This is a genomic window from Clostridium sp. CM041, assembly GCF_055081035.1.
Genome location: NZ_CM143648.1, coordinates 1,211,098 through 1,326,440 on the forward strand (window position 1 = coordinate 1,211,098; position 115,343 = coordinate 1,326,440).

Here is a 115,343-nt window from a genome sequence, read left to right on the forward strand (position 1 = left end):
GCCTGCTACTTTAGCATCTCCTGTTATTTTAACTACACCAGTATTTGTTAGTATTTCTATCCCATAACCATGCATTATATCCTTTAATATTTCTGATGCTTTATTCTCTAATTGGAGAGGCATAAGCCTTGATTGCAATTCAACAATCGTAACCTTTTTGCCATGCTGATGTAATATCCAAGCCATTTCAATTCCTTGTATTCCACCTCCAATAACTATCACTTGTGCACTTGCATTGAGGCTATCTTTAATATTTAAAGCATCATTAAGGCCTCTTAATGTGTAGACACCTTCTTTACCTATACCATCAATTGGTGGTATATTATTGCTGGATCCAGTTGCTATTAGCAATTTATCATACTTTATTTTACGTCCATCGCATAATATTAATTCAAGGCTATCTGTATTTATATTCAATACCTTTGTATTAATAATTATTTTTACTTTATTTTGCTCATACCACTCTTTTTTTTGAAGAAGTATGTTATTTTCCTCCAGGTCATCAAATATACCCTTCGACAGCCTTATTCGGTTATATGGATAAAATTTTTCTTGTCCGATCAAACATATCTCTGAACCTAAATCTATTTCTCTAATTGCCTTGATTGCTGTTACTGATGCAATACCAGTCCCTACGATTACGATTCTTTTAGCCATTTATATCACCCATCTTATTCTAATATTTATTTTTTATTATTCCCTTTTTCATTTAAAGTTATTTTCTAGTTAAATCATCTCCTGCGGAGCTGCACCTTCTGAAATGTCGTTAAAGTATAGTCTCACAATGACATAGACTCTTTAGTGGTTCTATCTTAAAATTTGATTTGGCCAATATTTCTGGCCAAATCTTAATCATTTGGCATACCTTATTTTTCTTCTCTTCTGTCAGCTTGCCCCAAGGTACAAGTGCAGGATTAGTTTTTTTCTTATTATCTTCAACTTCACCATATTTAAAGCCAACCTTTTTTCTATGATAATACCAACGCATATGCTCCTTCTTAGCTAAGGCATTTAATTCTTTAATTGTAAATTCTATAAATGCTGGTTTTTCTTTAACAGAAACAACATCATAATTAATTTTAAGTAAGGCATTAGGAATATTTTTTGCTTGATCACGGTTGAAATTTTTAAGCTCTTCACGAAGATCCTGCCATGGCATTATAAAATCCCCATTCATATTTCTGTTATTTTCATAAATAGCAGTTGCAAGACTTTCAATTTTTTCACTATAGAATGCATCATGCATTAAATGGCGTAAAAATTGTTCTTCATCTACATGTAGTTGTAGCTGTTCTTTAGAAGGTAGATGAGATTGTTCCCATTTTTTCGCATTAGTTAGCATGCTCATCTCGAGTATTGCTTCCATAGACCTTGATTCATGCTTATACCTTGGAATTTTAAGAAGCGCCCGTAATACCCCATTATCAATTTGAGCCTCTTTTTTGTTATTTATAAGATGAGGTACCTTACGCTCCAAAAGTGAACGTAATAACATTGCCCTTCGAATTATAAATAAAGAATCCAACTTATTATCGGTTTGATTTGGCCCAAGGATATTTACGTAACCCCTCAAACGACTTAAAAAGTCAGGACCCTTCGCATTTTTAAATTCAAGTAAAAACTGTTTTTGTTCTTTTTCATTTTCAAGGTCTTCTCCACAAAATCCTTTGAGAGTACTGCTTGTTCCCCCAGCAAATACAAAAATAGCTTTTCCAATAGGATGAATAGAATCTCCTTCTCTAAATACACCATCCTGCATAGGTGCTAAGAAATATTTTAACCATCCAAGTTTTCCTTCGATAACAGAATCAAATTCATCAAAAAAAACTAATGGAATTTTTCCTTCCAATGCAATATCACTTACTTTACGAAAAGCAATTGCTAAATCTAATGGTGTACGGAATTGAGATAAATTAAAATCTAATTTTTTAATTAAATTTGACGCAATGCTATTAGCTACTTCCAGTATACCAAAAGATTTTCCAGACCCAGGCGTTCCAAATACTGCAATTGAAAGAGGCCGAACTGTGTTTTTAGTTGAGATATACTCAAGCATAAGATTTTTAATGCTCCTATAGCTTTCTATTTCTGCCTTATCAACTGTTGTTAGCTTTCCAAATCGGGCTATTGGTATAAATTCAAGTGCACTTTTCACTCCATTTTTAACAATGTCATAAGCTATCTCTGCTAAGTTAGTAGCGCTTTTGTCTTTTAAAATATACCAACAAGCACGACAATTAGGATTAGTTGAAGTAGGTACTAATACATCCTGTACATGCTCCGTATGTACAAAATCATTTTCTTTTTCAACAAATATATCTGAACTTAAAAATTGAGATTTTTCAACATTTTCACCAAATCCCTCAATAAAATATTTTTGAGCAGAAACAGTCCCTTTACGTATTCCTATGCTTATCAATTCAGATAATTCTTCATTATCTTGATTTCCTGAAACAATAGTGCTTGCAAGTCCTGCAACAAAACTGGAGGTAAGTCCGTACATTTTACCTTGGGAGTCTTTAATAAAGCCTCCTTCAAATTCATATGGTAGGAAATACAATTTAATTTCAGGCACACCTTCATTTTTATAATAGATGGCACCTTCAAGACCAAAAGGTACTATAAGATGGCGGCAACTTGCGAGAAAAGCAAGATTTGGATTATTATTAATTTGCCAAACAAAATCTTGCGCTGTCCTTTCCCAAGAAAGACTTTTACTTATATTAACTCCCTTCGAACGCAAATCATCACCATTTATAATTACTATTGTCTTTTCTTTATGAAATTTTTGTAGGCATTTCCAAAGTGCACTAGAATCAATAGGATTAACCATTTTATATAAGATTATTGGTGATGTTTCGGATGACTTTAAAGCTAAAGGCCAAAATTCTTTATTAGAGTTAAATCCATTATTTTCGTCATCTAATATAATTATATCTGCATTAGCGTCGTCGTTAATAATCGGAAGCAACCTCGGTACACCAGAAACCGGCCCTGTAAAACCCATAAAACGCCTTATTCTATAAACTTTTTCATTATTGTTTTTATCATCAAATTTCGGAAAAAGCTCTAACTCTGCACTAGCGCTAAGAACCTCTCCTGGTAGAATCAATTCTATATCATGCATCTGTGGTGAAAGTACAGATGCTCCTGTTGCCAAAGATACAAGTTTTGATAGAAGCAAAGCTTGCCCCGGTTTTAAATTACTATGCATATTTAAATTAGTTTGCCAATTCAAACCAGTATTATTCTGAGGGTATGTTATCCTTTGCAACAAATTTACACATATGTCTCCTGATACAACAACTTTTATATTTTTATTTTCCATATTTGAACTCCTATAATAATAATTTTACTCTAAAAATTAATTTATAGAGCAACTCTTTTTCTGCCAAAGCATATTAAACAAAACACTGTTTTCCAGATAAATATGAATAAATAAATCTTTTTCTAAGTCATGAAGTTTTGTATATACAAGTTTGAAAGAAGTGCAAGCCCCTTCTGGAGCATTGAAATCTCTGGTTATCTTCTCTAATTCTTTAATTATATTTCCGGCAGCATCATGCTCATCCTCCGTATCCTTTATTACCTGATGTATTTTTGATAAGACACTATCATCCTTTGTTATTTCAAAATTTTCAATAAGGGGAAATAGATTCTCCTCTTCTTTGATAAGGTGCTCTTCTAGCTCTGTTTTCAAGGTTCCAAAATATTTGTGCACCTTTAATAGTTCTTCACTATGAAGCTTAAAATGTACCTTGAGTACTTTTAATAATAGAGTATCTATTTCTTTAAGCTGTTTTTTGGTAAATTCATGATGTGTTTCTACTATGTGTCTTATTAAGGTGGAAGGTTTTTCTTTTCTCCAGTCTTTATACTCTGAATTAGTTTTTATAAACTCCTCGTACTCGTTATTAAGTTCTTCAATAATTTCATCAGCGTCTAAATCTCTGACCTCCAAGGCTTCCGCTAACGTATCATGTCCACCACAGCAATAATCTATTTTATACCGGTTAAAGGTCTCTGTAGAACCTGGGAAAGTTGAAACTATTTCTCCAAGGCTTTGATTTTTATTTATAATTTTTCCCATAATAAATACCTCCTCATATTTTAAATTGTACTAAGTAATAAATCAGCAGTATAGACAACTGCCCTTTCAATGCTCTTTATGTTATCTTCGCTTGGTGAAAACCTAATCCTTAGTGGGAATTCTATATCGACCATACCAGTCGACTTAATTACATCAGAAGTATTCAAAACTTTAATATCGGTTTCCTTTAAGTAATCCTGAACTACTTCCACAGCTTCTCCACTCCAACCATAAGAACCAAATGCCGCCCCTATCTTATCTTCTAGATTTATTTCATGAAGATTCTTCAATATATCTTCCATATTTCCAATCATATCTGCATATTTGGTAGAGCTGCCAAAGAAAATTGCATCGGCTTCATTGATAGCCTTCATTACTTCTTCTTTTGGTATTTTATTTACATCCATGATTTGGGAAGCTATATTTTGCTCCTCAAATTTTTCCTTAAAAATATCAGCAATTTTTTTTGTCCTACCTGTCATAGTCGAGTATAAAATAAGTGTTTTTTTACCTACCTCTGTATTCTTACTCATATTATCATAAATATCTATAAAACTTTGAACGTTATTTCTAATAATAAATCCATGGGATGGTGCTATTATCTTTATGTCTAAATCTCTAATTTTTTCGATCATATTCTGAACATATCTTCTATGTGGGTGCATTATTAATTTGTAGTAGCCAATATAGTCATCATTGATATCGTCTTTTGCCATATCATTAAAATACTCATAGTTAGCTACGTGGGTACTAAAGATATCGCAAGGGAATAAAATTTTATCATCGATGCAATAAGTTATCATAGTCTCCTGCGTATGAAGATAAGGCGTCTCTATGAATTTTAGGGTCTTGCCGCCTATATCAAGAGTATCCCCATCCCCCACAACTAAAAACTCTCTATTATGAAGATTATACATTTCCTTAAGTTCAGCTACAGCCAGCTTTGTGCACACAATTACTGCATTTTTAGCTCTAGCCGCCAAACTCCCAAGGGCACCAGAATGATCAGGTTCAGTGTGATTAATTACAATGAATTTAATTCTATCAAGTTCAATTATATTCTTTAAATTTTCTACAAATTCTCTACCAAAGCTTATATCAACAGTATCAATCACTGTAGGTTTTTCAGTCATTAATAAATAACTATTATAAGTGGTTCCTTTAGTTAATGTTAGTCTATGGAAAGGTACCTCTCTATCATCAACCTTACCAACCCAAAATATTTTTTCACTTAGCATAATGTTTTTCTTCATAATGTGTCCCTCCAATATTAATTTATTTTCATATGTTCTTGCTTTCCTATGGCTCTATTCTATATTTATTCTAATTATAAAAATATGATTTAAATCAAAAATTAAAAATAATGAAGTTATTTAATAAGTATCATTATGATTGAATGCAATAAAGTCAAGAAGCTCTAATCACTTTGTGATTAGAACTCCTTGACTTTCAATATGATTTTCCTATACTCTTACCAAAATCTTTACACCTGTCTAGCCCTACTTCATCAGGGTTCCACAGTTTTTTTATTCCGACAGCTATTGCCTCTGCCATTATTCTAGTAGCATTCCACATAGTATCATAAATTATTGTAACTTGATTTTCTTTATAATCTTTTGCCCATTCCATATATTTATTTGCAATTTGAAGGGGATTTTCTTTCCAAATAATTCCATGATTTGGGCAAATCATATCTAATGGTAGATTTAAAATCCCTTCTCATATATTTTTTAATAAGGTATTGTTCTTAAAATGAATATCCTAAAATATAGTTTTATCTGTTTCTTACATCATGCTTTTAATTTTCTCATATAATTCATCTGAAGTACCAGCCTGTATCAGTTCGTCATCTACTAAAGCATAAGGTCCCACTGCGCAATCTCCACAATATCCCAGGCATTCCTCAGCTGTTATATCTACACCTGGATAGTTCTCTTTTAATTTTTTCATAGTTTCATCTGTTCCAAAAGTAAAGTTATTCTCACAAAATTTAATATCTGTCATATTTATACCTCCATCATTATTTATTGTTCTTTAATTTATCCAACAACTCATCAACTATCTATATTTTACCTTTGTATTAATAAATATTTTTACTTTATCACCACTTCATTTTAATATTTGCTTTTAATATTCCCTTTTTTAATTAAAGTTATTTACTAATAACTTACATCTTCGACCTCGATTATAAATCACTTGTTTTTATAATGAATTTTTTATTATTGACACTATATTATTTTGATTATACATATTTGTTTTTCATTAGAATATGATTGAAGTCACAAAAAATCTAAAAACGTAAAATAAGCGGCTGCTAAATGTATTCAAATTACATTTAGCAGCCGTTTATTTTAAATTATAATTATAAAATTAATATTATTTATCCGAGTATTTGTTTTAAATCATCTTCTGGATTGCTTATAGGTTTAATATCAAAAGTATCAACTAAAAATTGTAATACGTTAGGGCTTAAGAAAGCTGGAAGCGTTGGTCCAAGGTAAATCCCTTTCACTCCAAGTGAAAGTAATGCCAATAGGTCAGCAACAGCTTTTTGCTCATACCAACTTAAAACAATTGCCAGTGGTAGATCATTAATGCTGCATTTAAATGCATCCGCTAGTGCTGAGGCTATTTTCACAGCAGAATATGCATCGTTACATTGACCTACATCTAGTAATCTTGGAAGTCCTGCTACCTCACCAAACTCTAACTTATTAAAACGATATTTTCCACAAGCTAAAGTAAGAATAATACAATCTTTAGGCACCTGCTGAGCAAATTCAGTGTAATAGTTTCTTCCTGGTCTTGCACCATCACATCCTCCAATTAAGAAGAAGTGTCTAATTTTTCCTTCCTTAACTGCATTTACTATTGTTTCAGCATGACTTAAAGTTGCTTTATGACCAAATCCTACTAGAATTTCTTTAACTTCTTCATCTTTTTCAAATCCACCGAGTTCTAGTGCTTTATTTATCATTTCAGAGAAGTCTTTATATCCATTCTCATCATTAGATATATGTTTTAGACCATCCCAACCAACAACACTTGTTGAGTATATTCTATCTTTATAAGAATCTCTTGGTTTCATTAAGCAATTTGTTGTCATTAAAATACAACCAGGTATACCATCAAATTCTTTTTGTTGATCTTGCCATGCTCCTCCAAAATTACCTACTAAATGTTTGTATTTATTGAGCTTTGGGTATCCATGCGATGGTAACATTTCACCATGTGTATAAATATTTATTCCCTTGCCTTCTGTTTGCTCAAGTAACATTTCAAGATCCCTTAAATCATGACCAGAAACTACAATGAATGGACCCTTTTTAATGTTTACATTAACCTTTGTAGGTGTTGGAGAATTGTATTTCTCATTATTGGCTTTATCTAATACCTCCATAACCTTAACACACATATCTCCAGTTTTAACTAAATACTTGATAAGATCTTGTAGATTTAAACTATCATCAGTCATTACTGCTAAGCCTATAAAATAAAAATCATCTACTTCATCGCTATTATATTTAATACATCTAGCTTGGTGTGCATAAGCTGCAATCCCTTTTAATCCATATTTTATAGTTTCGCGAACTGAACGGATATCAGCATCTAAGTCTTCATTATACATAACGCCAGCTTTTTTAGCATCTTCAAGTATCTGCTGCTTAGTATCACTTAAATTATATAAAGCTTCCTCAGAATTTACTTCTTCCCCTGCTGCTTTTTTCCTGGCATCCTCTTTTATTACTTGAGATCTTTTAAGCATATCCATATGAGATTCAGGATCAAAATTTACATTAGTTAATGTCATAAACAATGAATTTTCAATAAATGAAACCCATGACTTATCAATTTTTTCGCCTTTGGCTAAAAGTTTAGTAGCATAACAGCTTATTCCTTTTAACTGATAAATGAGCAAATCCTGCATTGCTGCAATTTCAGGCGTTTTTCCACAGACTCCTACTTTGGTACAACCTTTTCCGCCGAAAGTTTGTTCACATTGAAAACAAAACATTTTTCCTTGCATATGTAACCCTCCTAATTTTTAAAACTTCTATATAATATTTTGCACATTACTGGCATGATTATACACGATATTAATGAGAATATTCATATACCCCTTCCGAAGCATTGAAATCTCTGGTTATCTTCTCTAATTCTTTAATTATATTTCCAGCAGCATCATGCTCATCCTCTGTATCCTTTATAACCTGATGTATTTTTGATAAGACACTATCATCCTTTGTTATTTCAAAGTTTCAATAAGGGGAAACAGAAAATCAAAATCTTTAAGTACTAAAAAAGTATATTGATTATTATTTGACTGGGCTAAATTAAAGATGTTATTATACTAAATGGTAGGTGATATATATGAAAGAGTGTAGTTGTGGAAATTGTAATCATAGCCTATGTGCTAAGAAGGTACCTATATTTTCATTCCTCTCTGACGATGAACTTATAAAAATTGTTGATATGACAGGGCATAAATTCTATAAAAAAGGAGATATGCTGTGTAGTCAAGGACAAAAATCAGATACATTATTTATTATTAATGAAGGTCAAGTAAAAATATCTAAGTTAACAAAAGAGGGTAAAGAGCAAATAGTTCATATCTTCACTAGTGGAGATTTCTTTGGAGAACTAAGCCTGTTCAGTAGTGATGAAATATATAATTTTAATGTTTACGCCATATCAGATGTTAAAATATGTACATTAACCAAACAAGATATGGATAAAATTATCATGAGCAACCCAGGAATATCAATAAAGCTATTACAAGTTATTTCAAAGCGTCTAACTCAGACTGAAAATCTTGCCCAAAATCTGGCTACTAATGATGCAGAAATAAGAGTTGCGTTTATGCTTTTAGAGTTTGGTGAAAAGTATGGAGTTGCTACAAATCAGGGTTTGCAAATCAACTTACCTATAAATAGGGAAGAGATGGCAAATTATGTTGGGGTAACGAGAGAAACCATAAGCAGGAAGCTCAGTATATTTGAAGAGTCGGGTATTATCATCCTTAAGGGTAATAAAGTGGTAATTATAAAACAAATAGATATTTTAAGATCATATGTAGAATAGTAATTTTCAAGCAACCTAAGGCCTATTACATAAGCCTTAGGTTGTTTTTTTATAATTTTGATTTAAATCATATTTTTTCAAATTAAAGTTAAGTAGAATTATAACATAGGAGTATGAAATCTACTGTTTTACACTATAAGGACTAGTATTATATTATTAAACAAGTTAATAATATAATTATAATTTGAAATAAGTATTGAATTGAAAAAATTAGGAGGATTAATTATGGATGCAATAGATTTAATGATGGACGAACATAAATATATTTTACGTGGATTAAAATTATTTAAGAAATTAAGCGTAGAAATATTAAATAGCAATACTGTTGATTTTGTATCTTTTGAAAAGATGATTCTATTTGTTAGAAACTATGGTGATAAGCACCATCACAATAAGGAAGAGGTTGTCCTTTTTAAGAAGATGGAAACTCAACTAGGGCAAAATATGGTAAAAGGACCCTTATCTGGAATGTATATAGAACATGATTTAGGAAGGCAACATATAACGCTTTTAGAAGAAGCTCTTTTAAGAGTTAAAAATGGTGACTTAGATTCACGAGTGGATATAATCGCAAATTCCGTATGCTATGCTAATCTGTTAACAAGACATATTGATAAAGAAGATAAATTGATATATACCTTTGCTAGAAGAGCATTAAGCCAAGTGGACATGGAGGGCGTAAATGTAAGTTGTGAAAATATTGAATTAGAGGCAACTAAAAATCAATTACAAAAAGAATATATAAGTGTTTTAGAAGAATTAGAGAAGAAGTATTTAGATTGATTTTAAACATACATAAAAGAGGCAAGTGTTGTACACAGAAAATTAGAAGAAACAAAAATACACTAGACATCGTATAGTAATAAAATAAGTTAGTAACATATGTTACCGACAACATGATTATATATCAGTATAATAATCACATAGAACAGGCACAACCAGTGCTTACAAAAGAGAAAAATGGAGGTTTATTAATATGGCTATGTTTTGTTATCAATGTCAAGAAGCAGCTAATTGCAAAGGTTGTACGGTAAAGGGAGTTTGTGGTAAGACTGAAAGTCTCGCAAAAGCTCAGGACCTGCTAATTTATGTAACTAAAGGAATATCTATATACAGTGTACGTGCTAGAGAGAATGGTATCGTTAATAAAGAAGTAGATGCTTTTATAATGGAAAGTTTATTTGCAACTATAACTAATGCAAATTTTGATAGAAATGTATTTATTAAAAGAATAAGAGAAGGTTTAAGATTAAGGGAAGAAGTAAAAGGTCAGCTTCTTAAAGCTGGAATTAAGTTAAGTGATAAAGGCGAAAATGCTAGTTGGCTTACAAGGATATTTAATACGTTTGGATTTGGCAAAGAGGAGGAATTAAACTTACCCGATGCAGCAGTTTGGTTTTCTAATGACTTAAAAGCATTTGATGAAAAAGCAGGAAAAGTTGGAGTACTCTCAACAGAGAATGAGGATGTAAGATCTTTAAGAGAATTGCTTATTTACGGACTGAAGGGAATGGCTGCGTATGCTAAGCATGCGAGTAGTCTTGGATACAACGATGATGGGCTTCATGCATTCACTCAAAAGGGGTTAGCTTCAACGCTTAACGATAATTTAAGCGTTGATGAACTTGTGGCCTTAGTACTTGAATGTGGTAAGTATGGTGTTGATGCAATGGCTTTACTTGATAAGGCGAACACTACGAGTTACGGGAATCCTGAAATAACAAAAGTTAATATAGGAGTTAAAAATAATCCCGCTATATTAATTAGTGGACATGACTTAAAAGATATGGAAGAGTTATTAAAACAAACGGAGGGCACGGGAGTAGATATATATACTCACAGTGAAATGCTTCCAGCTAACTATTATCCTTCATTTAAAAAGTACAAGCACTTAGTTGGAAATTATGGCAATGCATGGTGGAAACAGAACCAGGAATTTGAAAGCTTCAATGGACCAATACTTATGACTACAAACTGTATTGTAACTCCAAAAGCATCTTATAAAGATAGAATATACACTACAGGATTAACAGGTTTTGAAGGCGTTAAGCATATAGCAGATGGAATAAATGGAAATTCAAAAGATTTTTCTAAAATAATTAAACAGGCTAAAAAATGTGCGGCACCTAAAGAAATTGAAAAAGGTGAAATAGTAGGAGGATTTGCTCATAATCAAGTGATAGCTCTTGCGGACAAAATTGTGGACGCTGTTAAATCTGGAGCAATAAAGAGATTCTTTGTAATGGCAGGCTGCGATGGACGAATGAAAAGCCGTGATTACTACACAGAATTTGCTGAAAAGCTACCAAAGGATGCAGTTATACTTACAGCCGGTTGCGCGAAATATAAATATAACAAGTTAAATTTAGGTGATATTGGTGGAATTCCAAGAGTATTGGATGCAGGACAATGTAATGATTCATACTCATTAGTAGTAATTGCACTTAAACTAAAAGAAGTATTTGAATTAGATGATATAAATGAACTTCCGATTTCTTATAATATTGCATGGTACGAGCAAAAGGCAGTTATAGTATTACTTGCATTACTGCATTTAGGAGTTAAAAATATTCATTTAGGACCAACACTACCAGCATTCCTATCACCAAACGTAGTAAAGGTATTGGTTGACAGCTTTGGTATTGGTGGAATAAGTAATGTAGATGATGATATAAAAATGTTTATGGGAGCATAATTTTAGAATTACCTTTGTTCTTAATATCAGTAATAAAAAGCACTCATTTATGGGTGCTTTTTTAGTTAAATTTATAATTTTCTTATTTTCCTACAATTAGGCAACACTTCTAAGTCAATTATACCATTATGTTCCAAACATATTTAAAGTTATTTTATAATCTTAAATTCATATCCATTTATTTTTAGATAGTCTATAATTTCAGGTAATGCTTTTGCAGTTTCTTCCTTACCATAGGTATCGTGCATTAATACTACTACTTTTTCTTGTGTACTTACAGATTTTTTAAATGCCTCTACTAATTCGGGTGCAGTTTTCTTTTTACCCTCAGCATCGAAAATGTATGCATTCCAATCTATACTATACAGATCTTTTTCTTTTAACTTAGCGTTCAATTCAATCAACTTAGGATCTTTATAGTACACTCTAGACATATAACCACCTGGCATCCTTATTGCTCGGTCATTAAAATCCTGTCCTAAAATATCTTTTAAGATATTGTTAGTTTTCTCAATTTCAGCCATATAAGTACTTACATCAAGTCTGTTATGGGGATATAAGGTTTTCAATGAGTGACTATAACTATGATTTCCTATAGCATGTCCCTCTTTGAAAATTCTTTTTATAATCTCTTTACTCGAATTATTAGATTCTATAAATTTTCCAACTGTAAAGAAGGTCGCTTTTATGTTATTATTTTTTAATACATCTAGTACTTGAGGTGTTACCGTAGTAGACGGCCCATCATCAAAAGTAAGAAATGCCATTTTTTTGCCATCCTTCTCCCCTTTGCAGCTAGCTATGGCCGATATTTTTTGTATATCATAATCAGCTGCAACATTTGCAGCATTAGTGGCATTAGTGGCATTAGCGGCATTAGCGGCTTTCGCCCCTTTAGAAAACCATGTATAGCTTGTATAAAATAAACTGCATAATACAATAAAAAACACTATATTTACAGTGCTACTTGTTGTATTAAAATCATTACTTTTTCTTCTCATAATTCTTTTCTCCCCCTGTTATATCTAACCATTAATTCTAGTACAAAAACTAAATAATCTTCAGCCAATATTTCATCTTTCACATAACCATATGCTTCGAATCCATAAATTATTCTAAAATAAATTATCTTAATTTTAATAAAAATTTATCAAGATTAAGATAATTTATTATGTTGACGTTTTTTTACAGCTATGATAATATATTGTTATAATAAATTAATGGCTATTTAGTTTATATAATATTGTAAACGTATAAAAAGTATTAGTCGAAGTTTACGCAATAGCTAATTTATAAAAAAAAAGGAGCTTTTATAATGAATATCAAAGAATTTTGTGAAAAGTATTCAATAGATAGGTTAGGGACAAACTCCTTAAAATGGGATGCACTAGATAAGCGTTATGGTGATAAAGATTTAATTGCTATGTGGGTTGCAGACATGGAATTTAAAACTCCTGAAGTTGTAGTTGATGCACTGAAGAAAAGAATTCAACACGGAATATTTGGATATTCTTATGTACCTGAATCCTATTATGATGCCTTCATTAAGTGGGAAAAGAATGAACATAATTATGAGATAAATAAAGAATGGATGCGTTTTTCAACTGGTGTTGTTCTTGCCTTATACTGGTTTGTTAATGCTTTTACAAAACCCAATGACTCAGTAATGATTATTACTCCAGTTTATTATCCCTTCCACAATGCGGTAAACGATAATGGAAGAAAATTGATTACATCGGAATTAATTAATACTAACGGAGTATATACTATTGATTTCGAGAATTTTGAAAAGAATATTGTTGAAAACGACGTCAAATTATTTATCCAATGCTCTCCTCATAATCCAGTTGGTAGAGTTTGGACAGAAGAAGAATTGGATAAAGTTTTGTCTATATGTAAAAAACACAATGTACTTGTTGTTTCAGATGAGATTCATCAGGATATTATAGTTGGAAAAAATGTTCAAATTCCAGCAGCGATTGTAAGTTGCGGAAAGTATGCAGATAATCTAATAACAGTTACAGCACCGTCAAAAACTTTCAATCTAGCTGGGTTATTAAATTCCCATATAATCATATCCAATGAAGAAATAAGAGCTAAATATGACGCTTATGCAAAAACTGTTAATCAAACAGAAGTAAATATCATGGGACTCACTGCAGCAGAAGCTGCTTATAGCCATGGAAAAGAGTGGTTAGATTCTTTACTAGATGTAATACGATATAATTATAACTATGTTAAAACCAGACTAAATGAAAAAGCACCAAAAATAATTATTACGCCATTAGAAGGAACCTATCTTGCTTGGTTAGATTTACGAGAATATATAGATCCTAAGGACACAAAAACCTTTATACAGGACAAATGTAGACTTGCTGTTGATTTAGGTGAGTTGTTTAGTAAAGATTGCAAAGGTTTTGTTAGACTCAATATGGCTACTGATCCCAAATATGTTGAAATGGCTGTAGACAACATCATAAAGAATATCAATTCTTTGTAAAAATAGAAGGCGAGGAACACTAATGAAGTTTTTAAAGAATTATAAATTTTCTTTTATCCTCCTTGGGGGAATGTTAGTAGGGTCCATTGTAGGATGGATACTTGGACCAAAAGCTGTACTTCTTACTCCTATAGCAGATGTTTTTCTAAATTTATTATATTGTTGCGTAGTCCCTATGATTTTCGTATCGTTAGTATCTTCCATTGCTAATATGGAGAATTTGCACAAGCTTGGTAAAGTATTATCTATCATGATGGTATTGTTTATTGTAACAGAAATCATAGCCAGCGTTTATATGGCTGTCATCTGTGGGGTGTTTGATCCAGCTCATGGAGCAAATATCGTTATGAATGAAACAGTAAAGGATATGACGAGCAGTAGTAATTTTTTATCGATGTTTACAGTAAATGACTTTTCACTGTTATGGTCAAGAAAAAATTTGATGGCTTTAATTGTTTTTTCTATGTTTTTTGGAGTATCTACTGTTGCTATAGGAGAAAAAGGAAAACCTGTAATGCAATTATTTGACTCACTATCTAGTGTTATTATGAAAATGGTTGGATATGTCATGCTTTTAGCCCCAATAGGACTAGGTGCATTCTTCGCTACTTTGATTGGGCAGTATGGTGATGAAATTGCAGGACCACTATCAAGAGCATTAATAATATATTTTATAGCGGCTCTAATATATTTCTTTTTAGCAAATACTATTTTCGCTTTCATTGGTGATGGAAATAGAGGAATTAGAAATTTTTGGAAACACATTGTTCCGCCAGCTTTAACATCTTTAGGTACGTGCTCTAGTGCTGCAAGTATTCCGAGTAATCTTATTGCCTCAAAAAACATTGGCATTCCAGAAGATATTAAGAATATTACTATTCCTATGGGTTGTAATCTTCATAAAGATGGAGCGTGTTTAATTTCAATTTTAAAAATTGCATTTATGTGTTCTATTTTTAACATTAACTTTCTGGATCCTAAAAACTTATTGACTGCTATTGTAGTATCTGTAGTAGCCTCATCAGTAATGGGTGCAATACCGGCAGGTGGCTATGTTGGAGAAATATTTATTGTAGCTGCTTTTGGATTTCCGGCTGTTTCAATTCCAATTATGGTTTTAATTGGAACAATAACAGACGCACCAGCAACAGCAATTAACGCTACTGGTGATACTGGGGTTGCAATGATTATTTCTCGCATTATTGAAGGTAAAAACTGGGCTGATAAAAAAATTGCCACTAATAAAATATCTCATATAGAAACAGAATCATTTATGTAAGTTAGGAGATAGTACTATAATTCCAGTGAAAATATAACACTTACTGGAATTATATCTCTTCAGTTAAAATTCTATAAAGACAACACTTTGCAATATGCACAAGGCTAAATATAAAGATATTTATGAGGTGAAAAAATGTCATCTAAACTTATACAGAATAAATTAAATAAATATATTCCGTTGGTAGATTTTATTGCTGCGATTTTGGGTAAAAATAGTGAAGTGGCTTTACACGACTTAACAGATTTAGACCATTCTATTATTAGTATAAAAAATAACTATATTTCCAAAAGAGAAGTTGGTGCTCCTGCAACAGATTTAATTTTAAAAATACTAAAAGAAAATTCAAATGAAAAAAATGATTTTATTACTAATTATAACGGAGATAATAAAATAAATAACTCCCTACGTTCGTCAACTTTTTTTATAAGAGATGATGATATGAATTTAATTGGTCTTATATCTGTGAACACTGATGAAACAGCACTTAATACTTTGATGGAAACTGTTTCAAAGGTATATTCTCTTTATAAAAAAGAACCTGAATTAGAACGTAAAGATGATAGTGAATCAGAAAATCTCTCTTCAATCATTGAAGAATTAGCTCAATGTTCAATTAATAAAATAACCTCTGCTAAAGGTATTACTATTGAATATTTAAAACAAGAAGATAAGATTCATATAGTCGAGGAACTTCATCAAAAAGGAATCTTTCTATTAAAAGGTGCCGTTAAACAACTTGCTAAAACATTAGGCTCATCAGAAGCCACCATTTATAGATATGTTCAGAAAATAAAAAACCAAGAATAAGCATTATCGTGCCTTCGCTACACTAATTAGGCAACACTTATAAGTTGTTTTATACCATTATATTACAAATACTGCCTTAAGTTATTTTATAATCTTAAATTCATATCCATTTATTTTTAGATAGTCTATAATTTCAGGTAATGCCTTTGCAGTTTCTTCCTTACCATATGTATCGTGCATTAATACTACTATTTTTTCTTGTGTACCTACATCTTTTTTAAAGGCTTCTACTAATTCGGGGGCAGTTTTGTTTTTACCCTCAGCATCGAAAATATATGCATTCCAATCTATACTATACATATCTTTTTCCTTTAACTTGGCATTCAATTCAGTCAAATTAGGATCATCGTAGTATACTCTAGACATATATCCACCTGGCATTCTCATTGCTCGTGCATTAAAATCTTGTCCTAAAATATCTTTTAAGATATTGTTAGTTTTCTCAAGTTCAGCCATATAAATACTTACATCAAGTCTGTTATGAGGATATAATGTTTTCATTGAATGACTATAGCTATGATTTCCTATAGAATGTCCTTCTTTGGAAATTCTTTTTATAAGCTCTTTACTTGAATTATTAGATTCTATAAGGTTTCCAACAGTAAAGAAGGTTGCTTTTATTTTATTATCTTTTAATACATCTAGTACTTGTGGTGTTACAGTAGTAGATGGGCCATCATCAAAAGTAAGAAACGCGATTTTCTTACCATCTTTCAAGCCTCTACCGCTAGATATATCTGATATTTTTTGTATATCATAATCAGCTGCAGCATTAGCGGCTTTAGTATTTAAATCTTTAGCTTTCTTATCCGATTCGTCTTTTTCCTTTATTTCCTGTGCCTTAGCCTGTAATACCTGATTTTCCTTGGCTTGGACATTCACTTCTGAAACCCATGTATACCCTGTATAAAATAAAGCACATAATATAATAGAAAATACTATAATTACAGTGTTTCTTATTGTCTTAAATTTATTGCTTTTTATTCTCATAATTTTTTTCTCCTTTGTTATATCTAAACATTAATTTTAGTGTAAAACTAATTACTTTTTAACTGATGACTTATAATTTAAAATTCCTTTTGCTATACTATTAGCACATACTTCTTGTCCACTTTCAGATGTTATAAAATTAGCATCTGAAGAATTACTTAAAAAACCTATTTCAATTAATGCGGAAACAGAATTATTAAGCCGTAATACAGCCAATGAGTGTCCATTAGATTCATATTTCAACCCTCTATCGGCGGAGTAATTACTATTACCAAGTTCCTTTTGGATACTTTCAGCAAGTTTTTCACCATCAGTATTAGGAAACCTACACCAGGTTTCTACTCCACGATAGCTAGAGTCAGTAGCAGAATTACAATGTATAGATACAAATGCATCTGCTTTAGCCTCATTTGATACTTTAACTCTTGCTCTAAGATCTAGCTTATTATCAGAGGGCCAGGACACTTTATCAGTAGTTCTTGTATATAACACCTTAATACCATCTTTTTCTAAGAGAGCGCCTACTTTAAGAGCAATTACTAATGTTACATCCTTTTCAAAAATATTCGATGAGTTTGTAGCACCAATATCATATCCGCCATGGCCTGCATCAATACATACTGTAAAATTAGAAGTATTACTCTTTTGCTCGTGGTTATTAATAATCTGTGGATTAGCATTCGCTCCTTTTTTTACTGGATTACTAATAAATAGCAATCCCAAGATTAATAAGAATACAAAGAGTGCTTTTATACTTATTTTCGACAACTTTTTTTTCATAGATTTCCCTTCTTTCTACATTGTTTTTGCTTTTTATCGTTTATCTGATATATTTAATTATAATAGGAGAATATATCAGAAGTTTTTAATAGTTGTAAAGCATATGTAAAGAAAAGAATTATCTAGTTCTAAAAAAATACTCACTTTTAACAAAATAAGATTTTGTTAAAAGTGAGTATTTTGTAAAGAGACATATATAAGAAAAAGCATTCCGAATATGGGATGCCTTTTCTTATTTATGTCACTTACACTAAAGTAGTAAGTTTTATGATTTTATTCCATTTGTTTATTTTCTTACCAACTAGTATTAGATTGAATTATCGCCATTACTCCTATTGAGAAACTGTATATTTTTTTAGTGCTCTCATCAATAGAAATTATTACCTTATTACTAGCTACGTCAGCATCCTCGTATACTAAACTGCATCCAACTGGCTCCTTTACGCTTTTCGGATTTTGATTAACTAACTTTATATTTTTAATATTAGCAATATTATTTTTTAGTATAAATTCTTTTGCTATTTTTTTTGCTTCGGTTATATCAATACTACTGTTTGAAGAAGGTATAATCTCACTATCATAACTGTTAAAATATATACATTCTCCTGTTTTTGAATCTATTTTCATAACATAGCCTGTGTAATTTGTATTTTGTGTTTTCTTTTCTACTCTTGTAAAAAATTCTACATTATATAAACCGTTTTCTAACACAGATTTACTATATTCCAATTGCGTTTTTGAATAATTACTTGGCTTTATCAGCTCTAAATCTTTTTTTAACATTGATGAACTAAAGAACTGAACATTACTTCCAACCTCTGTCAGGTAAAGTTTCACATTAAAATATTTTTCTAAAATTTCTAGAGCTTTTAATTTTGCTCCTTCCTCTGTTAAGATTTTTTTTCCATTCACTATATCTGAAGTAGATATAGTATTTTTATCAAGCTTTATAACTACCAGTTGATTTTTTTTTATGTTACTAAAATCACTACAGGAAGTTAAAAAAATACTAGAAATCAATAATACGAGAAGTATTATTTTATGTTTCATGAAAGGAGTCACCACCTTTACAAGTATTAAATATTAATTTAATTGAAGTTCCCTTATCTATTTCACTTTCAACTACAAAGCATCCACTATGAATATCCAATATCTTTTTACATATTGATAAACCTAATCCGGCACCATTACTTGCCCTAGTTCTTGCTTTATCAACCATATAGAAGGGTTCAAAGATCTTATCTATATGTTCCTTAGCAATCCCTATGCCATGATCTTTTATTTCAACTTCATATTTATATTTGTTAATACCAATGTGAATTTCTGATTTAACCTTAGAAGCTTTTATAGCATTGTCTATAAGATTAGTTAGTAGTACCTTCATTAAATCACGTTGCATCATCATTTCAAAATCATTATCCTCTATTACTAAGCTTATGTTTTTTTCAATAAGTTTTGGAAGCAATGACCCTTTTACTTCAAGAACAATGTTTTTTATGCTTTCATTTTGCATCTTAAACTCTTCTTTTCTTAATAGTATTAAGTCCATTAGCCTAAAAGATAATTCCTCTAACCGCTTTCCTTCTCCATATATATAGCCAAGACCGTCTATAAAAATTTCCTCATTATATTTGGTGGTACGAAGTAAATTTGCATACCCTATTATAGAAGTTAATGGTGTTTTTAATTCATGGGCCAAGTTATCGATGAACCTCTGTTTTTCATTATTATTTCTTTCTAATTCATTTATTTTTTCTTCAACAACCTCAGCCATTGTATTGAAATTTTCTGCCAGCACGCCAAATTCATCTTTAGATTTTATTTCTACCTTTTCTGAAAAGTTTCCTTTAACTATTCTTTTAGTAGCCCCTATAAGATTCTGGATTGGTTTTGTTATATATTTACTTGCAAAATACATAAACGCCATGAAAACTAAAGATACTACTACGTCTAGTTTAAAAAAGAAAACATACTGATTTCCTCTTTCTTTATAAATTCCTGAAATATTTCGCGCATAAGTAAATTTATAGGATTTATTGTTTATATTTATCAAGTTTGATATAAATATATATGATTTATTACCTATATCCTTAATTATATATTGTCTTTTATCTGGTTGAAGTGAATTGATTTCTTCTCTTTTATCAGGAATTTTAAAATTCATATTACTAAACACACTTTTATTATTTGTATCTAAAATCTCTACATAAACATTTTTATCATTGTATTTTTTGTAATAATCATTGATGGCATTAGATAAAATTTCATCATCCGAGCTGGTATTACGGGAATACCTTCTTAAAGTGTCATACACCGGAATACTTAAATTCACTCCTGAATAAATACTCAAATGTTCACTTAAACATCTATCTACTTCTCTTTTTAATGTTTCATTATGAATCTTTTCTATTATTAAAATTCCTGCAAAGCTAAAGGTTAAAATAAATAAAGTCAAAAATAAAATGTATATTCTTTGCCAAAATTTCATCTATTAGTCCTCCAACCTGTAGCCAATTTTATAAACCGTCTTAATATTATCATTTAGGTCTAATTTTTTTCTAATTGAACCTATATGCATATCAACAGTTCTAGTTCCTCCAAAATAATCATATTTCCATACTCTTTCTAATAGTATATCTCTAGTTAATGCTATATTTTTATTTTGCACCAATATACATAATAATTCAAATTCCTTAAGAGTTAAATCTACTATTTTGCCACTTTTTTTTACTATTCTTTCTTTTAAATATATTTTAATATCTTTAAATTCCAAAGCATCATTAGCTTTTCCATATCTTCTAAGAACAGTTTCAATTCTTGCTAACAGTTCTAGAGCCTCAAAGGGCTTTACAATATAATCTTCTGCTCCTAATTTTAATCCAGTTACTTTATCAATAACTGAGTTTTTAGCAGTAAGAAATATAACAGGAATATCTAAATATCTTATTTTATCCATTATAGTAAAACCATCAGCATTTGGAAGCATAACATCCAGTAGTATTAAATCAAAAGGTTCATTTTCAATTATATTAATTGCTTCAAAGCCATCATAAACTTCTTTAGTTTCATAATTTGCTATATTTAAATTTAATCTGATTAAGTTTGATATTGCTAAATCATCTTCTACTATTAGAATCTTTTGTTTCAAACAAATCACCTCCAATAATATTATTGTTTTATTTATTCAAATTTATTAATATAAATAATTAGCAAGTAAAATTATAAACTATTTATATATGAGAAGATTATCCTATATGTAAAGTTGTTGTAAAGTTTTAGATACTTATCTAATAAATTATTATATTTTAATCCTATTGTCTGATATCTACTTTAACTTTTTTCCTTGTATAGGTAAATCTTAAAAGTTTTAATAATATTTATCATCGTTAAAATTAATTGCCGTTTTGACGTTTTTTACAGCTAGAGCAATTGCTAATGTTACATCCTTTTCAAAAATATTCGATGAGTTTGTAGCACCAACATCATATCCGCCATGGCCTGCATCAATACATACTGTAAAATTAGAAGTAATACTCTGTGAATTAGCATTCTCTCCTTTTTTCACCATATTACTAATAAATAGCAATCCCAGGATTAATAAGAATACAAAGAGTGCTTTTATATTTATTTTCAACAACTTTTTTTTCATGGATTTTTACCCTCTTTCTACATTGTCTTGAACTTCATCGTTTATCTGACATATTTGATATGTATCAGAAGGATCTTGTAGTTGTAGCATTTTTCTCTCATATTGATCAATCGTTGCTAATGTTACTATCCACAGCAATGTAATAAAAATTACCTTTTAAATAAAATTTGATTGGAGCCTTTCTGAATATGAACCCAAAAATTTCGAGAAGGGAACTGATCAGAAAAATATGATTCAACCTTAGTCTCATAACTGCCATCTAATACTTTTTCAATATGAAAAACAGGCCATTGTGCTAAGTAACGCCTCTCCTCTCTTGAATAGGTTTTAGCCGGTAGAGCAAGATTCAATATAAACATAGCAAGTATAAATAAAAGCGGCAACATACACATAATATTCTGTATAACGGCAAGTTTTTTTTTGTTACTTATTCTCATATCAATCCTCCTGGTCAAAATCGGAAATATATAAATGGGTTGTAGGTTGAACTAACCATGTATGCCGTGGAAAAAAACATTAGTACACAATAATACACGGTTACTGCTAATTTATAAATATTGTAATGACTTCTTTCAAATACTAACGCCAGTTCCTTAGGCCAAGGTGAAGCCGCAATGATACAAACAATATATAAGATGGCATAAGCTTTTAGCTTCACAATTGCTTGGTTATTAATAAGCGCATTACCTCCTACTCCAGACATGATCCGCAGAAAACCGAGCATATCCGTCAGGTTGGTAAATTCAAAAAGCACCCAGCCTATAACAACAAACAGCAATAAGTATATATGACGGACAACCTTTGGCCATCTTGTCATGCTTTTCTGCAAAAACAATTTTTCTATTAATATTAAAGCTCCAAAATAAAGCCCCCATAAAACAAAATTCCAACTTGCACCATGCCAGAGCCCGGTGAGAAACCATACAATGAACATGTTCCGTATCAGTTTCCACTTACCGACACGGTTTCCACCAAGAGAAATATATACATATTCCTTAAACCATGATCCTAGGGAGATATGCCACCTGCGCCAAAATTCCGAAATACTTTGCGAAATATATGGATACTGGAAGTTTTCCTTGAAACGAAATCCAAACATTTTTCCCAATCCGATAGCCATATCTGAATACCCGCTAAAATCGAAATAAATCTGTAATGTAAAGGCAATAATCCCGGCCCATGCCATGAGCATTGAAACTTCTGTACCTGGCATGGCTTTTACTTCAGACCATAGTAGTCCTATATTATTTGCAAGAAGCATCTTTTTCGCAAGACCACACAGAAAGCGCTGCATCCCGGAATTAAATTTTTTGAAGTTCATGCTCCTGTAAGCTAACTGTGATTCAATGTCTGCATAGTTCACAATAGGCCCTGCCACCAACTGCGGGAACATAGTAATATAAAGGGCAAATAGAATCAGGCTTTTCTGCTGCTTTATTTTTCCCCTATATACATCAATCACATAAGATAGTGTCTGAAAGGTATAAAACGAAATTCCTATGGGAAGCGTTGGTGTTCCAGCATTCAAATTCCAACTACCTATTGTACTTATGATCATGCCGATGTATTTAAAATAAGCGAGACAGCCTAAATTGAGCACCAGGCTTATTATTAAAAAAAGCTTCCTTTTTCGGCTACTGGTATCAGATCTACCTAAGAGAGTGCCTAGACAGTAATTAATCGTTATGGAACCGCACATCAATAACACATAGATAGGTTCTCCCCATGCATAAAAAAACAGGCTTGCAGTCAGCAGGACAATATTCCTAAAGTGCTTTCCTAAGGAATAATATAGAATTACTGTGATAGGCAAAAACGCAAATGTAAAAAACAGACTACTGAATATCATATATCCCTCCGCTATAATTATTTAGAAAGTTTCTTCAACCACAGTTGATAAAATTCTTTCTTGAAATGAACACCATCTTCCGCAAATAAATTGGGATTTTCCTTTGCCAATGCTCCTATGTCTATATAATTAACTGATAACTTGCCCGCTAACTCCTTTAAAAGCTTGTTATATTCATCTACATTTTTATAGCGGGGTTCTAGTTTTAATGCCTCCTGTGTTACAGGTGTTATGGACTGGATATATATCTTACAATTGGGCTGTTCTTCCTTTATCTTGTTAATCAGTTTTGTTAAATCATTTCTGAATAATTCTTTAGGATCCTTCACAGGCATGAACAGGTCATCCGATCCCAACATGATAAAGACGTTGTCCGGTTTCTTTTTAGTCAAGCCATCAATTTTATCATACGTAAACCCGGCTGTGGCTCCTGCCCCAGCTATTACACTTTCTTTAGGAAGAATTTCATTGATGACAAAACCTTCGGTAATGGAATCTCCGATAAACACATTGTTCTTAGACTTAGCTGTAACATCCTTTGCAGCATTTGTATTCCCGCAGGCAGTCATACCTATCAAAAGAATACCCATAAGGAAACTAATAATTAATTTTTTCATAAAAATACCTCTTTTCTTTATTTCATAAACTTATATTACAATAGTAAAATGCAGAACAGGTGCAGATAAGATAGAGTTCGGATATTATTTCTTTCTAATTTTTTGCAGAACAAAAGCCATGAAGTACCCTTCATAGCTTTTTCGTCAGTAAAATATTAATTTTTTTGAATAAAAGTATCTTAAAGAAGGCATATATCTTTCTCTGAAGATATAATCAATGATTTATGGTTGGACCGGTAGAGAAAAGAAAAAACGGACGCCATCTTTCGTATTTTCCACACCATAAATTGCATGATGAAGCTCCAATATCCCCTTGGATATGGAAAGTCCAAGACCCGTACCTGCTTTGGATGTCCGTGCCTCCACACGGTAGAATTGGTCCCATATCTTTTTCCTGTCTTCCTCTAATATCGGCTTCCCCTGATTTTCTATGCTGATTTCTGCTGTCTCTCCATTGCAGCTTATAGCAATTACGATTGCATATCCATTCTCCGTATTCCGGATTGCATTACTGAGAAAATTAGTAATAACGCGACTGATTAGCCATTTATGCCCCACTACAATTTTAGGGCAAAGTCTTAATATAAGAGAGATATTTTTCTCCTGTATTTGCTCAGCCAGGGACTTGCATACTTCGGTAATTGCTTTATCCATTTCAAAAGGAGCTAATTCAGGCTTATAGGTACCAGATTCAAATTTAGCTAGATCCAACATGTTTACAACCAGCAAGTCCATCCGTTGTATTTCATCTTCCATCGCCTGTAAGTAATGTTCCCTTTTTTCAGCTGCAATTCCGTCTTTAAAAATAGACAGACAACTTTTCATAACCGCAAGAGGCGTTTTCAGCTCATGAGATACACCTGCAATAAATTCCTTTCGTATAGTTTCTAATTTTCTCTCTTTATCAAGATCCTGTTTAAGCTGACCAATATATACTTCCATCTGGTTCGACAGATAATTAATATTTTGGGATAACTGACCAATTTCATCGGCGGAACGCACCGGCAGTTTTTCCGTAAAATCCATGTTTGCTATTTTCTCTGTGACCTGGTTGATGGATATCAGAGGTTTCGCCAGCCACTTAGAAAAAATAAATGCCAAGAATATAACACACAGAAATGTAAATCCAAAAAAGTAAGGATAGAATTGCTGTATAACCGATATTGCTTCATCTACCGGCTGAAGAGATGTCATAGCAAAAATATATCCCGTTACCCCATTTTCAACAACCGGTTTAATAATTATCTTATATTCCACAAGATTTTCTGTTGCACTAAATTCTTCTGTACCCTGAAGAGGTTTCGCATTATTAGCTAGCAAACCGGCTTGAAATTCTTTTATCTGTTTCAAAAAATAAAGTTCATGGTAGGGAAACGAAATATCCAACCCTCGTTCGGGAAATGCAGTCTTCGTTATCTTTCCCCTCAATACGTCAGTTACAAGGTGACTATACGCTTTATCAGCATTAGGACCATTCAGCTTGTTTGCAATATTTAAATTTACGACGCCCGTTGAATTAGTATTTATCATATAAGGTATCTTTTCATCTGCTATATTAACTGTATCAATAATCACCTCATCGCCGACCTTAAATGAAGCGAGTACATCAGAAGAATATTCTCCTTCAAAGGAGTACATTGGTATCCGCAAAGTACCCTGAGATTCATTTTTCAATTTCACTTCGAGATAGTAATTTTCCACATCGCCGATACGACCATTTTTGTCCATTTTTGTAATCCAGATTTGGTTATTCTTATATATTTCACCAGATGCTGCTTCCGCTCCTTTTTTCGCTACTATATCTGGGTACTCCTTCATATACATTTCGAGAGTATCCAATTTCTCATTAATATAATATTTCTTAAAAAAGTAATTTTGCGTTATTCCAATGAATAAAAACATAGTAGATAATAATAGAACTGTTAGCACAAACCATTTAAAAACAATACTTTTTTTCATAGCTGCCCCTCTTCGAATTTATATCCCGAGCGGATAACCGTAACAATGTAGCAGCCTTTACTTCCAAGCTTAGCACGCAGGTTTCTGATATGGCTGTTCATTGTCTTTTCATCACCATAAAAATCATAACCCCATATTTTAGCTATTAATTGTTCTCTGGTAATTACAATCCCTCTATTTTGCATTAAGTAAGCTAGAATCTCAAATTCTGTATGAGTCAAATTAATAGTATTACAATCAATAGAAACAAGTCTTGACCCCATATTTATAACAATACCGCCGGCTGACGTCAACATTCCATCCATAGTACCTGGGTATTTTTCAAGAAATCGTTTCACTTTTGCCATTAGAACCAGAGGACTATATGGTTTGATCAGATAATCATCCGCTCCCAACTCATATCCCAGAAGAGAATCATCCTCATCTGAACGTGCAGTCAAAATGATTATAGGGATACTGGAATTTTTCCGTATTCTACGGCATACTGACCAGCCGTCAATCTTCGGCAGAACAATATCTAGTATAACTAAATCAACAGAATTTAATTGAAATAGCTCTAAAGCTTTTTCCCCATCTTCGGCCTCTAATACCTGATATCCATACTCAATTAGATAGTCAATTATCACTTCACGTAAAATATCTTCATCTTCAACAACCAATATTTTATTCATCCCATACCTCCATTTGTGTCATTACAAGTAAAATCTTTTGCATTTACACATTTAGTCTTATTATACTGGGGTGCAGCCAACATTTCCGACAAAACCCACGCTAAGGAATAAAATGTATGGTTTTTTAATAATTCGCCCCCGTTAAGCTATAGTGAATCCGCATATGCAATATTGAGTATTTAGTCTATTATCATCTGCGTAATATCCCATTTTAATTCATTACTTATTATTTTCAGAATAAAATTTTAGAGATTCTCCAATAAATTTAACTGCGCCATTACCATATTTCTTATCTACAACATTCATATCTTTATTGGCACTTGATAAATAAATATCAGCCATGTTGGATAAAAAAACATTGTTTATACCTATATCTAAATGTATTTATAGCTGAAGAAACTATACGCTCTAAAGTTTCTTCAGTAGTAGACTCAATTTTTATTTCGTAAAACCTTTTATATAGTTGTTGCTTTAAATACTCAATATCATCATTAACAGGTAAAACTATTTGTATAAGCTATTCTTTAATTGATTCCATATCATTTTTACTATATTCACGAAAGCAAAGTTCTTCTCGAATTTGCTTCTTATGAAAAAAAGCATTTCTGCTATTAAAATCGTAATTTAAATAAGTTTTTCCATCAATTTTAAGTTGTTTTGCAATGAACTCAATACTTTTTTCTGACACTGCTTCTTTACTCTCAGGAAATTTACCGTAATTTTGTAAATATTTATACAGCACTGCAAATCCTATTTTTGCCTCATTTGATTTATTATAAACTAATTGGAGCTCTCTTAGGTTTAAATTAAAATCTTTTATCATATGTGCCCTACCTTTAAAAGTTCCTATAAGTACAAGAGTAGGAACTTATTTTAAGAGTAGCTTACCATATGAATCTAAAATACTCAATAAAATGCTTTAAATACACCTAAGTTCAAGTTCCAAAATAAGATTCGGAACTTTTAATTAAAGCTTAGGTTAGTTATTACCACATTTAGGAATCGAGTTTTCAGTACAGGACAGCTATGTTCTTTATACCCCGTATAAGAAGGAATATACAATATGCCATAGAATAATAACTAAAATACAAAAAAGGAGTGACTATCATGCCGAAAGAAGAAAAAGAGTTTTTTAATCCAAATAAGTCAGGCTGGAACCGGCCAAAAGGTTATCCAGAAGGAGTATTGGAACTAATAGTTACTCAGGATAAAAAGACGAGTGAGTTTACTAGACTTCTAAAATTTGCGCCAGGAACAGAGACAACAAATATTCTGATTCACGAGTGTTGGGAAGAAGTTTATATTATTGAAGGTGGTTTGATTTGCGGAGAACAAACATTTACTAAAGGAATGGTTGCAGTTCGTCCACCAGGCATGCAGCATGGACCTTTTAAAGCTCCTGTAGGTGCTTTGACTTACGAAGTTCACTATCGACGTTCAAACGATTAGTAATATAAATACCACGTCATTTATTGTATATGAACATCTAGCCTATAGACCCAAAGTGAATGTAACTCAATCACTATTGTGTTACGTTCAGAATATCATATGTTAAAAACCCACATCATAATCGATATGGGTTAATTGTAATCATCTCAATAATAGACTATAGATTTCTTATTATATTTACTATGGTTAATTTTTTAAATTTTCAAAGAACTCCGCCTAGGGGGTAGTAACCACAAAATGCGGATTTTATACATTAATACATATATTACCAAAGCACCGATATACTCAAAGAATTTTTTGAATATATCGGTGCTTTAATTACTCTAAAACATATTTCAAACATATTCCTAGAAAATGAAAAAGGTAGGATTTTAGTCATACTATATGAAAATTGTGAATTAAAATATTTTCACATTACGTTAATTATTTAGCGTCATTTAATTCAATAATATAGTTACCGGCTACTGCTGAAGCCAAAAACAACACCACAACATCTAATCCACTCCGTAATAACATTTGAGGCATAGCACCTTTCGTTATTAAGCCAATAAAGCTATTAAAAATCATCCAATTCACACCTATAGTTGCTATGAACCTTAATGGTACACCTATACCACACTGCCTTTTTTCGAATACTAACAAAGGATACAAAATCACATAAACATAACCCATCAGTATTCCAAAGAAACCTGTCCATATATAGCACGGAACTGGATATGTAGCACTGTCACTGCTTATAAGACCGCTTTCATAACCAATTGTTCTCTCCACAAAAATAGTAATTGCAATAATAGCAATGGTTTTTATGCATTTCGTCATTTGTAATTTACTAATTGGTTTAATTTTCTTACTTTCACTTAATGTAAAATAAGCAATTGCCACACATAACAATATTGCAGGTAGACCATCTCCTATTCCCATTATAAGCTGATACTTAACAAAACCGAGTCCCCAATTTGAAAAAAGAGACCCCTCAACTACTATCTCTTGCATTCCAAATAAGTAAATCATTGCGAAGGCTATCCCAAATCTAATCCCTATTTGTAATTTAGGCGCATCTGCTCTCACGCCTATGTATCTTACCACCATTACACACTGTATAAATAGCAGAATGAAATAAAATATTGCTACGGTAGGAAACCCAAAGCATTTAACAAAAATACTATCAAACTGCGCAACATCTACAGAAGTGGGCAAAAGTGCATGAACAATAATCGCAAAAAGTGCAGAAAATAGAATGAGAACAGTATTTATTATAATTAATCGCTTTGTACTTATACATTTTGTATCCATCTAATTTCCCCCATATACATTTAAAAATAAATAATTCTAACTTCGGACTTTTATACTGTTGCGACACAAAACATTTATTTAATTATACTCTTATTACCGTTACTTAACGAGTAAAGTATTTATATTTATGGGGTTTTAATTTCCTTAAGTACGAAATATCATTTTTGCGTATGCTATCACATAAAGCAGAGACATGGCTAGAATGATCTGCCATTAAGATTTAAATGAGAATAAGTTGAGCAGAAATGTTTATGGTAAAGCATATTTTCCTTACATTTATTAGGTTGCAGGTGCGATCCCAGTGTGAAATATGGAAGCGTATGCGGACAGATTTTACTTGCTAAAAAACAAATATATAACTACTTGATACTTCCATTTAAATCAGAACAGCTATTTTATTTCCTCAATATTATTTTTATACTTACCCCACCGCTTTTTATCATGATCCCAAAACTCGAAAAATTCTTCTTCATGAACAATTACATTATAAATAGGTTTAAGAAATATTATAATTTCTCTCATAACTTCGTCAAACTCAATATTAACAGAGTTTATCTTTCTTAAAAAAGCCTTCCACATTTTAATTCTATTTACATCTTTCATAAAGTCTTCTGTGAAAATAATATTTTCTCTTTCAATCACCGTGTGCCTTGTTTGCAATGTTTTATCTACAGCCTCCTGTAGCTTCCGTCCATCAAAACTATTAGTGCTTAGAAGAGTAAATATATCGTAGAAATCTTTCATTCTACCATTAATTACTGATAATGAAATCATAGCTTGAAACTTTTCTGAAATAATGGACTCTAAAGAATATACTTTTATTAATGGTGCTTTCATATCAAGTGGACTAGTTTTTAGTGGAGATGAAATTGAAGTTGAAGAGATAAAAAAAGATGGAGAATATCACGGTATAAGAGTAAAAACTAATTGTTTTTTAGGGAATGCGAGAAATGTGTTACAACTAGATATTGGGTTTGGCGATGTTGTTGTACCAATGCCACAAATGATGGAGTGTCCAATAAACTTCTTTGTTCCTTTTTTGCTATAATCGCAAGTCTTGCTCTTACCGATGCAGTAATGTCTTTTATTTGCTTACTCATACAAGCACCTCCAAATACTGTTTTAGTATTTTTTGAACTCTACAAACTTCCGCATATTTCATTAATTTGTTAAAGTTTCTATCTTTCCTTTTTATATACTCATTAATTCCTTCTTTTACAATATCAATTCCAATTTTATTTCTATATCTTATGCAATCACATATTGTCTTTTCTATATCATATATCTTAATTAAATGTCCATCTACTTCTATATTAGTTATACCTATATTTAGCTGCTTTTGTGAAAAATATAGAAGTTTAATTGGTGGATACTTAGGTATTATAACTTTACTGCTTCTTTCTATAGCAATCTCATACTGCCAGGGGTTAATAGTTGATAAATCATGATAATCTAATGCAGAAGTAAGGCACAATATCCCTTTAGGGACTATTTTAAATACATCAACTAATTCAAAATTGTATTGAAAACCATAATCTACCCACTTATATAATCCCGTTTTTATTTTTGAAACAACACCTGATTTTTCAAGGGTGCTAACATAGTATCTATTTATCCCCATTCCTGATATTTCTTTTGTTGTAGCATAGCCTTTATTCTTGAAAAATAATTCTTTAATTTCTTGTTTTATTATTTCATTCATACTCTCACCTCTCTAACAAATATTCTTCACTTGTTCTAATATGCAGTATATGTGTTAAATTAATTATACATTATTTATGATTTTTTTCAATGTTAATTAACAAAACTACTGCAAAAATTCATACTTGTATTGTTTTTGTTAAATCATCTCCTACGGAGCTGCAGTTGTAGTATTGATAATCCTAACTAAAACAGTAATAAAAAATATAGATTAGGGTTAGTGGTAGCAAAATTTATTATGCGAAGTGCTGCCATAGCTAAATTTAATATGTATCAGATGTAAACAATACTACGCACGTATATTTGAAATACTCAGCCACCTTGTGCAAGTTGTGGGTTCATCACAACTTGTCCATCGGCGATGTACGTATTTAGATTTAAAGGTATGATTAAACTACAGATGCGTGCGTAGACTTAGGTTTTTGATTAGTTATATAGAATGATTAAATTAAGTGAAAGTTAAATTTAACTAGAATCGATGCACGCCGTCGGGTACCCAAAAAAAGACCAGCTTTATCATTAGAATTTCTTAGTTACCAGTGGTTGAGGGACGAAAACAATGGGAAGCTTAGAGATACTTATGTTAAAGCTTGTTCTCTTTTGGGTGACGGTATACGTGCCCAGAACTTGTCCTTCCGAAATATCTATACTACTAGTAATAGTAACTACAATAGATATAAAATATAATAATTATTATAATAAGGTTTTATAAAATATATATACTATAAGAATATTTCGATATCCAAGAAGGAAAACACGATAACTAATCATTTTTTTAAAACTTGTAGGATGCTGGCAAATGGACTAGCCCAGCTACTGAGGGACGAAGTGGCGGGTAAGCCTGTCTATTTGATGTGAAAAATGGACGAGTTTCTGACCTCTATTATAATTTTTTTTTTTGAAACTCTAAATTCATGAAACAAAAGTTACTGATATGTTAATCTGAGGTGAAAAACCTACCATTTTTCACCCGAGGGTCGCGAGGTTCTATCTTTAAGTTATGTGGATTTTTTTAAATATTAGTATTTTGAAGACAAAAACAAGTCCTGCTGCATTGCAGTAGGGCTTGTTACCCTTGGGGGAAGGGGGAATATTTCATTTGCTTTGGACTAGTTTACTGACTGCTACTAAGACTAAATAGAAAAATTAATGATTAGGTACTTTAATAGATTAATTTACTTCTGGGCAGTGAGTAAGATTGCCCAAAGCTTCATTTATGACCTAGAGCAGTGAAAGAGCTTGTGCCACATCAAGTTTTCGTATGAAGAATGAAGGAGAAAATATGCTGTGGACCAGCCTTTGACTGCGGAGTCTTATTATTATATTAAGACTGATTTTTAATACATTCAAAGTAAAGAGTCAACACGTTATGTTACATTCAAATTGAAATTTTAAAGGATTAGGCAATAGCATCAATGTGAAAGTAACTCAATTACTATTGTGTTACTTTCAGAATATCAATATACACTTAAAACAAGTAACCTCATATTTAATTATATGAGGTTACTTGTGATAACGACATATAAGATCATTGCGAATGCTCATTACAGTCCACCATTATATTTTTTCTGTGCCATAAACATCATAACTAATCCCCCTACAAAGAATATCCCAAAGCATATCACACCATATGCAGTATTTGATGTGAATTTAATAATACCCATCATCAGTATCATTCCTATTCCCATTATAATACATGCTTTACCCATTTTTTCTGTATAAGATTTTTTATCCTTTTCAGCAACCCCTGTATAATGATAATCATGTATTATCGTTATCTGTTCTTTTTTCCAAATACGCCATCCTATAAAAATAAAATATAATCCTACAGGTAATAATAAGCAACATAACTATTAATTCAGACATATAATCATCTCCTAAGTTCTTAGTTTATTACAATTTCGAATAATAATATATATTTAACTATAACATAATTACCATAAATTAAGTATATTTACAATTCTTTTAAAATGGGTAATAGCCTCAATGTGAAAGTAACACAATTGGTATTGTGTTACTTTCAAAATATAAAGTAAACCCATATCTAATTAATGATATGGGTTTACTTGTGTCGACATATTCGAAAATTGTACAGTAAAAAATTATTTGATTATAGTTATTTTGTTTTCTTTCCTTGCAGGCGCTTTAGAAACTTCAGAAACGGCATATCCTAAAGCAATAGAATTTATTGGCTGATATCCTTCAGGTATCCTAAGTTCTTTTTTTAGCTCTTCATTTTCACCATTCCCAAATATAAATGGCATACTCCCTATCCAACAAGTACCTAAACCAAGAGACTTTGCTGCAATTAATATATTTTCAGTAGCATTAGAAGTATCCGCCTGAGGATTAGATGCATTCATATAACCAGATATAATTATAGCTGTAGGTGCATTATAGAATGCTCTATAGTTGTCATTACTTGCCATGTTTCTTAACTGAACAATATGAGATTTAGCTAAAGCAGCTTTTGCAACTTGAGTAAATTTTTGAAGCATGTTACTGTTTTGTATAACAGTAAAGTGCCAAGACTGCTCATTTAGAGCACTCGGTGCATACAATCCAGCTTCTAAAATAGATTGTAATTCATCATCTTTAATTTGTTCATCTTTAAAAACCCTTATACTTCTTCTTTCCTTTAGAATTTTAAGTGTTTCATTCATATAATAATTCCCCTCCAAATGAATATGTTTTGTTTGAATTTTAATACATAAGCTTATATAAGTATGTCATCAAATATATGGTTAATTATACTACTATTGTCTTATCCAAGAGTCAGAATAATAATAATAATTATAAAATGAATGAAAAAGTGTCAAAAGTTCGTGTTATATCAACTTAAAGTTCGTTTATTTTATAATGAGGTCATGAAAACTAGTTATATAGCCATAGTTCACCTTTGTAGATATAATGCGTACGTCTATTACCATTATACAAATTCTCCTAGTGCAACTAAAGAATTTGCATACATAACGAGTCTGGGGTACGGCAACATAGCCATCAAGCTAAGCCATATTGAATATTAGTAAGTCAGTATTAAATACTATATTTTACCATTAAAATTTATTTTGATAAATTTTAATGGTAAATTTTAAGTGTACAATAGTATTCAAACAATTTTAGGGTACACCAAAAAAAGCCACGTATATAGTGGGGCTTTTACAATTTTATCAAGTTGTTTTATGCTGCAACTTTAGCCTGCGATGATGTTAATTTATAACAAACTCCAAGAATATCAAAAACAGTTTTCTTATCCTTTTTATGAGATTTCAGACCATTCCTAACTACATTTTCAAATATTAATTTTAAGGTATCGAGAACTTTATTAGGGAATTTGATAAGCTCAAAATATAGACTATCAATATATTCATGAACTATTTCACAAGTTTTAATTTCACTGGCTTCAAGGCCTTTATTTTCTAAAGCTAAAGTCCTCATTTTAAACATTACAGCAGAGCTTATTAGTAGCAAAATAAGTTTTCCATAAAGCTGACATTGAAACCGTTCTATTTTAACTAACTTTACAACCTGTATACTAAATATGGATTTCCACGTTTTAAATATTATTTCGATCTGCCATCTTAAACTGTAAAACTCATGAACCTGCTTTGAACTTAAAACTTCTTCCTTAATATTCGTTATATAAATAGATATACCTAATAATTCAATCGTATTATTACTTTTTTCTATACCCTTTTTTTTAGCATTCTTCACAGATTTTTCTGTTCTTTTTTTCAATTGATCATTTGTTAGTTTATATAAAATAAGCCTTGTTTTTAGCGTCTTTTCCTTGCCTACATAGACATCCTTAATTTCATAACGGTCCCCCTCGCCCATCTGTTTCATTATGTCAGAAATATAGATTCTTTTAAAAAGGCTTGATTTTTTAGGAGCGCCATTCTTATAGTACTCTATATCCTTATTTTCTATATATACTGCTATATTAGGTTTGAGTCTTGATATGTAAAATGCTTCTCTATCTTCTATGTCCAAAAAATCTTCAAAGTTGAAATAACCAAGATCTCTTAAAATAAGATCCCCAGATTTGATAGTATCTCTTATTTTGCTCCCGAAAGTATTGTCGCTTCCTGAGCCAGCTCCTACTTGTATATTAAGAAGATTTCCAGATTTCAATTCATATTCTAGTTGTATTTTTACACCTGAAGCTTGAGAGCAGCCACCAGATCCAGGATAAATATCTTTATAGCTTTCTGGTACTTGAAAAGCAGTAGAATCAAGTATTCTTATTCGTTTGAAATGTTCATCCCATACACTTGGTATGCAAGTATTATTTGTTATTGTTTGGCGCAACAGGTTCTCAAAAATCTTCTTTAAAAATTCCACACATCTTTCATTTAAACGTTGATCTAATGCTTGATTAGAAATAACTATTCCTATTTTTGCACTAAGTTTTGTACATAAGGTAACAAGTGTATTATTCGCAACCTCTGCATCCATAAAGCAGCATAAGCAAACGAATTCCCATGCTTTAATTTTACCTTTTCTTTTCACAAAGCCTGTTACTCTAGCTATTTCTTCAATCTCCTCTTTTGAAAAGCATCTTTTAATTTCAGCTGCAAAATGTTTCATATCTTTATCCAATTTTAAGTTTTCTTCTATCATTTGTAAATTACCCCCATTGATGTGTTTTGTTATCTTTTAAATGATAACATTTTTACAAATGGGGGGCTTTATTTTTATAGACTTCCCTTAGCTTGATGGCTATGGGGTACGGCAACCATTCATGTAAAAATGGGCCACTTCCCATATTATGTAATGTTTTAAGCTTTTTTTATTAACTTAAAGCTGCCACTTCTTATAAAAACCACTTTAATAGATTATTAAAAAAATTTACTCTAAGTAATAGTGACATATGATACATACTGTTATACTTTACTTGTAAGTTAATTCACAATCGTATTTTATTTTGAAGTGTTTTATATTTTACAATCGTTATATATATATAACGATTAAACCAGGGGGGAAAGATTTTTATGGTAAAAAGTTTTATAATATCAATGATAATATCAATTTTTCTAATAACTATTTTAAATATATTTTTAAACAAAAATAGTAAAAGTCTTAAAAAGAAAATAGAATGGCAACATTACTTTTTTGGATATCTTTTTATATTATATCTTATGATTTCGTTAACAGAAGTAGTAGGATTTCCTTATTTGAGCGACTGGCAAAGACTTTCAAGATTAAACAGGCCAATATTTAATCCCATTATAAATTTAGTACCTTTTAACGATGGATTTGAAATTTCTTCTATACTTAATATAATATTTTTTATGCCTTTTGGATTTTTATTGCCAACATTATGGAAAAAGTATAGAAAATTATTACCGACATTATGTAATGGAATATTATTTTCAATTATTATTGAAATTGGTCAATTGTTTGTTCCACATCGTGCATCAGATATTAATGATTTAATAATGAATACCATAGGAACTATTTGTGGTTGGATTATTTTCAATATTATAAGCAAAATTTTTCATAAACTTGCTAATAAAACAGTAATTGAAATTTCTTCTAATGATAGTATGGCTATTAAATTAGAACCTTATCTATACATTGCGATTCCAATTATAAGTACATTTTTAGGTTGAAAAAATGAATAAAAGATTAACAAGGGTAGAAATGCTCTTGCTTTATTTTTTTTGCTAGAGTCCCATAAATGACCGTTTATGGTGCTAGTTTTACTTGTTTTTCCATGAAATTTATTTTTTGACATTGTTAATGAATGTCTTTGTAATTTCCGCAATTTCATCAGCATGTGTTTGGTGAATATAATGGGTTGTTCCCTTAAGAACTTTATATGTTGCATTATTACCAAGTCGTGCTAAATGAGCGTTTTGATACCCCATACCATCATCCTTATTCTTCTTTGCCATCCCATTAAGCGTTTGCTCTGATATAATTTTTAGTACCGGAATGTCAGTAGGAAATTTAAGCTTATTTACTTCTTTGATGTTGTCAAGAAGCAACGATGACTGATTAATCATCGTATCGTTTATTAAGTGGTAACCGAATTTTTTGTAGTCAGTAATCTCTTTTTCAATGTAACCATTTTTAATAAGCTTGGTTTCAGGAACCAGTGGCATGGTAATTCGTGTCAACCCGCACGACTGGCTAAGCTTTGAGATAGAGTATATAATACTTGGCGCATTCCCTTCAGGGATTGCGGCAGTTGAGGTCGTGTCAAGCATAACGATTGCTGATACTTCATCAGGATATTTTGCAGCATAATATTCAGAATAAATACCCGAAACAGAATGAGGCATCAAAATATACGGTGCGTGAAAGCCTGCCCCTGACAATGCAGTACGAATTTCTTTTGTATAATTCTCGTTTGTTCTTGGAGCATCTGTCTGATCACTGAAACCAACACCGAAATATTCAATACATACAACGGTATAATCCTTGCTTAGCTTCCTCATCAGAGGAGCAAAATCAGCACTTGGAAGGGCAGTGCCCCATCCAGGTAAAAGTACAATAGTACTTTTACTACTGCCCATAGAAAAGACGTGCATTTTCTTGCCATCTACTTCAACCATTTGACCGTAAGGCTCAATACTTTTAAGCTCGTCCTTGAAAAAGATTGTGTTTACAATAAATCCGACGATGTTTATACTCACTATTACTCCCAATATAATACCAAAAATCATCATAATCTTTTTTCCTCTCTTTTTACATTTTATTTTCATAAAATAACCTCTGAGTCTATATCAGGAGATGATATTATCGAAATATTTCTCGATTTTCGTTTCTCAGAAGTCTTATTGTTTAAATGTTGACTCATTAAAGCATTGATTTCACCTAAAAACGTATCAAATTCCTCATCACTCATTAAAAGTACCGCCGTGTTCAAAAATAGCTTATCACGAAGAGGATCGGCTTTGGTGCTGTTAAAATACTGTTCGAACTTTGAGTAAAGATTCATCAAAAATCCGTATGCATTTCGGGTAGCATTTTCCAATGTGTTCTCGTTTGATATAGTAGCTATATTAAGTGCATAAGTTCGTTCAACAGCTCCTCTTATTCTATTTTCATCCACTACATTAATAAGATTGTTTTCTGCAAGAATGTTAATATGGCGGTATAATGTTGTTCTTGGCACATCAGTTATAAAATCTACTAATTCTCCTGCTGTTGCTACTTTATGTGTAGAAAAATACTGTAATATTCTCATGCGAACAGGATTCATAAGGATTTTGTTTATATCTTTCATAGAAGCACCTCCAAATTGGTTTCAAATGTGATTATAATACCGCTTTTGGGATTAGTCAATATGTATTTTTAATTCACAAAAATAAAGCTTGTTGTAAAAAGGCAACAAGCTTTATTAATACCTATATCTTACAGTACTATTTCTTAACGTGAGTGAATTGTAAAACATTTATCCATTTTATGTCTTAACGTGGGTTTTGTCGGAAATGTTGGCGCTACCCCATAGCCATCAAGCTAAGCCATATTGAATATTAGTAAGTCAGTATTAAATACTATATTTTACCATTAAAATTTATTTTGATAAATTTTAATGGTAAATTTTAAGTGTACAATAGTATTCAAACAATTTTAGGGTACACCAAAAAAAGCCACGTATATAGTGGGGCTTTTACAATTTTATCAAGTTGTTTTATGCTGCAACTTTAGCCTGCGATGATGTTAATTTATAACAAACTCTAAGAATATCAAAAACAGTTTTCTTGTCCTTTTTATGAGATTTCAGACCATTCCTAACTACATTTTCAAATATTAATTTTAAGGTATTGAGAACTTTATTAGGGAATTTGATAAGCTCAAAATACAGACTATCAATATATTCATGAACTATTTCACAAGTTTTAATTTCACTGGCTTCAAGGCCTTTATTTTCTAAAGCTAAAGTCCTCATTTTAAACATTACAGCAGAGCTTATTAGTAGCAAAATAAGTTTTCCATAAAGCTGACATTGAAACCGTTCTATTTTAACTAACTTTACAACCTGTATACTAAATATGGATTTCCACGTTTAAATATTATTTCGATCTGCCATCTTAAACTGTAAAACTCATGAACCTGCTTTGGACTTAAAACTTCTTCCTTAATATTCGTTATATAAATAGATATACCTAATAATTCAATCGTATTATTACTTTTTTCTATACCCTTTTTTTAGCATTCTTCACAGATTTTTCTGTTCTTTTTTCAATTGATCATTTGTTAGTTTATATAAAATAAGCCTTGTTTTTAGCGTCTTTTCCTTGCCTACATAGACATCCTTAATTTCATAACGGTCCCCCTCGCCCATCTGTTTCATTATGTCAGAAATATAGATTCTTTTAAAAAGGCTTGATTTTTTAGGAGCGCCATTCTTATAGTACTCTATATCCTTATTTTCTATATATACTGCTATATTAGGTTTGAGTCTTGATATGTAAAATGCTTCTCTATCTTCTATGTCCAAAAAATCTTCAAAGTTGAAATAACCAAGATCTCTTAAAATAAGATCCCCAGATTTGATAGTATCTCTTATTTTGCTCCCGAAAGTATTGTCGCTTCCTGAGCCAGCTCCTACTTGTATATTAAGAAGATTTCCAGATTTCAATTCATATTCTAGTTGTATTTTTACACCTGAAGCTTGAGAGCAGCCACCAGATCCAGGATAAATATCTTTATAGCTTTCTGTTACTTGAAAAGCAGTAGAATCAAGTATTCTTATTCGTTTGAAATGTTCATCCCATACACTTGGTATGCAAGTATTATTTGTTATTGTTTGGCGCAACAGGTTCTCAAAAATCTTCTTTAAAAATTCCACACATCTTTCATTTAAACGTTGATCTAATGCTTGATTAGAAATAACTATTCCTATTTTTGCACTAAGTTTTGTACATAAGGTAACAAGTGTATTATTCGCGACCTCTGCATCCATAAAGCAGCATAAGCAAACGAATTCCCATGCTTTAATTTTACCTTTTCTTTTCACAAAGCCTGTTACTCTAGCTATTTCTTCAATCTCCTCTTTTGAAAAACATCTTTTAATTTCAGCTGCAAAATGTTTTATATCTTTATCCAATTTTAAGTTTTCTTCTATCATTTGTAAATTACCCCCATTGATGTGTTTTTGTTATCTTTTAAATGATAACATTTTTACAAATGGGGGGGCTTTATTTTCATAGACTTCCCTTAGCTTGATGGCTATGTTGCCGTACCCCTAGGATGGGAACATATAAATTTTATTGGACAGTATAATTTTGATGATAATTGTGATTATGATTTAGTAAATAATATGAGACCATTAAAATCAATCTAATAAAAGACAGTCACCTATTTCAATTAACTTGAATTTATGGTAACTGTTTTTCCTTAATGGGACTTTTGCACAAATTGCGAGCACTATCCCTTTAAGATAATCTTCTAGGAGTTTCGTTTCTGCTTCGGTAACAATCAAACCTTGAATTGCCAATGAAACTTTTGCATTATTATGATTTAACAAAATAGCAATGATGCAGTGGTGCCAAGACTACCCATAATTAACATTACCAATATTAACGATACAATATTCGTAATTATGCCTAATTTTGCCAATATGTTAGGGTGTATTTTTAGTGATATAGAAGCTAAAACACCACCTATTATACTTATAATAGGTGTCATGAACACTATTAATCCCCCTGAATTTTGACACGGTATTATTTGAAAAAGTCCGTTTAACATAAGCATAATCATAGTTAATGATATACTTATAGAAGTTATAGCAAATACTTTACTAATACCTTTCATATAGTGTTTATTTTTCATTAAATTGTCTCCTTTATCACAAATATTTACTCAATTACTTTTGAATGTTTCAAAAAACTCAGCATCTTTAATTTTTAGAATATGTTCTCACTCAGGTAATAATATAACTAAAATGATTTTTATATAAAAAAATCTATCTAACTACCATTTTACTTAATTATCATGTGAATATAGCGACATAAAGTATGTTTCCATTGCAATTATAGCTGCTCTTTGCTTGGCTGTTAGTTTGGGATATTTACCTACATTTGTTAAACAGGATACTAGTTGCATGTCACAGTTTTTTTTATTTCCACCTCCACCGTAACAATTATCATGTGTTTTACAGCAATTATCTATATTATCAATGGGGGTACCTGGTCCACTATATCCCGGGCCACACCATTTACCATAAAATGGGAACTTAAGAGACATAAGAGTACTTAGTCCTTTTTTAGATGTGGGTATACTAATAACGTTTGATAATTTTTGTGAATTTTGATCATATTTAATATGATCAATTAAGTTTAACTTATTATCTTGTAAATCGTATAATTTAAAAACTCCATTATTTTCTATCTTTTCTTGTATCATAGCATATGAAGAATAGCCATCATCTGTACTAATAAATATAATAGAATCTTTATCTATCGAAAAACTAATAATGGATATTTGATAATCTTCGCCGGATATTTTACTAGATTTATTAACAATATAGTCCTTAGATTTTATTGTTCCATTATTATACAATTCATCAATTAATGTTTTAAACACAGTATCATTATCAGCTTTATTTTTTAATTCGGTTAATTCAGTTTGTGTTAGAGTACTAAGAGAGTTTAAATCTATTTGTTTTGAATTTGCAACTTCTAACATCATTTCTTCATAAGAAGAAGTTTTTTTATCATTCCCATTTTCATAAGAATTACAACTAGGGTTATTTAAATCCAGTGCTAATACTGTTGTGCTTAAATTATTTACTATTAATCCTCCCGATAAAACTAACGAGGTAAGAAATATTTTTAATTTTTTTGAACACATATAAATCCATCCTTTCAAAAATATTTTTGTTGACATTACAAGTATATACTATCAGTATTTTACAATTAATACAACTTAATGTTTTTATGTGAAATATATCTTCGAACATATTAAAAAGCCTTATTTAGCATTGAGTTTTACATTAACTTGAATTTATGGTAACTGTTTTTCCTTAATGGGACTTTTGCACAAATTGCGAGCACTACCCCATAATGGATCAATTAGAAGGATTGGAAGATATAAAATCTATACCTATGATGGGTGGTTACTTGTTTTATTATAAATGTAGAATATTTGGTGGAATCTACGGAACAGGCTTTATGGAAAAAATCACTAAAGCAAGTAAACATTATATGCCTGATAGCATTTCAGAAAGTCCATACGATGGAGCAAAGCCAATGTTGCATGTAGATATTGCCGATAATAGTGAGATATTAAAACAAATGGTAGTAACTATGTATGAGGAATTACCCGAACCAAAACCAAAAAAGAAAAAGATAAAAAAATAAAAGATGAGAATTCCAGAAATGAGTAGTTTTAGTTGTTGTGGTACTGAATGCAGTTGCATATACTGCTAAAAGCAAGGAAGAAGTATGTGAGGTCATTGAACTGGCAAGAAGGTCAGGAGCGAAAATCGAAAAAGAGCCACAGGATGTATTTTGGGGAGGATATCATGCCTATTTTTCTGATCCTGACGGATACCATTGGGAAGTTGCATGGGGACCTAATTTTACATTTGATAAAAATGATATGTTGGAGTTTTAGTAATACATATTTTTCAAATATTTTGTCTCAACTAACCCCATATCTAATGATATGGGGTTAATTTATTAAGTGTATATTGATATTCTGAAAGTAACACAATACCAATTGAGTTACTTTCACATTGAGGCTTACTACTGATTTTTTAAATTGTAAATATATTTAATTTATGGTAATTATGTTATAGTTAAATATATATTTTATGATGAACTTGTAGATTATTGCGTTTTAGATAATAAAATAATAATTAATCGTATTGGAGGTACAATGGGAAAAGTGAGAGGTAGTTGGAGTAAAACACAAACAGATGTATTTGTGCCATTGGTGGGTGTGTCAATGTTAATTCAAGTCATTCAGAATTGGAAGAAAAATAAAGAGGTTGCTAAAGTTAGTTTATTTGCTGCGATACTTGCTTTTGGGGTTTCAATTTTTAAATTTGTAATAAGATAAAATCAAATTTGTAAAATGGATTGGATTAGCGAAAGTAACACAAATGTAATTGTGTTACTTTCACATTGAGCCTATAGGCTAGATGTGCATAAACAACAAATGCCGTGAAATTTTATTATTTCACGGCATTTGTTGTTTACTTATTATGTTGAGTGTTTTTAATTTTGTTTATATCCAATTTAAGGTATAATATGATTTTGCCTTGACCTTTGTATACTCGGGGGTTGTGTAGTAACGGAACAGAAAACCGGTATAAGAACCGAAAATAATGATATCCATATTTTTCGAATTTAAAATCTCCAATATTACACAATGTACTTATTTAACCTTTCTTTTCCTAACTTCTCGAATAGTGTTGACTTACTTATTCTAGTTATCGCTGCAACTTCTGTATATGAATTGTTTTTTAGCATCTCAATCGCATTATTTATTTGTTTTGATGTATATATCTTAGGTCTACCTTCTTTAAAACCTTCTTTAGTTTTTGCAATTGCTTTGCCTGTTTGGGTACGTTCAATAATTGTGTAACGCTCCATCTCGGCAACTGCTAATAGTGTAGTTAAAAAAAATTTACCCATACTTGTATTCTCTAGCAGTCCAATATTAATTACATGGACAGATATTCCTTTATTAAATAGATCTTGAACTATGCTAATGCCTTCTACAGTATTTCTAGCCAATCTGTCTAGTTTAGTAACTACTAAGGTATCCCCCTGTTTTAAATCCTCTATCAATTTATTGAATATAGGTCTATCAGTTGTAGTACCTGTGTACTGTTCTACTCTTATTTCCGCACCATTATATCTATCTAGTATATCCCTCGTCTGGACCTCTATGGAATGACCTTCTTTTAATTGTTTTTTTGTACTTACCCTTACATAACCTAGTATCACAATTCATAACTCCTTTATATCATATCGTTTTGACTGTAAGTTTTGACACCGTCCAATCCTTTGATTATACGTAAGCGTTTTATAGGTGTCAATACTGTTAAGTTATGACATTAAGATTTTATACATTTTCTTATATCGCTAAGCGTAAATTTACCACGTTAAGACACATATTACCAAAATGGCGATAAATTCAGAGAGAATATTAAATATACTCGTGTTAATTTAATGTTTTTCTTACTGTTTTAGTTAGCATTATCAATACTATAACTGAACTTTAACTAACTTGTTTTGAGTAAAAAAAATAAGAGCTTATCATTTAGTGATTAAACCCTAGATATATCAATAATCTACACTGATGTTATATATTTTTTCGAGTTAGAACTATTAGGTATTAATTCTAACTCAGAATGTTTTGATAAAAGTTTTTTTGGTAATAACTGTCTTAACGTATAAAATCCGCGTTTTGCGAGCACTACCCCATATTGGAGAAAATGGATATATCAGAAACAGCGATAAAAAATGTTTCGAGTGATGTAAAACAGGTTAAAGAAATTGTTGAGGTACTTGAAGAAGTTACTGGGAAACATGAAATTAAAATAAAAGTATTAGAACGTAGACCAGTATAATAATACATTCATTGCAGATTACCAAAAAAGCCACAGTATTTTTAGAGGCCACTGAAAAACTATATGAAAAATCGTCATCTAATTAAAGATGGCGATTTTTTTATATAAAAGACTAAAAAACAAAAAGGAATTTTAAAAGATATGTCGAATTAGTATAGTAGAATAAAATAAAAGGGGCTAAACTATTATGCTAAAAGGACAATTGGAAATAAAAATAAATACATACCATAGCTTATATTCGTTAATTATTCCGAAAGATAACATTTTAAAGCAAATTAATGACCTTGTTGACTTTTCATTTGTTTATGACGAATTGATGATTAACTATAGTTCATCTATGGGTAGAGGTGCTATTAACCCCATAATGCTATTTAAATATTTACTTTTGAAAGTAATATATGAATTGTCTGATGAAGATGTTGTTGAAAGAACTCTTTATGACATGTCCTTTAAATATTTTCTAAATTTAGCCCCAGAAGAAACAAATTTAATAAACTCAAGTACACTAACTAAATTTAGAAAGCTTCGCCTTAAAGACATGAATTTATTGGATTTATTAATAAACAAGACTGTAGAACTTGCTATAAAAGAGGGAGTTTTAAAAAGTAAAGCAATAATAGTTGATGCTACGCATACCAAGTCACGTTATAACCAAAAGTCAGCAAGCGAGGAATTATTGAAACGTGCAAAAAACTTAAGAAAAACATTGTACGGAGTACATCCTGGTATTAAAGAAGAGTTACCTAATAAAGTTACAACTGGAGTACTTGAAGATATTCTTGAGTACTGCAAATTATTAATTGATACCATAAACGAGAAGCCAGAAACTGCAGCAAATCCAGCTGTGAAAACTAAATTAAACTACTTAATTGAAGCTATTAATGATGACTTAGAAAATCTAAAAATATCAAAAGATGAGGATGCAAAAGTGGGGCATAAAACTGAGGATAGTTCTTTTTTTGGATATAAATCACACCTTGCTATGAGTGAAGAACGTTTAATTACAGCAGCTGTTATTACAACTGGCGAAAAAAGTGATGGAAAGGAGCTCATAACCTTAATAGAAAAAAGCCGTGAGGCTGGTATAGATGTAAATGAAGTAATTGGAGATACAGCTTATTCTGAAAAGAAAAACCTAGAATATACAAAAGAAAATAAAATTGCATTAATTTCAAGACTAAATCCTGTAATTTCACAAGGAATGCGAAAAAAAGAAGATGAATTTGAGTTTAATAAAGATGCTGGTTTATTTGTATGTCCGGCAGGTCATATGGCTATTAAAAAAGCAAAACAGGGAAAGAAGAATGTTGGTAAAAATCAAGTGCTAACCTACTATTTTAATGTAGAAAAGTGTAAAAATTGTGTTCATAAAGATGGGTGTTATAAAGAAGGCGCTAAATCTAAAACTTATTCAGTTTCAATAAAGTCAAATACTCACAAAGATCAAATAGAGTTCGAAAAAAGTGAATATTTTAAAAAACGAGCTAGGGAACGTTATATGATAGAGGCTAAAAACAGTGAACTTAAGCACCAACATAGCTATGATGTAGCAATATCGTCAGGCTTAATTAGCATGCAAATGCAAGGTGCATTATCAATCTTCACTGTGAATCTAAAGAGAATAATTAAGTTGAAAAGCATGAAATAGGGCTTTTAAAACTTAATTATAAAATAAAAAGCATGAGATATCCCAAATATGGATATCTCATGCTTTTTCTATTCAAGCTTGAAAACTCTACTAAATAAAGAGTGCTTTTTTCAGCGGCCTCTATTTTTACTGTGGCTTTTTTGGTTCAATATAACATCTTGGGAGTTTTTGCCTATCCTCCGGAAACGGTATGTTAGTATGAGGCAGTAACGGCATCTAGGTGTACTTAAAAGTAATATATTACATAACAATATCAAATATTAGTATTAAGTAACATTCAAAATTAAGTTATTCATAATTTAAAATGCTATCGTATAACTGAATGTGCCAAACCCTGACAACTAATAAATTAGTTGTATTTTCATTGGTATATTTATTATGATTTAATTGCGTTTATTATGATAATAATTAGCAAACATATAAGAAATAATCATAATAGTTGGCATAATTGCTACTCCTACAAAAACACCTGATAAATTATTATTTTTAGTAACTCCTATGGCAACTGCTAATGATAAAGTTAAGACAATACTAATATTAAATGTAATTTTATAAGTGCTACTTTCAGTTTTGAGTATAACCAGTTTTTTTCTTTCATCATCGTCCTGATGATCATCTTTTGCACACTTACTATCTATTCCTCTATATATTTGCACAATACCAATTAACGCACAAATAATAGTGAATAAAATACTTTTACCATTTCTTATTAAATTCATATTATCCCAATTATTTATCAAGATTATAATATAGCCAACTGCTAATAAAATAAAAGAAACACCACTCCAAAAACCTTTTTTATTATATATCTTTTTTTTCATTTTTTAAATTCCCCTCCAAATCATATAATTTTTCTATGGTAGTATTAAAAACAAGTGCAATTTTATATGCCAACATAATAGATGGATTATACTGCTCTTTTTCAAGAGATATAATAGTTCTATTTGAAACGAAAACCAAGTCAGCCAATTGTTGCTGTGTCATATTTTTTTTTATTCGTAATTCTTTAATTTTATTTTTCAACAATCCACCTTCTTTCCACAATATGAAGCTTACTTGACGTGAAGTTAGCTTCATGATAATATAAACATATTGTATTGTCAACACAAAAAATATAAAAGAGCAAAACCTAAATCAATAAGTTTTACTCTTTTATATTTTTTTAATATGATATGAACTACAAGCAGTTCATATCATATTAAAAACTCGACACTATTAAGCTTGTCCAAATATGAGATTCTAGTGTGATTTTATTAAAATGGTAAAAGTAACTCGAGTAAAGCTACAATTCCAGGTATTGAAATTTCTGCCCATTCAGGTAACATCTTGTCAACAACACTCGTTAAGAAATTATGAATTGAATCGGAATAATTGGTATAAGCATCAATAGCTTTAGTTAATGCATCAAAAGTAACATACTTTTTTAATGGAGCAGGGATAGCTTTAATAACTTTAGCCTTATTAGCTTTCATCCATTTTGCAGCTGCTTTAACAGCCTTTTTAGCAGCTGCTGATGGGACACTCCTTGTATTCCTGACAGAGCCATTATCAATTATATCTTTAGCATTTCCTTTATTAGCAAGTGCCTTATTAGCAATTGTCTCATTAATTTTCATTTGAGTTTTAATTGCCTCATTTTGTGTTGCAGTAGTAGATTTAGTTACAGTAGTGGCATTTATTGAAGATACATTCACTGTATAATTACTATTTGTCGCTGCAAAAACAGTAGCGCTACTCCCAAGTAAGCTACAAATCAAACATAATGAAATTAGTTTTTTATGCATATTAATATTCACTCCTTTTTATTATATTAAATATAAAAATTATTCCTTATTTAATATAATATACCATTAAACCGTATAATTCAATATAAAAATGTGGTTTTCGTGACCCTGTAGGGGTAGTGCTCGCGATTTGTGCAAAAGTCCCATTAAAGAAAAACAGTTACCATAAATTCAATTTAATTGAAATAGGTAACTGTTTTTTCTTAAATTGCTTATAATAGTCTCATATAGGGGTATGGCACCATAGCCATCAAGCTAAGCCATATTGAATATTAGTAAGTCATTATTAAATACTATATTTTACCATCGAAATTTATTTTGATAAATTTTAATGGTAAATTTTAAGTGTACAATAGTATTCAAACAATTTTAGGGTACACCAAAAAAAGCCACGTATATAGTGGGGCTTTTACAATTTTATCAAGTTGTTTTATGCTGCAACTTTAGCCTGCGATGATGTTAATTTATAACAAACTCCAAGAATATCAAAAACAGTTTTCTTATCCTTTTTATGAGATTTCAGACCATTCCTAACTACATTTTCAAATATTAATTTTAAGGTATCGAGAACTTTATTAGGGAATTTGATAAGCTCAAAATATAGACTATCAATATATTCATGAACTATTTCACAAGTTTTAATTTCACTGGCTTCAAGGCCTTTATTTTCTAAAGCTAAAGTCCTCATTTTAAACATTACAGCAGAGCTTATTAGTAGCAAAATAAGTTTTCCATAAAGCTGACATTGAAACCGTTCTATTTTAACTAACTTTACAACCTGTATACTAAATATGGATTTCCACGTTTTAAATATTATTTCGATCTGCCATCTTAAACTGTAAAACTCATGAACCTGCTTTGAACTTAAAACTTCTTCCTTAATATTCGTTATATAAATAGATATACCTAATAATTCAATCGTATTATTACTTTTTTCTATACCCTTTTTTTTAGCATTCTTCACAGATTTTTCTGTTCTTTTTTTCAATTGATCATTTGTTAGTTTATATAAAATAAGCCTTGTTTTTAGCGTCTTTTCCTTGCCTACATAGACATCCTTAATTTCATAACGGTCCCCCTCGCCCATCTGTTTCATTATGTCAGAAATATAGATTCTTTTAAAAAGGCTTGATTTTTTAGGAGCGCCATTCTTATAGTACTCTATATCCTTATTTTCTATATATACTGCTATATTAGGTTTGAGTCTTGATATGTAAAACGCTTCTCTATCTTCTATGTCCAAAAAATAACTTATCCTTCCGAAATCTCTATACTACTAGTAACTATAGTAGATATAAAATATAATAATTATTATAATAAAGTTTTATAAAATCTATTTACTATAATAATATTTCGATATCCAAGAAGGAAAACATGATAACTAATTACTTTTTTAAAACTTGTAGGATGCTGGCAAATGGACGAGCCTAGCTACTGAGGGACGAAGTGGCGGGTAGGCCTGTCTATTTGCCGTGAAAAATGGACGAGTTTTTTGACCTCTATTATAAATTTGTTTTATTGAAACTCTAAATTCATGAAACAAAAGTTACTGATATGTTAATCTGAGGTGAAAAACCTGTCCATTTTTCACCCGAGGGTCGCGAGGTTTTACCTTTAAAACATGTAGATTTTTTTAAATATTAGTATTTTGAAGACAAAAACAAGTCCTGCTGCATTGCAGTAGGGCTTGTTACCCTTGGGGGAAGGGGGAATATTTCATTTGCTTTGGACTAGTTTACTGACTGCTACTAAGACTAAATAGAAAAATTAATGATTAGGTACTTTAATAGATTAATTTACTTCTGGGCAGTGAGTAAGATACTGATAGGTAAGGCTTTGAAATTATCGCTACCTTTTCCCCAGTCCACACCGTACGTGAAACTTTCACTTCATACGGCGTTCCATCAAGAATTTTAATTTATTTTACTTAGTTAGTAGAACTTTAGAATTTCCGACTTTCTGTCTAAGTGAATTAATCTTATTAAGAGCCTTTTCATCAAGATTGAGATTTACTATATATTTATTAATTGTGTTTTCTACAACTACATGAACAAGTTTATGTACGTGATGATTCAGCAATATTAGGTTGCTATAGTCATCTGTTCCTCCCTTTTCTTTAGGTATTTTATGATGATATTCCATACTATGAATTTTTAAAGGTTTCCCTGTAACTCCACAGCAACCTTTCTGGGCAGTGTATAAACTTTGTCTGTTGTCATTGTATTCTACCGATTGTCCTCTTACTGGATTTATCATAAGATATCTCAATATTTCTGCATTAACACATTTTTGATTTTTGTGTATTTTTAATCTTCCTTGTTCAGTATAGTTACAGGTATCTTGGTTAAAACTCATAGTAGGATTTGTTTTGATACCTGCAATAGGGAAGATAGGTCTGCCCCTAATAAAATATGTTTTAAGGTTATAATTCCCATAATATCTCATATAGGTTTTGCCTTTTACACCTTCAAATTTACTTAGTTTGTGCAATCTGTTGTATAGGATTTTTGTGACTAAGAAACTAATTTTACTAAAATCTTCACTTATATGAGTTGCCATATTATAATAAATATGCTTTCCTAATATTTGGCTGTTAAATTTATTAACCTGCTCAATGCTAGAATTTTGTTGAATTCTCGTGATGCTATCTTTAAAATTTTTGATAGTTTCATTTATTGCTTTATTAGTCATATGAGATTTGCAGACATACTTATTCTTTTTAGGTGTTGCTTTTAGTTTAATTCCTAGAAATTCAGTGTAATTCTTTCTGAGATTGGTAACTTTAGATTTTTCAGGACTTATATCAAGACCTAATCTTTCTTTTAGCCACTGCTTTACAGCAATAAAAACCCTTTGGGCTGATTTATAATCTCTACAGAAGACTTTAAAGTAAGTAAACCAAGGGAACTTCACCCTTAGTTTCTCTCAGAACCGTACGTGAACCTCTCAGCTCATACGGCTCCCATCATTCAGTCGTTGGTAATATTCCCATTTTCCAGTGTGCAAACAAATTTATATCTCTTTTCGCAATACTTCCCAACCAATATTCTGCTCTTCGTTTATGTTTTCGTTTCTTATACTTTCTTCGAACCCATTTTACTAAAGCATTATTGATATATCTTAATACTGAATACATTCCCGTTTTATAGAAATGTGTATAATAGTTAATCCACCCCTGTATCTTTTTATTAAACATACTTGATATATCCCACAAGTCTTTATCTACCTTCAACTGTACTCTCCAACTTCTTACTTCTTTCCTAATTCTTTTCTTTGCATTATCTGCTATCGCTGGTAAGAAACTTGTAAAATACTTTCCATATTTACTTTTTGCGCCTCTAGGCTTAAATGTATACCCTAGAAAGTCAAATGATATATTTGGATAATCTCCCTTTCTATCATCATCTTTACAGTATACAATCTTTGTTTTATCAAGGTTCAGTTGCAATCCGTATTCTTCGAACCTTTCTTGCAACCGTCTTTGTAGATATTTAGCCTGTTTTAGGGATACACAGTGTGCTATTCCATCATCTGCGTATCTTGCCCACGGAATTGTTTTGAATTCTTTTGTTATAAAATCATCAAACACATAATGTAAAAACAGATTCGCAAGTACTGGACTTATGACACCCCCTTGCGGGGTTCCAGAAATTCTTGGCACTAGTTTTCCCGTTTCCATTTGAAATGGTGCAGTTAACCACCTTTGAATATATAGAATAATCCATTCTTCATTTGTATGTTTCTTTACCATTTTAATTAAAATGTTATGTTTGATATTATCAAATAGTCCCTTTATATCAAATTCAAGGACCCAATCTTTCCTCCAACACCTTTTTCTTGTAACATCAAGTGCCTGTATTGCAGATTTATTAGGTCTATATCCGTAGGAATCCTCATAAAACATAGTCTCTACTTCTGGTTCAAAGTATAGTTTAACTAGCATTTGTGCAATTCTATCCTCAACAGTCGGTATCCCTAGTAATCTAGTTCCTCCACTTTTCTTTGGAATTGCAACTGCTTTTACAGGTTGGGGAAAGTAACTTCCTGATGACATCCTATTCCAGATTTTATATAGATTATTTTTCAAGTTCTTTTCAAAATCTTCAATTGACTGTCCATCAACTCCATATGTTCCCTTGTTTGCTTTCACCTTTTCGTAAGCTGTAACTACAGCTCTTTTAGAAATATTAAACGGCTTTGTTTCTGTCATAAGCTCCTCCTCCTTTTCAAAGTTGACTTATTTCTGAAACTGAATAACTTGAAGTCCTTCGCTCCACTTCCATTACAGAAGTTTCTTCACTACTACGACCCAATCTGCCCCTATGCTTGCATCGATACTCTTTTCTCACAGTTCTTCTGCTTGAAATACTCTCTTAACATCAAGCCGTAGGTTCCCACGTTCCATACAAATGCCCATACTAAAGTCATGCCACCTTTATGCCGCCCACCGCCTAGCCAGTAAACAGGTTTCCTCTAGGCTTATCCCAAGTTAACGACTACCCCCTGGTTTTGATGGAGTCTCTACGCTTTCGACATTTTCGTAAGTGATTCACATGCTCGTTCATCTCTTTAGTACATACTTGACAGATTTACCTCTGCCTTTTCCTTAACGCTAAGCACCATAACTTTTGATTACAGCACCTTAAGGTAGTTTGAAATCTCCACCTGCATGGCGATTTCGGAGGACCTTCCTCCATCATCTGTATAGCACAGCTATATTAATCAACTCTTGCGAGTTGATTACCACGCTTTCGTGGCGCACTATCGTCAGCATATCTTACATGAATACCAATTTTCAAATTAGTATATCTCATATTTCTTCTACAGTTACCATTACTATTAACAAACTTTTTCGTACTCTTATCATGCCAATCATCACCTTGGTCTCTTAACCAAACGTCAAATCTATGCAAATAAATATTAGATAGTAAAGGTCCTAATATACTTCCTTGTGCACTTCCTTTAGGGTCATATATCTTACACCCTTTTTCAAAGTATCCTTTTTTTAATGAAACGATATATATAATTCAAAATCACTTTATCTTTAATACCGATACTCCATAACTCTCTATACATTACATCAGCATCTAATGATCCAAAATAGTCTTCCATATCAACTGATAATACATAAGGCATAGTTGTGCATTGATTTTTAACTTTAGCTATTGCATTATGTGTAGATACTTGCTCCCTAAATCCAAATGAACTAGGAACAAATTTAGTTTCGCAGTACGGTTCTAGAACTAATTGTATACATTTCTCAACTAGTTTGTCCCACACACTGCAAATACCTATTGGTCTTCTCTTTCCATTCCCCTTAGGAATATACACACGTTTTACATAATCCATTTTCTTGTTATATAGTGTCTCTCTAACTATTACTGCTAGTTCACAAAAACATCGTTCCGTTAAAGTATCATAGTTTGAGCCATCAGGGCCTTTTGTCATACGACCTTTACTTTTCCCTAATTGTCTTACTGCTAACATAACATTCTCTTCCGAGCAAACTAATTCGTGCAGTTTACGCATATCTATTCCATTATTCTGGAAATTTTCAAATCTTTTTTTCATATCTACATAATAAATATTGTTTGTACTCATAGGAGGCTCCACCTCCTTTCTGTACGAATAGTCTCTTTCATCTAATTTGGCGAATTAGAATTTACAAAAATAATTTTATACACTAAAACGTCTAAGGCCCTTTCCTTTACCACATTTCTTAATATGATATCCAAGCGGTACTACGGCCCCTCTGTTAACCTATTAATATTCTTTCTTAGCTTACCCTTTCGGTGCAACTAGTCCTCAAACATTACAGAATCGACTTATTAATCCTTATCCGTTAGGTCAATCACCTTTACCGATATATTCTCCTTAAATATTGCACTTAGAACTCCTCTTTACTCCGTTTTTCTCAGTTCTTACCTGGTTAGGTTTTACACCTAATCTATAACCACCATAAGGTTATCCTCCATCTGTACCCAGGTATATACATTGAAGTAGAAAAATTAATTCAACCTCCCATCTGAACTAGGGATAGGCATCATTGATTACGAAATTTAACAACAAGGAAATTATATTCATATGCAACAGTACCCGAAGTGTGACTTTACAGCCAGTGTCTCCGTCTTCACCTATGCTTCGCAACATTACATTACTGCAACGCTGGCAGGAGTATTAGTAAGCCTCAGTATCCATAAGATTATTGGCTCCTATGCCGGACTCGAAAATATCAGTTAACTAACAGAAACCATTTCTTAAGTAACTATTCTATCAGCCTAGAAAGCTTATCGTCACTACTACACAACGTTTTCGCTAACTAAAAAGGTCGCACACCCAGTCAATTCTACCTCGCTAACTTTCTGTCTACCCTTAAAATGTTACGTTACCGCAACATCTCTAAGACTCGATACAAAGCGATTTGCTAAATCTTACCTTGACAGGATTCCCACCTGCTAGAATATACGCCCTGTCGGGACGCACCACGTATGTCGGCTGTACCCGAATGACGTGAAAATAGACTTTCACGACATTTAAGATCGTAATATTGCTGCAACCTCAATACTTATTAAGGATTTTGTTTGTTATCTCTATACAAATTCTTGCGGATTCATTAACTGCATTTTTGAATTCATTAACTCCACCAGTAATGCTGTCAGATACAGTTTTTATCAATAAGCATGGAATTTTGTTTTTATTACAAGTCAACACAATTCCAGCAGCCTCCATTTCACAGATATCTGCATTAAAAATATTATGCAATTCTTCTTTTTTCTCTTTTCTTGCAATGAATTTATCTCCCGAAGCACAAATTACTTTTCTTAACAACGGCTCACTTTCAAGCGCTTTATCCATGATTTCTTTTGTTGTAGATATATAAATACTCGGATATTCAAGATATTTTCCAACATCACATCCATCCGCCTCTGATGTATCAAAATCATAGTGGACAACACTTTCAACAATACACGTTCTTGCTAATGACATCTCATGTGTCAAACCACCTACAACACCAAAGTTTACAATAAAATTCACTCTAAATTGTGATATTAAAAACTGTGTTGTCATAGCAGCCGCAATTTCCCCTGCTCCACTATGTATAACAAATAAATTATTTTCACCTAATTTATATTGATATACCGAATATCCTGCAAATTCTAATGTTTTAATCGGTACCCCATATTTATTTAATACTGCTTCTATTTCAACAGCCACAATCATTCCTATATTTTTCACTTTATTCACCTCATAATATAAATATATTTACGCCACCTTATTTTACGATTACAACATAAATATTTGCTTAATTATACTATAATTTCCATAAATATATATATATAAATTAGAATATGTTTTGTTATATAGAAGATAAAAAACACGTTATATATTAGGTATCAAAAAAACACAATGTCGTGAAAGCTTAATTTCACGGCATTTGTGTTTTTTTACTATCACAAATATATCAAGTTTTTTAAAATTATATTTACTTTTATACATAAAAACAAGCCTTTGGCCCCTATAAGTATATCTACCAATCATTTCCTGTATTTTATACCCCTTTAAAGGTGTATACTAAATTTTGTTATCTGATTAATTATGTAACAAAAGGAGTAAGCCATGAATAAGTATCAATTTATTCTGGCCACACTTACAATGATACTCCCTTATATTTTTAATAACTTATCCTTCGAGTTTAGAATTATTAAAGGCAAGATAAGTTTAATTATTAAATTTGGGAAGAAAAATATAAAGTAATGTTTTGGCCATATGGAGATTTTTAACTCCATATGGTATAAAACATAAGAATATAAAATATAAAACCTTTGAGTATATTTATTATGCTCAAAGGTTTTATTTCTGTCATATAACTCCGCAAAATCTCTTATAACTGTGTTCTTGCATACATTATTTTAAACTATCTGTAGCTTTACCAACCTATTACAGTAAGTACAAACTAAATATCTATCCTTAGCCATAGTCATAATGCGCTATGATAATAATACAAAATCCTTTCTACATATCTTACGTTTATAGCATGTTGCTCCTGGTTCAAAGTAGATCATGTGGCAATGAGTGTTAGTTGGAGTTATCCATTCATCAGATTTATGATTAACGGTATTTTAATTTTATTTAGCTGTATTAATAACTTTTATCTTATTTATAGTATCGTGTGAAACTCCTGACAGCTCTATTTTGTATGCTTTATTCGTATTTGTTGCGACAGAGATATTATCTATGTCGCATTTATCCCTTGCCATTAAGATAATAATATAAAATAAGATCCATATAGCTTTTATAATAGACATATAGAATTTATTTTAGAATTTAACTAGTTGGTTTATTCTAAAAAGGAGCGAAGCGACCTAAATTTTACGGAGTAAAGTATAGCACATTATACTTTACTATCGTAAAATTCGTGCTCTCCGAGAGGATAAGGATAAACCCCTAAAAAACATAAAAAATTGATATATGTATGCCTGTTTTGCATTTTATAAGTGGACATAATCATTAAATAGTATTAAAATATACTTAGGTAAACATTACAAATTCATATACATTTTTACTGAAACTACATGAATCAATTCCAATTTCATTCAAAACGGACTATGTTTTTACATAACAAACATAGCATCCTCAATAGATATACGATATTACAGTTTCACTCAAAAAGTATGTTGACAAATAAACACAAAACAGCAATAAAAAATCGCAAGCGACCGTAAATAAATTTACTTTTTTAATTGCATGCATTTATTTGTCAACATGTCTAAGTTAATTAAGTTTTAGTTGAATTTTAATTAACCCAATAGCACATGTAAAAAAACTATATTTGTGTATTTCATCACAAAGAGAAAAAATGTACATGTGGTAATAGCTTTGGAAGTTAGGCTATTACAAGTTATATTAGGTACATAGGACACCTTCGGTATACAATAAGGAATAAAACTACCTTAACTTTCCCTGCGGTCAACTTACTTCTAAAAACTTTTGCAAGCAAAAACGAGCCGACAAGTCGGTTTTGAGAAGACGTTATTGTTTTATTCCATTGTTAAATATCAATAAGAATATATCTTAAAAACATAGGTAAAAATAATGTTATTAGTAGATTACTTGATAACTTATTTATTAAAGATTTTTTAAAGGTCACTATTATAAATCTAATAGTGGCCTTTTTCATTTTTATATCTAAATTCTATATTCACTTTTAGAATTTCTTAAATTTATTTTTTACACGCATGACGTTTTTATTTTTATAAATTTTTTCAAAATTTCGCGCGGACTATGTTAATGGTGTATAAGTGCACCATTTTAAATAGCCCCAGAGTGAAAGTAGCACAATATCAATTGTGTTACTTTCACTCTGGGGCTATTATGTAATCTATTCATTCTCAAATTTTCTAAATACTTCAACAGAAACCAAAACAAACACTATTAAGATGCTAATCGCATAAAAATAGTGACCAGATTTTATATTCAATAATCCCATTATGAGCGAAATCAGAGCAGATATCATAAGTGATATTTTTCCTTTTACTTTGTATTCTTTTTTCATAACAAATGTCCTCCCAACTAATATAAATAATTTGTGCTTACTCAATTAAGTACACACTGTAATACAATTACATCATAATTGTACCATAGCTTACTGGGGTAGCGTACGCGAAAATGATATTTCGTACGCTAAGAGAAATGCAGCCCCATAAATGCAATATTTTAGGATTTAAAGCGCTTTATTTAAAGATTTAATTCTTTTAAATATCCATTTTGATTTAAATTAAATTTATACTCGCCTAAAAAGTTTATATGCTTCCATCCAAGTGGTGATATATTATTTAAGAGACTTTCGTCAAATCCACCATTACACTTTAGATAATCAATAGCTTTATTTAAATAAACACAATTCCAAATTGTTATTGCATTGATTATAATATTTAAAGCACTGGCACTTTGCAGTTGTCCTTGTAATGCTCTCCTTCTAAATTCTCCAAATTTACCAAAGAAAATAGCCCTTGCCAAAGCATTCATAGCTTCTCCTTTATTTAGTCCTCTTTGAATGCGTCTTCTAAAGTTTTTATCAGATATATATTCTAATATAAATATTGTTTTTTCTATTTTACCCATTTCCCTTAAAGCTTTTGCCATACTATTTTTTCTTGAGTAGGAACCTAGTTTTTCTAGGATTAAGGATGCTGAAACTTTACCTATAAATATTGAATGTGCTAATTTTAATACAGATTCATAATCATCAGTTATTGATTTAACATTTATACGACCTTTAACAATATCCTTAATCGTTTTATAGAACTCCTCAGTATCATTAAATGAAAACAAAACACATTCTGATAAATCTCTTATTCTTGGAGCAAATCTAATTCCAAATAAATGAAATAACCCAAATACTTGATCTGTGTATCCAGCTGTATCAGTATAATGTTCTTCTATTTGGAGCTCAGATTCATGTCCCAATATACCATCAAGCAAGTATAGAGAATCCCTTGAATTAGTAGTAATTACATTTATATTATAAGCAGAATATTGGTCACTTACATGACGATACATAGTAAGTCCTTTGCCTATCCCATAGTGCGGATTCTTATCAGCATAAATTGAGGAAACCCCAACTTCAACACGCATACCATCTGAGGACGAAGTTGTGCCATCTCCAAAGTACTGAGCTAGGTCAAGGTGGTGTTGGTAGTTTACAAGAGTAGCTTGTGCTTTTTTTAAAGCATCATCATGGAGTCTCCATTCTGATATATTTGCCATTTGAGCATAGGTAATATCTGATGTCGAATCTGCCATTTTTTGAGCTCCTATATTTGTACCAAGTGCCATTATTGCTGCCATCAATATAGGTATTTCCTCATTTTTAGGAGGCTTATCTGTAGATGCATGGGTTAAATGCTGTTCGAAATGGGTCCATTCTGAGACCTCTAAAAGCAATTCAGGAAGACTTATCTTAGGAATCATTCCATAAATCATAGAATTAAATTTTTCAGATTCTTCGGAAACCTTCTTTTCCAATCTTTTTAGTGAAATTTTACCGCCATCAATACTTACATCTTCAAGATTTTTCGCGTTTTGGGATACATATTGTAACTTGTCTAATAACGTTTCTTGTCGTTCTTTTAAATACTCATCTATTGATAAACTTACCGAAATACCCGCTTCATTCTTTAAGCAGGAACTTTTCCAGTCTTCATCGCTAATAAGATATTCGTTTATATTTTTATGCCGCTTACTGTCACTGATCCATATGTCCCCCGAATGAATTGCATTATTTAATTCTGTAAGAACTGCCATTTCATAATACCGTTTATTTATTGTGCCATCTTCATTACATACATGATTTTTCCAGCGTTTTGAAATAAATTCTATAGGAGCATCGTCAGGAATTTTCCGTTTGTTGTTATCATTCATATCCTTTATGACATTAACAGCATTTATTAAGGATGTAGAATTATTTGATGGATGAAATTCTAAATTTTTAAAGAGAATTGGAGAATATTTTCTTAAATTACCAAAACTACTATCTAGCAAATCAAGATAATCGTTATTTAAGGGACGTATTATTTTTTCAGCACTATATGCAGATTCTTTAAATATTTCCCATTTTCCTAGATTTTCTAACTCTTTTGAAATATCTTTCTTTTCTGAAAGGGCAGTATCTATAGCTTTTACAAGTTTAACATGAAGCTGCATTATTTCATTTGCGGATTTTGAACTTTTTACATTCAGTTCATCCCTAAGCTTTAATCCTTTAGAATGTAGTGAAATCATAAGCTTTGAGTGTACTTGAATAGCTTGATCAATTAATTCTCCATTTAAATCAGTTAGAAAAACTACCAGTATTGAATATCTCTTAATTTCCTCAAAACGGCGTAATGCATATGCATCATATTTAAACCCAAGTCTTGATAGATAGCGTAATTTGTTTGGATGTATTGATTTTATATCAATATTTATTTGAAGACTTTTTATATAGTTTATTCTTTCAATTATTTCTTTAAATGTTTTGGATGAAGGATTTAATGGAGCACTTTTTATCCATGATAAATATGTTGTTATAGTATCGTTCATTGGCGTTAATATAGTATCAAGACGATTTTTTTGCTCTGATGACAAATTTTCTGTTAAAGATTTAAATGTAATGTTATCAGCATTTTCACGAGCAAACCAAACAATACTTTCTATAGTTATCATAGCAGGAAATATTATTTTAGCTTTCTTTAATATTTCTAAAGCCTTTTTTATGAGAAAAGTTGAATTATCATTTTCCATAGCATAATTTAAGATTTCCTCAAATAGAAATTTATCTTCATCCTTTGAGAAATTTTTATAGCCATATTCAATGCATATTTCTTCTAAGTGTTCTCTTTTTGTAGTATCCCTTTCAGCATACAAATTAAATACCTCAGGCTCTAAATCTAATTGATCCGCAATATATTTAACAATTGAATAAGGAATATTTTTTATGTTAGATATAGAACAGCCTGGATATCTAAGCAAAGCTAGTTGCAGAGCAAATCCTAATTTGTTAAAATCTCTTCTGTGTTTGTTTATTATTTCAATATCATCAATTGATAACATATAAAATACACTCATTTGATGTTCATCTTTTTCAAATGGAATACTTATAAGTTCTTCTCTTTGTTGCTGAGTAAGCAACTCTCTTCTGTTTAAAAGCATATAAAAATTACTCCTTTGTTAAAATTGAACTAAGCTATAAAGTTCATCCTTAGCCCCCTGATCTATTCCTATGTATCTTAATGTGATCTTCTGGCTACTGTGATTGAATGTGTCCATAATTAACCCTATATTATATCTACTTACTTTGTAGGTCCAATAACCCCAGGTCTTTCTTAAAGAATGGGTACCGAAGTTTTCTATACCTATACTTACAGCTGCAATTTTTAATAATCTATAGGCTTGTGTAACACTTATATGCTCATTTAAGCCCTTTCTACTTCTAAAGATATAATTATTGTGTCCAAGCTTATTTTGTTTTATATAGGTACTTAACGCTGTTTTAATGCTGTCATTAAGCTTTATCTTCTTTTCTTTATTTGTCTTTTGCTCCTGCAGCACAAAATAATCTTTGAAATTAAACTTTTCCGTTAGAATATCACTTACCTTCACCTTAACTACATCGCTTATTCTAAGTCCAGTGTTTAACTGGAACTTGGCCATAATCCAGTCCCTTTCATTCTTTCCTTTTAGAAAAGTAAGAAAATCATTTATCTTTTTTTTATCTTTTATGGGTTCTACTATCATAAATTCACTCCTAAAAAGTGTCCTAAAGGGCACAAATTCAATGTACTATATTTATAATATATCATAGGAAACAATACATTCAAATACACAATAAGAAAAAAGGCTTTAGTTAAATCTACTATAAGCCTTTATATATCAACGCTTTATGCTGTTTTTACGAATGTATGATTTTATATAAAATAGTACATTCATTTATGATAAAATTTAAGAATCTTGTCACTTAATCTATAAATTATTCTTATACCACAATTAATAAAAGTAAAAAACTATTTACATTTTGTTAAGGTTAGTGTTAAAATGAAAATGTAAAAAACTTTTTACATTATGGATATTAGTATAAGAAAATTTATTGGTGCGTTGTTATGTTCTATAGTTATTTTAGTAGTGGGTAAGTTAATTATTATAATTTAAACAAGGGAGTGATTTTTATGAAAAAAATGGATGAAATGGAACTGAGTATTACATTAAAAGCGATGAAATGGGCTTTGGCTTATACAACCCTATTTTTAGCAATTTGGGTTATCTATGAGTTCATTCAGACAAGAACATTTGGATTAGCATTTATTCTTTTAACATCTCAAAATCTTGTTCTTATAGGAATTCAATCTTTTTTGAAATGGAAACTTGGAAAAGATGAAAAATAATATAAGAGGATTAAGAAAACAACTTGGATTTAGACAGGAGGATATAGCGACTACGCTTGGCGTTACAAGGCAAACCATTAATGCGATTGAAAATGAGAAGTATAACCCAACTCTGGAATTAGCTATGAACCTTGCTAAACTATTAAACACTACTGTAGAAAAATTATTTATACTTGAAGGTTAAAAAGAAAAATAAATCTAATATAAAAAACAAATGTAATTTATTAGACAAAAAACTACGTGATTACAGCTCTATAGAGTAAAATAATTACATTTATGGGGCTGTGTTTTTCTTAGCGTACGAAATATCATTTTTGCGTACGCCACCCCTTACTGCTTTTTAAAGTAAGTAAGGTTTTGCCAAAGATATTAGCTCTACCCATCGTACTTCTATGTTGTTAGCCTCACCTTAATATTTTTTCTAGGTCATTAATTTCATCACTAATATAAGCTTTTTGCTCATAAAATTTAAAGATATAACTTTAAATTTTAGAATCTCGATAATCTTATTTAATTGCTTTGAGCCTCTAAATCATTATATTACCCATATTAGTTATATTTTGAGCTTGATCATATTGTTTTGATGATATTTATGTCACCTTTTCATTATCTAATATATATTTACTCTCTTCAGACAGCCCAATACGATACAATAACCTCCCCTCCCTTATAATCGCTGTAAACTATTTTCCTTTTTCAACTAAGGATTGTTTGAGAAACAAAATAACAAGTAAATAATAAAAAGGTTTATTATAACAAAAACTACGCAATATGAATTTGCGTAGTTTTTGTCGCGTTTCAATTATCTCTAATATGTAAAAGTAGAAATCATAAGGCTTTACTTAATTGCTTTTAAATATATTCATAACAAATATTTAAAATAATAAATATAATTAAACATACGATAAATTTAATTAGTTCATTTAAAATAAATACAGTTTCTATATGTATACCATTAGAAATTTAAAGAACTATTAATCATTCTAAATTACAGCATAAACTATACCTTGTGCAATATAACCACAAGTACTAGCTAATACATGTGGAACATATTTTGACAAATAATCTGTAACTATACTATGCACTTCATCAAGTGGTCCCATTAGAACGTAAGTATTAAAAGCTCCAACAAAGGCTCCTTCTGAAACTTTAGCTGCAAGCGCTCTTGGAAATGCATGATATATTTTTTTAGGCAAAACTACTTTTACATAGTGTTTCCCTAACTTTTTAATTAGTTTTGATGCTACTGTTGCAACTCCTCGTTTTGGTCTTGAGTTAGTTTCTGTAGGATTTTGTATAGGTGCTTCTTGTAAAATTTCTGATGCAGTAGAATTTATTATTTGATCTAGTTCACAATTGGTTAATTCGGTGTAATTTGTATCCTTCACCATGATTTCAGTAGAAGTTTCAGCAGCAAAAACATTAACTGTTGGTATTAATGTAGTACTAATCATTACACTTGTTAAAATTGGTATTATTTTTTTTAATAAGATATTTTTATTCATACTTTTCCCCCTAATATATTAATAGAATTTGGAAACCCTTAAACATCCATATATCTCAATCCCGGAGGGATAACTTTTATTCGCCCTCCTAAAATTTCAAACAAAAATTTTAAAGCTCCTTATATTTTTAAAAAACCACTTAACAAAGTTGGTAGAATTTAAGGTGCTTACTATAGTGGTATTAATTAACAAATAGATTGTGTGTGACATTATCATGTTAAATATCAATTATCCTAAGTACGGCAACGCTATGTATATAAATGGTATAAAATGATTATAAAACATAAAATGTCATAATTTGAGCTAATGTAATCTTATACCACAGTATATGTTTTGTCAATGTTGAAATAGTAACCGCAAAGCGTAAATTCACCACATTAAGACACGTATTATCAAATAGTGATATATTTAAAGTAAATATTGAATATACCAGTATTAATTTAATATTTTTATCGAAGATTTTATATTACTATCTTAGTTAGCATTATCAATACTATACTTGTACTTTAACTAACTTGTTTTGAGCAAAAAAATAAGAGCTTTATCATTTAGTGATTAAACCCTAGATATATCAATGCTTTACATTGATATTATATTCTTTTTTGAGTTAGAACTATTACATATTAATTCTAAGTCAGAACATTAAAATAATAGTATCAAATTGAAATAACTGGCTTAACGTTGTAAATTTACGCTTTGCGAGCCCCACCCCATATTAAAAAAATATATATAAGGGTTTACACAATGTCGTGAAAACATAATTTCACGTCATTTGTTATGTACCTATATCTAGCATATACCCTCATTCATACTTTTTCCGTATGCAATAAGGCTCTATTTAACTGCATAAAAGGTGTCTAATTGAGAATATACACTACTTTTATGCATGGTTTATATCTTTATAATACAATAATAAATATTTAGTATTATTATTTTAACTTACCTTTCATAAATTTCCAAGCAGTTTGATAGTACTTAATCACCCTAATATGAATTAATTACATTTTAAAGTATATAATTACAATAAAGATTTAATTTAGGGGGATAAAAATAGTGATAGCTTATAAACAAGCTTTTATTAAAGAGGAATATGCTTCTAATAAAGACGCAAGTAGAATTCAATCTAAACATTTTTTAAATGAGCTTATTATGTACGAAAGACAACCTAAAAATAAAAATGAGTTTTTCAATTTTACAGATGACCAATTAAAAGAAACATTACTTAAACTATTTAAAACTGTATCAAAATCATCGTGTGATCAAGGCATGAGTACTTATGATAGATATATAAAGTGGGCAAAAATTAAAGGTTATAGGGTTACTGATAGTCTTTCTTATGAAAGGGTCTTCGATAATGTAAAACCCTTAGGGGTTTGGGGGACGGAGTCCCAAAGCTACGCTCCTTCATTTAGGATCTCACTAAATAATATATTGAGCTGGCTGATAACAAGGTCCCAATTTGCATATACTCTAGTCCATTTCTTACTTACCTTTTCAGTTGCCAAATATAGCATCTTCATAAGACTATCATCGTTCGGGAATATAAGCTTTGTCTTCGTAACTTTTCTAAATTGACTGTTAAGACTCTCTATAGCATTTGTGGTATATATAATTCTACGAATATAATCTGGAAATACAAAGAAAGTTATGATATTATCCCAATTATCTTCCCAACTTTTTATTGCATTTGGATATTTACTACCCCATTTTTCTTTAGCAAAATTTGAATTTTCTAGTGCAAAATCTTTATTTACTGAGCCATAAACGGCTTTCAAATCTTTAGCAAATGCCTTATTGTCTTTATGTGGTATATATTTCATACTTGCTCTTAATTGATGAATTAGGCATCGTTGTATCTTTGCAAAAGGATATACCGCGCCTATTGCTTCCTTGAAGCCACTTAAGCCATCGACACAGAACACCAAAACGTTCTTAAGGCCTCTGTTTCTAAGGTCATTAAGCACTGAAAGCCAGAACTTACTGCTTTCATTTGCTCCTATCCAAATACCAAGCACCTCTTTTTCGCCATCCATATTTACACCTAAAACAACGTAGGCTGCCTTGATTATGATATGCTTGTCGTCACGTACTTTGTAGTGAATTGCATCCATAAAAATAAAAGAGTACGTTTTTTCAAGTGGCCTATTTTGCCACTCTGTAACTACAGGCATAATTCTGTTTGTTATATTCGAAACCATTTCAGCAGATATCTCAACCTCATATAGATTTTTCACTTGCTCTGATATGTCCCTTGTAGTCATTCCAGCTGCATAGAGCGCCATTATTTTATCTTCGATACCAGTTATATTTCTTTGATACTTAGGCAATATTTTAGGCTCAAATTCACCATTTCTACTGTTTGGAGTTTGTTTTTCGGATATATCATATTTATCATATCTAAGTTGCGAATCCATTTCTGCTTCTAATGTCTCCTGAAGAACGTCTCTAAACATACTTTTCATAGCAGTTAAAACCTCATTTGGACTTGTAAACTTTTGCTCGTTGATATAATCCCTTAAAATATCTTTCTAAATGTTTGACATAAAAATACTCCTCCTTGCAATCTTTGATAATTAGCTTATCTCAATTATTGCCAAGAAAAAGTGCTTTTTATCCTGTTTACACAAAATTATTTGCAGGCCTAATAAAAAACCAAGAAGAGGATTAAGACTTATAGCTTTTGTAATTATTTTAATTGTAACTTTAGATATGGACAAGTATATTTTATTTAACTAAAAATAAATGCGATCGTTATCGTGATGTTTAAAAAGCCTCTATTATTACCTCCATGATTCCTCCACATACCATCCCTTCGTCTTCAGCGATGGCGCCTGTCATATCTATGTTTTGAATTTGATACCCACCATTTCCGAGTAAGTTACGGGCGTCATTAATTATCGTGCCTTCGCTACACCCTCCGCCGATACTCCCTAAAATCTTACCATAAGGCCATACAAGCATTTTAGCTCCTGCATTTCTTGGAACGGAACCTTTCGTAGAAATGATTGTAATGATTGCCTTTGGAGAATTTTCTTCTTTGCACAATTCCATCAACACTTCATTGTCAAATTCCGGCCAATTACTTTTCGTATGCCTATTAATACTATTGGTTATATCACCGAGTCGTCTATAACTGATGACCTGAGATATAATAGAAAACGCTATCTCTTCTGGTGTTACTGCTCCTATCTCAAGACCTATAGGGGCATTGACTTTGTTTAACTTCTCTTGAGTATATCCTTCATTTACCATTTGCTCCATGACGCTTTTAACTCGCCGTTTTGAACCAATCATTCCAACATATGCAGTATCATGTTTTAAAACTTGTCTGAGACAATCCATATCATGCCTATGACCTCTAGTTACAATAACAACATAGGCAGAATTGTTTAAACTAATTAAGTCGAAACAGTTCTCGAAACTCTCACAAATCACTTTTTTAGCAGTAGGAAATCGTTCACTATTAGCAAATGATGGTCTGTCATCGATAACTGTAACTGAAAAACCTACTTTTGAACCAAATTCAGCTAAGGGCTTAGCTATATGTCCACCACCTAAAACTATCAAGCGTGGTTCTGGAAAATATGGTTCAATTAAATAAGCTTCACTTTCACTAATTTTAACAAGCTGAAGAATTCCAGTTTCTATTGCATAGTTTGCCTTTTGGTAAAGTAATTCATCTAAATCAGATATTCGATTATGGGAATTCAGACTTTCCTTTGTAAAAAGTGTTTTGTTCTGAGATGGTTTATTTCCACAATTTTTGTTATCCAACATTGTAATAATAACAGCATTATTTCCTGAGCCCACTTTATCCAGTAAATTTTTATAGGTATCTACATTCATGATTTCATTCCTCCAAGTTTATTATCATTTGAAATTCACCTTTGATAAGTTATTTATGTCTATAAACAAGCGAATTAACCAACAAACTATTACTTTATTATAACAATATATCCTAAAATTTCAATAACATTGCTGGATATATTGTTAACAACAAAAACTGAAAATTCATTTCCAATAAACCTTTCATCATATAATTAATACTATTTCTTTGAACCCATATCTCTGGAATATAAAATTCGTTATTAAGGGAATATCCAAAGATAACTAATCAGTATACTTGTCCTAATAGCTGTTTTTCTAGAAGATCGAAATCATATGTTCTTTGATCATAGTCGCAGAAGCCACCATTTTTCACATTAGGGCTTGAGCTGCCACTCTTTTTACTCGCCCACTGTTTTTGATAGAATATTACCTGCTCAGAAGTTTTTATGCCTTTACTTATCCAGCTATTGAGTACTTTAGTGATGTACTTTATAGTTTTAGCATTATATTCTACAGCCTCATCAATAGCCATAATGATAACTTTGCTACTTACCTGCTTTGCAAAATCTAATATTTTTTCATACACCAAAGGCGTGATAGCATGTACATTTTCTTCAAATACCTTAAGTACACTTTTTAAGCCCTCAGCAGCAGCAGAATTATTTCTATATTTTATGACTATTGCTTCTTCTTTAGTTAATGCTTCTTCTTTATTTATTAATTCTTGTTCTTTATTTATTAATTCTTCTTTATTACTTCTTATTCTATTACTTGGTAGCCCCTTATAAGGGCCTTGTAAGCCCCTACTAATATCCTTGTTAATTATGAATTCACGTGGCTCCTGAATTTCTTCCTTTTTCAGAAAATCATTATTATCTTGGTCTTCTATATTTTCTGTTTTCATGGGAATTACATTAGAGCTGCTTTCTAAAGTAAAGTTTATAGGATGATTGTCCACTTTTTCTAAGTAGCAATTTACAGAAGTTCTATCATCAGTAAAATTAATATCAAAAGATTCCTCTATAATGAGGTTCTCGAAAATTTTCGCTACATCTAATTGAGCTACATCACATTTTTTAAATAAAATTTTAAGAAATTCTTTATTTTTAACCCTGGATAACTCGTGATGAACACATTTAATAGCGTTTATATTGTTAGGTACGTTATACTTCATCCAATTTAACAGCATAATCTCTTTCGTATCATTACAGTATAAGAGTTTGTTATACTCACAGAATCTTTTAATTAGCTTATCTACAGTATCTCTGTTGTACCCAGTTTCTGTAGCTATAAGTTTTTTTGATATTTCATAAATACCACACTGTGTTGTTTTGGTATTTGAAATAAGATATAAATAAAAGTATTTTTCCTCTGGTGTAAGTTCAAACACAAAGCTATCACTCCAAAATTCTGTATAAATCTGTCTGTATTTAGCCATTAGTTAATCCTCCTTAATATTAATTAAATCATCACCTGCAAATCTACACTATTAACACCTTTTAATTAAGCCCTATATATAATAGCCACGAGAATTGCAAATCCGAGTCCCCTAATACTAAATATTTTTAAGTTTTTTATAAATCTTTTTAAATTTACGTCCAGATTATGTTACATAATAATCCTGAATTAGATAAAACGTTTATAATATACTTATTATACTAATTTAACTTTGGGTTTTCTTTATTTAGTTTAAGCAAAACAAAACATTGTAGAAATTTGATTGCCATAAGGCTCACCATTTTTGCAGATGTGGTGGAATTGGCAGACGCACTAGAATCAGGGTCTAGCGCTTTACGGCATGCAGGTTCGATTCCTGTAATCTGCACCAAAAAAACACTCATTTTATGAATGCTTTTTATTTTTTAATTAAATTAACAACTCGTAATTTAAGGCGAGTTAAAATAGGCTTAGGGGGTAGTTTTGTAGGTTCAATTTACGCAGAAAATTTCATCATCAACATTAAGAAAGATATTAAAAAGTGGATATTATATTCTAAATGTATGATAAATGGTTGGTTAAGCGTGGTAATCATAGAGAATGATGCTGAAAAGACTAAACATCTTTTAGTTCAGTCACACACATCTCATTCTGATACAAAGTTAAAAGATTTTAAAATCAGAGAAGCAATTTATATATAAAGATGTTATGATATTTGCTCATTTATAGTACTATATTGTATAATTGAATGAGGATACAATAATAGAATTAAGCATAAATTTCTGTATATACCCAAATTAGAAGGGTGGCGTAATGGTGGGATTAGTATTTTTCTTAATAATGGTTGTTGTATTTTTTTTAGCATTGTTCTTTATAATGCTAAACGTAATATTTATAATTATATGGAGAGTAAAAAAGCGGAAAGGCAAGACTACTAAAAAACGATATATTGTTATTCCAATAATTTTTTTAATCATAAGTCTTTTAATAGAGCTGATTCCTATTGGTTGGATTGGTGCAGTGAGGTCAGGAAACAAAAGTAGCTCAAAAGATGTTATCATAGCAGAATCGGGCAAAATTGTATACTGGGGATATGATGGTGATAGAATTGAGAATTTTAAAATGGATGGTACTACCTACGTTGCTATAGTAGTATATTCAGGCTCATCGGATACATGGGAGCTTGGGAAACCAGTTGCTAATATCAGGTATAAGTCAGCCGATGAAACATTAGACAAAATTATGAGTTCACTATCTGCTCGTGACGATACTTCAACATTATATCCAGTTATTAATGAAAAGGGATTTAAGTTATATACTATAGAAAGTACTATCGCTATAGGAAGTACTATTACTATTTACTGCCCTGAAAATCAGAAGGATTTGCTTTTAGCGTACTATAAAGAGCTTTCTCATGTAAATTAAGGGAATCCATTTTGAACTGCCCCCTGTCAAGTAGACAGTGGAAATAATTAAAGATTTTATGTAAGGCGTCTATCATTTGGTAGGCGCTTTATTTATGCTGCATTACCTAATAGATATCGCTGATATTCCATTGGTGTCATGCACTTTAAACGTTTTTGATAACGTCTATTATTATAATATTCTATATAGTCTTCAATCGATTTCTTTAAGCTTTCATAGTCTTCAAATTTATGAAGATAATACATTTCTGTTTTTAAGATTCCCCAAAATCCTTCCATTGGACCATTATCAATACAATGCCCAACCCTCGACATGCTCTGTATCATTCCAGCTTTTTTTAGTTTTTCTTTAAATATTTTTGAAGTATACTGGAAACCTCGGTCACTATGAAATATTGGTTTAGCATCAGGGTATACTTTAACAGCAAGATTAAAGGTTTGATAAACCAATTGGTTATTATTAGAATGACCAATGACATATGAAACAATACTTCTATCACCTAAATCAAATATTGCACTTAGATAAGCCTTTTGTTTTTTATTGACTTGTTCTGCTTTAAAATTTCTATCCAAAATATTTTCTGCAGTAACTTCAGGAGTTGACTTAATATAATTATATCTTTTTTTTCTGCATACGGATTTTAATCCTAATATCTGCATCAGACGATAAATTCGTTTATAATTAACTTTTTTATTATATTCTCTACGGATTTTAATCGTCATCTGGCGATAGCCTAAGATACCGTCTTTTTCCTCATATAACTCACAAATAAGCTTTAATAATTCTTCGTTTTTCAATACTCGGTTACTTTTTTCTCTGTGTAGCCATTTATAATATGCAGAATGGCTAACGCCGCCTATAATGCACAACTCAGTTATAGGAAATTTATCTTTGTTAGATAATTCTTGGATTGCAAGATAAGTATCTTCGTATCTAGCTTCGCTTAATATCGCCTTCTTTCTATCTCTTGGATTTTTTTTAGAAGAGCATTCTCCATCCGTAATCTTCTGTTTTGTGCTTCTAAAAGCTTGTATTGAGATTTTAGCCTTTCATCTTCTGTCATTAACTCTTCAGCCTTTGGCTTTCCACGTCGGTCCAAAAGCCCTTCAATACCAAACTGATTATACTTCTTCATCCAGGTATAAATCTGAGGATAAGATACCTTATATTTTTCAACAGTTTTATTATAACTGTTATTATTTTCAATACAGTACTTTATGATTTCAATGCGTTCAATATAAGAAGTTTTGCGTCCTTTGGTCATGATTATTTTTCCTCCTGTTCCAGAAGATTTTATGTTTTCATGACCATTATACTTCTTTATCCAATTGCATAAAACTGTATTTGACGAAATATGATACTTAATGCATAAATCATTCAGTGAGCCATGCCCATCAAGATATTCTTTTACAATATTAATCTTGATTTTGGCAGTATAAGAAGTATTTTTGCTAGAATGTTTTAACCCAGCTTCACCTTCTGATTTATATCGTATTACCCATTTTTGAAAAGAACTCTTATGTACTTGAAGTTTGTTGCATAAACTTAACATACTAGCTTTTCCATTTAAATATGATGTTACAGCCTTAATTTTTTGTTGGTCTGATATAGTTGATTTTCTTCCCATAAAAAAATAGCCCTCCTTATAGTAAACAGTTTTATTATTTTAACTGTCTACCATAAGGGGAGCATATCATTTTTGGTTTCCCTTAAAAATTGTCATATTATCAACATTGTGATTAAACATGGCCTAAATTAAAAGTTCCGGTTTTTATTTTAGAAAGTGAACTAAGGTATATTATAACCATTTTGTTGAGTATTTTAGGTCGATATATATACCCCCTTGCGACAGTTTCTATATACAGTCCGTGTTAGTAGATGCTATAGGTTTATAATATAAGTATATTATGGTATAATATTTCCAGACAAAAAGAGAAAATTGCAATTAAGTATGGGATAAATATTTTGTGGGGTGATTTTGAAATGAGAAAAGAGAAATATATTATTAGAGAAATAAAAGAGACTGAACTTGATATACTTGAAATGATGTTGTTTGGAGCAATATATCTACCAGTTGGAAGTGAGCCTTTGACAAGAGAGGTACTCAAAATACCTGAAATTAGTGTATACATCGATGATTTTCTTAAAAAGAAGGACGATCACTGCTTAGTGGCAGATGTTGAAGGTATTATAATTGGTGCTGTATGGGTTAGGATTTTAGCAGGTGAAATAAAAGGCTATGGGAACATAGATGATAAAACCCCAGAGTTTTCTATTTCGCTGATAAAAGAATATCAAAATCAAGGGATAGGAACATCTTTGATGAAAAAGATGATAGAATACTTGAAGGAAAAAGGATACAGCCAAACATCATTGAGTGTATCCAAAGGTAATTATGCAGTGAGAATGTATAAGGCTGTAGGATTTGAAATTATAGCTGAAAAAAAAGATGACTATTTAATGCTACTAAAATTAATTTAGGTACAGATGGTTCTCGATGTTTTTATATTGTTTTAGGGGCCAGCCAATATTTCCTACAAAATACACATTAATACATATATCCCCAAAACAAATTTTATAAACGTATATCCATTATTCTATAGTTCGCTACACCAACCTTAGTTTTTGAACTGGAAGAAATTCACCCTTTTAGTTTGCCTAAATCTTCCCCTTTGTGATTGCCGGTTACAACTAAAAGTTATACTTATTTTGTGCAGTAAATTGCAATTGCCTGTGAGAGGAATTCTGCTGTTCCCTCACCATTCTGGTCAATGTTTTTCTTAAAACGTTCATCTCCAACATACATAAGACCAAGGCACTGCAAAATTTCATTTGTACAGTTGTACCATCTTGCTGTGATAAAACTCTGCCACTCTTTAACAAGTGCTTGAACCTCTTCGCTGTCTTGAGTTTTATTATTCATATTGGTAGCGAAGGCTTTTAAAATATCTCTGAATTCCTCGTTTATTTCCTGCCACTGATTTTTACTATAATTGTTACATTTTTTCTCACTTTCGATATAGGCATCAGATTTCCCCCAACGTTCTTTAACCTCTTTTGCATATTTATTTTTGGCACTTTCAATTTCTGTCATATCAAATTCTTTAAAACTCATGTTATTTTCTCCTTTTATTGTATTGTCTACAAGAGTTATCAGATTATCAATTCGTTCACGCTTTTTAATAAGTAACTCTTTGTGATTTTTTAGTGCTTCTGTTTTATTGAATGTAGGATTTGTAATAATATCCTTAATTTCACTAAGCGAAAATTCCAACTCTTTGAAAAATAATATCTGTTGCAATTCAGCAAGGGCATTTTCATCATATAAGCGATAACATGCTTCAGTAATTTGGCTCGGTTTAAGTAATCCTATTTCATCATAATAATGCAGTGTTCTTACTGTAACTCCAGTTAATTTTGCAATTTCATTAATCTTCAATTCCAAAAATCCTCTGTTTCCTTTAAAATATCAATAGTTGGTGTAATTGTAGCTTCAAATATTGTTTTACCCGTCTTTTTAAGATAATGCTTGATTAGATAATAGCCACAAGCATATCCTGCGCAATAAGGCATACCAACTGGCTTTACACCACGCATGGCCATAATTTCATCGCCATAGAGAAATGCTGAAAGTTTATTGAAGTCATTATTGTTCAAACGTTCCCTGTTAATTTGGCTTGGTGAAAATCCACCACCCATACTGCTTGCCATAACAACATCGTAACCACCTGACTGATCCGCTTTAATTGGAATACCAATACATGACCACTTAAATTCAAATGGTTTCATCAGTTCATATCGATAGATGTCATCTCGCTGCTCAAGCTTTGAGGAAATCATTTTTTTATAGATTTCATCGGATCTAATTGCTGTAACTTTCACTTTTTTTACCTCTTTTCTTTTTAGTATAGTTATACAATAAACTATTACGTTACGTTAGAGTCAATAACAAAATTAAATCTAGTGATGCTTTTAAAACTATTAAAGAAGTTATTGAATATATATCTTTAAAAATATAACCAGATGCTTATGTGAATTATCAGGAGTGTCTAGCTCTTGCCTTGTTAGTACCTTTTTTTTAGAATATCCTTAATTTATTCCACAAATCTATTATTTAAAAATGCAAAAAAAATACCACCTGTCAGTTGGGAGGCCGCTGAAAAAAGCACTCTTTATTTAGTAGAGTTTTCAAGCTTGAATAGAAAAAGCATGAGATATTCATATTTTGGATATCTCATGCTTTTTATTTTATAATTAAGTTTTAAAAGCCCTATTTCATGCTTTTCAACTTAATTATTCTCTTTAGATTCACAGTGAAGATTGATAATGCACCTTGCATTTGCATACTAATTAAGCCTGACGATATTGCTACATCATAGCTATGTTGGTGCTTAAGTTCACTGTTTTTAGCCTCTATCATATAACGTTCCCTAGCTCGTTTTTTAAAATATTCACTTTTTTCGAACTCTATTTGATCTTTGTGAGTATTTGACTTTATTGAAACTGAATAAGTTTTAGATTTAGCGCCTTCTTTATAACACCCATCTTTATGAACACAATTTTTACACTTTTCTACATTAAAATAGTAGGTTAGCACTTGATTTTTACCAACATTCTTCTTTCCCTGTTTTGCTTTTTTAATAGCCATATGACCTGCCGGACATACAAATAAACCAGCATCTTTATTAAACTCAAATTCATCTTCTTTTTTTCGCATTCCTTGTGAAATTACAGGATTTAGTCTTGAAATTAATGCAATTTTATTTTCTTTTGTATATTCTAGGTTTTTCTTTTCAGAATAAGCTGTATCTCCAATTACTTCATTTACATCTATACCAGCCTCACGGCTTTTTTCTATTAAGGTTATGAGCTCCTTTCCATCACTTTTTTCGCCAGTTGTAATAACAGCTGCTGTAATTAAACGTTCTTCACTCATAGCAAGGTGTGATTTATATCCAAAAAAAGAACTATCCTCAGTTTTATGCCCCACTTTTGCATCCTCATCTTTTGATATTTTTAGATTTTCTAAGTCATCATTAATAGCTTCAATTAAGTAGTTTAATTTAGTTTTCACAGCTGGATTTGCTGCAGTTTCTGGCTTCTCGTTTATGGTATCAATTAATAATTTGCAGTACTCAAGAATATCTTCAAGTACTCCAGTTGTAACTTTATTAGGTAACTCTTCTTTAATACCAGGATGTACTCCGTACAATGTTTTTCTTAAGTTTTTTGCACGTTTCAATAATTCCTCGCTTGCTGACTTTTGGTTATAACGTGACTTGGTATGCGTAGCATCAACTATTATTGCTTTACTTTTTAAAACTCCCTCTTTTATAGCAAGTTCTACAGTCTTGTTTATTAATAAATCCAATAAATTCATGTCTTTAAGGCGAAGCTTTCTAAATTTAGTTAGTGTACTTGAGTTTATTAAATTTGTTTCTTCTGGGGCTAAATTTAGAAAATATTTAAAGGACATGTCATAAAGAGTTCTTTCAACAACATCTTCATCAGACAATTCATATATTACTTTCAAAAGTAAATATTTAAATAGCATTATGGGGTTAATAGCACCTCTACCCATAGATGAACTATAGTTAATCATCAATTCGTCATAAACAAATGAAAAGTCAACAAGGTCATTAATTTGCTTTAAAATGTTATCTTTCGGAATAATTAACGAATATAAGCTATGGTATGTATTTATTTTTATTTCCAATTGTCCTTTTAGCATAATAGTTTAGCCCCTTTTATTTTATTCTACTATACTAATTCGACATATCTTTTAAAATTCCTTTTTGTTTTTTAGTCTTTTATATAAAAAAATCGCCATCTTTAATTAGATGACGATTTTTCATATAGTTTTTCAGTGGCCTCGTCAGTTGGTGATATTTTTTTATGCAGTGATATATTATAACTATTTTTTTAGATAATCATATACAACTTTAGGCGTAGGAAGGGTTAAGTTCGTAAGAATATGAGAACAGGATACTATTTCTTTTACAGGTAGGTCATTAAATGGTGCCATAGCATGATCGAATAATTGTAATCTTGCAGGACCAGTCCATGCCTCATTTATAGTAATCTCCGTAATTTGTGTAGATATGAGCTCGCAAATTCTTTGAGTCCCATCATAATTAGGTATAATTTTCAGCATAAAATTAGGTCGGCAAATTTCATTGCGTGCCTCATTTATATCTAAAGATTGGTGTTTATATCCCATCGTAGCAGTTAATACTCTTAATTTTCCGTAATCTAATGTACCAACTAATGTATCTGAATCAACAAATAGTTTTGGATAACCAAGTTTTTTAGGGTAGGCACTAAGTTCTCTACCAACGGCAATAGCCGGATAATTATCTAAATACATCATATGCAAATAGTCACCTTTTATACCATTAAAACTTACAGGAATAACCTGGCCACATTCTGTATAAGCACCTAATCCACTTACATCCGGCATATACATCATTTCAACTCTAACTAAAGGTTCATCTAAATCTAAAGATAAAGGTTCCGGTACAACTTTTAGTAAGGCATCAGCACTTGTACGGTATACTATATTAAGATATTCACGGTTATGAAATCTATAGGGTCCTCTAGGAAATGATGGAGCAGTAAGTGGTGTTGTAATGTGGTTAGATATTTCACTTTCTAACATAAAATGATCACTCTCTTTTCTTATTTATTACTATCAACACATTTTTTTACAAGTACTATATTTTGAAATGCAAATTTTTATACATCCATAATCTTTATATCATTTGGAATAATTAAATTTGCTTCTGTCACGAAATTAATTTCATCAATGGTTGTATCTCCCTGCCATGGTTTGTAAATGCACCGGCTTCATTAAAAAGTTAGTTTGCAAGCACACATCTCCTTTGTTTTGTAAAATTTCTTGCAGAGGTTATTCCTTCACCAGTAGGTCCAGCAATAGTGAATGTTGTAAATCCTTCTGCACCAAAACCTACTCCAGCAAAGGATTTAGCATTCTTTACAAAAATAGTTGTATCTATTTCTTTTTCAAATCTATTTAAATTATCAATATTTTTTGAATATATATATGCACTATGTCGTTTATTTTGTTCCGCTATTTTTGCACACTCTATAGCTTCATCAATATCTTTAACTCTTACAATTGGAAGTATTGGCATCATAAGCTCTGTCATTACAAAAGGATGATTTGTATCTACCTCGCATATTATACATTTTACGTTAGTAGGGACTTCTACATCTATTTGATCTAAAAATAATTTTGCATCTTTTCCTACCCATTTTTTATTTATATCATATTCTAGTTTTTTGTTGCAATTATAACTTTTCTCATCTTTCTTTATTAGTATTAAATCTAATAACCTTGATACTTGCTCTTTGTTTAGAAGTACAGAATTGTTTTGAATCATATTATTTATTAAATCATTTGCTACATTTTCAAAAACAAACACTTCTTTTTCTGCAATACAAGGTAAATTGTTATCAAAAGAACAACCTTCTATGATGCTTTTTGCGGCTTTCTCTATATCTGCAGTATCATCTACTATAACAGGAGGATTTCCGGAACCTGCACCTATAGCTTTTTTACCTGAATTCAAAAGTGTTTTTATTAATCCTGGTCCTCCAGTCCCACATAAAAGTTTTATATATGGGTGTTTCATAATTACACCTAAGGATTCCATAGTTGGGTTTTCTACAGTAGTTACTAAATTTTCTGGACCACCAGAAGAGATGATGGCTCTATTTATCATATCTACAGCAAATGCAACACATTTTTTTGCCCCTGGATGTCCATTAAACACGACAGAATTTCCGGCAGCTATCATACCTATACTATTGCAAATAACAGTTTCCGTTGGATTTGTGGAGGGTGTTATCGCACCTATGACCCCATATGGAGACATCTCTACTACGGTAAGCCCGTGGTCTCCAGACCAAGCTGTAGTAGTTAGATCTTCTGTACCCGGAGTATATTTAGCTGCCAATTCATGTTTTAATATTTTATCTTCATATCGTCCCATTTTTGTTTCTTCTAAAATCATTCTTGAGAGTATCTCTTTATTTTCCAATGTAGCCTTTCTTATACTTCTTATAAGTCGTTCTCTATCTTCTTTATTATAAGAAATAGTCAACGCCTTTTGTGCATATATTGCTTTGGCAATAGCAATTTTAACGTCTTCGAACACTCCTAAATATAAACCCTCATTGTTAGCTTGCTTAAATTCGGTACCTTCAACATTTGTTATTACATTTAAATCTTTTGTTTGTGGTGATACTAATACATCTTTCATCATAGTTTTCCTCCTCGAATAATTAATTTTGCATTTAGTTTTTAATGAATTTCTAGTATTTCAACTAACTACAAAATGATAAAGATAACTGGAAATTATAATAATAGTATAGAATTATTTCTAACCATCGATATTCAATAAAAAATTGGCGTAGTGCTATTCATTTTATAACAAACATGTTTTAGTGAATAAGATGTTTTATTTCTGTACAAATAGGATATTACCACTAATTAAGCCAAAAATAGTATATAAATGTAATAAATGTAATGACAGGCATTTTAAACGATACCAAACTACACTAAGGTGAGATATTTTTATCATATGATCTGTAAAGAATGATTCTTCCTAAAAATTCATAGTTTTTAGGCAACTAGATTTTTAATGATTTAAACAAATGTGGTTTGATATGTTTTATGGTACCCATTACAATAAAATCATGGTAAATAATTCGTGGGAGTTGTAAAGGATGAAAAATATATATACTTATATAAGAGTTAGCACCAAGGAACAAAACACAGACAGGCAACATGAAGCCCTAGAACAATATGCTGTATCTAATAACATTGAATATAAAGTTACATTCGAGGATAGAGCAAGTGGTAAGGACTTTGAAAGAAAACAGTATAAAGTATTAACAAGGAAAGGAAAAAAATACATGGTAGAGTTATAGAGGTACTAAAGAATGCTAATGAGAAGGGAATTAAGTTGGGTAGACCTAATTTAAAATTGTCAACTCAATAGAACTAAAATAAAGTGATAAATTAATTACATATTGATATATCTTTCAATATGTAATGTAAGATTTAAGCTATAACAGAACAACAAAATTTATAAGAAGAATCATACTGAATAATTATGGAATAAGAGATGTTATTGCTAATTAGGGTACAGCCAATGAATTCGAAAATGTTGATGCTACACCTATGCTCATATCTACTCTATAGCCTCAATGTGAAATTAACTCAATTGGTATTGTGTTACTTTTAGAATATCACTATACAATAAAGCCAAGTAATCCCATAGCATTAGATATAGGATTACTTGCGACGAAATATATGAAATTTGTAAAACAAGTGATTAACTCTAACGTAAATCACTTTAATTAATTAACAGTTTCTTTTTTCAGTCTCCAAAATGCCAATACAAAACTGATTGAGCAAAGACAGATAAATATCACTGTCACAAGTAATAAGTTTTGCCAATCAATAGAAGTTCCCAAAATCAAACTCCGCAGGCAGTTTATAATATGAGTGAAAGGATTTATCATTACCGCAATTTTTAAGCCTCCAGATATACTTTCCATGGGAAATAATGCTGTGCTTGTAAAGAAGATGGAAAGTACAATCAGATTCATGATGGTTTCATAAATTGTTTCATTGGGCAAACACATACTAATAGCATAAGATAACCCCGACATAAAAAATGCCGTAAGAAAAATAAGAGGTATCATCAGAAACAATCCAATAAATCCAGATGCAATACGTACTGACAAAAATATAGATAGAACAAGCATGATGGCTATTTCAATGAATGAAACTAAAACTGCTTCCAGTATTTGTCCCAGAACAATGGAGCTTCGTTTTACAGGCGCTATCAATATCCTGTAGAAGCTACCATTGGATTTCATAATAAAATTGATATAACCGCCGCTACTACAGCATGCGAGTGTAACAAGCACCATGATACCAGGTAGCATAAACGAAGTATAGTTGCCGCCTGATATATTCTTCATGGACTGTTCCGCGATTGAACTATATAATACTAACCAAATAAGAGGCTGTATAATTGTAAGTAGTATTGAAATAGGGTTCTGAAATCGCCACTTTATATTGCGCCATAATATATTTATTATCTCCATTTACTCACCTCTTCGCCATACCCAGTTAACTTCAAGAACACATCTTCAAGGCTGGGCTGTACTATTTCTATCGCCTCAAAAGAGACCCTCTTTTCCAGAAGCCACTTGTTAATATCTTCAAAAGTTTTTCGATCATCTCCAGCATCCGCAAAAATCGAGTATTTACGGATGTTTATTGACGGAAGTATATGTGCTTTAGCAAGTATCTCCGCACATTCTTCCGCTTTTTTCTTCTCATAAAAACCAATGCGGAGTATATTTTGTCTTATATATTGCTTCAGATTTCCAGGAGTTTCCTGTATCAATCCGTGGCCTTCTTTCATAATACAAATTGTATCGCTAAGTTGATCAGCTTCATCAAGATAATGGGTGGTCAAAAAAATCGTTGTTTTAAAATCATCCCGGATTTTTTGAACGATTTCCCACATGGCCTTTCTGGAAGCGACATCCATACCAACCGTTGGTTCGTCTAAAAAAAGTATTTTAGGCATTGATACCATATTCATTGCAATATCCAATCGACGCTTTACTCCGCCGGAATAGGAAGCAACCGGGTATTTCAAATACTTCGACAGTCCGAAACTGTCAATAAGGATGTTTATCCTTTTTTTTGCTGTAACATTGTCCACCTTGTAGAGCCTGCTTTGAAATATCATATTTTCCATAAGAGATAGGTGATCATCAATAGAAACGCGCTGTGAAACACAGGCAATCTGTGTACGAATCCAAGCGGGTTCCTTGCATAAATCTTTACCTAACATGGTTACAGTTCCAGATGTAGGCTTGTAAAGTGTTGTTAGTATGTTGATAAGCGAAGACTTTCCTGCACCATTTGGTCCAAGCAAAGAAAAAATTTCTCCGCAGTTTACTTCCAAACTTAAATCGTCTAAGCCCTTGACGCCGTTCTTATACTGTTTAACCAATTTATCAATTACAATTGCAGACATACTATTCCTCCTCTTTAATCGGGAATAGTATTTCTGTAATATACTTTTGGGGATTGCCTTTCAAAAACATTCCCGGACCCTTGATATAGACTTCCCTAAACGGAGGCTGTAATGTTAGGTTATTTTCCCGTGCATAACGGTCAATTGCTTCATATTCGTAATTCATAGTTTCATAAGAACCGATATGAGTAGCACAAACAGCTTTTATCCGCGGAAGTTCTTTTACTGTAATACCATTCCCGTTTGGTGTTTCAGCAGTAGGAACACATAATTCCATTTCACCCATTTTTGATTTCTGATCCACCACATAGTAGCAGAAAAATGGTGCACCATTTGATTTGCCCTGAATAGACTTAAACACATTGGGAAATACTTTACTTGCTTCAGTGACAACTCCTTTATATTTCATAAAAGCCACTCTAATAGTTTCGATATCTCTAATTTCAATTTGATAATCCATTTATTCTTCACTTCTCTCTTTCTTAATTGCAATCCAGACTTCTGCATGACCGCCTTTTGAGCCTTTATTGCTAACAGGATAAACTTCTATATCAGGAAGTTCAGCGTATTCGTATCCTGAAACTGGAAGCCATTCTGTAAGAAATCGTTTGAATATAGTTTGAACGGATTCCTTAAAATGACCATTACATTCAAAGACCACCCATGTGGCAGCTGGTATCTCAAACTCAAACATTCCATCAGGTACAGGTTTATCCGTAGGAGTAGCAATATAGTAATAGATATTTTGTGGATTTGTATAGGCTGTGACACCAAAAATACCATGTGGATCTTTGTCTATAAGTCCACAAATTTCAGAAAATAACGTACTTTCAAGCATTCTATTCCAAAATACGGGAACATTTTTTTGGTTTTGGTCCATATCCTCTTGTAATGCTGTCCTAACCCCAACAATTCTAATTGTTTCTTTTGTTTCAATTCTATAGTTCATATTCTCACCTCCTATAACTGAAATTGATAGACTGATAGGTGAATAAGCGGTTAATAAGGTTCCCTTTGTACGTGCAACAGTTGGAGCGACACCATGAACACTTTGAAATGCTCGATTAAAGGATGTTGGGGATTCATATCCGTATTTTAAACCGATATCCATCACTTTCATATCACTTGTTTGCAATTCAAGCGCTGCTGCCGTCATACGTCTACGGCGTATATACTCAGACAAGGGAATGTCTGCAACGTAAGAAAATATTCTTTGAAAATAATAAGTGGAGCAGCAAGCAATTTTTGCAATTTCATCATAGGAAATAACACCAGTTAAATTGCTTTCTATATAATCAATTACTTCGCTTAATTGTTTCATCCATTTCACTTTTACCACCCCTTCTTCTTATATAAAAGTTTAGCACAATGTAAATTATAAAGCCTCTCTTTTGATGTCCAGATTTGTAAACTAATTTTTTAATACTTAATACACAATTGAATTTATAATAAACTTTTTATTTAAATTTACATGTAAATTTCAGATAACTCTTATTTAGGACGGCTTTACTTGAAATTACTCATTATTAAATCATTTACTTAATTATACTATAAAAGCTATTTTATATTTTTAACTTATCGCTATCCGGCAATTCATCTTGGGTAACACTTGTATTTAAATGTTTACCTCGCAGTTCATTTATTAATCCATCTTACCCCAAACGATCATAGATTTTTCTCCAGCGAGTTTATAGGTTGCATTAATGTTATATAATTAAATTATGGTATGATATCTATATTTAAAATGCTTTATCAAATAAAAGTTGGCAACTAGGATTATTTAAAAGAAGTTATAGAAACACTAGATATAAATGTAGATATAGTAAGAGCAACAGAAGAATGATCGATGGAGGAGATAAAATGAAGGAAGAGTTTATAATCTTAAAAGGATGTAGAGAAAATAATTTAAAAAATGTTTCATTAAATATACCTAAAAGAAAAATCACTATATTTACTGGGGTATCTGGTTCAGGAAAGTCCTCTATTGTTTTTGATACAATAGGAAAGGAAGCAAAACGTCAGTTAAATGAGACATTTAGTGCCTTTATTAGAAACTTTTTACCAAAGTATGGCGAAGTGAAAGCTGAATATATAGGAAATTTATCTACACCGATAATTATTGATCAAAAAAGAATTGGTGCAAATTCAAGGTCAACCCTTGGAACTATTACAGATATTAACCCATTCATTAGAATGCTCTTTTCTAGAATAGCTATTCCTCATATAGCTCAACGAAATAAGTTTTCTTTTAATGATATAAGTGGTATGTGCCCAGAGTGTGAGGGCCTTGGCATGAAACTAACTGTAGATATGGATCAAATTCTAGATAAAAATAAATCAATTAATGAAGGTGCTATATTGCTCTCAGGGTTTGGTATTGGTTCTTGGCCATGGAAAATATTTGCTGAATCTGGCTTTTTCGATAATGATAAGAAGCTATGTGATTATACAGATGAGGAACTAGAGAAATTTTTATATGGCCCCCCTGAAAAGATAAAAGTAAATGTTATTGGAACAATGAATATAACTTATGAAGGGTTAATTCTAAAGTTTAATAGATCATATTTAAATAGTGATAAGGAAATGTCTGAGGCTTCAAAGAAAAAGCTTAGTAAATTAACGATGTCAGCAGAATGCCCTCTGTGCCACGGTAAAAGACTAAATCAAGAAGCATTAAGTTCTTTAATTAATGGTTATAACATTTCAGATTTTATGTCAATGCAAATTGATGAACTTATTAATGTTATAGACGAAATTAATTTTAAAGAAGTCTCCACGGTAATTGATAGTATAAAAGAAAAACTCAATAATATTATTGATATAGGCCTGGGATATTTAACCCTTGATAGGGAGACTTCAACACTATCAGGTGGTGAATCTCAGCGCATAAAGATGGTTAAGCATTTAAATAGTAATCTTATAGATTTATTGTATATATTTGATGAGCCAAGTATTGGGCTTCATCCAAGAGATGTTCATAAATTAAATGATCTATTACAAAAGCTCAGAGATAAAGGAAATACAGTTATTGTAGTTGAACATGATCCAGATGTCATAAAAATCGCTGATTATGTTGTTGATGTTGGTCCATATGCAGGTACCAAAGGCGGTAATATAGTATTTGAAGGAAGCTATGATGAATTACTCACATCTGGCACACTTACAGGAAATGCCTTAAAGAGTAGTCTTTCAATTAAAAAAGTTACAAGAAAGCCTAATGGATATCTAGAAGTTAATAATTGCAATACAAATAATCTAAAAAACATATCAGTTAAGGTCCCCAAGGGGGTATTAACGGTTATAACAGGTGTTGCAGGCTCTGGAAAAAGTACACTTATGAAACAGGAATTTCCAAATCAAAATAAAGATATTATATTAATTGACCAGAGTGCGGTTTCCGCAAATTCTAGATCAAGCCTAGCCACTTATGGTGGAATAATGGATAACATAAGAAAGGTCTTTGCAAAAGATAATAACGTCAATGCATCACTATTTAGTTATAATTCAAAAGGTGCCTGTGAAAATTGTAATGGCACTGGAATAATTGAAACAAACCTTGCTTTTATGGAGAATACTAAAAACACTTGTGAAGAATGCGCTGGTAAAAGGTTCAAAAAAGAAGTTTTAGAATATACTATCCAAGATCAAACAATAATAGATGTTCTAGATATGACTGTTTCGGAAGCTTTAGTATTTTTTAATAATAAACAAATTAAGACAAAGTTACAGTCAATAGAAGAAATGGGAATTGGATATTTAACTTTAGGTCAAACACTTGATACATTATCCGGTGGAGAATGCCAAAGGTTGAAACTTGCTAACGAATTACATAAAAATGGTTCAATATATGTTATGGATGAACCATCAACTGGACTTCACATGTCTGATATAGAAAAATTCATAGGCATAGTTGAAAATATTGTTGATAATGGAAATACTGTTATTATAATAGAACACAATATGGATATTATTAGGAGCGCAGATTGGATAATAGATCTTGGACCAGAGGGTGGTATAAGAGGCGGAAATGTAATTTTTGAGGGGACACCTTTAGAGTTAACTAAATGTAAAGAATCTCTTACTGCTAAATATATATAGTTTAGAGATAAAGTGCATTTTACTAAATATTGTTATTATAACATACAGTACAAATTCTAGTGTTACATTCAGAACATCAATATAACCTAAATATATTAAACCCCATATCATTGGATATGGGGTTACTTGTGACGAAATATAAATATAGTTGCGACGCAACTATATTTATATTTTTTTATTACTCTCCTTTTTCAACAATAACTATTGTATAAATATTTAATAAAAAAAAGATAACTCCTGTTCACAATACAGAAATCATCCTCTTAATCTAGCGCAAACTTTACTTGAATTGACCTTAACAAAGTACCGATTATTATTTCATAATCTTTTGATTATCATCCTTGTGTGGTGAATTTTTATTTTCTATAGTATTAATCATGTCTTTAATTGCATTTACTACGTACTGAGGTTGGTCTATATATATATAGTGTCCAGAATTTGGAACTGGTATTCTTTTAGAATAATTAGAGCAGCTAAGCCAATCTTCTTGTTCTGCGTTTACAACTGCTTGATATATGGGTCCCATACCTTCATCATCTGCTGATAGGTAAGTTAATGGTACATTTCTAAGTACATCTCCTGCTTGGTACACCTGCTGCTCACTTTGTAATACTTCATCTATTGTGCCATCCGCTTTAGTAAACTGACCTAAGAGAGATTCTTTCAGTTCTGGCATATTTGAATTAATGAAATTCATCGCATCCCCCATAACATTCTTTCCTGAACCATCTACCATAATTATGCCTGCAACCTCTTTTCGATACAATTTTGTAAATTCAACAGCATCTAAACTAGCTATTGAATGAGCTACTAAAAGATAAGGTGCTTTAACACCTTTTGCTCTTAAAAGGGCATGTAAGTTACGAGCTTTATCAATGGCTGTTTTGCCATTACCTTTTTCAAATATTGAGCTATCATATGATACTGAGCAAAAATTATTATTCATCAATAGTTGCCTATCTTTATCATTTAATGGTTCTCTATTGGCAGTGTCATCACTTTTTCCAAGCCCTGCTCTATCATATGTTACTATTCTTGCATATTTAGATATTTCCTGTTGAATTTCTCCCCAACCTTTTTGGGGATCACTTTCAGTATTTATACCATCATTATAACCTGAATCAAACACTACAGAAACCTTGCCCTCTCCCGCTATTTTAGTATATAGCCCGAAATCGCCTATGCTTACCTTACCTTCAAATTGATTATTATCTTCCTTAGCATATGCATTTATTGAGAATGACCCCAACATTAGTGTAGCCGCTACTACAGTAGATATAAGCTTTTTTGATACATTTCCTCTCATTTTAACGCCCCCTTATATTTTTAAAAATAAGATAGTTAAATATACCTTACATATAAGAATATACCATATTTTATATTTTAATTCCATAAAATTGTATATTTTGCAATTTTATGGAAAATTAAAAAAGAGTTGTTAAAAAACAACCCTATTTTTAACCCCTACGACTTAAGCAGAGAATGACTTATTATTCTCTGCGTTAATTCTGGTTTCTTCTTATTTCTTTACCCAAACATGGGTGATTTCCCCAAATGCAAATTTGCGATAATGGTTTGCTTCTTTGTAAGCTTCGTTTATATAGTCTTTAGTTTCTTGTGTGTAAAAATCATTGGGATTGGGGGTAGTAAGTTGCGTTAATTTACATTCAATAATTAGTCTGGCTTCTTTGAAAGACATATCACCGGAAGGAGTTTGAACCCTTGTCAATTCAACTTCTTTCATTTTTTCACTATCTCTTCCTGATTTACTTCCCAAAAGGAGCACTTGTTCCTTATATTCATTCGCGAAGTAAGACAGCGTATATGTTTGCTCTTTTTGAATTATTTCAAGCGTATAACGGTCTGCTCGAAGAATACACCAAGTGGTGGGCTTTTTGAAAAGAGTTCCCAAACCACCCCCACTGCCTATCATGGAATTATAATGATCTTCCTTGCCCGCAGTAATAACCGTAAATTCTTTTCCTACCAACGGACCTACCAACGTAAGTACATTGTCGCATATCTCTTCCGTAGAAATTTGTTTAAATAATTGATCAAAATTCATCTCTTTGACATTTACATGATTTATTTTTTCTTTCATTTTTTCTCCTTTTATGTCTGGTCTATTTATAGTATTATTATATATATTATATAACGGTTTGTTCTGTAGATTGTGTATTGATTTACTTAAATTTACACATTTAAAATTCTCACCTCTCGAAAAAGAATAGTTATGTTTCCTTGGCAACATAACCATTCTATCACTTTATTGTTTCCTTGTCAATAATAAAGGGGGCTGTATCATACGCTGATGTTTCAGCGTTTTGATACAGCCCCTTTAGGCTACTTTTTTATACAACCCCATTATTCAGAATCATTTGGATTTTTTATATCTACACCTTGCTTCTTTATTTCTGCATCCAAATGCCTACTATACTTTTCCACGAAGCTAAGCATGATATCAAATTGTTCCTCGGTTACCTGTTCAAATACGGCTTTATCCCGCTCTTGAAACTCTTTGTGCAACTGCTCATGGACTTTGTTAATTACTTTCCCTTGCTCAGTAAGCCTAAAATAGATTTCTTTCTTATTATCCGGTTTCTGGTAGCTTTCGATAATGCCTTTTTTTATGAGCTTTTTAGTCATTTTACTTATGGCACCCCTAGTCATATAAAAGGACTCCGCAAGTTTTGTCACGTTTGAATCTACATTTCTTCCAATGTATTCGATGCAATGTACTTCAGAAGACTTATAGCCCTTAAGACTGTCTTTCATCTTAACCTTATTAAGCGAAACTATCTTGTTTAATAAGTCCCTGAAACCCATTATGACCTGTTCTTCTTTGTTCATGGCCTGGCCTCCCACCCGTTAGTGTATTAACAATATTATATTATACTTTTGTTTCTATTTCAACAATGTTAAAGTAATTATTCTAAGCATTTAGCTACATCTGAAAAAATAGAGACAAAGTCGTATAACCATTCATCATTCGTGTTATTTCTATGATATTAGCAGATTATATAGAAAAAAGACATTACTGCCTTTTTAAGTTGATGACCAATCTGGCCCACAAGGACGGAAAAGCGATACTGGAGCTCAAGGACCTTCCGGTCCACAAGGACCGAAAGGCGATACTGGAGCTCAAGGACCTGCCGGGCCAAGTAGTTGTGAATGCTGTTTACCAAGTTTAAGAGTAGTTTTAGGTTATCTATTTAGCGTTAGTGCAACTAACATAAGGGTTGAAACAGTAGCACCACAACCACCTGTAACTAATGACAGCATAGATAGATTTTATCCTGATGCAAATGATGCATCCACAGCGGTATTAGTTCAATTTAAAGATGGAACAATTGTATCTCTTTGTGAAATTGAGTTAATACAAGCTTCCGCTTTAGTAGATAGTTCTTCCGATAAAGTACCAGATGCATTGAAAGTTGCTTTGGATAAAACTATTAAAGATATGTCAGATGCTTGTAAGCAATGTTGCTCTGAACAGCTAAGATTATTGTTTGAAGATAATATTAGTAAAAGTGTTGCTAATATAGATTCAAATAGAGACAATATAATATCAGGCAACAACACTGTTTTAGCAACTGGTGCAAATTTAGCATTAATTGACATTCCTGGAACCGATGGAGCTGCAGTTAATTTATGTGTTGTGTCTTCAGTAAAATTCTAGTATAAAATATTTTGTATTTACTTAGTAATAGATCATTAATACCTTTAAAATATCTATTTGGGTAGATTCAAATAGGGTTCAATGGACATAATTGTAAAACTGGTCACATGCTGGAACTAATATTCAGCATGTGCCTAAACACTTCTCAAATTTATTAGATCAAAAGATCTTATATCGTTCATGTAAACATAAGTACGAAGGAATGTTGATTTTTCTTACATATTTCCGAAAACCATCTAATAAGTTCAAAAGAACCTTCTTCATAGTAATTGATCCCCAATTTCTCATAATACTCGATCTCATCATAGGAAAATATATGTTCCACTTCTTGAAACAAATCATATCCTCCAGAAAAATAAATATCTCTATCAATTCTTTTGTCATGGAAAAACTCATTAGCATCTCTTGTCATAGAAAACGGATAGAAAATCCAGATGTAAAGCCTTCATTAAAAATGAAACATCTCAAGAAATTGAGAGTGCTTGGAATAATTCATTACTTATTATTTTCAGAATAAAATTTTAAAGCTTCTCCAATAAATTTAGATGCACCAGTGCCATATTCCTTATCGATTACTTTTATATACGTAGGATTTGATAAATAATGATCAGCTGTATAACCCCAATAGTTATCTCCAACATCCACTTTTAAAGATTCAAGACTCTTTTTAGTTATAGCTGCAATTTTATCAACAATTTGTTGAATCTCTTTTGAAGAAGAATCTTTACTTAAGTCAGATGTAAGCTTCTCATATAATGTATTTATTTTAGGCAGCTTATCTGCCAAATAATTTTTTAGGGCTTCTCCGATAAATTTAGATGCACCATTTCCATATTTCTTATCAACTTCTTCTATCCACTTAGGATATACTAAATAAATTTTTACCATAGAGTACCAATAATCATCCCCATTATCCATTTTGAAAATTTCATAATCTTTTTTAGCTATATTTGTTATTTCTTCAGCGATCTGTTGAATTTCCTTTGAAGAAGGGTCTTTACTTAAGTCAGATACAAGCTTTTTATATAGTTCTTTTAATTTAGGATGCTTATCTTCCAAGCAATCTTTTTTAAACTTATCATATTGTTCTTCTTTAATAAACATATCACTATTAAAATTTTTCTTCATAGCTTTAACATATTTTTTAATACTTCCATATTCCTTTATAGCCATTTTAGCAATCTCAGCTTCCTTAGATTTACACATTCCAATAAATTTATCATATTTATCCATACTACCATAAGATTTAATTATAATATTTTTGTGTTCAGTTTTAAATTCTTCTAGTGCATTATAATATTCACTCATATCAAATTCTTCAAAACTCATTGTGGTTTCTCCTTTTAATGTTTTATTTACAAGTTCTATTAAACCATTCAATCTGTTGCGTTTTAGTATAAGCAATTTTTCATGACTTTTTAGTGCTTGCATTTTATCAAAGTGGGCACTAGCCATGATTTCTTTAACTTCTTTTAGTGGTATATCAAGTTCCTTAAAAAATAAAATCTGTTGCAAGGTTTCAAGAGCTTCATCGTCATAAAGTCTGTAACCTGCGTCTGTAAAATTGCTTGGTTTTAACAATCCGATTTTATCGTAGTAATGTAGCATGCGCACACTTATTCCTGTCAAATCCGAAACTTGTTTTATTGTTTTCATTGCTGCACCTCCAACTTTGACTTTAGAGCTATCAATACTGTTTAATACTCGCCGTCTATGAGTTTTGCCAATGTCGTTAAACTCTATTTTTATATTACACTATGACATAGTGTTAGGGTCAACACTTTTTTACTTTTTTTTAAGAGCATAGAGCATCTAATTTAGTTAGACAAAGTAGCAAAACAAATTATATCCATGATTTATTAATATCCCCCAGGGAGTTTTTCTAAGGAGCTTGCGACTGCGGTTGCCATTAACGCTGTGAAAGTCACTGTGGTACTATTTGTGATTTTAAGTGTTATTTCTATGATAAATACGTACAATATGATAATAGGGCAAATTACCATATTAGAATAAAAGAAAATCAAAAGGGGGATATTATGAAGGCAATTGTTAAGGGTAAGGTAGCTGTTAACAAGTCAGTGGAGAAAGCTAAGAGCGTCAAGGCAAAGTCCAAGATAAAACCTACAGAAAGTATTGGTAGACAAGGAAATCTTAAAAAGAAAAAGAAAGGGAAATAATTTCTTGATGTAAGTAATAAATATGGTAAAGAACAAAATTTAGAGGAAGAATAAACAAATACATGGAAGAACATGCTATTTGGGAAACGCATATAATAAATATTACATTTAAAAAACCATATGTTGCTTCTTTGATTTATAAAGGTTAATGTTGCAATAACCCCATAGCCATCAAGCTAAAGGAAGTCTATAAAAATAAAGCCCCCCATTTGTAAAAATGTTATCATTTAAAAGATAATAAAAACACATCAATGGGGGTAATTTACAAATGATAGAAGAAAACTTAAAATTGGATAAAGATATGAAACATTTTGCAGCTGAAATTAGAAGATGTTTTTCAAAAGAGGAGATTGAAGAAATAGCTAGAGTAACAGGCTTTGTGAAAAGAAAAGGTAAAATTAAAGCATGGGAATTCGTTTGCTTATGCTGCTTTATGGATGCAGAGGTTGCGAATAATACACTTGTTACCTTATGTACAAAACTTAGTGCAAAAATAGGAATAGTTATTTCTAATCAAGCATTAGATCAACGTTTAAATGAAAGATGTGTGGAATTTTTAAAGAAGATTTTTGAGAACCTGTTGCGCCAAACAATAACAAATAATACTTGCATACCAAGTGTATGGGATGAACATTTCAAACGAATAAGAATACTTGATTCTACTGCTTTTCAAGTACCAGAAAGCTATAAAGATATTTATCCTGGATCTGGTGGCTGCTCTCAAGCTTCAGGTGTAAAAATACAACTAGAATATGAATTGAAATCTGGAAATCTTCTTAATATACAAGTAGGAGCTGGCTCAGGAAGCGACAATACTTTCGGGACCAAAATAAGAGATACTATCAAATCGGGGGATCTTATTTTAAGAGATCTTGGGTATTTCAACTTTGAAGATTTTTTGGACATAGAAGATAGAGAAGCGTTTTACATATCAAGACTCAAACCTAATATAGCAGTATATATAGAAAATAAGGATATAGAGTACTATAAGAATGGCGCTCCTAAAAAATCAAGCCTTTTTAAAAGAATCTATATTTCTGACATAATGAAACAGATGGGCGAGGGGGACCGTTATGAAATTAAGGATGTCTATGTAGGCAAGGAAAAGACGCTAAAAACAAGGCTTATTTTATATAAACTAACAAATGATCAATTGAAAAAAAGAACAGAAAAATCTGTGAAGAATGCTAAAAAAAAGGGTATAGAAAAAAGTAATAATACGATTGAATTATTAGGTATATCTATTTATATAACGAATATTAAGGAAGAAGTTTTAAGTTCAAAGCAGGTTCATGAGTTTTACAGTTTAAGATGGCAGATCGAAATAATATTTAAAACGTGGAAATCCATATTTAGTATACAGGTTGTAAAGTTAGTTAAAATAGAACGGTTTCAATGTCAGCTTTATGGAAAACTTATTTTGCTACTAATAAGCTCTGCTGTAATGTTTAAAATGAGGACTTTAGCTTTAGAAAATAAAGGCCTTGAAGCCAGTGAAATTAAAACTTGTGAAATAGTTCATGAATATATTGATAGTCTATATTTTGAGCTTATCAAATTCCCTAATAAAGTTCTCGATACCTTAAAATTAATATTTGAAAATGTAGTTAGGAATGGTCTGAAATCTCATAAAAAGGATAAGAAAACTGTTTTTGATATTCTTGGAGTTTGTTATAAATTAACATCATCGCAGGCTAAAGTTGCAGCATAAAACAACTTGATAAAATTGTAAAAGCCCCACTATATACGTGGCTTTTTTTGGTGTACCCTAAAATTGTTTGAATACTATTGTACACTTAAAATTTACCATTAAAATTTATCAAAATAAATTTTAATGGTAAAATATAGCATTTAATAATGACTTACTAATATTCAATATGGCTTAGCTTGATGGCTATGTGCAATAACCCCTATTAAGATCATTGTCATCTCAAGTAACCCCCTATCATAGATATGGGGTTACTTAAGATGACATATAAGAATAATCTTTATTATTATTGACTAGAAATCACACTAATTAAGAACCTATTTTTTTAAATGTACCTTTGTCTATATGTAATTCCTACTATTTATTTTTCTATAGTTATCCCTGTATTTTTTGTTTTATAATTCTTAAAAGTTTTCTCTAATTCTTCAAGAGATATACCAAGTGTTTCTGGTACACATTTATATACAAATATCATACCCATAGCGCCTAACACTACAAATACCATAAATGAACCAGATAAACCTAACCCTTTTAATATTGTAGGGAAAAGAAGGCCAATAAAAAAGTTAGTGGTCCATAGGAAAAATACTGCAATACCCATTCCTAATCCTCTTATTCTTATCGGGAAAATTTCGGCTAGTAATAACCAGACTATTGGTCCAAGACACCCTTGGAAGAAAGCTAAGAAAATCACAGTAAATATAATTACAACGTATGGAAGCATACTTGAACCCGCTAACGTATTTGTAAGAATAGACATTGCAAGCATAGTTAAGGTAGTTCCAGAAAGTCCTATTAATAATAAGGGCCTACGACCAAATCTATTTGCAAAAAATTTCATATAGATAACTGCCGCAATAACAGACATTAAACCATTTGCTATATTAGCTATTAATGCCATTCGAGTTCCAAAACCGGCTTTTTCCAAAATTGTTGTTCCATAATACATCATTATATTAATTCCTGGGATTTGTTGTGTAACGGCTATTCCGATTCCAATTAATACAATGTGGCGAATCCATGGAATATTTAAATCTTTAAAAGTAGCACACTCTAAATTTTTTTCAGCTTGAATAACTTGTTCTATTTCCTTAATTTCCTCCTCTGCATCTTCTTTATTACGAATTTTTCTTAAAATCTCCAATGCTTGATAAAATTTTCCGTTAGCGGCTAACCATCTTGGGGTTTCAGGAACTGTTAATATTCCAACCCATAAGATAATTGCTGGGATAGTAGCAATGACTATCATATAGCGCCAAATACCAGGAGTATCAAAAACATTTCCTAAAATAGCATTCAATATATAAGCTAATAGTTGTCCAATAACAATCATAACTTCATTTTGGGTGACAATACTTCCCCTTAAGTGCGTAGGAGATATTTCAGCTAAAAATGTTGGTACAATAACTGATGCTCCTCCCACCGCTAGTCCTAATATAAATCTACAAAAGATTAAAATTGATGCACTAGATGAAATTGAGCAACCTAAAGTTGCAAAGACGAAAACTATAGCAAGAAATTTAATTATTGTTTTTCTACCGTATCTATCAGATAAACGTCCTCCTACTACTGCACCTATAGCTGCACCAAATAATAATCCGCTTGTAACAAGTCCTTCAGTGATAGTGTTTAAATCCAATTGATCCTTTCTAGCCATATAACTTAAGGACCCATTAATTACCCCCGTATCATATCCAAATAAAAGTCCACCCAAAGTTGATATAAAAGCTATTTTGCTTAGGAATTTTTTTTTCTTAAGATTTTGTTCCATACTAATTCCTCCTACTTCATAATTAGTAGCTTGTTAAATTCAGAAAGCATTGGTTTCCCTAACTTTTAACCGGTAAACTTTTATATTTCCCTTCATTGTAGTATAGTAAAAATACACCACATAAATTTAATATACTTACAGGGAGATTATAGTCCGCATGTCTCTTTAATATATTTTCTTGCCTTTACTGCATATTCAAATGGATTTGCCTTTGCAGGGTCTTGTTCTGCTTCCACCAATAGCCAACCCTCATAATTGTTTTCTGCTAAAATTTTGAATATTGCATTAAAATCAATGCTTCCATCACCTGGTACTGTAAAAGCTCCTAATCGAACTCCTTTTAAGAAACTAAGTTTTTCATCTTTAACCTTTTTTGCTATCTCCGGTCTAATATCTTTTAAATGAACATGCTTGATTCTATTTATATATTTTTTAAGTATTGCTATATGCTCCTCACCTGAATATACTAAATGACCTGAATCAAACAACAAGTAAACTAACTTTTCATCAGTAATGCTCATAAGCTTGTCGATTTCTTCTGTTGTTTGTACTCCTGTTCCCATATGATGATGGTAAACGAGCTTCATTCCCTTATCTTGGGCCAACTTTCCTAACTTGTTTAATCCATTTCCAAGCAGCTTCCATTCTTCCTCATTAAAATGGTACTTTTCACCAAACACTGGAGTATCTACTTCACCTTGTACGCTATGTCCCTGCTCAGCTACAACGATTATATTAGCTCCCAAAGCATGTAGAAAATCTCTATGCTTAATGAATTCCGCCTTAGTTTCTTCATATGGTTTCATGGTTAAGAATGAACTAAACCAACCGCTTGCAATTTCCAACCCTCTAAGCTCTAAAGCCTTTTTTAAAACTTTAACATCCTTTGGATACTTATTTCCGACCTCTGTTCCTTGGAAACCGGCTAATGCGGCTTCACTCAAGCACTGATCAAAAGTATTTTCTTTTCCTAAATCTGGCATATCATCATTTGTCCATGCAATTGGAGCAATACCTAATTTGACCTTTTTACTATTTAACATAATTAACACCCCTCATAATTAAAATTTAATTTCAGATAATTTAACTGGTCTATTCTCATGTAATGATTTTGTAGCAGCTTCACCAATTAATACAGCTTGTAACCCATCTTCACCATCTACAGGTGTATCTGTATTATTTACAATTGCGTCAATAAATTCTGTTATTTCCTGCGCATAAGCCTGCATATATCTTTCTAGGAAGAAGAATAATGGTTTTTCTCCTGTAACACCATTTTCATTTGATACTACTGCCGATGAAGTGCTATCATTTGCTATTGAAACTTGACCTAATGATCCAAACACTTCAGCCCTTTGATCATATCCATAAGCTGACTGCCTTGAGTTATCAATTACTGCTAAAGTTCCGTTTTGCATCTTTAATGTTATAATAGCTGTATCAATGTCCCCAGCTTCGCCTATAGCGTTGTCTATCAATACATTACCGAGTGCATAAACTTCTTCAACTTCACTATCTAAAAGATATCTAGCCATATCAAAATCATGAATTGTCATATCTAAGAACATGCCACCAGAAATTTTCACATAATCTATTGAAGGTGGATCAGGATCTCTTGAAGTTATTTTCAAAATATGAGGTTCTCCAATTTTTCCACTAGCAACCGCATTCTTAATTGATTTAAAGTTATGGTCAAATCTTCTATTAAACCCTACTTGATACTTAACCTTAGATTTACCTAGTTCATTAATGACTTCTTTTATTCTAGTTAAATCATGATCAATTGGTTTTTCACAGAAAACATGCTTTCCTGCTCTTATTGCTTCTATTGAGATTGGTGAGTGTGTATCTGTTGAGGAGCAAATTAATACTGCATCAATTTCTGGATCTTCTAATATTTTTTTATAGTCAGTATATACCTCAAGTATTCCCTTACTCTTTGCCCATTCTCTTGTAGCATCGTTTAAGTATGCATCAGCAATTGATTTAATTTCAGCATTTTTAACATATTTTGATATACTTTCTCCATGTACCTTCCCAATTCTTCCTACACCAATAATTCCAACCTTTAACATATTGCCCCGTACCCCCTCTTAGTCAGCATATGATACTTGTTTATACTTGTAAATTTATCGCAATTTTAATATTATCTGATATTTTTAATCCATCAATAAACTCTTTTTCAACGTCGTCCAATGGTATTGTCTCAGTAATTACTTTTGAAATATTTTCACTGTTCTTCTCTATTATTTGTATTGCTTTTTCAAATCCTCCTGTACCGCCAATACTGCCATAAACACTTAATGATTTTTTAATAACTGTTCCAAAATCTAAATCAATATAGTTCTGATGACCAATGCAAATGACAGTTCCACATCTTTCAGCTAGAATAAGTGCTTTCTTAAACGCTTCTCCACTTCCAGTAGCCTCAATGATAAGATCATAACAATTATTTGAATCCCCTATACTATCCTTAAAATCCATGTTAACTGTATTTACATTAGAAAAATCAAATGAAGAAATCAACTCTAGTTTCTTGCTTTCTATATCTGCCACTGTAATATTAGGGATACCTATCTCTCGTAATACAAATAATGACATCACGCCTATCCCGCCGGCACCTAGTACCAAAGCATTATTAATTTTTTTTAATTTTGATTTTTCAATTCTGTTGGTTATTGCTTGTACAGCAACAGCCATAGGTTCTGCTAGAACAAACGCCTTATGTTTGCTAATTTTTGGGCAATGATAAATATACTTCTCATTTTCAATAATATATTGTGCACATGCTCCGTCAATTGTTATACCTCTTTTTTGTACATAGTCACATTGATTTTTATTCTCTTTACAGAGAGTACATTCATCACAATAGATAGAACAATCTCCAGTTACTAAATCTCCAATATTCCAATTTCCTTTTACATTTTCCCCAATAGAACTTATTTTTCCTACCCATTCATGTCCCAAAATGATGGGATAACTATGTGGACCTAAGTATTTCCCTTCATATAGTTTTATATCGGAACCACAAAGGGCTACATAATTAACCTTTATGAGTATTTCACCATCCTTGATTGGGTTTAATTTTATTTCTTTAACTTCTATCTTTTGGGGACCACTTAACATTACAGCTTTGTTTTTAAAAAGCTCCGTTTTTTCTAAAACCATATTTATTACCCTCTTCCTTTATTTGTTTATTTGTTTTGAGACCATCTATATATCCTTTTATATCTAATAATGCATTCCCACTATACTAAAAACTATCGATTACATTAGTTAGGTACTCTTTACTTTCCTTTAATGCCTTATCACACATTTCTGAATGGTTATATAACTCTACACTTACATAATCTTCATAGTTATATTTCTTTAGGATTTCAAACACCTTTTGAAAGTTTATATCTCCTTCTCCAGGTATTTGATGATAATGTACCTTATTCTTAATATCTTCTATATGAATATGGCGTGTATATTGTAAAGAATTTTCTAAAGCTCCATAAAAATCATTTTCACAGCAATAAACATGTCCAATATCTAAATTCAACCTAAATCTTGGATTATTTATCTTTTTAATTAATTCTACTGCAACAGCTGATGTACCGACAAAAAAATTAGGTTCTGGTTCTATTGCTAGTATTATTTTGTCATCTTCTTCTAATAAGGTATCAATTCCCTCACAAAGATACTCCATAGCTTTTTCTTTATCCATACCTTCTTTTAATTTTCCACTTGCAAAATTTAAAACAGGTACTTCTAAATATTTAGCTACAGCTATTGATTTTTTTAACAAATCAATTCTTTTTCTTCTGCCCTCCTTTTCAGTATTTATTAATGATGGTTCAAATGGTTCAGAACTTAATAACTTATCAGCGCCAGTAGCAATACATACGATATCTATATCTATATCTTTGCATATTTTTTTTACTTGCAATAATCGCTCTCTACTCACGTTTAATGGATTAATATGGTTATCGTGAAATGACATTTCTAAGCCATCGTAGCCAAAATTCTTTACCTTGTTGATGGCTTCAATCAACTCCAGTTTTCTTAATCCATTAGTGTTGTAACTTATTTTAGGCATACACAATCACCTCTTTCTTAGTTCCACTCCAATAAATAATTACTAATTTTTTCATTTTTTTCCTCCTCTTGATAATATTATGTACATTCATATTGCTATTGGTATAGTAACTGCTGATAACCCTTACCGTCCCTCTTCATTATGATAGGGAACAATTTTATTTACATTTTTTATTGTGTTGATATTGATTATCGTTCTTATTTACATTATAATGGTTTTAAATTAGATTTTTTTAACATTATTACTATATTTTTTTAAAATATTAAGGAGATGCTATGAAAAATTTACTCAATCACACAGAACTTGCCTTAAACATTAAGAATAATAACTTAGAAAATGCCAATATGATATATATGAAAAAGGTAAAAGTACTTTTAGTATTATCCAGTAATACAAATGAATTAAGGAAACTGCTCTACTCAATCAACATCTTTATATACACCTATTTCTGCAACAACAATTCCATAACCTTGGAGGATTTATGCTATAAAAATCTTAATCTTATGGACAATTATCACTTAAAGGAAGATTTAATTTCTTTAGGGAAAGCAATTATTAAGAGCTACATAAAAGCCATTCATCATGATAAATCAATATCAGAAAACGAAATTATAAAACATGCTTTGATCTATATTCATTCAAATATTGAAAAAAAGATAACCTTACAAAAAGTTGCAACTCACATTCATATAAGCAGAAACTACTTGTGTTATCTTTTTAAAGAGAATACTAGTTTTAAATTTTGTGAATACATAAACATATGTAGAACAAATGTAGCAAAAAATTTCTTAGACAACTCATCCTATCCACTAGATGTGATTTATTTTAAATCTGGTTTTAATAGTCAAAGTCATTTTTGTACTACATTTAAGAAATATGTGAATGTTTCCCCCAATGAATATAGAAAAAGAACGCGGTAGTAGACTTAAACATTAATATCTCATAATAAAATAGGCAGAATTTTATTGCATTAAATACAATTATCGTAAAATCTAAATAGAAAAATAAATAAGAGGGGAATAGATATAACTATTTGATCTTGCTGTGACAAGGGTGAAATGATTACAAAAGAGGAGAAAGATTTAATCTCTATAGTAGAGCTAACGCGGGATCGTTCAATAGCTCGTTTCAGACATTGAGCAACTTTCGTAGCTATCATCCCTTAAGTATATACTTAAGGTGATAGTTTTTATCGGCTCAACATCTGAATCCGAACCTGGTCATTTCACGACATTTTTAAATATTAATATCGTTGCAATCGCGATAATTATTGTTACTAGTACATCCTTAAAGTAGAACATCAAATTCACTTTTCAACAATATTATCTCTTAATTAGTTGGTTGATAATTTATTTTTATATCCACTTTTCATCGTCTGAAATCCATTCCATATTTATTAGATCAAAAGATCTTATATCGTCATGTAAACATAAGTACGAAGGAATGTTGATTTTTGTTCCAATAATTTTCTTCCATATTTCCGAGAACCATCTAATAAGTTCAAAAGAATCTTCTTCATAGGCATCGATCCCTAATTCCTCATAATGCTCGATCTCATCATAGGAAAATATATGTTCAACTTCTTGAAGCAAATCATATCCTCCTGAAAAATAAATATCTCCATCAATTTTTTCGTCATGAAAAAATTCATTAGCGTCTCTTGTCATAGAAAACATACGGATATAAAATCCAGATGTAAAGCCTTCATTAAAAATTTCGAAGTCCAAAACTTCGATTTCTGGATGAAAATTAAAATTTGATATCTTCATTAGTTCATCTGACAAAGCACCAGAAAGTTTATCAAGGTAGTTTCTCACTTTATTTCTATACATATATATATCTGACATCTTTATCAACTCCTTCTATCCACAATATTTTTCAATACTTCCATATTGCTTTATAGCCATTTTAGCAATCTTATCAATTGTAGTTTCCTTAGATTTTAAACGTTCAATAAATTCGTTATATTTATCTATACTCCCCCCCGCTTTTAATTATATCGTTATTATTATATAAAAAAGCTATGAATTTAGAAATTTTCTACATTCATAGCTTACTATTTTACTTATCCCTCTGTATTGTGATTTAATAATTCTTCTATAACTTTTTTATCTGTTGCATTTACTATTTCTTCTTTAATGTCATCGTCCATTAAGCTTATAGCAAGTCTTTGAAGAATCTTTAAGTGTTCATTCTTTCCATCTTCCGGTACTGCTATTAGGAATACAATGTTTACCGGCTCATCATCAAGACTTTCCCATTCTATTCCACTTGAACTTTTCCCCACAACAACTGTTGGTACTTTAACCCAGGCTGACTTTGCATGTGGAATAGCAACTCCATCACCTATTCCTGTTGTTGATATTGATTCTCTTGCATTAACATCTTCTACATATTTATCTACGTCTATTAATCTTTCATCTATTAAGTTTGCTAAATGTTTTATAGTTTCAAACTTTTCAGATGTATTTAAATCTAAATCCATATATTTCACATCAAATAATTTACTCATATTTTTTCTCCTTGTATTCCTTATTTTTTAAGCTTTTTGCTCTTTTCTTATTTTCATACCTTTTAGATAGTTAATCATTAATGCTGTAACAATTGAACCTACAATTATTGCTATTAAAAACATTAATATTCCGTCAATACCACCCATTAAAGCAACTATTGGGCCACCGTGTGGTACTCTATCAGCAACTCCACCTAACATAGCTATGTTAGCACCAACTATTGAACCTACCATTAATGATGGTATAACTCTTAAAGGATCAAGTGAAGCAAATGGAATTGCTCCTTCTGTTATTCCACAAAGCCCCATTGCAAATGCTGCTTTACCAGCATCTAATTCTTCACTACTGTAGTATTTCTTTTTTAAGAATGTTGCAATACCCATTCCTATTGGAGGAATTGCTATTGCTGCTGCAATAGGACCCATTATTTCTGGATTGCCTGCTGTTATCATTGAAACACCAAATAAGAATGCTGTTTTATTTACTGGTCCACCCATATCAAATGCGACCATTGCACCTAATATAGTAGCTAAAATTACTGAACTTGTGCCCGACAAACCTACTAGAAAACTTTTTAATGCTTCAAATGTTATTGTTATTGGTCCACCTACAACTAATATAAATACTAATCCCGTTACCAATGTTGATATAATTGGAATTACTATTATCGGCATTATTGGCTTAATCATGTCTGGAACTTTAATTGATTTTAATCCCTTAACTATATATCCAGCTAAAAATCCTGTTACTATACCGCCTAAAAATCCAGCATTCGCTTCTGACCCATAAAAAGATCCATTCGATGCAATATATCCACCAATTAGTCCTGGTACTAAACCTGGTCTATCACCTATTGAATACGCAATAAATCCAGACAATACTGGTACCATGAATAGGAATCCTGCTCCACCTATCTTCTCTATAATTTTCCAAAATGATTCATCTGGTATTACAAGTCCTGCATTAGTAGGTTTTCCACCAAATGCAAGTGCTATTGCTATTAATAGTCCTGCAACAACTACAACCGGAATCATATATGAAACGCCACCCATTAAGTGCTTATAAAAAGTTGGTTGCTTAGATTTTAATTCCTTCTTGCTTTCATCAACACTCTTCATCCTTTTTTCTTTCTTCTTTTCTACTTTTCCATCTAAAAACATTTGTATTAGAACATCTGGTTCTTTAATAGCTCTAGCTATTGGACATTCTATCATCGGAAGCCCTTCAAATCTTTCTAAACTTACTGCTTTATCAGCTGCAATTATTATTCCATCAGCTTCTCTTATATCTTCTTCTGTTATTACATTTTCCGCGCCCGTTGCTCCTTGAGTTTCAACTTTAATTTGTACTCCCATTTTCTTTGCCATCTTACTTAACTTTGCTGCGGCTATATAAGTATGTGCAATTCCAACTGGACATGATGTAACTGCTAATAATTTCATATCTTTCATCCTCCGTTTACTTTATTAATTAAGAAACTTCAAATGCTTTATTCATTTCTTGTCTTTATTATATATTGGATGTAAACATATTCATAGATACACTTTTTCCTGTTATAGCGGAAATTAAATATCTACTTTTAGTTAATTACAATTCTTTTAAATCATCATCTTAGATGCTGCAAAAATAAAACTTCAGAAGGAGATTTATCCTCCCACTGAAGTTTTCTTTTTAAAATTTGCTTATTATCTTATTTAATTCTTCAAAATCATTACATTTAATAATATTTTTCACAACTTCAATGTCTATAATATTTTTATATAAATGCTCTAAACAATTTTTCCATTCATACCTATCCTTAACCGCAATACCTATAAGTAAAACTAATTGTACTTGTTCTTTACTCCAAGTAATTCCCTTCTTTAATACAGCAACAGCAATAAAAGATTCATCTATGTCCTCGCTCATATGATGTGGCACCGCAACTAATTCGCCTATTTCTGTACTAGCTATCTCTTCTCTTTTAAAAATACTTTCTCTTACATTTTCATTTATATACTCTCTTTTAATTAGTTCTTTTGTCATAAAATCTAGTAAATTGTCTCTATTACTAGCCACAACATTCTTAAAGAATAAATTTTCTTTAAGTTTACTTACAAGACCATTTGTATTATTAATTTTATTGTCTATCTTTTCTTCAATTAGCTTAATTTCTTCACTATCTAATAAGCTTTTAATATATATAAGCTTATCTAATCTAATATCTAAAGGAACTGTAGATATTATTAAATCTGCTTTTTCTATTACGTCATCATTTAATTCATATCGCGGAATAGTATCTACAATATTTAACCTATTTTTAAAATGGGATTCTAACTTTACTTTAAGAAGCAGAGACGTCCCAACACCTGTTGTACATACTATTATGACTTTCTTTGCATTAGATTCTCTGTTTTTATTTTTTCTTTCAATGGCTGCTGCAAAATGTAGAGCAATAAATCCAATATCATCTTCTGTTAAATTAAGGTCTGTTTCCTCTTTAATAATCTTGTTTGCGAGAAGTGAAAGCTCTAATGCAAAAGGATAGTTATTTTTTATTACACTCAGCATAGAATTTTCTACCCTAATTCCATATCTCGCTCTATTTATTGATACTTTAAGATGATGACCTAAGAAATTGATAAGCATATTATCATTAGTAAAATTGATATTAAAACTATTATTTATTGATGCTAATATTTTTCGTAGTATTGCATCTTCCTCTACATAATATTCTTCTGTTTCTTTGCTTGTTTCCATATGACTACTTGCCATTATATGTTTAGTCAGATATAACATTTCCTCTTCGATTAAATCAATTCCAAATTCATCCTTTATTTCATTACATATACTTTTAGCTATCTTAATTTTTGATTCTCTTTTTAACTTTTTTCTAATATCCGCATCATAAGAAATATTCTTATGATAATAGTTTCTAATAATCATTATTATTAAATAAGATTGTATATCTCTATATGCTATGTCCGATAATCTAAAATTAAATTTAGAAATATTATTTTTAATTATATAATTTATATATGTATTTTTTTCTCCTAAAATTTTCTTTATTTGGATATGCAGGTTATTTTTTATTTCTTTATTACTAGCTAAAACATATCTATTGATGCAATAACGTATATTCTCTTCACTTCCAGTTATTTTAATTCCCTTATTACCAATCTTCTCTATATCAGCACTAAATTTTACTAGAGTATTTTTTGCAAGTTTAATATCATTCTTTAATGATGATAAACTTACATATAATTCATCTGCGAGTTCAATTTGAGTTATTCCTTCCATTCCTTTTAACTCATTTATTAATAACCTTGTTATTATATATTCTGCCCTTTCTATAGCTGTTAAATTATTAGATATATCCTTTTCTTTGTTCTCACTTAAGAACTCCTTAAATGTTTTCTCTTTAAGAATTTCAATTCTATACCCTCTTGATTTTTCAGATAAAATAATTGCACCTTTATCTTCTAATATATAGTTTAATTCCTTTATATCACTTCTTATAGTTCTAGATGAGACGCCTAATGTATTACAGAGATATTCTCCAGTAACTATCTTATCAACACATAATAATATGTGTAAAATCTTTTGCAATCTTAAATTACATATCATGTTTACCACCCTTATATTAATATTTAATTGTTTTTTATTCCTCTCATTCTTAATCTTCTAAAATGTATACTTTTTATACATGATAACATATCTATTACACCTCACAAATTATATTATACCAAAACCCATCTTTATAATATCTCTAATATAAACATATTCAAATTTACACTTTTCCCATAAATCAGTATATTAAGATAATAAAAAAAGAACCTTCCAAACATTTGTTTTGTTTGCTCTGGTTCAAGTTTATTTTTCTTAAATATAAAGATAAGTTATCTTCTATATAAAACAATTTCACAAATTTAAATGACGTTCTTGCTTCGCGACATCTCATTAATATGTTTGCAAAAAAGCTTTTAAATTATTAAATTCAGTTATATAACTTTTTCTAATTCGCTCAACTATATTTCTACCTATTGTTTCATCATACATATGTGATGTTCTATTCCTATCCAACATCATTTCGACCCAAATTTCCCCATCAACAATTATCTTATGCTTATATGCTATCTTAAATGTACTCCGTGGAGATATTTCCTCGTCTATTATACCCTGTTCTTCTAAATAGGACTTCATAACTTTCCAACTTTGCTCAAATGTAAATTCAAATCTTTGAATAATTCCATCAATAATTATATCATCTGTAATATCCTTTTTTAATGCTTCGTCCAATCTAGCTAAGGCTTTTACAAAATCGCTTACTTTTTCACCTAATCTCTTTCCCATTGTATATAACAACCCCTTCCTTTAATATATTCTTTATTAATTCTTCTTTATTTAACTCATTAAATGATAATATATCAAAACTTAAAGGCGTATTTATTTCGCTTATATCCATATTAATATTAGCTAATGTCAAGTGCATCATTCCTGCTCCAACTATACAAATATCTATATCTGAATTATATTTATTATTTTAGCACATATAAAATTATTTAAAACTAAAATATTGAAAAACACTTAAAAATAATAAACTATAAAAAGCTTTTAGGTGAATATATGAATGCTTTAATAACTTTTACACTATTAACTACATTCATTATTTGGTACTGGGCATAAATCACGTTAATTAAATTTTCTATCCATAAAAGATTTTTAATTGCATAACTTAATAGCAAAGGGCATTTCTTTTGTTCCATCAAGATTCGACCAACTACCAATGTACTCCCCGTTTGAAAAAATCTTCCCTTTGAATACGCCTGTAATGTTTTCATTATTATCCAACTCATTCATGGTAACATTATTGTCCATATCATAAACGCCTTTAAGTATAATGTCCGTTTTATACTTATCATAATAATATGTTCCTGAAACCTCATTGCTGTTAAAAAAAAGTTTCATATGAACATTTAGATTCCTATTTATCGCCCCACTCATAGATAACTCTTTTTGATCTAAATAAGATTCTTTTACTTCCCCATTGCTGTTATTATTCAACTTATTTGCTAAGGATACCTTTAACGCTATATTATCTTCTGCAATATTGCTATTAATTGTACTCTTCAATTTTTTAGCATCAGCACTCTTACTATCCAATTTTAAAAGTTCATTTATATATTTCTCAGCGTTATCATATTCCTTGCTACTTATAGCCTCATTTGCCAATGTTACATTTAACTTTATAAATTGTTTTTTACATTCTTCTATATTTTCTTGTGCATTAGAATAAAATTCAACATTTCCTTTTGTTATTTTATTGAAGTTTTCTATACTAATTAAGTAATCTTTATCATTCATTAATTTTCTACCAAATTGATAGTGTGTCTTATCTATTAGTTTTTTACTATCTTTATATTTCAATATTTGCTGCAACTGCGACAATGCTTTGTCAAATTCATTGCTTTTTAATAGCTCAGTTCCATATCTATAATGTGTTTCCTTAATTTCTTCATCAGCATTTTTATAATGTAGTAAATTTTCAAATATTAGTAATGCTTCGTTATACTTTCCACCGTTTAATAACTTTATTGCATTTCCATATTGTTGGTTTTTTATTACCATTGGTTTTATATATCTAATAGATGCAAAAATAATAAAAAATAATAATATTGTCAATAGAGAACTAACTTTAGCTGTTTGAATCATTTTGTATTTTTTCTTTTGTGCTATATCTTTTTGAATTTTAATTTGTTCTTCTCTTTCTTCCTCATCTCTTTGTTTTTCCTTTTTCACTTTTAACCTTATTTTTTCTTGGTAAATTTGATAATCATTATAGGACTTTTCTAAATACACTTTATTGATAATATCAAACTGCCATGTTTTATCTCGTCCACATCTGCAACACGCTAAGTTAGAGATATTATTTAATCTTCCGCAGCAACATAACCAACCTAACCCTTCTAAAGTTTCTGGAATGAACTCAATACCGAAAGAATTCCCTTCTAATTTAATTCTTTTTAATTCGCCGATTAACATGTCCCCTAAAACATTTATCCTAGTTCTTTCGGTTATTTTATTTAATTGACATTCTTTATTTATTTTCTTAATATCTCCATTTTTATAAACAACTTTTTGAACATGTATGTTAACTTTTCTTACATTTTTATTTATAAGTGGTACAGCCACATTTTCACCAAAAGTATTATTGGGTTTTACGTCCAAGTCTTGATAAGAATGTATAATGATATTATTGTTTTCATTCATTTTATCTCCAGCATCATCAAAACATTCAACTGAAATATATACTGATGAAATATTTTCATTTGATATATTACATATTTTCAACTGAAGAACAACATTATCGTAAGTAACATCATAAAGTAAAGAACCGTTAATTATTTCTATTGGCCAATCTTTAAACCAATAATTAAGATCTATATACCTGATATTTGTATATCTATTTCCAGCCATTATTGTCCCCCCCGGATTTATTAAAGTGGTGGTAGAGTATTATTTAAATTATCGTTTTTAGGTCCACTATTTTCGTTTAAACCCTCTAAAAGATTGATGATTCTCTCACTTTGCTTTATATTGCTGATTTTATCCAAATATCCAATCATAATGAAGCTAACTCCAAGGATAGCAAACATTGTTGCTAAGACAAAAAAAGAAGTTGCCCTAGTTCCATTAATAATATAATTGTATGCATCTCCTCCAACATAAGAATTTTTAGTTAAAGATGACACATCACTAGAGTAATAGTTTGTAAGTTTATCATATCCTAGATAAATCATAACTGATGACACAATGAACATAACTGCAGATAATAAATTCCACTTTTCTTGCTTACTTTTATTCATTTCTAATACTTCCCTTCACTCAAAACATATTATGAGGTCCCTCGAATCATATTTAAATATATAAAATAAATTATAACGACTATCTTAATACTATTTATAAGTAAGTCTCAATATGCCATATATTACACCATACTAATATTTAGAAGCTAAAAACTTAGAATAACTTGGAGATGTGTTGGGGGGGGGTATTGCTTAATATATGAATCTATTTTTAAAAACAAAGCAAGATGTCCACCACTTAAATAATCACATATTTTCGGATTTGGCATTAGTTCAATCAATCCCTGCTTTATTCCCCCACTAAATGTCTCATCATCCTTGGATAGAATCAGTAATACTTTCCCATCGAGATATGCAAAATCATTTCTACTGCCTCTATTTAAATTCAATAAGTCTATCATTGGGCTACATATATGGCGCTCCTTCGATTAGTCAATCTATGAAACACTATCTCAAATAATTCTTGCATATACCCTTGCTCTTCTTCTGTGCATCAACATAAATCAGTATATTAATGTAATAAAAAAAGAACCAGAGCAAACATTTGTTTTGTTTGCTCTGGTTCAAGTTTATTTTTCTTAAATATAAAGATAAGTCATCTTCTATATAAAACAATTTCACAAAATTAAATGACGTTCTTGCTTCTCGATATCTCATTAATATGTTTGCAAAAAAACTTTTAAATTATTAAATTCAGTAATATAACTTTTTCTAATTCGCTCAACTATATTTCTAGCTATTGTTTCATCATACATATGTGATGTTCTATTCCTATCTAACATCATTTCGATCCAAATTTCCCCATCAACAATTATCCTATGCTTATATGCTATCTTAATAGTACTCCGTGGAGATATTGCCTCGTCTATTATACCCTGTTCTTCTAAATACGACTTCATAACTTTCCAACTTTGCTCAAATGTAAATTCAAATCTCTGAATAATTCCATCAATTATTATATCATCTGTAATATCCTTTTTTAATGCTTCGTCCAATCTAGCTAAGGCATTTACAAAATCGCTTACTTTTTCACCTAATCTCTTTCCCATTGTATATAACAACCCCTTCCTTTAATATATTCTTTATTAATTCTTCTTTATTTAACTCATTAAATGATAATATATCAAAACTTAAAGGCGTATTTATTTCGCTTATATCCATATTTATATTAGCTAATGTCAAGTGCATCATTCCTGCCCCAACTATACAAATATCTATATCTGAATTATATTTATTATCGCCCCTCGCTCTCGAGCCAAATAATATTACTTTTTCAATTTCTTTATACTTTTCAAAAATTTCTTTTAATTTAACAACCAATTTTTCATCAATCATTTTATTATTACCTTTCTAGATATATTTCTTGAATTTTATGCATTTTTTAGATACTAGTTTTCACCATATTTATTATTTTAGCACATATAAAATTATTTAAAACTAAAATATTGAAAAACACTTAAAAATAATAAACTATAAAAAGCTTTTAGGTGAATATATGAATGCTTTAATAATTTTTACACTATAAACTTAAAAACTATAATGGGTATTCTATAAATGTCATCAAATTATATTTTACGAAGAACTGAAGTTACAGCCTTCTAACCGCCTTGCTACTACACTATTGACTAACAGTTCTTCTAAATGTTAAGACCATTTTCAACTCAATTGTAACTTGTGACGGTAAATATTTCACTATAGTTTCATGCATTGTATAAGCAAATTTTTCTCATATTAATAGAACGCAGGTAAAATTTCATCAATACATAAAAAATAAGGTTTATCTATATTTACCTCTATTTAGTAAAAAATCCGGATACATAATAAAATAGGATATTTTTTCTCTTTGTATAAATATCAACATTGTTTATTAATTTAAAAGTTTTATTGTTAATACTGTAAACATATAAATATTCTCCATCCTTTGAATAAAGCTTATCATCTTTAATACTTATTTGTCCCAAATTGTTTTCAAGAGTTACAACATCTTGTTCATTAGTCCCGGGGTCATATATAGTAATTTTATTTCCTTGCATTTGAACTAAATCATAATGAGATATTATTAATTTATTTTTATAATTTAATATTTGAAATGGATACCTTTCTTTAAGCTTTATGTTTGAAACAGTTTTATTTTTAATATTAAATTTACTTAAATTATAGGATCCTCGCTCAGTATCAGATACTTCATATTGGTTAGTAAAATAAATATCATCACCTATTTTAGTTGAGTAATTGTGGCCTTCACCACTTTTACTTATATCTATTATATCTGTAATCTTAAAACTTTTTGTATCAATTAAATACAAATGAGATTTATTTCCATCGTTATCTTTCTCCATTGCAAAAGCATATAAAGTACCATTATACAAGTCAATACGGTCAATATAAATCCCTTCCTTCGATATTGTTTTTACATTTCCCGAACGCTTATCATACCAACTTATTATGGATTCATTACTTAAAGTGTTTGCGCTGTAGATTGCTTTATCATTAACAGCAAAACTATTTATACCGTGCTGCTTCATATCATATGTTTTATATTTACTAGTTTCAGTATTATATTCCATAATTACAGTTAACTCTTTCTGATTACCTATTCCTTTTGGAACAACATACATATTCTTACCATACATTCTTGGAAGGTCAAATGACGAACCCATGGACCCTAATTTAATTTTTTGTGTTCCAGTTTTTTTTAAATCTTTATTGTAAAAAGTTAAGTCGCTTTTATTATCTTGTTCAGTTGTTTCAATTACTCCTATGTTAAAGTCTTTATTAGAAGTTGCTTTCTCTCTAGATTGTTTCATATGGAGTAAAAAAAGTAATACTAGTACTATTAACATTGATGCTATTATTAATATAAATGGTGATTTGAACTTACGCATAATCACAATTTCTCCTTCACCATAAACTTATAAAATACCCCCACTTTTAAAGCTGAGGTATCCAAATAACTTTTCTCATCTTTATTGAAAGTATAATAATAGGATAGTGTAAACATCATAAATTGCAAGGAATAAATAACCAATCGTTCTGTTAATCCTAAAATATTAAGTCTCATACCCATTCCTACGGGATTGGTTGCTCCTGTTAGTGTTATAACAATGGACATTATTAAAACAAACCTTCCGAGTTTTTTTATTTTTTCTTGCTTTAAGTATCCAACTGCAAGTATAAAACAGGATGAAATTGTAGTGAACATTACCACAACTGTTACTACGATGTGCATCCTATTTTGAAAATTCATAACCGTTTTATCACCCGTCAATGGAAAAATGCTATAGCCAACCATGGAAACAATCTGCATAATCATCATCACAACATATCCTACTCGTGTTACCAAGTGATATTTTCTAAAAGATTTAATGATAAGTCCTGCCACAAATAAAATTGTGCAAATACCATATACACTTGTAAAAAATTTAAGGATTACAGCATTTGGAGCACCAACTGCTGTTAGAGAACTAATATCTGTTGTAATCGGATTATATTGTTTCCATAGCAAGTTTCCAATAATAGTATGTAGCATATATCCAATTACACCAACCATCCCCAGTGGCATAGATATTTTTTCAATTTTTTTCATTGGTTATACCCTCCCCATATTATCTTATTATTACATAACATTTTTTTAATTAATTATAACATTATTACCTCATACTGGATATTGAAAAATTACAGTAAGTTTAACTTTGAATCTTTCTCTGTAATTAATCTTATTGGTTTGCACTGATTACCGTATGCAATATAATTATCCGGGATATCTTTTGTAACAACGCTGACGATAATATTTATCAAAATACAAATTTGAAGGATATACAAAGATGTAAATATTGGCAACAATAATATTAGTTTTATCCCTATAAAAAAGTAAAATATAATGATATAATCAATTATCTGAAAATTATAAATTACGAAAGGGATGGTTAATTATGAAGCCAAAATTAGAAAAAAAGTACGGGCTAATGACTGCAATCGCAATGGTTGTTGGCATCGTAATCGGCAGTGGTGTTTTTTTTAAGGCAGAAAAGGTATTAACTGCAACTGGAGGAAGTCTTCCACTAGGTATTTTGGCTTGGATTATTGGCGGTATTATTATGATTTCTTGCGCCTATACTTTTGCTGTAATGGCAACTAAATACGAGAAAGTAAATGGTATAGTTGATTATGCAGAAGCTGCTATGGGTGAGAAATATGGATATTATGTTGGCTGGTTTATGGCACTAATTTACTATCCAACATTGACATCGGTTTTATCATGGGTTTCAGCTAGATATACCTGCGTATTATTGGGATTTCCAATTACAGGTGGAGAGTGTATGACTATCGCATGTCTATATTTGATAGGTAGCTATGCTTTAAATGCATTATCACCAGTTTTAGCTGGTAAATTTCAAGTTAGTACAACTATTATAAAACTAATCCCGCTGATTTTAATGGGCATAATTGGGACAATCGTAGGTATCAATAATGGTATGACTATGTTTAATTTTACAACAGTAGTAAAAGAAGTAAATACTACGAATGCATTATTTACAGCAGTTGTTGCTACAGCTTTTGCATATGAGGGTTGGATTATTGCTACAAGTATCAATGCTGAATTAAAAGATGCAAAGAGAAATCTTCCACTTGCTCTTATTGGAGGAACTTTTCTAATTATGGCTGTTTATATTCTTTACTACATAGGACTAGCTGGAGCTGTAACAAACGAAGTTATGATGAAAGGCGGAGAAGCTGGAGCTAAATTGGCATTTCAAAAAACATTCTCCTCTACATTTGGTTCTCTAATATTTGTATTTGTTATTATTTCTTGCCTCGGAACTTTAAATGGATTAATGCTCGGATGTACTCGTGGTATTTATTCATTAGCAGCAAGGGGCTTTGGACCAAAACCAAAAATATTTAAACAAATAGATAGTGAGACTAATATGCCAACAAATTCATCTATACTGGGACTACTTCTTTGTGCTATATGGTTATTATTCTTCTATGGCGCTAACTTAACAAACCCTTGGTTTGGATTCTTTTGTTTTGATTCATCAGAATTACCTATAGTTACTATTTATGCATTATATATTCCTATTTTTATTATGATAATGAAAAAAGAAAAGGATCTAAGCTCATTTAAAAGATTCGTAATGCCTATTATTTCATTAGCAGGATGCATATTCATGATAATTGCTGCTTGTTTTTCTCATAAAATGGCAGTTGTTGCATATCTAATTATCTTTGCAATTATAATGGCTATTGGTTCTATGTTTTCGAACAAAACAAAACTTAATTAGAATCTAATATCTAATTAAATGATGTTGCTAATGAAGATGATGTTGCTAATGAAGATAATCTTCTAATCACGGTTATTGATATACCATATTAACAAAGCAAAAGCCACTTCCTTTCGGAAGTGGCTTTTAAAGTATTTATATATGTATTAACAACAAAGCTTAGAGGTTGCTAATAATTTTATATGATAAAAAGAATACCTAGTAATAAAACTTCACTAAATTATCAATTTCTTTAGCAAAATTAGGATGTTTTAATTTATGCTTATTAATCACTCGCCGTACCCGTGGACGATTATACCGCTGGACAATAATAGGGTATATGTTAAGAAATATATTAAAAAATATTAACCATATTGTTTGCTTAAATGAATATGCCATACAAACATATACGGTAATGATTGCAATTATAATAGCTATAATTACGTGTCCAAATTCAGAAGTCCGGGTTCTGTATTCATAATACTCTAATAAAATTAAAGATTTTCTGATAGGAGTTTCCTTTTTTCTACTTCTCTCCCAATTACTTAATACTAGTAATTTTCTAAAAAAACCAACACCAAGATACTTGTATATTTTACCTTCATCCTCAATACGGTGACAATTAAAATAAGATGATTTGAGTTCCGGCCTCAATAATGTTTCCACTATAGACATCCAAATCATCAGTAAGAAGTTTAGTGAAATACTATATGTTAAGGAACTCATGCTCATAAAAGGGAATAGAATTAAAAAACCTACCCCACCTGTGGTCGTCACTACAATAATGCACTCGAGAAATGTGCTTTGCTTTACTTTGATCATGTTGTATGCACCACCCTTCTTATATAAAGTATTATATCTAAGTAACCTCTAATGGATTTCTAGTACTTGTATGTTTTACTCCAATTAAAAATACATCATCTATAACACATAAACTTAAGCTTTGATAACAGTATCCATCACAGGGCTTTACATTATCTAAATTTAACTCTTCATTATAAAGCTTTACAACCACTTCAGTTTTTCTGTGACGCTTCTTCCATGTATCTATTTTAAAAACATAATAATCTATATCAGAATCACTTGAGATTTCTTTTATCGTAATTGTAGTTTGATTGCATACTAAATATAACATTAATTTCAAGTATAAGGAATTAAATAATCTAATACCTGCTTTATTTTATCATATGGTAATTGCTTCATAATTAAGGAGAATTGTCGTTAGATTTTTCAATATATGCTACTTAACTATTTTAATCTTAATATATTTGAAGGGATTCCACCCGTTCAGTAATCACTTTTAATATTTGCTTAAACACTATGATTGACATTCTATAACTGTCATTGGATTATATTTTAATGTCTAAAAAACTACCGAAATATATGTTTCAGGTTTTCATCCCTGCAATCTGATAGCAAAACAAATTGCTTTCACAATTTGTTAACATCCCCCGGGGCATTTTCTGAAAGAACTTGCGACTGAGATTGCTAATAAGCAAATTCCCCAGGTCTTGTACAGCTTCTGCAGCTGCACATAAACCTGGGGAATATACACCATCATCATTTGTAATTAGTATCAAAGGTTTCATATGTATCCTCCCCTCCTATAATTGGTAA

109 protein-coding genes, 1 tRNA gene and 3 pseudogenes (1 of these 113 running past the window's edge) are annotated in these 115,343 nt (G+C 30.8%); 27 read left to right on the plus strand and 86 right to left on the minus strand.

Annotated features, from left to right (window positions below; all coding sequences use genetic code 11):
- From ACWJJT_RS05780 to hcp (ACWJJT_RS05810), 7 genes and pseudogenes are all read right to left on the minus strand, one after another.
- Window positions 1-657: the 5' portion of an NAD(P)/FAD-dependent oxidoreductase gene (locus ACWJJT_RS05780; protein ID WP_462956341.1), read on the minus strand. Its footprint begins 552 nt before the window's first position; only the first 657 of its 1,209 coding nucleotides appear in the window; the start codon lies at window positions 655-657; the stop codon falls past the left edge of the window.
- 109 nt (window positions 658-766) lie between these two features.
- The gene (locus ACWJJT_RS05785; RefSeq protein ID WP_220320242.1) at window positions 767-3,328 is read right to left on the minus strand and encodes a RyR domain-containing protein; all 2,562 of its coding nucleotides are present in this window, start codon (window positions 3,326-3,328) and stop codon (window positions 767-769) included.
- A 36-nt stretch (window positions 3,329-3,364) separates the two neighbouring features.
- Window positions 3,365-4,090: an iron-sulfur cluster repair di-iron protein gene (ric, locus tag ACWJJT_RS05790; RefSeq protein ID WP_462956342.1), complete on the minus strand. Its 726-nt coding sequence runs from the start codon at window positions 4,088-4,090 to the stop codon at window positions 3,365-3,367.
- Window positions 4,091-4,110: 20 nt separating this feature from the next.
- The gene (locus tag ACWJJT_RS05795; protein ID WP_462956343.1) at window positions 4,111-5,343 is read right to left on the minus strand and encodes an FprA family A-type flavoprotein; all 1,233 of its coding nucleotides are present in this window, start codon (window positions 5,341-5,343) and stop codon (window positions 4,111-4,113) included.
- Between the two features lie 265 nt (window positions 5,344-5,608).
- A pseudogene (locus ACWJJT_RS05800) lies at window positions 5,609-5,797 on the minus strand (anaerobic nitric oxide reductase flavorubredoxin); the annotation flags it as partial.
- A 78-nt stretch (window positions 5,798-5,875) separates the two neighbouring features.
- Window positions 5,876-6,094 (minus strand): YuzB family protein, encoded by a 219-nt coding sequence (locus ACWJJT_RS05805; RefSeq protein ID WP_462956344.1) that lies wholly within the window; start codon window positions 6,092-6,094, stop codon window positions 5,876-5,878.
- Between the two features lie 376 nt (window positions 6,095-6,470).
- Window positions 6,471-8,117, minus strand: coding sequence for a hydroxylamine reductase (hcp, locus tag ACWJJT_RS05810; protein ID WP_216303519.1), 1,647 nt, complete (start codon window positions 8,115-8,117; stop codon window positions 6,471-6,473).
- A 344-nt stretch (window positions 8,118-8,461) separates the two neighbouring features.
- Here hcp (ACWJJT_RS05810) and ACWJJT_RS05815 point away from each other — a divergent pair, with 344 nt between their 5' ends.
- From ACWJJT_RS05815 to hcp (ACWJJT_RS05825), 3 genes are all read left to right on the plus strand, one after another.
- Complete coding sequence (locus tag ACWJJT_RS05815; RefSeq protein WP_216303520.1) at window positions 8,462-9,172, plus strand: Crp/Fnr family transcriptional regulator; 711 nt, start codon at window positions 8,462-8,464, stop codon at window positions 9,170-9,172.
- A 225-nt stretch (window positions 9,173-9,397) separates the two neighbouring features.
- A complete protein-coding gene (locus ACWJJT_RS05820) occupies window positions 9,398-9,955 on the plus strand; it encodes a hemerythrin domain-containing protein (RefSeq protein WP_216303521.1) in 558 nt (185 codons plus the stop codon).
- A 193-nt stretch (window positions 9,956-10,148) separates the two neighbouring features.
- Complete coding sequence (gene hcp, locus ACWJJT_RS05825; protein ID WP_462956345.1) at window positions 10,149-11,867, plus strand: hydroxylamine reductase; 1,719 nt, start codon at window positions 10,149-10,151, stop codon at window positions 11,865-11,867.
- 149 nt (window positions 11,868-12,016) lie between these two features.
- Here the strand turns inward: hcp (ACWJJT_RS05825) and ACWJJT_RS05830 are convergent, their stop codons facing one another.
- Complete coding sequence (locus ACWJJT_RS05830; RefSeq protein WP_216303523.1) at window positions 12,017-12,868, minus strand: polysaccharide deacetylase family protein; 852 nt, start codon at window positions 12,866-12,868, stop codon at window positions 12,017-12,019.
- Between the two features lie 314 nt (window positions 12,869-13,182).
- Between ACWJJT_RS05830 and ACWJJT_RS05835 the strand changes: the two genes are divergently transcribed.
- The 3 genes from ACWJJT_RS05835 (at window position 13,183) to ACWJJT_RS05845 (ending at window position 16,456) form a co-directional block, all read left to right on the plus strand.
- The gene (locus ACWJJT_RS05835) at window positions 13,183-14,367 is read left to right on the plus strand and encodes a MalY/PatB family protein (protein WP_216303524.1); all 1,185 of its coding nucleotides are present in this window, start codon (window positions 13,183-13,185) and stop codon (window positions 14,365-14,367) included.
- A 22-nt stretch (window positions 14,368-14,389) separates the two neighbouring features.
- On the plus strand, window positions 14,390-15,646 hold the full coding sequence (locus ACWJJT_RS05840) for a dicarboxylate/amino acid:cation symporter (protein ID WP_216303525.1): 1,257 nt from the start codon (window positions 14,390-14,392) through the stop codon (window positions 15,644-15,646).
- Between the two features lie 135 nt (window positions 15,647-15,781).
- On the plus strand, window positions 15,782-16,456 hold the full coding sequence (locus ACWJJT_RS05845; RefSeq protein ID WP_220286609.1) for a helix-turn-helix transcriptional regulator: 675 nt from the start codon (window positions 15,782-15,784) through the stop codon (window positions 16,454-16,456).
- An 81-nt stretch (window positions 16,457-16,537) separates the two neighbouring features.
- Here the strand turns inward: ACWJJT_RS05845 and ACWJJT_RS05850 are convergent, their stop codons facing one another.
- The 13 genes and pseudogenes from ACWJJT_RS05850 to ACWJJT_RS05910 form a co-directional block, all read right to left on the minus strand.
- Complete coding sequence (locus ACWJJT_RS05850) at window positions 16,538-17,446, minus strand: polysaccharide deacetylase family protein (RefSeq protein ID WP_462956346.1); 909 nt, start codon at window positions 17,444-17,446, stop codon at window positions 16,538-16,540.
- 51 nt (window positions 17,447-17,497) lie between these two features.
- Entirely contained in the window at window positions 17,498-18,226 is a 729-nt protein-coding gene (locus ACWJJT_RS05855) for an N-acetylmuramoyl-L-alanine amidase family protein (RefSeq protein WP_462956347.1), read from the minus strand.
- 294 nt (window positions 18,227-18,520) lie between these two features.
- On the minus strand, window positions 18,521-19,276 hold the full coding sequence (locus ACWJJT_RS05860) for a hypothetical protein (protein WP_220286606.1): 756 nt from the start codon (window positions 19,274-19,276) through the stop codon (window positions 18,521-18,523).
- Entirely contained in the window at window positions 19,266-20,714 is a 1,449-nt protein-coding gene (locus ACWJJT_RS05865) for a HAMP domain-containing sensor histidine kinase (protein WP_462956348.1), read from the minus strand. Before ACWJJT_RS05865 ends, ACWJJT_RS05860 begins: the two co-directional genes overlap by 11 nt.
- A 3-nt stretch (window positions 20,715-20,717) precedes the next feature.
- Complete coding sequence (locus ACWJJT_RS05870; RefSeq protein ID WP_462956349.1) at window positions 20,718-21,374, minus strand: response regulator transcription factor; 657 nt, start codon at window positions 21,372-21,374, stop codon at window positions 20,718-20,720.
- 219 nt (window positions 21,375-21,593) lie between these two features.
- Window positions 21,594-21,875 (minus strand): N-acetylmuramoyl-L-alanine amidase, encoded by a 282-nt coding sequence (locus ACWJJT_RS05875; protein ID WP_462956350.1) that lies wholly within the window; start codon window positions 21,873-21,875, stop codon window positions 21,594-21,596.
- A 149-nt stretch (window positions 21,876-22,024) separates the two neighbouring features.
- Window positions 22,025-22,312: a DHHW family protein gene (locus ACWJJT_RS05880; protein WP_462956351.1), complete on the minus strand. Its 288-nt coding sequence runs from the start codon at window positions 22,310-22,312 to the stop codon at window positions 22,025-22,027.
- A gap of 14 nt (window positions 22,313-22,326) precedes the next feature.
- Window positions 22,327-23,724, minus strand: a complete 1,398-nt coding sequence (locus ACWJJT_RS05885; RefSeq protein ID WP_462956352.1) for an MBOAT family O-acyltransferase — start codon at window positions 23,722-23,724, stop codon at window positions 22,327-22,329.
- 17 nt (window positions 23,725-23,741) lie between these two features.
- Window positions 23,742-24,341 carry a GDSL-type esterase/lipase family protein gene (locus tag ACWJJT_RS05890; RefSeq protein WP_462956353.1) on the minus strand — a complete coding sequence of 200 codons (600 nt, stop codon included), beginning with the start codon at window positions 24,339-24,341 and terminating at the stop codon, window positions 23,742-23,744.
- Between the two features lie 222 nt (window positions 24,342-24,563).
- Complete coding sequence (locus ACWJJT_RS05895; protein ID WP_216303538.1) at window positions 24,564-26,300, minus strand: sensor histidine kinase; 1,737 nt, start codon at window positions 26,298-26,300, stop codon at window positions 24,564-24,566.
- Window positions 26,297-26,971 (minus strand): response regulator transcription factor, encoded by a 675-nt coding sequence (locus tag ACWJJT_RS05900; RefSeq protein ID WP_216303539.1) that lies wholly within the window; start codon window positions 26,969-26,971, stop codon window positions 26,297-26,299. Before ACWJJT_RS05900 ends, ACWJJT_RS05895 begins: the two co-directional genes overlap by 4 nt.
- A 219-nt stretch (window positions 26,972-27,190) precedes the next feature.
- Window positions 27,191-27,325, minus strand: a pseudogene (locus tag ACWJJT_RS05905) (MerR family transcriptional regulator); the annotation flags it as partial.
- A 163-nt stretch (window positions 27,326-27,488) separates the two neighbouring features.
- Window positions 27,489-27,794, minus strand: a complete 306-nt coding sequence (locus ACWJJT_RS05910) for a DUF4158 domain-containing protein (RefSeq protein WP_220286602.1) — start codon at window positions 27,792-27,794, stop codon at window positions 27,489-27,491.
- A gap of 284 nt (window positions 27,795-28,078) precedes the next feature.
- Here ACWJJT_RS05910 and ACWJJT_RS05915 point away from each other — a divergent pair, with 284 nt between their 5' ends.
- The gene (locus ACWJJT_RS05915) at window positions 28,079-28,420 is read left to right on the plus strand and encodes a cupin domain-containing protein (RefSeq protein ID WP_216303541.1); all 342 of its coding nucleotides are present in this window, start codon (window positions 28,079-28,081) and stop codon (window positions 28,418-28,420) included.
- A 423-nt stretch (window positions 28,421-28,843) separates the two neighbouring features.
- On the opposite strand, the gene ACWJJT_RS05920 is transcribed toward ACWJJT_RS05915, so the two are convergent.
- Together ACWJJT_RS05920 and ACWJJT_RS05925 are read right to left on the minus strand one after the other, a co-directional pair.
- Entirely contained in the window at window positions 28,844-29,713 is an 870-nt protein-coding gene (locus tag ACWJJT_RS05920; protein ID WP_216303542.1) for a hypothetical protein, read from the minus strand.
- 390 nt (window positions 29,714-30,103) lie between these two features.
- Window positions 30,104-30,550 (minus strand): nucleotidyl transferase AbiEii/AbiGii toxin family protein, encoded by a 447-nt coding sequence (locus ACWJJT_RS05925; protein WP_216303543.1) that lies wholly within the window; start codon window positions 30,548-30,550, stop codon window positions 30,104-30,106.
- On the opposite strand from ACWJJT_RS05925, the gene ACWJJT_RS05930 reads away from it, so the two are divergent.
- The gene (locus tag ACWJJT_RS05930) at window positions 30,510-30,761 is read left to right on the plus strand and encodes a hypothetical protein (protein ID WP_216303544.1); all 252 of its coding nucleotides are present in this window, start codon (window positions 30,510-30,512) and stop codon (window positions 30,759-30,761) included. The genes ACWJJT_RS05925 and ACWJJT_RS05930 overlap by 41 nt on opposite strands.
- A 48-nt stretch (window positions 30,762-30,809) precedes the next feature.
- On the opposite strand, the gene ACWJJT_RS05935 is transcribed toward ACWJJT_RS05930, so the two are convergent.
- The 4 genes and pseudogenes from ACWJJT_RS05935 to ACWJJT_RS05950 all read right to left on the minus strand — a co-directional run bounded on the left by ACWJJT_RS05935 (window position 30,810) and on the right by ACWJJT_RS05950 (window position 36,037).
- Window positions 30,810-31,415, minus strand: a complete 606-nt coding sequence (locus tag ACWJJT_RS05935; protein WP_216303545.1) for a type IV toxin-antitoxin system AbiEi family antitoxin domain-containing protein — start codon at window positions 31,413-31,415, stop codon at window positions 30,810-30,812.
- Window positions 31,416-32,958: 1,543 nt separating this feature from the next.
- Window positions 32,959-33,231, minus strand: a pseudogene (locus ACWJJT_RS05940) (DUF3784 domain-containing protein); the annotation flags it as partial.
- 285 nt (window positions 33,232-33,516) lie between these two features.
- Window positions 33,517-34,077: a nitroreductase family protein gene (locus ACWJJT_RS05945; protein WP_216303546.1), complete on the minus strand. Its 561-nt coding sequence runs from the start codon at window positions 34,075-34,077 to the stop codon at window positions 33,517-33,519.
- A 517-nt stretch (window positions 34,078-34,594) separates the two neighbouring features.
- Window positions 34,595-36,037, minus strand: coding sequence for an IS4 family transposase (locus ACWJJT_RS05950; RefSeq protein ID WP_462956354.1), 1,443 nt, complete (start codon window positions 36,035-36,037; stop codon window positions 34,595-34,597).
- A 371-nt stretch (window positions 36,038-36,408) separates the two neighbouring features.
- On the opposite strand from ACWJJT_RS05950, the gene ACWJJT_RS05955 reads away from it, so the two are divergent.
- A complete protein-coding gene (locus tag ACWJJT_RS05955; protein WP_462956355.1) occupies window positions 36,409-37,029 on the plus strand; it encodes a VanZ family protein in 621 nt (206 codons plus the stop codon).
- A 111-nt stretch (window positions 37,030-37,140) separates the two neighbouring features.
- On the opposite strand, the gene ACWJJT_RS05960 is transcribed toward ACWJJT_RS05955, so the two are convergent.
- The 7 genes from ACWJJT_RS05960 to ACWJJT_RS05990 all read right to left on the minus strand — a co-directional run bounded on the left by ACWJJT_RS05960 (window position 37,141) and on the right by ACWJJT_RS05990 (window position 42,223).
- Complete coding sequence (locus ACWJJT_RS05960) at window positions 37,141-38,127, minus strand: alpha/beta fold hydrolase (RefSeq protein ID WP_462956356.1); 987 nt, start codon at window positions 38,125-38,127, stop codon at window positions 37,141-37,143.
- The gene (locus ACWJJT_RS05965) at window positions 38,124-38,651 is read right to left on the minus strand and encodes a helix-turn-helix domain-containing protein (protein ID WP_216304616.1); all 528 of its coding nucleotides are present in this window, start codon (window positions 38,649-38,651) and stop codon (window positions 38,124-38,126) included. The genes ACWJJT_RS05960 and ACWJJT_RS05965 overlap by 4 nt, the downstream gene beginning before the upstream one ends.
- 408 nt (window positions 38,652-39,059) lie before the next feature.
- The gene (locus tag ACWJJT_RS05970) at window positions 39,060-39,350 is read right to left on the minus strand and encodes a hypothetical protein (protein ID WP_462956357.1); all 291 of its coding nucleotides are present in this window, start codon (window positions 39,348-39,350) and stop codon (window positions 39,060-39,062) included.
- 50 nt (window positions 39,351-39,400) lie between these two features.
- Window positions 39,401-39,568 carry a transposase gene (locus tag ACWJJT_RS05975; RefSeq protein WP_462956749.1) on the minus strand — a complete coding sequence of 56 codons (168 nt, stop codon included), beginning with the start codon at window positions 39,566-39,568 and terminating at the stop codon, window positions 39,401-39,403.
- A 19-nt stretch (window positions 39,569-39,587) separates the two neighbouring features.
- On the minus strand, window positions 39,588-40,499 hold the full coding sequence (locus ACWJJT_RS05980; protein WP_462956358.1) for an IS4 family transposase: 912 nt from the start codon (window positions 40,497-40,499) through the stop codon (window positions 39,588-39,590).
- 392 nt (window positions 40,500-40,891) lie between these two features.
- Window positions 40,892-41,203: a hypothetical protein gene (locus ACWJJT_RS05985; RefSeq protein ID WP_216304597.1), complete on the minus strand. Its 312-nt coding sequence runs from the start codon at window positions 41,201-41,203 to the stop codon at window positions 40,892-40,894.
- A 153-nt stretch (window positions 41,204-41,356) separates the two neighbouring features.
- Window positions 41,357-42,223, minus strand: coding sequence for a phospholipase A2 family protein (locus ACWJJT_RS05990; RefSeq protein ID WP_216304598.1), 867 nt, complete (start codon window positions 42,221-42,223; stop codon window positions 41,357-41,359).
- Window positions 42,224-42,435: 212 nt separating this feature from the next.
- Between ACWJJT_RS05990 and ACWJJT_RS05995 the strand changes: the two genes are divergently transcribed.
- The 3 genes from ACWJJT_RS05995 to ACWJJT_RS06005 all read left to right on the plus strand — a co-directional run bounded on the left by ACWJJT_RS05995 (window position 42,436) and on the right by ACWJJT_RS06005 (window position 43,435).
- Window positions 42,436-42,732 carry a TfoX/Sxy family protein gene (locus tag ACWJJT_RS05995; RefSeq protein WP_462956359.1) on the plus strand — a complete coding sequence of 99 codons (297 nt, stop codon included), beginning with the start codon at window positions 42,436-42,438 and terminating at the stop codon, window positions 42,730-42,732.
- A gap of 37 nt (window positions 42,733-42,769) precedes the next feature.
- The gene (locus ACWJJT_RS06000; RefSeq protein WP_216304600.1) at window positions 42,770-42,988 is read left to right on the plus strand and encodes a VOC family protein; all 219 of its coding nucleotides are present in this window, start codon (window positions 42,770-42,772) and stop codon (window positions 42,986-42,988) included.
- A 264-nt stretch (window positions 42,989-43,252) separates the two neighbouring features.
- Window positions 43,253-43,435: a hypothetical protein gene (locus ACWJJT_RS06005; RefSeq protein WP_216304601.1), complete on the plus strand. Its 183-nt coding sequence runs from the start codon at window positions 43,253-43,255 to the stop codon at window positions 43,433-43,435.
- Window positions 43,436-43,740: 305 nt separating this feature from the next.
- On the opposite strand, the gene ACWJJT_RS06010 is transcribed toward ACWJJT_RS06005, so the two are convergent.
- A complete protein-coding gene (locus ACWJJT_RS06010; protein ID WP_462956360.1) occupies window positions 43,741-44,328 on the minus strand; it encodes a recombinase family protein in 588 nt (195 codons plus the stop codon).
- Window positions 44,329-44,819: 491 nt separating this feature from the next.
- On the opposite strand from ACWJJT_RS06010, the gene ACWJJT_RS06015 reads away from it, so the two are divergent.
- Window positions 44,820-44,954: a hypothetical protein gene (locus ACWJJT_RS06015; protein WP_258280728.1), complete on the plus strand. Its 135-nt coding sequence runs from the start codon at window positions 44,820-44,822 to the stop codon at window positions 44,952-44,954.
- 187 nt (window positions 44,955-45,141) lie between these two features.
- Window positions 45,142-46,602 (plus strand): IS1182 family transposase, encoded by a 1,461-nt coding sequence (locus ACWJJT_RS06020; RefSeq protein ID WP_268064022.1) that lies wholly within the window; start codon window positions 45,142-45,144, stop codon window positions 46,600-46,602.
- Window positions 46,603-46,985: 383 nt separating this feature from the next.
- On the opposite strand, the gene ACWJJT_RS06025 is transcribed toward ACWJJT_RS06020, so the two are convergent.
- The 11 genes from ACWJJT_RS06025 to ACWJJT_RS06075 form a co-directional block, all read right to left on the minus strand.
- Entirely contained in the window at window positions 46,986-47,423 is a 438-nt protein-coding gene (locus ACWJJT_RS06025) for a hypothetical protein (RefSeq protein ID WP_462956361.1), read from the minus strand.
- Window positions 47,404-47,625 carry a helix-turn-helix transcriptional regulator gene (locus ACWJJT_RS06030; protein ID WP_216304634.1) on the minus strand — a complete coding sequence of 74 codons (222 nt, stop codon included), beginning with the start codon at window positions 47,623-47,625 and terminating at the stop codon, window positions 47,404-47,406. Before ACWJJT_RS06030 ends, ACWJJT_RS06025 begins: the two co-directional genes overlap by 20 nt.
- A gap of 230 nt (window positions 47,626-47,855) precedes the next feature.
- Complete coding sequence (locus ACWJJT_RS06035; protein ID WP_216304632.1) at window positions 47,856-48,386, minus strand: hypothetical protein; 531 nt, start codon at window positions 48,384-48,386, stop codon at window positions 47,856-47,858.
- Between the two features lie 430 nt (window positions 48,387-48,816).
- Window positions 48,817-49,641 carry a transposase gene (locus ACWJJT_RS06040; RefSeq protein WP_258280769.1) on the minus strand — a complete coding sequence of 275 codons (825 nt, stop codon included), beginning with the start codon at window positions 49,639-49,641 and terminating at the stop codon, window positions 48,817-48,819.
- Window positions 49,642-50,309: 668 nt separating this feature from the next.
- The gene (locus ACWJJT_RS06045; RefSeq protein WP_220287626.1) at window positions 50,310-51,299 is read right to left on the minus strand and encodes a group II intron reverse transcriptase; all 990 of its coding nucleotides are present in this window, start codon (window positions 51,297-51,299) and stop codon (window positions 50,310-50,312) included.
- A 52-nt stretch (window positions 51,300-51,351) separates the two neighbouring features.
- Window positions 51,352-52,596, minus strand: a complete 1,245-nt coding sequence (ltrA, locus tag ACWJJT_RS06050) for a group II intron reverse transcriptase/maturase (protein ID WP_220287628.1) — start codon at window positions 52,594-52,596, stop codon at window positions 51,352-51,354.
- A 779-nt stretch (window positions 52,597-53,375) separates the two neighbouring features.
- Window positions 53,376-53,987: a reverse transcriptase/maturase family protein gene (locus ACWJJT_RS06055; protein WP_258280730.1), complete on the minus strand. Its 612-nt coding sequence runs from the start codon at window positions 53,985-53,987 to the stop codon at window positions 53,376-53,378.
- A 957-nt stretch (window positions 53,988-54,944) separates the two neighbouring features.
- Window positions 54,945-55,622, minus strand: a complete 678-nt coding sequence (locus ACWJJT_RS06060; protein WP_220287631.1) for a 5'-methylthioadenosine/S-adenosylhomocysteine nucleosidase — start codon at window positions 55,620-55,622, stop codon at window positions 54,945-54,947.
- A gap of 2,143 nt (window positions 55,623-57,765) precedes the next feature.
- Entirely contained in the window at window positions 57,766-57,939 is a 174-nt protein-coding gene (locus ACWJJT_RS06065; RefSeq protein ID WP_220287634.1) for a hypothetical protein, read from the minus strand.
- A 182-nt stretch (window positions 57,940-58,121) separates the two neighbouring features.
- Window positions 58,122-61,076, minus strand: a complete 2,955-nt coding sequence (locus ACWJJT_RS06070; RefSeq protein ID WP_462956362.1) for a Tn3 family transposase — start codon at window positions 61,074-61,076, stop codon at window positions 58,122-58,124.
- A gap of 18 nt (window positions 61,077-61,094) precedes the next feature.
- Entirely contained in the window at window positions 61,095-61,661 is a 567-nt protein-coding gene (locus ACWJJT_RS06075; protein WP_220287639.1) for a tyrosine-type recombinase/integrase, read from the minus strand.
- A 428-nt stretch (window positions 61,662-62,089) separates the two neighbouring features.
- Here ACWJJT_RS06075 and ACWJJT_RS06080 point away from each other — a divergent pair, with 428 nt between their 5' ends.
- Together ACWJJT_RS06080 and ACWJJT_RS06085 are read left to right on the plus strand one after the other, a co-directional pair.
- A complete protein-coding gene (locus ACWJJT_RS06080) occupies window positions 62,090-62,305 on the plus strand; it encodes a hypothetical protein (protein WP_220287640.1) in 216 nt (71 codons plus the stop codon).
- Window positions 62,295-62,489 carry a helix-turn-helix transcriptional regulator gene (locus ACWJJT_RS06085; protein WP_220287654.1) on the plus strand — a complete coding sequence of 65 codons (195 nt, stop codon included), beginning with the start codon at window positions 62,295-62,297 and terminating at the stop codon, window positions 62,487-62,489. Before ACWJJT_RS06080 ends, ACWJJT_RS06085 begins: the two co-directional genes overlap by 11 nt.
- A 799-nt stretch (window positions 62,490-63,288) precedes the next feature.
- Here the strand turns inward: ACWJJT_RS06085 and ACWJJT_RS06090 are convergent.
- The 4 genes from ACWJJT_RS06090 to ACWJJT_RS06105 form a co-directional block, all read right to left on the minus strand.
- Complete coding sequence (locus ACWJJT_RS06090; protein WP_220287643.1) at window positions 63,289-63,810, minus strand: hypothetical protein; 522 nt, start codon at window positions 63,808-63,810, stop codon at window positions 63,289-63,291.
- A 1,394-nt stretch (window positions 63,811-65,204) separates the two neighbouring features.
- The gene (locus tag ACWJJT_RS06095) at window positions 65,205-66,332 is read right to left on the minus strand and encodes an IS256 family transposase (protein WP_258280770.1); all 1,128 of its coding nucleotides are present in this window, start codon (window positions 66,330-66,332) and stop codon (window positions 65,205-65,207) included.
- Window positions 66,333-66,573: 241 nt separating this feature from the next.
- Complete coding sequence (locus tag ACWJJT_RS06100; RefSeq protein WP_220287645.1) at window positions 66,574-67,656, minus strand: XdhC family protein; 1,083 nt, start codon at window positions 67,654-67,656, stop codon at window positions 66,574-66,576.
- Window positions 67,657-67,924: 268 nt separating this feature from the next.
- Window positions 67,925-69,076: a DnaD domain-containing protein gene (locus tag ACWJJT_RS06105; protein ID WP_220287647.1), complete on the minus strand. Its 1,152-nt coding sequence runs from the start codon at window positions 69,074-69,076 to the stop codon at window positions 67,925-67,927.
- Between the two features lie 305 nt (window positions 69,077-69,381).
- On the opposite strand from ACWJJT_RS06105, the gene ACWJJT_RS06110 reads away from it, so the two are divergent.
- Both ACWJJT_RS06110 and ACWJJT_RS06115 read left to right on the plus strand, forming a co-directional pair.
- Window positions 69,382-69,466, plus strand: a tRNA-Leu gene (locus ACWJJT_RS06110).
- Between the two features lie 422 nt (window positions 69,467-69,888).
- Window positions 69,889-70,500 carry a hypothetical protein gene (locus ACWJJT_RS06115; RefSeq protein ID WP_220287652.1) on the plus strand — a complete coding sequence of 204 codons (612 nt, stop codon included), beginning with the start codon at window positions 69,889-69,891 and terminating at the stop codon, window positions 70,498-70,500.
- 92 nt (window positions 70,501-70,592) lie between these two features.
- Here ACWJJT_RS06115 and ACWJJT_RS06120 read toward each other — a convergent pair whose 3' ends face one another.
- Together ACWJJT_RS06120 and ACWJJT_RS06125 are read right to left on the minus strand one after the other, a co-directional pair.
- Window positions 70,593-71,540 (minus strand): IS3 family transposase, encoded by a 948-nt coding sequence (locus tag ACWJJT_RS06120; RefSeq protein ID WP_462956750.1) that lies wholly within the window; start codon window positions 71,538-71,540, stop codon window positions 70,593-70,595.
- A complete protein-coding gene (locus ACWJJT_RS06125; RefSeq protein ID WP_462956363.1) occupies window positions 71,444-72,127 on the minus strand; it encodes a helix-turn-helix domain-containing protein in 684 nt (227 codons plus the stop codon). Before ACWJJT_RS06125 ends, ACWJJT_RS06120 begins: the two co-directional genes overlap by 97 nt.
- A 356-nt stretch (window positions 72,128-72,483) precedes the next feature.
- On the opposite strand from ACWJJT_RS06125, the gene ACWJJT_RS06130 reads away from it, so the two are divergent.
- Window positions 72,484-72,981, plus strand: coding sequence for a GNAT family N-acetyltransferase (locus ACWJJT_RS06130; protein ID WP_220287624.1), 498 nt, complete (start codon window positions 72,484-72,486; stop codon window positions 72,979-72,981).
- Window positions 72,982-73,204: 223 nt separating this feature from the next.
- On the opposite strand, the gene ACWJJT_RS06135 is transcribed toward ACWJJT_RS06130, so the two are convergent.
- From ACWJJT_RS06135 to ACWJJT_RS06155, 5 genes are all read right to left on the minus strand, one after another.
- A complete protein-coding gene (locus tag ACWJJT_RS06135) occupies window positions 73,205-73,939 on the minus strand; it encodes a MerR family transcriptional regulator (protein ID WP_462956364.1) in 735 nt (244 codons plus the stop codon).
- Window positions 73,936-74,382, minus strand: coding sequence for a DUF2268 domain-containing putative Zn-dependent protease (locus tag ACWJJT_RS06140; protein ID WP_220287622.1), 447 nt, complete (start codon window positions 74,380-74,382; stop codon window positions 73,936-73,938). The genes ACWJJT_RS06135 and ACWJJT_RS06140 overlap by 4 nt, the downstream gene beginning before the upstream one ends.
- A gap of 388 nt (window positions 74,383-74,770) precedes the next feature.
- Complete coding sequence (locus ACWJJT_RS06145) at window positions 74,771-76,231, minus strand: IS1182 family transposase (protein ID WP_268064022.1); 1,461 nt, start codon at window positions 76,229-76,231, stop codon at window positions 74,771-74,773.
- Between the two features lie 183 nt (window positions 76,232-76,414).
- A complete protein-coding gene (gene adc / locus ACWJJT_RS06150; protein ID WP_220287621.1) occupies window positions 76,415-77,158 on the minus strand; it encodes an acetoacetate decarboxylase in 744 nt (247 codons plus the stop codon).
- 199 nt (window positions 77,159-77,357) lie between these two features.
- Complete coding sequence (locus ACWJJT_RS06155; protein ID WP_220287620.1) at window positions 77,358-78,788, minus strand: aldehyde dehydrogenase family protein; 1,431 nt, start codon at window positions 78,786-78,788, stop codon at window positions 77,358-77,360.
- 463 nt (window positions 78,789-79,251) lie between these two features.
- On the opposite strand from ACWJJT_RS06155, the gene ACWJJT_RS06160 reads away from it, so the two are divergent.
- Window positions 79,252-79,455: a recombinase family protein gene (locus ACWJJT_RS06160; protein WP_216304650.1), complete on the plus strand. Its 204-nt coding sequence runs from the start codon at window positions 79,252-79,254 to the stop codon at window positions 79,453-79,455.
- Window positions 79,456-79,887: 432 nt separating this feature from the next.
- Here ACWJJT_RS06160 and ACWJJT_RS06165 read toward each other — a convergent pair whose 3' ends face one another.
- The 4 genes from ACWJJT_RS06165 to ACWJJT_RS06180 are packed head-to-tail and all read right to left on the minus strand — an operon-like array spanning window position 79,888 to window position 82,920.
- On the minus strand, window positions 79,888-80,643 hold the full coding sequence (locus ACWJJT_RS06165) for an ABC transporter permease (RefSeq protein WP_220320530.1): 756 nt from the start codon (window positions 80,641-80,643) through the stop codon (window positions 79,888-79,890).
- The gene (locus ACWJJT_RS06170; protein WP_220320531.1) at window positions 80,634-81,590 is read right to left on the minus strand and encodes an ABC transporter ATP-binding protein; all 957 of its coding nucleotides are present in this window, start codon (window positions 81,588-81,590) and stop codon (window positions 80,634-80,636) included. The genes ACWJJT_RS06165 and ACWJJT_RS06170 overlap by 10 nt, the downstream gene beginning before the upstream one ends.
- 1 nt (window position 81,591) lies before the next feature.
- Window positions 81,592-82,050: a GyrI-like domain-containing protein gene (locus ACWJJT_RS06175; protein ID WP_220320532.1), complete on the minus strand. Its 459-nt coding sequence runs from the start codon at window positions 82,048-82,050 to the stop codon at window positions 81,592-81,594.
- The gene (locus ACWJJT_RS06180; RefSeq protein WP_220320533.1) at window positions 82,051-82,920 is read right to left on the minus strand and encodes an AraC family transcriptional regulator; all 870 of its coding nucleotides are present in this window, start codon (window positions 82,918-82,920) and stop codon (window positions 82,051-82,053) included. It abuts the gene before it with no gap.
- Window positions 82,921-83,450: 530 nt separating this feature from the next.
- On the opposite strand from ACWJJT_RS06180, the gene ACWJJT_RS06185 reads away from it, so the two are divergent.
- A complete protein-coding gene (locus ACWJJT_RS06185; protein WP_462956365.1) occupies window positions 83,451-85,688 on the plus strand; it encodes an ATP-binding cassette domain-containing protein in 2,238 nt (745 codons plus the stop codon).
- Window positions 85,689-86,001: 313 nt separating this feature from the next.
- Here ACWJJT_RS06185 and ACWJJT_RS06190 read toward each other — a convergent pair whose 3' ends face one another.
- From ACWJJT_RS06190 to ACWJJT_RS06200, 3 genes are all read right to left on the minus strand, one after another.
- On the minus strand, window positions 86,002-86,994 hold the full coding sequence (locus ACWJJT_RS06190; protein ID WP_462956366.1) for an alpha/beta fold hydrolase: 993 nt from the start codon (window positions 86,992-86,994) through the stop codon (window positions 86,002-86,004).
- A gap of 213 nt (window positions 86,995-87,207) precedes the next feature.
- Complete coding sequence (locus tag ACWJJT_RS06195) at window positions 87,208-87,789, minus strand: flavin reductase (RefSeq protein ID WP_220287611.1); 582 nt, start codon at window positions 87,787-87,789, stop codon at window positions 87,208-87,210.
- Window positions 87,790-88,052: 263 nt separating this feature from the next.
- Entirely contained in the window at window positions 88,053-88,538 is a 486-nt protein-coding gene (locus ACWJJT_RS06200; RefSeq protein ID WP_220287609.1) for a MarR family transcriptional regulator, read from the minus strand.
- Between the two features lie 152 nt (window positions 88,539-88,690).
- On the opposite strand from ACWJJT_RS06200, the gene ACWJJT_RS06205 reads away from it, so the two are divergent.
- Both ACWJJT_RS06205 and ACWJJT_RS06210 read left to right on the plus strand, forming a co-directional pair.
- On the plus strand, window positions 88,691-88,879 hold the full coding sequence (locus ACWJJT_RS06205) for a hypothetical protein (protein WP_220287608.1): 189 nt from the start codon (window positions 88,691-88,693) through the stop codon (window positions 88,877-88,879).
- A gap of 248 nt (window positions 88,880-89,127) precedes the next feature.
- The gene (locus ACWJJT_RS06210; RefSeq protein ID WP_220320535.1) at window positions 89,128-89,367 is read left to right on the plus strand and encodes a hypothetical protein; all 240 of its coding nucleotides are present in this window, start codon (window positions 89,128-89,130) and stop codon (window positions 89,365-89,367) included.
- A gap of 178 nt (window positions 89,368-89,545) precedes the next feature.
- Here the strand turns inward: ACWJJT_RS06210 and ACWJJT_RS06215 are convergent, their stop codons facing one another.
- The gene (locus ACWJJT_RS06215) at window positions 89,546-89,704 is read right to left on the minus strand and encodes a hypothetical protein (RefSeq protein ID WP_220320536.1); all 159 of its coding nucleotides are present in this window, start codon (window positions 89,702-89,704) and stop codon (window positions 89,546-89,548) included.
- Window positions 89,705-89,862: 158 nt separating this feature from the next.
- Complete coding sequence (locus ACWJJT_RS06220; protein ID WP_462956367.1) at window positions 89,863-91,023, minus strand: MerR family transcriptional regulator; 1,161 nt, start codon at window positions 91,021-91,023, stop codon at window positions 89,863-89,865.
- A gap of 380 nt (window positions 91,024-91,403) precedes the next feature.
- Between ACWJJT_RS06220 and ACWJJT_RS06225 the strand changes: the two genes are divergently transcribed.
- Both ACWJJT_RS06225 and ACWJJT_RS06230 read left to right on the plus strand, forming a co-directional pair.
- A complete protein-coding gene (locus tag ACWJJT_RS06225) occupies window positions 91,404-91,544 on the plus strand; it encodes a hypothetical protein (protein WP_216304528.1) in 141 nt (46 codons plus the stop codon).
- 268 nt (window positions 91,545-91,812) lie between these two features.
- Window positions 91,813-93,255, plus strand: coding sequence for an IS4 family transposase (locus ACWJJT_RS06230; RefSeq protein ID WP_462956368.1), 1,443 nt, complete (start codon window positions 91,813-91,815; stop codon window positions 93,253-93,255).
- A 358-nt stretch (window positions 93,256-93,613) separates the two neighbouring features.
- Here the strand turns inward: ACWJJT_RS06230 and ACWJJT_RS06235 are convergent, their stop codons facing one another.
- From ACWJJT_RS06235 to ACWJJT_RS06255, 5 genes are all read right to left on the minus strand, one after another.
- Window positions 93,614-95,023: a sugar porter family MFS transporter gene (locus tag ACWJJT_RS06235; RefSeq protein WP_462956369.1), complete on the minus strand. Its 1,410-nt coding sequence runs from the start codon at window positions 95,021-95,023 to the stop codon at window positions 93,614-93,616.
- Between the two features lie 146 nt (window positions 95,024-95,169).
- Entirely contained in the window at window positions 95,170-96,066 is an 897-nt protein-coding gene (gene iolE / locus ACWJJT_RS06240) for a myo-inosose-2 dehydratase (protein WP_462956370.1), read from the minus strand.
- Between the two features lie 18 nt (window positions 96,067-96,084).
- Entirely contained in the window at window positions 96,085-97,098 is a 1,014-nt protein-coding gene (gene iolG, locus ACWJJT_RS06245) for an inositol 2-dehydrogenase (RefSeq protein WP_462956371.1), read from the minus strand.
- 40 nt (window positions 97,099-97,138) lie between these two features.
- Window positions 97,139-98,191 (minus strand): zinc-dependent alcohol dehydrogenase, encoded by a 1,053-nt coding sequence (locus ACWJJT_RS06250; protein ID WP_462956372.1) that lies wholly within the window; start codon window positions 98,189-98,191, stop codon window positions 97,139-97,141.
- An 85-nt stretch (window positions 98,192-98,276) separates the two neighbouring features.
- Complete coding sequence (locus tag ACWJJT_RS06255) at window positions 98,277-99,104, minus strand: sugar phosphate isomerase/epimerase family protein (RefSeq protein ID WP_220320518.1); 828 nt, start codon at window positions 99,102-99,104, stop codon at window positions 98,277-98,279.
- Window positions 99,105-99,379: 275 nt separating this feature from the next.
- Here ACWJJT_RS06255 and ACWJJT_RS06260 point away from each other — a divergent pair, with 275 nt between their 5' ends.
- Window positions 99,380-100,024: a helix-turn-helix domain-containing protein gene (locus ACWJJT_RS06260; protein WP_462956373.1), complete on the plus strand. Its 645-nt coding sequence runs from the start codon at window positions 99,380-99,382 to the stop codon at window positions 100,022-100,024.
- Window positions 100,025-100,459: 435 nt separating this feature from the next.
- Here the strand turns inward: ACWJJT_RS06260 and ACWJJT_RS06265 are convergent, their stop codons facing one another.
- The 13 genes from ACWJJT_RS06265 to ACWJJT_RS06325 all read right to left on the minus strand — a co-directional run bounded on the left by ACWJJT_RS06265 (window position 100,460) and on the right by ACWJJT_RS06325 (window position 112,048).
- A complete protein-coding gene (locus ACWJJT_RS06265; RefSeq protein ID WP_462956374.1) occupies window positions 100,460-100,951 on the minus strand; it encodes a hypothetical protein in 492 nt (163 codons plus the stop codon).
- A gap of 218 nt (window positions 100,952-101,169) precedes the next feature.
- The gene (locus ACWJJT_RS06270) at window positions 101,170-101,616 is read right to left on the minus strand and encodes a PTS sugar transporter subunit IIA (RefSeq protein ID WP_258876465.1); all 447 of its coding nucleotides are present in this window, start codon (window positions 101,614-101,616) and stop codon (window positions 101,170-101,172) included.
- 27 nt (window positions 101,617-101,643) lie between these two features.
- Entirely contained in the window at window positions 101,644-103,059 is a 1,416-nt protein-coding gene (locus tag ACWJJT_RS06275) for a PTS fructose transporter subunit IIC (RefSeq protein ID WP_462956375.1), read from the minus strand.
- Window positions 103,060-103,288: 229 nt separating this feature from the next.
- Window positions 103,289-105,223: a BglG family transcription antiterminator gene (locus tag ACWJJT_RS06280; RefSeq protein ID WP_462956376.1), complete on the minus strand. Its 1,935-nt coding sequence runs from the start codon at window positions 105,221-105,223 to the stop codon at window positions 103,289-103,291.
- A 333-nt stretch (window positions 105,224-105,556) separates the two neighbouring features.
- Window positions 105,557-105,949 (minus strand): nucleotidyltransferase substrate binding protein, encoded by a 393-nt coding sequence (locus ACWJJT_RS06285; protein ID WP_462956377.1) that lies wholly within the window; start codon window positions 105,947-105,949, stop codon window positions 105,557-105,559.
- On the minus strand, window positions 105,930-106,091 hold the full coding sequence (locus ACWJJT_RS06290; protein ID WP_220287003.1) for a hypothetical protein: 162 nt from the start codon (window positions 106,089-106,091) through the stop codon (window positions 105,930-105,932). Before ACWJJT_RS06290 ends, ACWJJT_RS06285 begins: the two co-directional genes overlap by 20 nt.
- Before the next feature lie 227 nt (window positions 106,092-106,318).
- Window positions 106,319-108,073 (minus strand): tetratricopeptide repeat protein, encoded by a 1,755-nt coding sequence (locus ACWJJT_RS06295; protein WP_220287004.1) that lies wholly within the window; start codon window positions 108,071-108,073, stop codon window positions 106,319-106,321.
- Between the two features lie 20 nt (window positions 108,074-108,093).
- Window positions 108,094-108,462 (minus strand): hypothetical protein, encoded by a 369-nt coding sequence (locus ACWJJT_RS06300; RefSeq protein WP_220287005.1) that lies wholly within the window; start codon window positions 108,460-108,462, stop codon window positions 108,094-108,096.
- Window positions 108,463-108,608: 146 nt separating this feature from the next.
- Window positions 108,609-108,851, minus strand: a complete 243-nt coding sequence (locus ACWJJT_RS06305) for a hypothetical protein (RefSeq protein WP_462956378.1) — start codon at window positions 108,849-108,851, stop codon at window positions 108,609-108,611.
- Between the two features lie 267 nt (window positions 108,852-109,118).
- Window positions 109,119-109,511 carry a nucleotidyltransferase substrate binding protein gene (locus tag ACWJJT_RS06310; protein WP_220287007.1) on the minus strand — a complete coding sequence of 131 codons (393 nt, stop codon included), beginning with the start codon at window positions 109,509-109,511 and terminating at the stop codon, window positions 109,119-109,121.
- Window positions 109,492-109,797 (minus strand): nucleotidyltransferase domain-containing protein, encoded by a 306-nt coding sequence (locus tag ACWJJT_RS06315; protein WP_220287008.1) that lies wholly within the window; start codon window positions 109,795-109,797, stop codon window positions 109,492-109,494. The genes ACWJJT_RS06310 and ACWJJT_RS06315 overlap by 20 nt, the downstream gene beginning before the upstream one ends.
- Before the next feature lie 458 nt (window positions 109,798-110,255).
- On the minus strand, window positions 110,256-111,347 hold the full coding sequence (locus ACWJJT_RS06320; RefSeq protein WP_220287009.1) for a hypothetical protein: 1,092 nt from the start codon (window positions 111,345-111,347) through the stop codon (window positions 110,256-110,258).
- Between the two features lie 2 nt (window positions 111,348-111,349).
- Window positions 111,350-112,048 (minus strand): DUF998 domain-containing protein, encoded by a 699-nt coding sequence (locus tag ACWJJT_RS06325; RefSeq protein ID WP_462956379.1) that lies wholly within the window; start codon window positions 112,046-112,048, stop codon window positions 111,350-111,352.
- Window positions 112,049-112,394: 346 nt separating this feature from the next.
- On the opposite strand from ACWJJT_RS06325, the gene ACWJJT_RS06330 reads away from it, so the two are divergent.
- Window positions 112,395-113,747, plus strand: a complete 1,353-nt coding sequence (locus ACWJJT_RS06330) for an APC family permease (protein ID WP_462956380.1) — start codon at window positions 112,395-112,397, stop codon at window positions 113,745-113,747.
- A 198-nt stretch (window positions 113,748-113,945) separates the two neighbouring features.
- Here the strand turns inward: ACWJJT_RS06330 and ACWJJT_RS06335 are convergent, their stop codons facing one another.
- Both ACWJJT_RS06335 and ACWJJT_RS06340 read right to left on the minus strand, forming a co-directional pair.
- Window positions 113,946-114,392: a glycosyl-4,4'-diaponeurosporenoate acyltransferase CrtO family protein gene (locus tag ACWJJT_RS06335; RefSeq protein WP_462956381.1), complete on the minus strand. Its 447-nt coding sequence runs from the start codon at window positions 114,390-114,392 to the stop codon at window positions 113,946-113,948.
- A 193-nt stretch (window positions 114,393-114,585) separates the two neighbouring features.
- Window positions 114,586-114,861, minus strand: coding sequence for a hypothetical protein (locus ACWJJT_RS06340; RefSeq protein WP_462956382.1), 276 nt, complete (start codon window positions 114,859-114,861; stop codon window positions 114,586-114,588).
- Between the last annotated feature and the right edge of the window lie 482 nt (window positions 114,862-115,343).

Bases quoted from the DNA above. Each gene is read 5' to 3' on its own strand.
- ACWJJT_RS06200 (WP_220287609.1), bottom strand. From the start codon at position 88,538: ATGAACAAAGAAGAACAGGTCATAATGGGTTTCAGGGACTTATTAAAC.
- ACWJJT_RS05960 (WP_462956356.1), bottom strand. From the start codon at position 38,127: ATGAAAATAAAATGTAAAAAGAGAGGAAAAAAGATTATGATGATTTTT.
- ACWJJT_RS05995 (WP_462956359.1), top strand. From the start codon at position 42,436: ATGGATCAATTAGAAGGATTGGAAGATATAAAATCTATACCTATGATG.
- ACWJJT_RS05880 (WP_462956351.1), bottom strand. From the start codon at position 22,312: ATGAGAATAAGTAACAAAAAAAAACTTGCCGTTATACAGAATATTATG.
- ACWJJT_RS06290 (WP_220287003.1), bottom strand. From the start codon at position 106,091: ATGATGCACTTGACATTAGCTAATATTAATATGGATATAAGCGAAATA.
- ACWJJT_RS06100 (WP_220287645.1), bottom strand. From the start codon at position 67,656: ATGAATGTAGATACCTATAAAAATTTACTGGATAAAGTGGGCTCAGGA.
- ACWJJT_RS06325 (WP_462956379.1), bottom strand. From the start codon at position 112,048: ATGAAAAAAATTGAAAAAATATCTATGCCACTGGGGATGGTTGGTGTA.
- ACWJJT_RS06255 (WP_220320518.1), bottom strand. From the start codon at position 99,104: ATGCCTAAAATAAGTTACAACACTAATGGATTAAGAAAACTGGAGTTG.
- ACWJJT_RS05845 (WP_220286609.1), top strand. From the start codon at position 15,782: ATGTCATCTAAACTTATACAGAATAAATTAAATAAATATATTCCGTTG.
- ACWJJT_RS06285 (WP_462956377.1), bottom strand. From the start codon at position 105,949: ATGGGAAAGAGATTAGGTGAAAAAGTAAGCGATTTTGTAAAAGCCTTA.
- ACWJJT_RS06300 (WP_220287005.1), bottom strand. From the start codon at position 108,462: ATGAATAAAAGTAAGCAAGAAAAGTGGAATTTATTATCTGCAGTTATG.
- iolE (WP_462956370.1), bottom strand. From the start codon at position 96,066: ATGTTAAATAGTAAAAAGGTCAAATTAGGTATTGCTCCAATTGCATGG.
- ACWJJT_RS06085 (WP_220287654.1), top strand. From the start codon at position 62,295: ATGAAAAATAATATAAGAGGATTAAGAAAACAACTTGGATTTAGACAG.
- ACWJJT_RS05875 (WP_462956350.1), bottom strand. From the start codon at position 21,875: ATGAAAAAAAAGTTGTTGAAAATAAATATAAAAGCACTCTTTGTATTC.
- ACWJJT_RS06020 (WP_268064022.1), top strand. From the start codon at position 45,142: ATGCTAAAAGGACAATTGGAAATAAAAATAAATACATACCATAGCTTA.
- ACWJJT_RS05955 (WP_462956355.1), top strand. From the start codon at position 36,409: ATGGTAAAAAGTTTTATAATATCAATGATAATATCAATTTTTCTAATA.
- ACWJJT_RS06315 (WP_220287008.1), bottom strand. From the start codon at position 109,797: ATGATTGATGAAAAATTGGTTGTTAAATTAAAAGAAATTTTTGAAAAG.
- ACWJJT_RS06125 (WP_462956363.1), bottom strand. From the start codon at position 72,127: ATGGGAAGAAAATCAACTATATCAGACCAACAAAAAATTAAGGCTGTA.
- ACWJJT_RS05885 (WP_462956352.1), bottom strand. From the start codon at position 23,724: ATGATATTCAGTAGTCTGTTTTTTACATTTGCGTTTTTGCCTATCACA.
- ACWJJT_RS05985 (WP_216304597.1), bottom strand. From the start codon at position 41,203: ATGAAAAATAAACACTATATGAAAGGTATTAGTAAAGTATTTGCTATA.
- ACWJJT_RS05900 (WP_216303539.1), bottom strand. From the start codon at position 26,971: ATGAATAAAATATTGGTTGTTGAAGATGAAGATATTTTACGTGAAGTG.
- ACWJJT_RS06145 (WP_268064022.1), bottom strand. From the start codon at position 76,231: ATGCTAAAAGGACAATTGGAAATAAAAATAAATACATACCATAGCTTA.
- ACWJJT_RS06065 (WP_220287634.1), bottom strand. From the start codon at position 57,939: ATGAAAAAAGAATACAAAGTAAAAGGAAAAATATCACTTATGATATCT.
- ACWJJT_RS05865 (WP_462956348.1), bottom strand. From the start codon at position 20,714: ATGAAATTTTGGCAAAGAATATACATTTTATTTTTGACTTTATTTATT.
- hcp (WP_462956345.1), top strand. From the start codon at position 10,149: ATGGCTATGTTTTGTTATCAATGTCAAGAAGCAGCTAATTGCAAAGGT.
- ric (WP_462956342.1), bottom strand. From the start codon at position 4,090: ATGGGAAAAATTATAAATAAAAATCAAAGCCTTGGAGAAATAGTTTCA.
- ACWJJT_RS06235 (WP_462956369.1), bottom strand. From the start codon at position 95,023: ATGGAACAAAATCTTAAGAAAAAAAAATTCCTAAGCAAAATAGCTTTT.
- ACWJJT_RS06280 (WP_462956376.1), bottom strand. From the start codon at position 105,223: ATGATATGTAATTTAAGATTGCAAAAGATTTTACACATATTATTATGT.
- ACWJJT_RS05915 (WP_216303541.1), top strand. From the start codon at position 28,079: ATGCCGAAAGAAGAAAAAGAGTTTTTTAATCCAAATAAGTCAGGCTGG.
- ACWJJT_RS06035 (WP_216304632.1), bottom strand. From the start codon at position 48,386: ATGCATAAAAAACTAATTTCATTATGTTTGATTTGTAGCTTACTTGGG.
- ltrA (WP_220287628.1), bottom strand. From the start codon at position 52,596: ATGACAGAAACAAAGCCGTTTAATATTTCTAAAAGAGCTGTAGTTACA.
- ACWJJT_RS06115 (WP_220287652.1), top strand. From the start codon at position 69,889: ATGGTGGGATTAGTATTTTTCTTAATAATGGTTGTTGTATTTTTTTTA.
- hcp (WP_216303519.1), bottom strand. From the start codon at position 8,117: ATGCAAGGAAAAATGTTTTGTTTTCAATGTGAACAAACTTTCGGCGGA.
- ACWJJT_RS05855 (WP_462956347.1), bottom strand. From the start codon at position 18,226: ATGAAAAAAAAGTTGTCGAAAATAAGTATAAAAGCACTCTTTGTATTC.
- ACWJJT_RS05920 (WP_216303542.1), bottom strand. From the start codon at position 29,713: ATGGATACAAAATGTATAAGTACAAAGCGATTAATTATAATAAATACT.
- ACWJJT_RS06105 (WP_220287647.1), bottom strand. From the start codon at position 69,076: ATGGCTAAATACAGACAGATTTATACAGAATTTTGGAGTGATAGCTTT.
- ACWJJT_RS06055 (WP_258280730.1), bottom strand. From the start codon at position 53,987: ATGAGTACAAACAATATTTATTATGTAGATATGAAAAAAAGATTTGAA.
- ACWJJT_RS05840 (WP_216303525.1), top strand. From the start codon at position 14,390: ATGAAGTTTTTAAAGAATTATAAATTTTCTTTTATCCTCCTTGGGGGA.
- ACWJJT_RS05925 (WP_216303543.1), bottom strand. From the start codon at position 30,550: ATGAAAGCACCATTAATAAAAGTATATTCTTTAGAGTCCATTATTTCA.
- ACWJJT_RS06185 (WP_462956365.1), top strand. From the start codon at position 83,451: ATGAAGGAAGAGTTTATAATCTTAAAAGGATGTAGAGAAAATAATTTA.
- ACWJJT_RS06275 (WP_462956375.1), bottom strand. From the start codon at position 103,059: ATGAAATTATTAGCAGTTACATCATGTCCAGTTGGAATTGCACATACT.
- ACWJJT_RS06015 (WP_258280728.1), top strand. From the start codon at position 44,820: ATGGATATATCAGAAACAGCGATAAAAAATGTTTCGAGTGATGTAAAA.
- ACWJJT_RS06175 (WP_220320532.1), bottom strand. From the start codon at position 82,050: ATGGATTATCAAATTGAAATTAGAGATATCGAAACTATTAGAGTGGCT.
- ACWJJT_RS06230 (WP_462956368.1), top strand. From the start codon at position 91,813: ATGATAGAAGAAAACTTAAAATTGGATAAAGATATGAAACATTTTGCA.
- ACWJJT_RS06340 (WP_462956382.1), bottom strand. From the start codon at position 114,861: ATGTTATATTTAGTATGCAATCAAACTACAATTACGATAAAAGAAATC.
- ACWJJT_RS05895 (WP_216303538.1), bottom strand. From the start codon at position 26,300: ATGAAAAAAAGTATTGTTTTTAAATGGTTTGTGCTAACAGTTCTATTA.
- ACWJJT_RS06295 (WP_220287004.1), bottom strand. From the start codon at position 108,073: ATGGCTGGAAATAGATATACAAATATCAGGTATATAGATCTTAATTAT.
- ACWJJT_RS06025 (WP_462956361.1), bottom strand. From the start codon at position 47,423: ATGAAAAAAAAGATATATAATAAAAAAGGTTTTTGGAGTGGTGTTTCT.
- ACWJJT_RS06250 (WP_462956372.1), bottom strand. From the start codon at position 98,191: ATGGTTTTAGAAAAAACGGAGCTTTTTAAAAACAAAGCTGTAATGTTA.
- ACWJJT_RS05815 (WP_216303520.1), top strand. From the start codon at position 8,462: ATGAAAGAGTGTAGTTGTGGAAATTGTAATCATAGCCTATGTGCTAAG.
- ACWJJT_RS06005 (WP_216304601.1), top strand. From the start codon at position 43,253: ATGGGAAAAGTGAGAGGTAGTTGGAGTAAAACACAAACAGATGTATTT.
- ACWJJT_RS05795 (WP_462956343.1), bottom strand. From the start codon at position 5,343: ATGAAGAAAAACATTATGCTAAGTGAAAAAATATTTTGGGTTGGTAAG.
- ACWJJT_RS06170 (WP_220320531.1), bottom strand. From the start codon at position 81,590: ATGTCTGCAATTGTAATTGATAAATTGGTTAAACAGTATAAGAACGGC.
- ACWJJT_RS06265 (WP_462956374.1), bottom strand. From the start codon at position 100,951: ATGTCAGATATATATATGTATAGAAATAAAGTGAGAAACTACCTTGAT.
- ACWJJT_RS06205 (WP_220287608.1), top strand. From the start codon at position 88,691: ATGATATTAGCAGATTATATAGAAAAAAGACATTACTGCCTTTTTAAG.
- ACWJJT_RS06190 (WP_462956366.1), bottom strand. From the start codon at position 86,994: ATGAGAGGAAATGTATCAAAAAAGCTTATATCTACTGTAGTAGCGGCT.
- ACWJJT_RS05950 (WP_462956354.1), bottom strand. From the start codon at position 36,037: ATGATAGAAGAAAACTTAAAATTGGATAAAGATATGAAACATTTTGCA.
- ACWJJT_RS06130 (WP_220287624.1), top strand. From the start codon at position 72,484: ATGAGAAAAGAGAAATATATTATTAGAGAAATAAAAGAGACTGAACTT.
- ACWJJT_RS05820 (WP_216303521.1), top strand. From the start codon at position 9,398: ATGGATGCAATAGATTTAATGATGGACGAACATAAATATATTTTACGT.
- ACWJJT_RS06195 (WP_220287611.1), bottom strand. From the start codon at position 87,789: ATGAAAGAAAAAATAAATCATGTAAATGTCAAAGAGATGAATTTTGAT.
- ACWJJT_RS06155 (WP_220287620.1), bottom strand. From the start codon at position 78,788: ATGATGAAAGATGTATTAGTATCACCACAAACAAAAGATTTAAATGTA.
- ACWJJT_RS06220 (WP_462956367.1), bottom strand. From the start codon at position 91,023: ATGAAAACAATAAAACAAGTTTCGGATTTGACAGGAATAAGTGTGCGC.
- ACWJJT_RS06320 (WP_220287009.1), bottom strand. From the start codon at position 111,347: ATGCGTAAGTTCAAATCACCATTTATATTAATAATAGCATCAATGTTA.
- ACWJJT_RS05860 (WP_220286606.1), bottom strand. From the start codon at position 19,276: ATGAAACATAAAATAATACTTCTCGTATTATTGATTTCTAGTATTTTT.
- ACWJJT_RS05990 (WP_216304598.1), bottom strand. From the start codon at position 42,223: ATGTGTTCAAAAAAATTAAAAATATTTCTTACCTCGTTAGTTTTATCG.
- ACWJJT_RS05930 (WP_216303544.1), top strand. From the start codon at position 30,510: ATGGACTCTAAAGAATATACTTTTATTAATGGTGCTTTCATATCAAGT.
- ACWJJT_RS06075 (WP_220287639.1), bottom strand. From the start codon at position 61,661: ATGATAGTAGAACCCATAAAAGATAAAAAAAAGATAAATGATTTTCTT.
- iolG (WP_462956371.1), bottom strand. From the start codon at position 97,098: ATGTTAAAGGTTGGAATTATTGGTGTAGGAAGAATTGGGAAGGTACAT.
- ACWJJT_RS05965 (WP_216304616.1), bottom strand. From the start codon at position 38,651: ATGAAAGATATAAACAAAATCCTTATGAATCCTGTTCGCATGAGAATA.
- ACWJJT_RS06160 (WP_216304650.1), top strand. From the start codon at position 79,252: ATGAAAAATATATATACTTATATAAGAGTTAGCACCAAGGAACAAAAC.
- ACWJJT_RS05945 (WP_216303546.1), bottom strand. From the start codon at position 34,077: ATGAATGAAACACTTAAAATTCTAAAGGAAAGAAGAAGTATAAGGGTT.
- ACWJJT_RS06330 (WP_462956380.1), top strand. From the start codon at position 112,395: ATGAAGCCAAAATTAGAAAAAAAGTACGGGCTAATGACTGCAATCGCA.
- ACWJJT_RS06070 (WP_462956362.1), bottom strand. From the start codon at position 61,076: ATGCTTTTAAACAGAAGAGAGTTGCTTACTCAGCAACAAAGAGAAGAA.
- ACWJJT_RS06165 (WP_220320530.1), bottom strand. From the start codon at position 80,643: ATGGAGATAATAAATATATTATGGCGCAATATAAAGTGGCGATTTCAG.
- ACWJJT_RS05850 (WP_462956346.1), bottom strand. From the start codon at position 17,446: ATGAGAATAAAAAGCAATAAATTTAAGACAATAAGAAACACTGTAATT.
- ACWJJT_RS06260 (WP_462956373.1), top strand. From the start codon at position 99,380: ATGAAAAATTTACTCAATCACACAGAACTTGCCTTAAACATTAAGAAT.
- adc (WP_220287621.1), bottom strand. From the start codon at position 77,158: ATGTTAGAAAGTGAAATATCTAACCACATTACAACACCACTTACTGCT.
- ACWJJT_RS05890 (WP_462956353.1), bottom strand. From the start codon at position 24,341: ATGAAAAAATTAATTATTAGTTTCCTTATGGGTATTCTTTTGATAGGT.
- ACWJJT_RS06270 (WP_258876465.1), bottom strand. From the start codon at position 101,616: ATGAGTAAATTATTTGATGTGAAATATATGGATTTAGATTTAAATACA.
- ACWJJT_RS05935 (WP_216303545.1), bottom strand. From the start codon at position 31,415: ATGAATGAAATAATAAAACAAGAAATTAAAGAATTATTTTTCAAGAAT.
- ACWJJT_RS05910 (WP_220286602.1), bottom strand. From the start codon at position 27,794: ATGATAAAAGATTTTAATTTAAACCTAAGAGAGCTCCAATTAGTTTAT.
- ACWJJT_RS06080 (WP_220287640.1), top strand. From the start codon at position 62,090: ATGAAAAAAATGGATGAAATGGAACTGAGTATTACATTAAAAGCGATG.
- ACWJJT_RS05785 (WP_220320242.1), bottom strand. From the start codon at position 3,328: ATGGAAAATAAAAATATAAAAGTTGTTGTATCAGGAGACATATGTGTA.
- ACWJJT_RS06310 (WP_220287007.1), bottom strand. From the start codon at position 109,511: ATGGGAAAGAGATTAGGTGAAAAAGTAAGCGATTTTGTAAATGCCTTA.
- ACWJJT_RS05805 (WP_462956344.1), bottom strand. From the start codon at position 6,094: ATGACAGATATTAAATTTTGTGAGAATAACTTTACTTTTGGAACAGAT.
- ACWJJT_RS06090 (WP_220287643.1), bottom strand. From the start codon at position 63,810: ATGAATAAAAATATCTTATTAAAAAAAATAATACCAATTTTAACAAGT.
- ACWJJT_RS05980 (WP_462956358.1), bottom strand. From the start codon at position 40,499: ATGATAGAAGAAAACTTAAAATTGGATAAAGATATAAAACATTTTGCA.
- ACWJJT_RS05835 (WP_216303524.1), top strand. From the start codon at position 13,183: ATGAATATCAAAGAATTTTGTGAAAAGTATTCAATAGATAGGTTAGGG.
- ACWJJT_RS06225 (WP_216304528.1), top strand. From the start codon at position 91,404: ATGAAGGCAATTGTTAAGGGTAAGGTAGCTGTTAACAAGTCAGTGGAG.
- ACWJJT_RS05830 (WP_216303523.1), bottom strand. From the start codon at position 12,868: ATGAGAAGAAAAAGTAATGATTTTAATACAACAAGTAGCACTGTAAAT.